Origin of the sequence: Streptomyces zaehneri, from assembly GCF_032248645.1 — a bacterium.
GTDB lineage: Bacteria > Actinomycetota > Actinomycetes > Streptomycetales > Streptomycetaceae > Streptomyces > Streptomyces coriariae.
Genome location: NZ_JASTTJ010000012.1, coordinates 56,022 through 168,255, shown reverse-complemented (window position 1 = coordinate 168,255; position 112,234 = coordinate 56,022). Strand labels below are relative to the sequence as shown.

Annotated in this window: 105 protein-coding genes, 1 tRNA gene and 1 pseudogene (2 of these 107 only partly in view); 35 read left to right on the top strand and 72 right to left on the bottom strand. The window is 71.1% G+C overall.

Annotated features, from left to right (window positions below; genetic code table 11):
• The 3 genes in view from QQM72_RS21365 to cobC are tightly spaced (each overlapping or abutting the next) and all read left to right on the top strand, a layout consistent with a single transcriptional unit that may run on beyond the window.
• Positions 1–201 carry the final stretch of a precorrin-8X methylmutase gene (locus tag QQM72_RS21365; RefSeq protein ID WP_314222465.1) on the top strand. Its footprint begins 390 nt before the window's first position, so only the last 201 of its 591 coding nucleotides appear in the window; its start codon lies off the left edge, out of view; it ends in the stop codon at positions 199–201.
• Positions 198–1,127 carry a sirohydrochlorin chelatase gene (locus QQM72_RS21360; protein WP_314222464.1) on the top strand — a complete coding sequence of 310 codons (930 nt, stop codon included), beginning with the start codon at positions 198–200 and terminating at the stop codon, positions 1,125–1,127. The genes QQM72_RS21365 and QQM72_RS21360 overlap by 4 nt, the downstream gene beginning before the upstream one ends.
• Positions 1,117–2,214 carry an Rv2231c family pyridoxal phosphate-dependent protein CobC gene (gene cobC / locus QQM72_RS21355; protein WP_314222463.1) on the top strand — a complete coding sequence of 366 codons (1,098 nt, stop codon included), beginning with the start codon at positions 1,117–1,119 and terminating at the stop codon, positions 2,212–2,214. Before QQM72_RS21360 ends, cobC begins: the two co-directional genes overlap by 11 nt.
• Before the next feature lie 341 nt (positions 2,215–2,555).
• Here the strand turns inward: cobC and QQM72_RS21350 are convergent, their stop codons facing one another.
• From QQM72_RS21350 to QQM72_RS21335, 4 genes are read right to left on the bottom strand one after another with little or no spacing between them, the layout of a single operon-like run.
• Complete coding sequence (locus QQM72_RS21350) at positions 2,556–3,647, bottom strand: amidohydrolase family protein (protein WP_314222462.1); 1,092 nt, start codon at positions 3,645–3,647, stop codon at positions 2,556–2,558.
• A gap of 14 nt (positions 3,648–3,661) precedes the next feature.
• Positions 3,662–4,513, bottom strand: coding sequence for an amino acid ABC transporter ATP-binding protein (locus QQM72_RS21345; protein WP_314222461.1), 852 nt, complete (start codon positions 4,511–4,513; stop codon positions 3,662–3,664).
• A complete protein-coding gene (locus QQM72_RS21340; protein WP_314222460.1) occupies positions 4,510–5,343 on the bottom strand; it encodes an amino acid ABC transporter permease in 834 nt (277 codons plus the stop codon). Before QQM72_RS21340 ends, QQM72_RS21345 begins: the two co-directional genes overlap by 4 nt.
• Before the next feature lie 4 nt (positions 5,344–5,347).
• The gene (locus QQM72_RS21335; RefSeq protein WP_314222459.1) at positions 5,348–6,211 is read right to left on the bottom strand and encodes a transporter substrate-binding domain-containing protein; all 864 of its coding nucleotides are present in this window, start codon (positions 6,209–6,211) and stop codon (positions 5,348–5,350) included.
• 183 nt (positions 6,212–6,394) lie between these two features.
• Between QQM72_RS21335 and QQM72_RS21330 the strand changes: the two genes are divergently transcribed.
• The 6 genes from QQM72_RS21330 to thpD all read left to right on the top strand — a co-directional run bounded on the left by QQM72_RS21330 (position 6,395) and on the right by thpD (position 11,572).
• The gene (locus QQM72_RS21330; protein WP_314222534.1) at positions 6,395–7,495 is read left to right on the top strand and encodes a pyridoxal-phosphate-dependent aminotransferase family protein; all 1,101 of its coding nucleotides are present in this window, start codon (positions 6,395–6,397) and stop codon (positions 7,493–7,495) included.
• A 96-nt stretch (positions 7,496–7,591) separates the two neighbouring features.
• On the top strand, positions 7,592–8,119 hold the full coding sequence (locus QQM72_RS21325) for a DinB family protein (RefSeq protein WP_314222458.1): 528 nt from the start codon (positions 7,592–7,594) through the stop codon (positions 8,117–8,119).
• 270 nt (positions 8,120–8,389) lie between these two features.
• Positions 8,390–8,896 (top strand): diaminobutyrate acetyltransferase, encoded by a 507-nt coding sequence (ectA, locus tag QQM72_RS21320; protein WP_314222457.1) that lies wholly within the window; start codon positions 8,390–8,392, stop codon positions 8,894–8,896.
• 61 nt (positions 8,897–8,957) lie between these two features.
• On the top strand, positions 8,958–10,229 hold the full coding sequence (ectB, locus tag QQM72_RS21315) for a diaminobutyrate--2-oxoglutarate transaminase (RefSeq protein ID WP_314222456.1): 1,272 nt from the start codon (positions 8,958–8,960) through the stop codon (positions 10,227–10,229).
• A 45-nt stretch (positions 10,230–10,274) separates the two neighbouring features.
• The gene (locus QQM72_RS21310; protein WP_314222455.1) at positions 10,275–10,679 is read left to right on the top strand and encodes an ectoine synthase; all 405 of its coding nucleotides are present in this window, start codon (positions 10,275–10,277) and stop codon (positions 10,677–10,679) included.
• A 5-nt stretch (positions 10,680–10,684) separates the two neighbouring features.
• Positions 10,685–11,572 (top strand): ectoine hydroxylase, encoded by an 888-nt coding sequence (thpD, locus tag QQM72_RS21305; RefSeq protein WP_314222533.1) that lies wholly within the window; start codon positions 10,685–10,687, stop codon positions 11,570–11,572.
• Positions 11,573–11,607: 35 nt separating this feature from the next.
• Here the strand turns inward: thpD and QQM72_RS21300 are convergent, their stop codons facing one another.
• From QQM72_RS21300 to QQM72_RS21280, 5 genes are all read right to left on the bottom strand, one after another.
• Positions 11,608–12,660, bottom strand: coding sequence for an aminotransferase class V-fold PLP-dependent enzyme (locus QQM72_RS21300; RefSeq protein ID WP_314222454.1), 1,053 nt, complete (start codon positions 12,658–12,660; stop codon positions 11,608–11,610).
• A 96-nt stretch (positions 12,661–12,756) separates the two neighbouring features.
• The gene (locus tag QQM72_RS21295) at positions 12,757–13,473 is read right to left on the bottom strand and encodes a DsbA family oxidoreductase (protein WP_314222453.1); all 717 of its coding nucleotides are present in this window, start codon (positions 13,471–13,473) and stop codon (positions 12,757–12,759) included.
• A 115-nt stretch (positions 13,474–13,588) separates the two neighbouring features.
• On the bottom strand, positions 13,589–14,104 hold the full coding sequence (locus QQM72_RS21290; protein WP_314222452.1) for a GNAT family N-acetyltransferase: 516 nt from the start codon (positions 14,102–14,104) through the stop codon (positions 13,589–13,591).
• 37 nt (positions 14,105–14,141) lie between these two features.
• Complete coding sequence (locus QQM72_RS21285) at positions 14,142–14,750, bottom strand: DUF1349 domain-containing protein (RefSeq protein ID WP_314222451.1); 609 nt, start codon at positions 14,748–14,750, stop codon at positions 14,142–14,144.
• 138 nt (positions 14,751–14,888) lie between these two features.
• Positions 14,889–16,418: an aldehyde dehydrogenase (NADP(+)) gene (locus QQM72_RS21280; protein WP_314222450.1), complete on the bottom strand. Its 1,530-nt coding sequence runs from the start codon at positions 16,416–16,418 to the stop codon at positions 14,889–14,891.
• Between the two features lie 139 nt (positions 16,419–16,557).
• Between QQM72_RS21280 and QQM72_RS21275 the strand changes: the two genes are divergently transcribed.
• From QQM72_RS21275 to QQM72_RS21265, 3 genes are all read left to right on the top strand, one after another.
• A complete protein-coding gene (locus QQM72_RS21275; RefSeq protein ID WP_314222449.1) occupies positions 16,558–17,331 on the top strand; it encodes an IclR family transcriptional regulator in 774 nt (257 codons plus the stop codon).
• Between the two features lie 3 nt (positions 17,332–17,334).
• On the top strand, positions 17,335–17,805 hold the full coding sequence (locus QQM72_RS21270; RefSeq protein WP_314222448.1) for a GNAT family N-acetyltransferase: 471 nt from the start codon (positions 17,335–17,337) through the stop codon (positions 17,803–17,805).
• A 108-nt stretch (positions 17,806–17,913) separates the two neighbouring features.
• Positions 17,914–19,371 carry a peptidoglycan D,D-transpeptidase FtsI family protein gene (locus tag QQM72_RS21265; protein WP_314222447.1) on the top strand — a complete coding sequence of 486 codons (1,458 nt, stop codon included), beginning with the start codon at positions 17,914–17,916 and terminating at the stop codon, positions 19,369–19,371.
• Between the two features lie 58 nt (positions 19,372–19,429).
• Here the strand turns inward: QQM72_RS21265 and QQM72_RS21260 are convergent, their stop codons facing one another.
• Positions 19,430–20,878, bottom strand: coding sequence for an NCS2 family permease (locus QQM72_RS21260; RefSeq protein ID WP_314222446.1), 1,449 nt, complete (start codon positions 20,876–20,878; stop codon positions 19,430–19,432).
• A gap of 268 nt (positions 20,879–21,146) precedes the next feature.
• Between QQM72_RS21260 and QQM72_RS21255 the strand changes: the two genes are divergently transcribed.
• Both QQM72_RS21255 and QQM72_RS21250 read left to right on the top strand, forming a co-directional pair.
• A complete protein-coding gene (locus tag QQM72_RS21255; RefSeq protein ID WP_314222445.1) occupies positions 21,147–21,716 on the top strand; it encodes a SigE family RNA polymerase sigma factor in 570 nt (189 codons plus the stop codon).
• Positions 21,713–22,594 (top strand): hypothetical protein, encoded by an 882-nt coding sequence (locus QQM72_RS21250; protein WP_314222444.1) that lies wholly within the window; start codon positions 21,713–21,715, stop codon positions 22,592–22,594. The genes QQM72_RS21255 and QQM72_RS21250 overlap by 4 nt, the downstream gene beginning before the upstream one ends.
• A 27-nt stretch (positions 22,595–22,621) precedes the next feature.
• Here the strand turns inward: QQM72_RS21250 and QQM72_RS21245 are convergent, their stop codons facing one another.
• The 21 genes and pseudogenes from QQM72_RS21245 to QQM72_RS21145 all read right to left on the bottom strand — a co-directional run bounded on the left by QQM72_RS21245 (position 22,622) and on the right by QQM72_RS21145 (position 46,055).
• A complete protein-coding gene (locus tag QQM72_RS21245) occupies positions 22,622–23,776 on the bottom strand; it encodes a right-handed parallel beta-helix repeat-containing protein (RefSeq protein WP_314222443.1) in 1,155 nt (384 codons plus the stop codon).
• Positions 23,777–23,909: 133 nt separating this feature from the next.
• On the bottom strand, positions 23,910–24,707 hold the full coding sequence (locus tag QQM72_RS21240; protein WP_314222442.1) for an HAD family acid phosphatase: 798 nt from the start codon (positions 24,705–24,707) through the stop codon (positions 23,910–23,912).
• Positions 24,708–24,849: 142 nt separating this feature from the next.
• A complete protein-coding gene (locus QQM72_RS21235) occupies positions 24,850–25,962 on the bottom strand; it encodes a right-handed parallel beta-helix repeat-containing protein (RefSeq protein ID WP_314222441.1) in 1,113 nt (370 codons plus the stop codon).
• A 49-nt stretch (positions 25,963–26,011) separates the two neighbouring features.
• Positions 26,012–27,238, bottom strand: a complete 1,227-nt coding sequence (locus QQM72_RS21230; RefSeq protein ID WP_314222440.1) for a dienelactone hydrolase family protein — start codon at positions 27,236–27,238, stop codon at positions 26,012–26,014.
• The gene (locus QQM72_RS21225; protein ID WP_314222532.1) at positions 27,225–28,253 is read right to left on the bottom strand and encodes a pectinesterase family protein; all 1,029 of its coding nucleotides are present in this window, start codon (positions 28,251–28,253) and stop codon (positions 27,225–27,227) included. The genes QQM72_RS21230 and QQM72_RS21225 overlap by 14 nt, the downstream gene beginning before the upstream one ends.
• Positions 28,254–28,257: 4 nt before the next feature.
• A complete protein-coding gene (locus QQM72_RS21220; RefSeq protein ID WP_314222439.1) occupies positions 28,258–29,403 on the bottom strand; it encodes a pectinesterase family protein in 1,146 nt (381 codons plus the stop codon).
• A gap of 83 nt (positions 29,404–29,486) precedes the next feature.
• Complete coding sequence (locus tag QQM72_RS21215; protein ID WP_314222438.1) at positions 29,487–30,818, bottom strand: pectate lyase family protein; 1,332 nt, start codon at positions 30,816–30,818, stop codon at positions 29,487–29,489.
• 76 nt (positions 30,819–30,894) lie between these two features.
• Entirely contained in the window at positions 30,895–31,692 is a 798-nt protein-coding gene (locus tag QQM72_RS21210) for a rhamnogalacturonan acetylesterase (protein ID WP_314222437.1), read from the bottom strand.
• Between the two features lie 104 nt (positions 31,693–31,796).
• Entirely contained in the window at positions 31,797–33,134 is a 1,338-nt protein-coding gene (locus tag QQM72_RS21205) for an ABC transporter substrate-binding protein (protein WP_314222436.1), read from the bottom strand.
• Between the two features lie 88 nt (positions 33,135–33,222).
• Positions 33,223–34,281 (bottom strand): annotated as a pseudogene (locus QQM72_RS21200) (pectate lyase family protein); the annotation flags it as partial.
• Positions 34,282–34,314: 33 nt separating this feature from the next.
• Complete coding sequence (locus QQM72_RS21195) at positions 34,315–35,823, bottom strand: glycoside hydrolase family 43 protein (RefSeq protein WP_314222435.1); 1,509 nt, start codon at positions 35,821–35,823, stop codon at positions 34,315–34,317.
• Positions 35,820–36,674 carry a DUF6807 domain-containing protein gene (locus QQM72_RS21190; RefSeq protein WP_314222434.1) on the bottom strand — a complete coding sequence of 285 codons (855 nt, stop codon included), beginning with the start codon at positions 36,672–36,674 and terminating at the stop codon, positions 35,820–35,822. The genes QQM72_RS21195 and QQM72_RS21190 overlap by 4 nt, the downstream gene beginning before the upstream one ends.
• On the bottom strand, positions 36,674–37,852 hold the full coding sequence (locus QQM72_RS21185) for a Gfo/Idh/MocA family protein (RefSeq protein WP_314222433.1): 1,179 nt from the start codon (positions 37,850–37,852) through the stop codon (positions 36,674–36,676). The genes QQM72_RS21190 and QQM72_RS21185 overlap by 1 nt, the downstream gene beginning before the upstream one ends.
• A complete protein-coding gene (locus tag QQM72_RS21180; RefSeq protein ID WP_314222432.1) occupies positions 37,849–39,138 on the bottom strand; it encodes a pectate lyase family protein in 1,290 nt (429 codons plus the stop codon). Before QQM72_RS21180 ends, QQM72_RS21185 begins: the two co-directional genes overlap by 4 nt.
• Positions 39,135–40,034, bottom strand: a complete 900-nt coding sequence (locus QQM72_RS21175) for a carbohydrate ABC transporter permease (protein ID WP_020130491.1) — start codon at positions 40,032–40,034, stop codon at positions 39,135–39,137. The genes QQM72_RS21180 and QQM72_RS21175 overlap by 4 nt, the downstream gene beginning before the upstream one ends.
• Entirely contained in the window at positions 40,031–40,966 is a 936-nt protein-coding gene (locus tag QQM72_RS21170) for a carbohydrate ABC transporter permease (protein WP_020130492.1), read from the bottom strand. Before QQM72_RS21170 ends, QQM72_RS21175 begins: the two co-directional genes overlap by 4 nt.
• Before the next feature lie 118 nt (positions 40,967–41,084).
• Positions 41,085–42,830 carry an L-arabinonate dehydratase gene (gene araD, locus QQM72_RS21165; protein ID WP_314222431.1) on the bottom strand — a complete coding sequence of 582 codons (1,746 nt, stop codon included), beginning with the start codon at positions 42,828–42,830 and terminating at the stop codon, positions 41,085–41,087.
• On the bottom strand, positions 42,827–43,738 hold the full coding sequence (locus tag QQM72_RS21160) for a dihydrodipicolinate synthase family protein (protein ID WP_314222430.1): 912 nt from the start codon (positions 43,736–43,738) through the stop codon (positions 42,827–42,829). Before QQM72_RS21160 ends, araD begins: the two co-directional genes overlap by 4 nt.
• The gene (locus QQM72_RS21155; RefSeq protein WP_314222429.1) at positions 43,735–44,415 is read right to left on the bottom strand and encodes a GntR family transcriptional regulator; all 681 of its coding nucleotides are present in this window, start codon (positions 44,413–44,415) and stop codon (positions 43,735–43,737) included. The genes QQM72_RS21160 and QQM72_RS21155 overlap by 4 nt, the downstream gene beginning before the upstream one ends.
• A 175-nt stretch (positions 44,416–44,590) precedes the next feature.
• Positions 44,591–45,352, bottom strand: coding sequence for an MBL fold metallo-hydrolase (locus QQM72_RS21150; RefSeq protein WP_314222428.1), 762 nt, complete (start codon positions 45,350–45,352; stop codon positions 44,591–44,593).
• A gap of 103 nt (positions 45,353–45,455) precedes the next feature.
• Complete coding sequence (locus tag QQM72_RS21145) at positions 45,456–46,055, bottom strand: TIGR03086 family metal-binding protein (RefSeq protein ID WP_314222427.1); 600 nt, start codon at positions 46,053–46,055, stop codon at positions 45,456–45,458.
• Between the two features lie 247 nt (positions 46,056–46,302).
• Between QQM72_RS21145 and QQM72_RS21140 the strand changes: the two genes are divergently transcribed.
• Positions 46,303–47,541, top strand: a complete 1,239-nt coding sequence (locus QQM72_RS21140) for an MFS transporter (protein ID WP_314222426.1) — start codon at positions 46,303–46,305, stop codon at positions 47,539–47,541.
• Here the strand turns inward: QQM72_RS21140 and QQM72_RS21135 are convergent.
• Both QQM72_RS21135 and QQM72_RS21130 read right to left on the bottom strand, forming a co-directional pair.
• A complete protein-coding gene (locus QQM72_RS21135) occupies positions 47,478–48,653 on the bottom strand; it encodes a hypothetical protein (protein ID WP_314222425.1) in 1,176 nt (391 codons plus the stop codon). The two genes, QQM72_RS21140 and QQM72_RS21135, sit on opposite strands and share 64 nt — an antisense overlap.
• On the bottom strand, positions 48,654–49,613 hold the full coding sequence (locus QQM72_RS21130) for a 5-dehydro-4-deoxyglucarate dehydratase (RefSeq protein WP_314222424.1): 960 nt from the start codon (positions 49,611–49,613) through the stop codon (positions 48,654–48,656).
• Between the two features lie 220 nt (positions 49,614–49,833).
• Here QQM72_RS21130 and QQM72_RS21125 point away from each other — a divergent pair, with 220 nt between their 5' ends.
• The 7 genes from QQM72_RS21125 to QQM72_RS21095 all read left to right on the top strand — a co-directional run bounded on the left by QQM72_RS21125 (position 49,834) and on the right by QQM72_RS21095 (position 57,208).
• Positions 49,834–50,658, top strand: a complete 825-nt coding sequence (locus QQM72_RS21125) for an NAD-dependent epimerase/dehydratase family protein (protein ID WP_314222423.1) — start codon at positions 49,834–49,836, stop codon at positions 50,656–50,658.
• Positions 50,659–50,961: 303 nt separating this feature from the next.
• Positions 50,962–51,732, top strand: a complete 771-nt coding sequence (locus tag QQM72_RS21120) for a DeoR/GlpR family DNA-binding transcription regulator (protein WP_314222422.1) — start codon at positions 50,962–50,964, stop codon at positions 51,730–51,732.
• A gap of 78 nt (positions 51,733–51,810) precedes the next feature.
• Positions 51,811–53,181 (top strand): ABC transporter substrate-binding protein, encoded by a 1,371-nt coding sequence (locus tag QQM72_RS21115; RefSeq protein ID WP_314222421.1) that lies wholly within the window; start codon positions 51,811–51,813, stop codon positions 53,179–53,181.
• Positions 53,178–54,116 (top strand): carbohydrate ABC transporter permease, encoded by a 939-nt coding sequence (locus QQM72_RS21110; RefSeq protein WP_314222420.1) that lies wholly within the window; start codon positions 53,178–53,180, stop codon positions 54,114–54,116. Before QQM72_RS21115 ends, QQM72_RS21110 begins: the two co-directional genes overlap by 4 nt.
• A complete protein-coding gene (locus tag QQM72_RS21105; protein ID WP_314222419.1) occupies positions 54,113–54,937 on the top strand; it encodes a carbohydrate ABC transporter permease in 825 nt (274 codons plus the stop codon). The genes QQM72_RS21110 and QQM72_RS21105 overlap by 4 nt, the downstream gene beginning before the upstream one ends.
• Positions 54,934–55,923 (top strand): zinc-dependent alcohol dehydrogenase family protein, encoded by a 990-nt coding sequence (locus tag QQM72_RS21100; protein WP_314222418.1) that lies wholly within the window; start codon positions 54,934–54,936, stop codon positions 55,921–55,923. Before QQM72_RS21105 ends, QQM72_RS21100 begins: the two co-directional genes overlap by 4 nt.
• Before the next feature lie 94 nt (positions 55,924–56,017).
• Positions 56,018–57,208: a TerD family protein gene (locus tag QQM72_RS21095; RefSeq protein WP_314222531.1), complete on the top strand. Its 1,191-nt coding sequence runs from the start codon at positions 56,018–56,020 to the stop codon at positions 57,206–57,208.
• A gap of 73 nt (positions 57,209–57,281) precedes the next feature.
• Here QQM72_RS21095 and QQM72_RS21090 read toward each other — a convergent pair whose 3' ends face one another.
• From QQM72_RS21090 to QQM72_RS21055, 8 genes are all read right to left on the bottom strand, one after another.
• A complete protein-coding gene (locus tag QQM72_RS21090; protein ID WP_314222417.1) occupies positions 57,282–57,854 on the bottom strand; it encodes a TetR/AcrR family transcriptional regulator in 573 nt (190 codons plus the stop codon).
• A 407-nt stretch (positions 57,855–58,261) separates the two neighbouring features.
• The gene (locus QQM72_RS21085) at positions 58,262–58,621 is read right to left on the bottom strand and encodes a hypothetical protein (RefSeq protein WP_314222416.1); all 360 of its coding nucleotides are present in this window, start codon (positions 58,619–58,621) and stop codon (positions 58,262–58,264) included.
• A gap of 500 nt (positions 58,622–59,121) precedes the next feature.
• Complete coding sequence (locus QQM72_RS21080; RefSeq protein ID WP_314222415.1) at positions 59,122–60,138, bottom strand: 1-aminocyclopropane-1-carboxylate deaminase; 1,017 nt, start codon at positions 60,136–60,138, stop codon at positions 59,122–59,124.
• Positions 60,139–60,222: 84 nt separating this feature from the next.
• Entirely contained in the window at positions 60,223–60,876 is a 654-nt protein-coding gene (locus tag QQM72_RS21075; protein WP_314222414.1) for a GntR family transcriptional regulator, read from the bottom strand.
• 115 nt (positions 60,877–60,991) lie between these two features.
• Positions 60,992–62,575, bottom strand: a complete 1,584-nt coding sequence (locus QQM72_RS21070; RefSeq protein WP_314222413.1) for a TROVE domain-containing protein — start codon at positions 62,573–62,575, stop codon at positions 60,992–60,994.
• Positions 62,576–62,950: 375 nt separating this feature from the next.
• Positions 62,951–63,020 (bottom strand) — tRNA-Ile (locus QQM72_RS21065).
• 59 nt (positions 63,021–63,079) lie between these two features.
• Entirely contained in the window at positions 63,080–64,543 is a 1,464-nt protein-coding gene (locus QQM72_RS21060) for an alkaline phosphatase PhoX (protein WP_314222412.1), read from the bottom strand.
• A gap of 176 nt (positions 64,544–64,719) precedes the next feature.
• Entirely contained in the window at positions 64,720–66,147 is a 1,428-nt protein-coding gene (locus tag QQM72_RS21055) for a hypothetical protein (RefSeq protein ID WP_314222411.1), read from the bottom strand.
• Positions 66,148–66,543: 396 nt separating this feature from the next.
• Between QQM72_RS21055 and QQM72_RS21050 the strand changes: the two genes are divergently transcribed.
• Positions 66,544–68,370 carry an endonuclease/exonuclease/phosphatase family protein gene (locus tag QQM72_RS21050; RefSeq protein ID WP_314222410.1) on the top strand — a complete coding sequence of 609 codons (1,827 nt, stop codon included), beginning with the start codon at positions 66,544–66,546 and terminating at the stop codon, positions 68,368–68,370.
• 15 nt (positions 68,371–68,385) lie between these two features.
• Here the strand turns inward: QQM72_RS21050 and QQM72_RS21045 are convergent, their stop codons facing one another.
• The 4 genes from QQM72_RS21045 to QQM72_RS21030 all read right to left on the bottom strand — a co-directional run bounded on the left by QQM72_RS21045 (position 68,386) and on the right by QQM72_RS21030 (position 71,295).
• Positions 68,386–69,129: an SRPBCC domain-containing protein gene (locus QQM72_RS21045; protein ID WP_314222409.1), complete on the bottom strand. Its 744-nt coding sequence runs from the start codon at positions 69,127–69,129 to the stop codon at positions 68,386–68,388.
• Positions 69,130–69,142: 13 nt separating this feature from the next.
• The gene (locus tag QQM72_RS21040; protein WP_314222408.1) at positions 69,143–69,895 is read right to left on the bottom strand and encodes a helix-turn-helix domain-containing protein; all 753 of its coding nucleotides are present in this window, start codon (positions 69,893–69,895) and stop codon (positions 69,143–69,145) included.
• Positions 69,896–70,231: 336 nt separating this feature from the next.
• Positions 70,232–70,822 carry a DUF3618 domain-containing protein gene (locus QQM72_RS21035; protein WP_314222407.1) on the bottom strand — a complete coding sequence of 197 codons (591 nt, stop codon included), beginning with the start codon at positions 70,820–70,822 and terminating at the stop codon, positions 70,232–70,234.
• Positions 70,819–71,295, bottom strand: coding sequence for a phage holin family protein (locus tag QQM72_RS21030; protein WP_314222406.1), 477 nt, complete (start codon positions 71,293–71,295; stop codon positions 70,819–70,821). Before QQM72_RS21030 ends, QQM72_RS21035 begins: the two co-directional genes overlap by 4 nt.
• Positions 71,296–71,423: 128 nt before the next feature.
• Here QQM72_RS21030 and dapA point away from each other — a divergent pair, with 128 nt between their 5' ends.
• Entirely contained in the window at positions 71,424–72,455 is a 1,032-nt protein-coding gene (dapA, locus tag QQM72_RS21025) for a 4-hydroxy-tetrahydrodipicolinate synthase (RefSeq protein ID WP_399078018.1), read from the top strand.
• Positions 72,456–72,843: 388 nt separating this feature from the next.
• On the opposite strand, the gene dapD is transcribed toward dapA, so the two are convergent.
• Positions 72,844–73,833: a 2,3,4,5-tetrahydropyridine-2,6-dicarboxylate N-succinyltransferase gene (gene dapD / locus QQM72_RS21020; RefSeq protein WP_314222404.1), complete on the bottom strand. Its 990-nt coding sequence runs from the start codon at positions 73,831–73,833 to the stop codon at positions 72,844–72,846.
• A gap of 145 nt (positions 73,834–73,978) precedes the next feature.
• On the opposite strand from dapD, the gene QQM72_RS21015 reads away from it, so the two are divergent.
• Positions 73,979–74,887 carry a winged helix-turn-helix transcriptional regulator gene (locus tag QQM72_RS21015; RefSeq protein ID WP_314222403.1) on the top strand — a complete coding sequence of 303 codons (909 nt, stop codon included), beginning with the start codon at positions 73,979–73,981 and terminating at the stop codon, positions 74,885–74,887.
• Between the two features lie 62 nt (positions 74,888–74,949).
• On the opposite strand, the gene QQM72_RS21010 is transcribed toward QQM72_RS21015, so the two are convergent.
• Positions 74,950–75,492 carry a TetR/AcrR family transcriptional regulator gene (locus QQM72_RS21010; RefSeq protein ID WP_314222402.1) on the bottom strand — a complete coding sequence of 181 codons (543 nt, stop codon included), beginning with the start codon at positions 75,490–75,492 and terminating at the stop codon, positions 74,950–74,952.
• The gene (locus QQM72_RS21005; protein WP_171396558.1) at positions 75,492–75,812 is read right to left on the bottom strand and encodes a DMT family transporter; all 321 of its coding nucleotides are present in this window, start codon (positions 75,810–75,812) and stop codon (positions 75,492–75,494) included. The genes QQM72_RS21010 and QQM72_RS21005 overlap by 1 nt, the downstream gene beginning before the upstream one ends.
• 237 nt (positions 75,813–76,049) lie before the next feature.
• Between QQM72_RS21005 and QQM72_RS21000 the strand changes: the two genes are divergently transcribed.
• Positions 76,050–76,883 (top strand): AbfB domain-containing protein, encoded by an 834-nt coding sequence (locus QQM72_RS21000; RefSeq protein WP_314222401.1) that lies wholly within the window; start codon positions 76,050–76,052, stop codon positions 76,881–76,883.
• 130 nt (positions 76,884–77,013) lie between these two features.
• On the opposite strand, the gene QQM72_RS20995 is transcribed toward QQM72_RS21000, so the two are convergent.
• The 8 genes from QQM72_RS20995 to QQM72_RS20960 all read right to left on the bottom strand — a co-directional run bounded on the left by QQM72_RS20995 (position 77,014) and on the right by QQM72_RS20960 (position 83,707).
• Positions 77,014–77,346, bottom strand: a complete 333-nt coding sequence (locus tag QQM72_RS20995; protein WP_020130530.1) for a metal-sulfur cluster assembly factor — start codon at positions 77,344–77,346, stop codon at positions 77,014–77,016.
• A complete protein-coding gene (gene sufU / locus QQM72_RS20990) occupies positions 77,343–77,810 on the bottom strand; it encodes a Fe-S cluster assembly sulfur transfer protein SufU (RefSeq protein WP_314222400.1) in 468 nt (155 codons plus the stop codon). Before sufU ends, QQM72_RS20995 begins: the two co-directional genes overlap by 4 nt.
• Before the next feature lie 101 nt (positions 77,811–77,911).
• Positions 77,912–79,168 (bottom strand): cysteine desulfurase, encoded by a 1,257-nt coding sequence (locus QQM72_RS20985; RefSeq protein ID WP_020130532.1) that lies wholly within the window; start codon positions 79,166–79,168, stop codon positions 77,912–77,914.
• Complete coding sequence (sufC, locus tag QQM72_RS20980; protein ID WP_020130533.1) at positions 79,165–79,929, bottom strand: Fe-S cluster assembly ATPase SufC; 765 nt, start codon at positions 79,927–79,929, stop codon at positions 79,165–79,167. Before sufC ends, QQM72_RS20985 begins: the two co-directional genes overlap by 4 nt.
• A 7-nt stretch (positions 79,930–79,936) precedes the next feature.
• On the bottom strand, positions 79,937–80,269 hold the full coding sequence (locus tag QQM72_RS20975) for a non-heme iron oxygenase ferredoxin subunit (protein WP_314222399.1): 333 nt from the start codon (positions 80,267–80,269) through the stop codon (positions 79,937–79,939).
• Positions 80,269–81,486 carry a Fe-S cluster assembly protein SufD gene (gene sufD, locus QQM72_RS20970; protein WP_314222398.1) on the bottom strand — a complete coding sequence of 406 codons (1,218 nt, stop codon included), beginning with the start codon at positions 81,484–81,486 and terminating at the stop codon, positions 80,269–80,271. The genes QQM72_RS20975 and sufD overlap by 1 nt, the downstream gene beginning before the upstream one ends.
• Before the next feature lie 59 nt (positions 81,487–81,545).
• On the bottom strand, positions 81,546–82,967 hold the full coding sequence (gene sufB, locus QQM72_RS20965; RefSeq protein WP_020130536.1) for a Fe-S cluster assembly protein SufB: 1,422 nt from the start codon (positions 82,965–82,967) through the stop codon (positions 81,546–81,548).
• Positions 82,964–83,707, bottom strand: a complete 744-nt coding sequence (locus QQM72_RS20960; RefSeq protein WP_314222397.1) for a helix-turn-helix transcriptional regulator — start codon at positions 83,705–83,707, stop codon at positions 82,964–82,966. Before QQM72_RS20960 ends, sufB begins: the two co-directional genes overlap by 4 nt.
• A 183-nt stretch (positions 83,708–83,890) precedes the next feature.
• Between QQM72_RS20960 and QQM72_RS20955 the strand changes: the two genes are divergently transcribed.
• From QQM72_RS20955 to QQM72_RS20940, 4 genes are all read left to right on the top strand, one after another.
• Positions 83,891–84,691, top strand: a complete 801-nt coding sequence (locus QQM72_RS20955) for an aminoglycoside N(3)-acetyltransferase (protein ID WP_314222396.1) — start codon at positions 83,891–83,893, stop codon at positions 84,689–84,691.
• 98 nt (positions 84,692–84,789) lie between these two features.
• Positions 84,790–85,710, top strand: a complete 921-nt coding sequence (locus QQM72_RS20950; RefSeq protein WP_314222395.1) for an ABC transporter ATP-binding protein — start codon at positions 84,790–84,792, stop codon at positions 85,708–85,710.
• The gene (locus QQM72_RS20945; protein WP_314222394.1) at positions 85,710–86,480 is read left to right on the top strand and encodes an ABC transporter permease; all 771 of its coding nucleotides are present in this window, start codon (positions 85,710–85,712) and stop codon (positions 86,478–86,480) included. The genes QQM72_RS20950 and QQM72_RS20945 overlap by 1 nt, the downstream gene beginning before the upstream one ends.
• A gap of 56 nt (positions 86,481–86,536) precedes the next feature.
• Positions 86,537–87,547: a COX15/CtaA family protein gene (locus QQM72_RS20940; protein WP_314222393.1), complete on the top strand. Its 1,011-nt coding sequence runs from the start codon at positions 86,537–86,539 to the stop codon at positions 87,545–87,547.
• 12 nt (positions 87,548–87,559) lie between these two features.
• On the opposite strand, the gene QQM72_RS20935 is transcribed toward QQM72_RS20940, so the two are convergent.
• From QQM72_RS20935 to QQM72_RS20920, 4 genes are all read right to left on the bottom strand, one after another.
• Positions 87,560–88,318 carry a nucleotidyltransferase domain-containing protein gene (locus QQM72_RS20935; RefSeq protein WP_314222392.1) on the bottom strand — a complete coding sequence of 253 codons (759 nt, stop codon included), beginning with the start codon at positions 88,316–88,318 and terminating at the stop codon, positions 87,560–87,562.
• Positions 88,319–88,336: 18 nt separating this feature from the next.
• Positions 88,337–89,443, bottom strand: coding sequence for an amidohydrolase family protein (locus QQM72_RS20930; protein WP_314222391.1), 1,107 nt, complete (start codon positions 89,441–89,443; stop codon positions 88,337–88,339).
• Between the two features lie 74 nt (positions 89,444–89,517).
• Entirely contained in the window at positions 89,518–89,874 is a 357-nt protein-coding gene (locus tag QQM72_RS20925) for a hypothetical protein (protein ID WP_314222390.1), read from the bottom strand.
• 106 nt (positions 89,875–89,980) lie between these two features.
• A complete protein-coding gene (locus QQM72_RS20920) occupies positions 89,981–90,934 on the bottom strand; it encodes a heme o synthase (RefSeq protein ID WP_314222389.1) in 954 nt (317 codons plus the stop codon).
• 355 nt (positions 90,935–91,289) lie between these two features.
• Between QQM72_RS20920 and tkt the strand changes: the two genes are divergently transcribed.
• Genes tkt through pgl form a run of 5 tightly spaced genes read left to right on the top strand, consistent with a single transcriptional unit; the run spans position 91,290 to position 97,965 of the window.
• The gene (gene tkt, locus QQM72_RS20915; protein WP_314222388.1) at positions 91,290–93,377 is read left to right on the top strand and encodes a transketolase; all 2,088 of its coding nucleotides are present in this window, start codon (positions 91,290–91,292) and stop codon (positions 93,375–93,377) included.
• 33 nt (positions 93,378–93,410) lie between these two features.
• The gene (tal, locus tag QQM72_RS20910) at positions 93,411–94,529 is read left to right on the top strand and encodes a transaldolase (protein ID WP_314222387.1); all 1,119 of its coding nucleotides are present in this window, start codon (positions 93,411–93,413) and stop codon (positions 94,527–94,529) included.
• Positions 94,530–94,532: 3 nt separating this feature from the next.
• Positions 94,533–96,056: a glucose-6-phosphate dehydrogenase gene (gene zwf, locus QQM72_RS20905; RefSeq protein ID WP_314222530.1), complete on the top strand. Its 1,524-nt coding sequence runs from the start codon at positions 94,533–94,535 to the stop codon at positions 96,054–96,056.
• Positions 96,053–97,186: a glucose-6-phosphate dehydrogenase assembly protein OpcA gene (gene opcA, locus QQM72_RS20900; protein ID WP_314222386.1), complete on the top strand. Its 1,134-nt coding sequence runs from the start codon at positions 96,053–96,055 to the stop codon at positions 97,184–97,186. The genes zwf and opcA overlap by 4 nt, the downstream gene beginning before the upstream one ends.
• Positions 97,183–97,965: a 6-phosphogluconolactonase gene (gene pgl / locus QQM72_RS20895; RefSeq protein ID WP_314222385.1), complete on the top strand. Its 783-nt coding sequence runs from the start codon at positions 97,183–97,185 to the stop codon at positions 97,963–97,965. Before opcA ends, pgl begins: the two co-directional genes overlap by 4 nt.
• Positions 97,966–97,995: 30 nt before the next feature.
• Here the strand turns inward: pgl and QQM72_RS20890 are convergent, their stop codons facing one another.
• The 12 genes from QQM72_RS20890 to uvrC form a co-directional block, all read right to left on the bottom strand.
• Positions 97,996–98,988: a proline-rich domain-containing protein gene (locus QQM72_RS20890; protein ID WP_399077999.1), complete on the bottom strand. Its 993-nt coding sequence runs from the start codon at positions 98,986–98,988 to the stop codon at positions 97,996–97,998.
• Positions 98,989–99,060: 72 nt separating this feature from the next.
• Positions 99,061–100,713 carry a glucose-6-phosphate isomerase gene (pgi, locus tag QQM72_RS20885; protein WP_314222384.1) on the bottom strand — a complete coding sequence of 551 codons (1,653 nt, stop codon included), beginning with the start codon at positions 100,711–100,713 and terminating at the stop codon, positions 99,061–99,063.
• Between the two features lie 409 nt (positions 100,714–101,122).
• Positions 101,123–101,458 (bottom strand): RNA polymerase-binding protein RbpA, encoded by a 336-nt coding sequence (locus QQM72_RS20880; RefSeq protein ID WP_082412914.1) that lies wholly within the window; start codon positions 101,456–101,458, stop codon positions 101,123–101,125.
• Between the two features lie 211 nt (positions 101,459–101,669).
• Entirely contained in the window at positions 101,670–101,900 is a 231-nt protein-coding gene (secG, locus tag QQM72_RS20875) for a preprotein translocase subunit SecG (protein ID WP_020131907.1), read from the bottom strand.
• A 127-nt stretch (positions 101,901–102,027) separates the two neighbouring features.
• Entirely contained in the window at positions 102,028–102,804 is a 777-nt protein-coding gene (gene tpiA, locus QQM72_RS20870; protein WP_314222383.1) for a triose-phosphate isomerase, read from the bottom strand.
• A gap of 5 nt (positions 102,805–102,809) precedes the next feature.
• Positions 102,810–104,021 (bottom strand): phosphoglycerate kinase, encoded by a 1,212-nt coding sequence (locus QQM72_RS20865; RefSeq protein WP_314222382.1) that lies wholly within the window; start codon positions 104,019–104,021, stop codon positions 102,810–102,812.
• Between the two features lie 155 nt (positions 104,022–104,176).
• Positions 104,177–105,187, bottom strand: coding sequence for a type I glyceraldehyde-3-phosphate dehydrogenase (gene gap, locus QQM72_RS20860; protein ID WP_057580303.1), 1,011 nt, complete (start codon positions 105,185–105,187; stop codon positions 104,177–104,179).
• A gap of 229 nt (positions 105,188–105,416) precedes the next feature.
• Positions 105,417–108,371: a M14 family metallopeptidase gene (locus tag QQM72_RS20855; RefSeq protein ID WP_314222381.1), complete on the bottom strand. Its 2,955-nt coding sequence runs from the start codon at positions 108,369–108,371 to the stop codon at positions 105,417–105,419.
• Positions 108,372–108,530: 159 nt separating this feature from the next.
• Entirely contained in the window at positions 108,531–109,520 is a 990-nt protein-coding gene (gene whiA, locus QQM72_RS20850) for a DNA-binding protein WhiA (RefSeq protein ID WP_020131902.1), read from the bottom strand.
• A complete protein-coding gene (locus QQM72_RS20845; protein ID WP_054242997.1) occupies positions 109,511–110,578 on the bottom strand; it encodes a gluconeogenesis factor YvcK family protein in 1,068 nt (355 codons plus the stop codon). Before QQM72_RS20845 ends, whiA begins: the two co-directional genes overlap by 10 nt.
• Positions 110,575–111,654, bottom strand: a complete 1,080-nt coding sequence (gene rapZ, locus QQM72_RS20840; RefSeq protein WP_314222380.1) for an RNase adapter RapZ — start codon at positions 111,652–111,654, stop codon at positions 110,575–110,577. The genes QQM72_RS20845 and rapZ overlap by 4 nt, the downstream gene beginning before the upstream one ends.
• Positions 111,651–112,234 carry the final stretch of an excinuclease ABC subunit UvrC gene (uvrC, locus tag QQM72_RS20835; protein ID WP_314222379.1) on the bottom strand. The gene runs 1,528 nt beyond the window's last position, so 584 of the gene's 2,112 nt are visible here — the last part of the coding sequence; its start codon lies beyond the right edge, outside the window; the stop codon is at positions 111,651–111,653. The genes rapZ and uvrC overlap by 4 nt, the downstream gene beginning before the upstream one ends.

The window sequence follows — 112,234 nt, the reverse complement described above, 5'->3', positions numbered from 1 at the left end:
CTGACGCTGGGCGCCTCCCCCGCGCTGGTCATCGGCCTGCCCGTCGGCTTCGTCGGGGCGGCCGAGTCGAAGGCCGCGCTCCGCGAGAGCGGACTGCCCGCCGTGAGCAACGTGTCCGAGAAGGGCGGGTCGGCGGTCGCCGCCGCCGCGCTCAACGCCCTGCTGTACACCCCCCTTTCGCTCTCCGAGGAGAAACAGTGACCACCCAGCCGCCCGCCCTGCTCATCGCCGGCCATGGCACCCGGGACGAGGCCGGAGCCGAGGCGTTCCGTGACTTCGTACGGGAGTTGGGCCGCCGCCACCCCGAACTGCCCGTCGCGGGCGGTTTCATCGAGCTGTCCCCGCCGCCGCTGGGCGAGGCGGTGACGGAACTGGTGGAACGTGGCGTACGAAGGTTCGCCGCCGTACCGCTGATGCTGGTGTCCGCCGGGCACGCCAAGGGCGACATCCCCGCGGCGCTGTCCCGCGAGAAGGAGCGGCACCCGGGGATCTCCTACACGTACGGGCGTCCGCTGGGCCCGCACCCGGCGCTGCTGCAGGTGCTGGAGCGGCGGCTGGACGAGGCGCTGGGCACCGTGGGGCGCACCCCCGAGGACCTGGCCGACGTGACCGTGCTGCTGGTCGGGCGCGGTTCGACGGACCCGGACGCCAACGCCGAGGTGTACAAGGCGGCGCGGCTGCTGTGGGAGGGGCGCGGGTACGCGGGTGTGGAGACCGCGTTCGTGTCGCTGGCCGCACCGGACGTGCCGAGCGGGCTCGACCGCTGTGTGCGGCTGGGGGCGAAGCGGATCGTCGTGCTCCCCTACTTCCTGTTCACCGGGATCCTTCCCGAGCGGGTCCGGCACCAGACCGAGGGCTGGGCGGCCGCGCATCCGGAGGTCGAGGTGCGGTCGGCGGACGTCATCGGTCCCGAGCCGGAGCTGCTCGACCTGGTGATGGAGCGGTACGAGGAGGCCGTCAAGGGCGACCTGCGGATGAACTGCGACTCGTGCGTGTACCGGATCGCGCTGCCGGGCTTCGAGGACAAGGTGGGCACGCCGCAGCAGCCGCACTTCCACCCGGACGACGAGGGCCACCACCACGACGGCCACCACCATCACGGCCACGCGCACTCCCATGCGCACTGAGGGACCCGCCGAGGGACCCGCCGCGGGTCACCCCGGCGGCCACGACCTGCGCCACCACGGGGACGCCGAGGTGCGCGACGACGGCTCGGCGCTCGTCGACCTCGCGGTGAACGTCCGCGCGGACACCCCTCCGCGCTGGCTGCGGGAGCGGGTCGCCGCGTCCCTGGGCGGCCTGGCGGCCTACCCGGACGGCCGGGCCGCGCGGGCGGCGGTCGCGGCGCGGCACGGGCTGCCCGTCGAGCGGGTGCTGCTGACGGCGGGCGCGGCGGAGGCGTTCGTGCTGCTGGCACGGGCCCTGAAGGTGCGGCGGCCCGTCGTCGTGCACCCGCAGTTCACCGAGCCGGAGGCGGCGCTGCGGGACGCGGGGCACAGCGTGGACCGGGTGGTGCTGCGCGCCGAGGACGGCTTCCGGCTGGATCCGGCGGCCGTCCCGGAGACGGCGGACCTGGTGGTCATCGGCAATCCGACGAACCCCACGTCGGTGCTGCACCCGGCGGAGACGATCCGGCGGCTGGCCCGGCCCGGACGGACGCTGGTGGTCGACGAGGCGTTCATGGACGCGGTGCCGGGCGAGCGGGAGGCCCTCGCCGGACACACGGACGTGCCCGGCCTGGTGGTGCTGCGCAGCCTGACCAAGACCTGGGGGCTGGCCGGGCTGCGGATCGGCTATGTGCTCGCCGCGCCGGAGACCGTCGCCGACCTGGAGCGGGCCCAGCCGCTGTGGCCGGTGTCCACGCCGGCGCTGGTGGCGGCCGAGGCGTGCATGGGGGCGCAGGCACTGGCGGAGGCCGCCCACGCCGCCCACCGCGTCGCCGCGGACCGGGCGCATCTCGTGGCCGGTCTGGAGGAGTTCGCCGTCGAGGGGGTGCGGGTCGCAGGGCCTGCGGAGGGCCCGTTCGTCCTGGTGCGGCTGCCCGGGGCCGACGCCGTCCGCCGACGGCTGCGCACCCTGGGGTTCGCGGTCCGGCGCGGGGACACCTTCCCGGGGCTGGACGAGGAGTGGCTGCGGCTGGCGGTACGGAACCGGGCGACGGTGAACCGCTTCCTCCAGGCGCTGGACCAGGCGTTGGCCCTGACCCGGGGATGAGGGCGGGGTCCCTCGGACGAGCGGGGTCCCGGGAAAAGGCCGGAGCCCCGCGGATGAGGCCGGAGTCCCGGGAAGGACGCCGGGGTCCCGGGGATGATGCCCGAGCCCCGGGAAGGACGCCGGGGTCCCGGGGATGATGCCCGAGCCCCGGGGATGACGCCGGGGTCCCGGGGATGACGCCGGGGTCCCGGGGATGATGCCCGAGCCCCGGGGATGACGCCGGGGTCCCGGGAAAGAGGCCGGAGTCCCGGGAAGGACGCCGGGGTCCCGCGTGTTTTCCGTGCGTGTCTTCGAATCCGTCGGCACGCACGTTCTCCACAACCGTCCGCGGCACGGCGCTCTCAGCTCACCACCGTGCCGTTCAGTACCACCCGGCGCGGGGCCGCCAGCACCCGTACGTCTTCGCGCGGGTCGCTCTCGTAGACCACCAGGTCCGCCGGAGCGCCCTCCACCAGACCGGGGCGCCCGAGCCACTCGCGCGCGCCCCAGGTCGTCGCCGCGAGCGCCGCCAGCGGGGGGATGCCCGCCGTCACCAGCTCCGCGACCTCCGCGGCCACCAGACCGTGCGGCAGCGTGCCGCCGGCGTCCGTGCCGACGAAGACCGGGATGCCGGCGTCGTAGGCGGAGCGCACGGTGTCGTAACGGCGTTCGTGGAGCCGGCGCATATGGGCCGACCAGCGCGGGAACTTGGACTCGCCGCCGGCGGCCAGGCCCGGGAAGGTGGCGATGTTGACCAGGGTCGGCACGATCGCCACGCCTCGTGACGCGAACAGCGGGATCAGCTCGTCGGTCAGGCCCGTCGCGTGCTCGACGCAGTCGATGCCCGACTCGACGAGGTCGCGCAGGGAGTTCTCGGCGAAGCAGTGCGCCGTCACCCGCGCGCCCAGGCGGTGGGCCTCCGCGATGGCCGCCTCGGCCGCCTCCCGCGGCCAGCTGGGGGCCAGGTCGCCCACCTCGCGGTCGATCCAGTCGCCGACCAGCTTGACCCAGCCGTCACCGCGCCGGGCCTCCCGCGCGACGTACGCGACCAGGTCCTCGGGCTCGATCTCGTGCGCGTAGCCGCGGATGTAGCGGCGGGTGCGGGCGATGTGCCGGCCCGCCCGGATGATCTTCGGGAGGTCCTCGCGGTCGTCGACCCAGCGGGTGTCCGAGGGCGAGCCGGCGTCGCGGATCAGCAGGGCGCCCGCCTCGCGGTCGGTCAGCGCCTGCTTCTCGGCGACGTCCGTGTCGACGGGGCCGTGCGCGCCCAGACCCACATGGCAGTGGGCGTCGACCAGGCCGGGCAGCGCCCAGCCCTCGACCGTGCGCACGTCGCGGGCGCCGACGGGACGGTCGTAGGAGATCCGGCCGCCGACGACCCACAACCCGTCGCGGACGTCGTCGGATCCGGTCAGGATCCGGCCCTTCACGTGCAGCACCGCGCGATCGCTCATGCGGTGCACCCTAACTACTGCTCCGGCTCGCCCTTCCGGTCCCCCGCCCGGCCGTCCACCCGGCCGTCTCCCTGACCGTCCACCTGGCCGGAGGCGCCTTCCCCCGCGTCGGCCAACTCGGCCATCGCCGGGTCGAGGAGGCGGGAGAGGAAGTGCCGGGTGCGCTCGTGGCTGGGGTTCCCGATGACCTCGGCCGGGGTGCCGTCCTCCACGATCACCCCGCCGTCCATGAAGACGACCCGGTCGGCGACCTCGCGGGCGAAGGTCATCTCGTGGGTGACGACCATCATCGTCATGCCCTCGTCGGCCAGCATCCGCATGACCGCGAGGACGTCGCCGACCAGCTCCGGGTCGAGCGCCGACGTCGGCTCGTCGAACAGCATCACCTCGGGCCCCATGGCCAGCGCGCGGGCGATCGCGACGCGCTGCTGCTGGCCGCCGGAGAGGGAGGCGGGGTAGGCGTCCGCCTTCTCCGACAGCCCCACCCGCTCCAGGTTCTCGGCGGCCACCTTCGCCGCCGCCGCCTTGCCGCGCCGGAGCACCCGGCGCTGCGGGAGCGTGAGGTTCTCGGTCACCGTCAGGTGCGGGAAGAGGTTGAACTGCTGGAAGACCATCCCGATACGGCGGCGGACGGCGTCGATGTCGACGTCCGGGTCGGTGAGTTCGGTACCGCCCACGAAGACCTGGCCCTTGGTGGGCTCCTCCAGCAGGTTCACACAGCGCAGCAGCGTCGACTTGCCGGAACCGGACGGGCCGATCACACAGACGACCTCGCCCTGGCCGATCTCCAGGTCGATGCCGCGCAGCACCTCGTTGGCGCCGAACGACTTGTGCAGGTCGCGGACTTCGATCTCGGCTCGGCTCATCTCACGGCCTCCTGGGCCTTGGCCTCCATGCGCCGCACGACGAAGCCGAGCGGGATGGTCACCAGCAGGTAGCACAGGCCGGCGACCAGGATCGGCGTGGAGTTGGCGGTGGTGCTGGCCAGGTCACGGCCGTACTTGGACAGTTCACGCTCCTCCAGCGTCACCCCGAGGAGCAGCACCAGGGAGGAGTCCTTGAAGAGCATGATCAGCTCGTTGGTGAGCGGCGGGAGGATGATCCGGAACGCCTGCGGGATGATGACCGAGACCATCGCGCGGGCGGGCGAGAAGCCCAGCGACCGGGCCGCCTCAAGCTGTCCCTTGGGCACCGCCTGGATGCCCGCGCGGAACGTCTCCGCCATGTACGCGGCCCCGATCAGGCCGAGCCCGAGGGCCGCCTTGCCGTAGGTGCCGCCGACGATCTCCGTGCCGGGGAAGGCCAGCGGCACGGCCACGCCGATGAAGACGAAGATCAGCAGGGCGGGCAGACCGCGGAAGATCTCGATGTAGACACCGGCCAGCCAGCGGTACGGGCCCACGGAGGACAGCCGCATCAGGGCGATGACCAGCCCGAGCACCAGGCCGAGGACGAAGCCGGACACCGTGTACAGCACGGTGTTCTTCAACGCCAGCGTGATGACGTCGGGGAACATCTCCTTCGCGATGTCCCACTGGGCGAACTGGTTCTTCAGCCGGCCCCAGTCCGCCGTGACCGCGAAGACGATCACGGCGGCGACGAAGACGACGTACTGCGCGCCGCGCGAGAGGCTGCGCTTCTGCCGCCGGGTCAGGCCCTTCTTCTTCGGTTGGAGTCGTACGTCGCTGTCGGCCATGGGGTCAGGAGGCCGAGGCGGCGGCCGACGGGGACGCGGCCGACTCGTCGTACGGGCCGATCCACTTCTCGTACAGCTTCTTGTAGGTGCCGTCGGCCTTCGCGTCCGCCAGCGCCTTGTTGATCGCGGCGACCAGCTTGGTGTTGCCCTTCTTCACCGTGAAGCCGTACTGCTCGCCGGTGTTGAGGTTGTCGACGACCTTGAAGGCGTCGGCGTTGGCCTTGTCCTTCAGCCAGCCCTGGACGACCGGGAAGTCGATGATGACGGCCTTGACCTGGCCGGTGCGCAGACCGTTGAGGACGGCGTCGGAGGACTCGAAGGAGACCGGGTCGAAGCCCTGCTTCTTGGCGTAGTCCTCGCCGGTGGTCTGCGCCTGGGCGCCGAGCTTGACGCCCTTGGACTTCACGTCGGCGAGCGAGGTGACGCCCGCGCCCTTGTCGACCAGGACGGCCTGGGTGGCCTCGAAGTAGGGGTCGGAGAAGTCGACGTTCTTCTTGCGCTCGTCGGTGATGGTCATGCCGGCCGCGGCCAGGTCGCACTCGCCGGAGTTGAGGAAGGCGCCGGTCTTGAAGTTCTCGAACGGCGTGTCGAGGATCTCCTGCTTCACGCCCAGGTTCTTGGCGGCCAGGTCGATCAGGGCCACGTCGAAGCCCTGCACCTTGCCGTCGATCTCCGACTGGAAGGGCGGGTAGGGCAGGTGGGTGCAGGTGGTGAGCTGGCCCGCCTTGACGAGCTCGACCCCGCCGGCGGCGGTCCTGGAGCCGCTGCCGCCGTCATCGGTGGAGGTGCAGGCGGCGACGAGCATCAGCCCGGCCGTCACGGTGGTGGCGGCCAGGACGCGGGTCCGGCGGCCGGGGAGGGTGTTCACGGCGGGCCTTCCTGTAAGGGAACTGTGGGTTCCGATTATAAGGAGATGTTTGAGGCTCTCAAATCAAACCGTTGGTCACCGGGCCGTGCGGCCTGCGAAGTGGCCGGTGGGGAGGGCGGGAAGGGTGGGGGGCGTGCCGGTTAGTCTCGTCACCTCTACCCAGTGAGTGAAGAGAGCACCGCCGTGACACACCCGTTCCTGGATCTTGCCCCGCTGAGTGCCGCGCATTTCGCCTCGATCGAGGACCGCGTGGCGCGGCTGCTGGACACCCGGCAGGACGTCGTGATCATGCAGGGCGAGGCGCTGCTGCCGCTGGAGGGCGCGATCCGCGCTGCGGCCGGTCCGGGCACGACCGCGCTCAACGTGATCACCGGCCCGTACGGGCAGACCTTCGGGGACTGGCTGCGGGACTGCGGCGCCACGGTGATCGACCTGGCGGTGCCCTTCCACACGGCGGTGACGGCCGCGCAGATCCGGGAGGCGTTCGCCGAGCACCCCGGGATCGACTTCGTGTCGCTGGTGCACGCGGAGGCGGCGACCGGCAACACCAACCCGGTCGCGGAGATCGGCGAGGTGGTGCGGGAGCACGGCGCGCTGTTCTACCTGGACGCGGTCGCCTCGATCGGCGCGGAGCCGGTGCTGCCGGACGCGTGGGGCGTGGACCTGTGCGTGATCGGCGCGCAGAAGGCGATGGGCGGTCCGGCGGGCGTGTCGGCGGTGTCGGTGAGCGAGCGGGCGTGGGCGCGGATGGCCGCGAACCCGAGGGCGCCGCGCCGGTCGTACCTGTCCCTGCTGGACTGGAAGGAGCGCTGGGTCGACGGCGGCCGCAAGGCGCTGCTGCACGCGCCGGCGCAGCTGGAGATGCTGGCGCTGGAGGCGTGTGTCGAGCGGATCGAGGCGGAGCGGCCGGAGACGGTGATGGCCCGGCACGCGTCCGCCGCCGCCGCGACGCGCGCCGGCGCCCTGGCACTGGGCGGCGGGCTGGAGCCGTACGTGCGTGACGCGGCGGAGGCGGCGCCCGTCGCCACGACGCTGCGCACGCCGTCGGGGGTGGTGGCCTCGGAGCTGGTGGCGCGGGCGCTGGCGAGCGACTCCGGGCTGCCGCTGGCCGCGGGTGGGGGCGCGCTGGCCACGGAGATGATCCGGGTCAACCACTACGGAGGCGACGCGACCGTCGGCGTGGTGCAGGGATGCCTGGCGGCGCTGGGTGCCGCGCTGGCGGAGAAGGGCCGGGACGTCGATCCGGAAGGGGCCCGGCGGGCCGTGGAGGGCGCCTGGCGGTAGGCGCGGCCGGTCCACCGGGCCCGGTCCGCCGCCGGACGACGTCGAAGCCCCGCTGTCGAAGCCCCGCTGTCGGTGCCGCCTGTCATGCTGCCCCGCATGACCTCCGACACTCCCCTCATGCTCCCCGACGGCCGACCCGTCCCCCTGCTGACCGGTGACGAACTCCCCATGCTGGAGAGCTGGTTGGCATTCCACCGAGCCACGCTCGAGCTGAAGTGCGCGGGGCTGGACGACGAGCAGCTGCGGCAACCGGCGGCCGAGCCGTCCGAGTTGACCCTGCTCGGTCTCGTCCAGCATCTCGCCGAGGTGGAACGCAACTGGTTCCAGCGGGCGTTCGCCGGACTGGACGTGCCGCCCGTCTTCGAGGAGGGCACCGGGTACGCCCTCGACGCCGGGCGGGGCCTCGACGGGGCGCTGACCGCCTGGCGCCGGGAGATCGCGCGCGGACGTGAGCTGATCGCCGGGCGGCCGCTCGAGGCCACCGGGCGGATCGCCGACGGGCCGATGGCCGGGCTCGAGGTCAGCCTGCGCTGGGTGCTGATCCACATGATCGAGGAGTACGCCCGCCACAACGGCCACGCGGACATTCTTCGGGAGAGTATCGACGGGGTCAAGGGAGCCTGAATTCAGGTTAATTCCCGAATTCCCGTCGACTCCTTTCCCGGACTTCTTCTCGACGATAGCTTTCCTGAGTTCTTCTGCCCCGATTCACCGTACCTAAACGCAGGGAATTTCGGGCAGGTTTCGAGTGCGTGACGCATTGCACAAGCGGAGCGATATGCACCTTTCGCGGGGTGCATAAGTGGACAAAACCGCCACCTGCCCCGGTGGCATCACGGAATCACCACGGCCTCTCCATGCGTTTTCGAATTTCCCTGGGTAAGTTCAATCCGCATGACTGCCGCACAAGCAGACCTACGTATCGACAGCCCGTCGATGGAAGACGGCGCAGCGCTCTGGCGTCTCGCGAAGGAATCCGGGACGCTCGACCTGAACTCGTCCTACAGCTATCTGCTGTGGTGTCGCGACTTCGCCGCCACCTCGGCGGTGGCCCGCGCGGAGGGCGGCGAGCCGGTCGGGTTCGTGACCGGGTACGTCCGGCCTGAGGACCCGCAGACCCTGCTGGTCTGGCAGGTGGCCGTCGACGCCGCGCACCGTGGTCGCGGCCTCGCCGCCGCCCTGCTGGACGGGCTGGCCTCGCGGGTCGCCGCCGAACGCCCGCTCACCGCCGTGGAGACCACGATCACGCCGGGCAACACCGCCTCCGAGCGGCTGTTCACGTCGTTCGCCGACCGGCACGGGGCGACCGTCACCCGTGAGGTGCTGTTCGGCGCCGGCCTGTTCCCCGACGGCCCGCACGACCCCGAGGTCCTGTACCGGATCGGCCCCCTCGCCTTCTGACCCGCCCGCCCCGCCTCCGCCCGCCTGTGCCTGCGACCCCCACTCCGAGGAGCGTTTCGTCGTGACCATCACCCAGCCCGACCTCAGCGTGTTCGAGACCCTCGAGTCCGAGGTGCGCAGCTACTGCCGCAGCTGGCCCGCGGTCTTCGACCGGGCGCAGGGCAGCCGTATGCACGACGAGGACGGTCACCGCTACCTGGACTTCTTCGCCGGCGCCGGATCCCTCAACTACGGCCACAACAACCCCGTGCTGAAACGGGCGTTGGTCGACTATCTGATGCGGGACGGCGTCACGCACGGGCTCGACATGTCGACCGTGGCCAAGCGGACCTTCCTGCAGACCTTCCAGGATCTGGTGCTGCGGCCGCGTGACCTGCCCTACAAGGTCATGTTCCCGGGCCCGACCGGCACCAACGCCGTGGAGTCGGCCCTGAAACTGGCGCGGAAGGTGAAGGGACGCGAGGCCATCGTGTCGTTCACCAACGCCTTCCACGGGATGTCCCTCGGGTCGCTCGCCGTGACCGGCAACGCCTTCAAGCGGGCCGGCGCCGGGGTACCGCTGGTGCACGGCACGCCGATGCCGTTCGACAACTACTTCGAGGGCCAGGTCCCCGACTTCCTGTGGTTCGAGCGGCTGCTCGAGGACCAGGGGTCCGGCCTGAACAAGCCCGCCGCCGTGATCGTCGAGACCGTGCAGGGCGAGGGCGGCATCAACGTCGCGCGTCCGGAGTGGCTGCGGGCGCTCAAGGACCTGTGCGAGCGCCAGGACATGCTGCTGATCGTCGACGACATCCAGATGGGATGCGGGCGCACCGGGGCCTTCTTCTCCTTCGAGGAGGCCGGGATCGTCCCGGACATCGTGACCGTCTCCAAGTCGATCAGCGGCTACGGACTGCCCATGTCGCTCTGCCTGTTCAAGCCCGAGCTGGACGTGTGGGAGCCGGGTGAGCACAACGGCACCTTCCGCGGCAACAACCCGGCCTTCGTCACCGCCACCGCCGCCCTCGAGACGTACTGGGCCGACGGGTCCGCGATGGAGAAGCAGACCCGGGCGCGGGGCGAGCAGATCGAGCAGGGTCTCATCTCGATCACCGAGGAGAACCTCGCCGACATCAAGGAGTACCGGGGCCGCGGTCTCGTGTGGGGCCTGGAGTTCCACGAGAAGGCGCGGGCCGGGCGGGTCGCGAAGCGGGCCTTCGAGCTCGGGCTGCTGATCGAGACGTCCGGTCCGGAGAGCGAGGTCGTCAAACTGCTCCCCGCCCTGACCATCACCCCCGAGGAACTGGACGAGGGCCTCAGTGTCGTCGCCCGCGCCGTACGGGAGACCGTCTGACGTCCTCGGACCCCGTATCCCCTATCTAGGAGGCATCGCACCACCGTGATCGTCCGTTCGTTCAAGGACATCGAAGGCACCGACCGGCATGTGCGGGCGGCGTCCGGCACCTGGGAGAGCAAGCGCATCGTGCTCGCCCAGGAACGGGTCGGGTTCTCGCTGCACGAAACGATTCTGTACGCGGGTACCGAGACGTCGATGTGGTACGCGAACCACGTCGAGGCCGTCGTCTGCGTCGAGGGCGCGGCCGAACTGACCGACCACGAGACCGGGCGGACGCACACCATCACGCCCGGCACCATGTACCTCCTCGACGGGCACGAGCGGCACACGCTCCGCGTCAAGGACGACTTCCGCTGCATCTGCGTGTTCAACCCGCCCGTCACGGGACGGGAGGACCACGACGAGAACGGCGTCTACCCCCTGCTGACCGAGCCCGAGGAGGTGTGAGCATCGTGACCACCCTCACCGATCTCTACCCCACCCGTGGCACCACCGAGGTGTCCGTACCCCGCCAGGATCCCGTCGTCTGGGGCTCCCCCGACACGCCGGGCCCGATCCCGGCGGCCGGCCTCCAGGAGTACGAGCGCGACGGCTTCCTCGCCGTCGACCAGTTGATCGGCGACGACGAGGTCACCGTCTGCCGGCGGGAGCTGGAGCGGCTGGTCGCCGACCCGGAGATCCGGGCCGACGGGCGGTCGATCGTCGAGCCGAAGTCCAAGGAGATCCGCTCCGTCTTCGAGGTGCACAAGCTCAGTCCCGTGTTCGCCGCGCTCGTCCGCGACGAGCGGGTCGTGGGGCGGGCCCGGCAGATCCTGGGCTCGGACGTGTACGTGCACCAGTCGCGGATCAACGTCAAGCCGGGCTTCGGGGCCGGGGGCTTCTACTGGCACTCCGACTTCGAGACCTGGCACGCCGAGGACGGTCTGCCGAACATGCGGACGGTGTCCGTGTCGATCGCGCTGACCGAGAACCTGGACACCAACGGCGGGCTCATGATCATGCCGGGCTCGCACCGGACGTTCCTCGGCTGCACCGGGGCGACGCCCGAGGACAACTACAAGAAGTCGCTCCAGATGCAGGACGCGGGCACCCCCTCGGACGAGGCGCTGACCGCGATGGCCGGCGACTACGGCATCAAGTTGTTCACGGGCAAGGCCGGTTCGGCGACCTGGTTCGACTGCAACTGCATGCACGGGTCCGGCGACAACATCACGCCGTTCCCGCGCAGCAACGTGTTCATCGTGTTCAACAGCGTGGAGAACACGGCCGTGGAGCCGTTCGCGGCGCCGGTCCGCCGGCCGGAGTACATCGGCGCGCGGGACTTCACGCCCGTGCGGTGAACCCTCTTTCCCCCGCCTGCCGGGCGTCGGGAGGCTCAGGCCGACAGGGCGTTCAGCAGGCGGTCGACGTCGGCCGTCGTGTTGAACAGGTGGAAGGAGGCGCGCAGATGGCCGGAGCGGTCGGAGACCTGGATGCCGGCGGCGGCCAGCTCGGGCTGGCGGAAGCCGAGTCCCGGCACCGAGACGATCGCGGAGCCGGGCGCGGCGACGGGCCGATGGCCGAGCCCGGCCAGTCCGGTGCGGAAGCGGTCGGCGAGAGCGAGGTCGTGGGCGCCGATGGCCGCCACGCCGAGTTCCTCCACCAGTTCGAGGGAGCGGCGCAGTCCGGCGTAGGTGAACAGGGCGTGCGTCAGGTCGAACCGCCGTGCCGAGTGGGCGAGTTCGGCCACCGGGCCGTAACAGCTGTCCCAGGGCTCCTCGCCGGCCACCCATCCCGCGAGGACCGGTGACAGCCCGCCGAAGTCCTCCGGGACCACCAGGAAGGCCGCACCGTGCGGGCCGAGCAGCCACTTGAAGGAGACGGCGGCGGAGAAGTCGTGGGCGTCGGCGTCCGCCGCAAGCCAGCCTGCCGACTGCGAGAAGTCGACGTAGGTGCGTGCGCCGTGCGTCCGGGCCGCCTCGCGCAGGGCGGGGAGGTCGGCGATCCGGCCGTCGGCGGACTGGGCGGCGCTCACCGCGACCAGGGCCGTACCCGGGCGGACGGACTCGGCGATCCGCTCCAGCGGGACGGCCCGGACCTTGAGGTCCCCGCGGACGTGGAACGGGTTGAGCACGGAGGTGAAGTCGTCCTCGGCGGTGAGCACTTCCGCGCCCGCGGGGAGCGAGGCGGCGATCACGCCGCTGTGCGCGGCGACCGAGGCGCCCAGCGCCACCCGGGTGACCGGGACGCCGGCCAGCCGGGCGTACGCGGCCCGGCAGGCCTCCACGTCCTCGTGCAGCGGGGTCAGCGGCCTGCCCTCGGCGCGCAGCACCGCCGCCTCGTGCAGGGCGGCGACGGTACGGGCCGGCAGCAGGCCGTTGCTCGCCGTGTTCAGGTACGTGGTCTTCGGGGTGAACTCGGCGCGGACGAGGCTCTCGAAGGTCTCCATGCGTCCACTGTGGGACCCCAAGAACCCCTCGTCCATTGCCGATTTTTACGTGATTCCGCTAAGGAGAACTTATAGATCGGCTCTCACCTGCGGATTTCACTGCTGCGGGACCGCGCACCCGTCCGGTCCGCAGGCCTGCGCGCCGCCGTCGTCGATCAGCTTCAGCGGGGAGCGGTCGCCCCAGGCCTGGGTGAGGGCCTGGGTGAAGACCTCGGCGGGCTGGGCCCCGGAGACGCCGTAGGCGCGGTCGAGGACGAAGAAGGGCACACCGTTCGCACCGAGCTGAGCGGCCTCGCGCTCGTCGGCGCGGACCTCGTCCGCGTAGCGGGCCGGGTCGCCGAGGACCTCGCGGGCGGCCTCGGCGTCGAGACCGGCCTCGGCCGCCAGTTCCACCAGCCGCTCGTCGCCCTCGGCGAACACGGACCGCTCCTCGGCGAAGTTCGCCCGGTAGAGGATCTGGATCAGCTCGTCCTGCCGACCGTGCTCCTTGGCGAAGTGCAGCAGCCGGTGCATGTCGAAGGTGCTGCCGTGGTCGCGGTCCCGGGTGCGGTAGTCGAGGCCCTCGGCGGCGGCCTGGGCGCCCAGGTTCTCCTCGCCGGACCGCGCCTGCGCCTCGCTCATCCCGTACTTCTTGGTGAGCATGGCCAGTACGGGCTGGACGTCGCCCTTGGCGCGGCCCGGGTCCAGCTCGAAGGAACGGTGCACCACCTCGACCTGGTCACGGTGCGGGAAGGCCTCGAGCGCCTTCTCGAAGCGGGCCTTGCCCACGTAGCACCAGGGGCAGGCGATGTCGCTCCAGATCTCGACGCGCATGTCTCGGCTCTCTCCAGGTCGTACGGCTGGCTGCGGAGCTCCCCCGCGGGAGATCCGCACGGAGGTTCCCTCCGACGAGTGCATGAACGTTCAAGCAGGACGTTTCATTCCCCGGTCACTCCACCTGCCGCTCCCCGGTCACCGCGTACCTCAGCCAGAGGTGGTGCTCGCCCTCGCCGGGCGGGTTCTCCGGGTCCGGGCTCCAGCCCTGCCGGGCGTAGAAGGCCTGGGCCCGCCGGTTGTCGACGTGCACGTCGAGCACGGCCGTGCGCCGCCCGTCCGCCCGCCACTGCTCCACACAGGCCGTGTGCAGGTCCGTGCCGATCCCCGAACGCCAGTGGCCGGGGTCGACGTGGAACTGGAACAGCTTGACCGTGTGCACGGGCGCGCCCTCCGGCGTGCGGAAGGAGGCGAGACCGACCAGCCGTCCCTGCTCGACGACGCACAGCACATGGCCGTCGGGCCGCTCGATGGCCGAACGCCAGGCGCCCAGCCAGTCGGTGCCGTCCTGCGGGACCCCTTCGGGGTAGTACGTGGCCCGGGCGCACGCGTGCAGCGCGGCGACCCTCTCCGCCTCGGCGGGGACGGCGGTGCGGATCACCCGGTTTCCCGTGACGCGTTCTTCGATCATGCAGGAGAGGACGAGAGGGCCCTCACCTCGGTTCCGGCTAGCTTCCGTCCCGCAGGTCGTCCGGCCATTCGGTCCTGAACTCGAGATGGTCGTACGTGACGACACATCCCTCGCCCATCGGGGACTGCGTCATGAAGCCGACCAGGGCCGCGCCGGTCTCCTTCTCCTCGCCCAGCGTGAACAGGCGGACGAAGGTCCACCGTCTGCCGTCCCGGGAGGCGTGGAAGGCGAAGGCGCGGCCGGTCCTGCTCACCCGGAGCCAGACCGAACTGCCCTCCACGGTGAAGGAGTTGGCGTCGTCGGAGTGCCCCCGGGTGACCACCGTGCAGACGGTGGCCACGTCCGGGGAGTACTCCAGACACAGCTTGGCCCAGGCCCGTTCACCGACGTGGACGTACAACACCCCGGCGTCGAAGGCCCAGTTGAAACCGACGGTGACGCGCGCGATGAGCTGGAAGTCGCCCTCAGGCGCCCCCAGCAGCCGGGGCGCGTCGGCGGCGGTGTCCACCCCGTCCCCGGTGGGCGGCACGAAGCGGTCCTGCCTGGCCCCGGCCCACCCGGTGAGCACCCCGTCCTCGTGGGACCAGTGCCCGTCCGGTCCATAGGTGCGCAGAGGAAACGGCAGTTCGGGAAGGGAAACGTCCATGACCTGATTATCAGGGGCGTCGGGAGCTGCACGGGGCGCGGGGCCGCGTCGATGCGCACTCCGCCGCGGGGGCGCGGCACACCACGGGAGACCTGTACCCGACAGTCCACCGCGCCCCGACGACGCTCGCGCGGAGCGCTACCGCTCCAGCCGCCCGTTGAACCGGCGGGGCAGCCCCAGCTCGTTCTCGTCCCGCAGCTCCACGGGCAGCAGCGCCGCGGGAGCGTTCTGGTAGGCGACCGGCCGCAGCCACCGCTCGATGGCGGTCCCGCCGACAGAGGTGGACGTGGAGGTGGTGGCCGGGTACGGCCCGCCGTGATGCTGGGCCGGCGCGACGGCGACACCCGTGGGCCAGCCGTTCACCAGCACGCGCCCGGCCAGCGGGGTCAGCTCGGCGAGGATCTCCCCGCCCCGGCCCTCGCCCGCGGCCTCACCCTCGGACAGCTGGACGGTCGCCGTGAGGTTTCCGGGCAGGCGCGACAGCACCGCCCTGACCTCGCCCTCGTCGTCGTAGCGGACCACGACGGTGACCGGCCCGAAGCACTCCTCGAGCAGCAGGTCGTGCGCACCCTCGGCGGTCAGCCGGGAGGCCGGCACGGTCAGGAAGCCCGCGCTGACGGTGTGCTCGCCGCCCGCGCCGGGCGTCACCGGCGACTCCACGTCGGGCAGCTCGGCCCGCTCGGCCACCCCGGCGATGAAGTTGTCGCGCATCCGGTGGTCGAGCAGCACGCCCGCGTCGGTGTCGCTCACCGCGTCCGTGAGCGACTTGACCAGTCCGTCGCCGGCCGCGCCGGACGGCACCAGGACCAGGCCCGGCTTCACACAGAACTGGCCGACGCCCAGGGTCATGGACCCGGCGAGGCCGGTGCCGATCGCCTCGGCCCGCTCGGCCGCGGCCGCCTCGGTCACCACGACCGGGTTCAGCGAGCCCAGCTCGCCGTGGAACGGGATCGGCACCGGACGGGCCGTCGCCGCGTCGAACAGCGCGCGTCCGCCCCGGATCGACCCGGTGAAACCGGCCGCGGCCACCAGCGGGTGCTTGATCAGCTCGACGCCGGACTCGAAGCCGTGGACCAGGCCCAGCACACCCGCAGGGATGCCGTGCTCGGCGGCGGCCGTGCGCACCACCTTGGCGACCAGCTCGGACAGGCCCGGGTGGTCGGGGTGGGACTTGACGACGACCGGGTTGCCCGCCGCGAGCGCGCTGGCGGTGTCACCGCCCGCGACGGAGAAGGCGAAGGGGAAGTTGGACGCCGAGTACACGGCCACCACCCCGAGCGGCACCTTGTAGCGGCGCAGGTCGGGGATGGGCGGGGTGGCGGTGTCGTCGGGGTGGCTGATGACGACGTCGAGGAACGCGCCCTCGTCGACGATGTCGGCGAACGCGCGCAGCTGGTAGCAGGTGCGCGCGAGCTCTCCGGTCAGCCGGACCGGGCCGAGCGCGGTCTCCGCGTCGGCCACCTCCACGAGCGTGTCCTTGGCCGCCTGGAGCCGGTCGGCGGCGGAACGCAGGAAGGCGGCGCGGACGGTACGGTCAGCGAGGAAGCCGCGCGCCTCATGGGCGGCGCGGACGACGGCGTCGACCTCCTGGGCCGTGGCCTCCACCGCAACCTGTTCACGCTGCTTCCCGGTTCGGGGGTCGACACTCCAGACTGGTGCTGCTGCCACCGCGGGTCCCTCCACGCTTGGTTCTGACCACGTTTGGTACTGGCTCATCCACCAGGGTCGTTCGATATACTGAACGCTGTCTCTGATGATGAATATGCTGTCGGAGCGTATTTCCCGTCGAACGAAGGGGTCAAGGGCGATGTCGGCTGGCGAGACGGGGGGCGGGGCGCAGGTCAAGTCCGCGGTGCGGACGGTTGAGCTGCTGGAATACTTCGCCGGCCGCCCAGGAATGCACTCTCTGGCGTCGGTCCAGGAGGCCGTCGGCTATCCCAAGTCCAGTCTCTACATGCTGCTGCGCACGCTGGTGGAGCTGGGCTGGGTGGAGACGGACGCGACGGGCACGCGGTACGGCATCGGGGTTCGGGCGCTGCTCGTCGGCACGTCCTACATCGACGGCGACGAGGTGGTCGCGGCGGCCCGCCCCACCCTGGACCGGCTCTCGGACGACACCACCGAGACCATCCACCTGGCCCGGCTCGACGGCACGAACGTCGTGTACCTCGCCACCCGCCAGTCCCAGCACTACCTGCGCCCCTTCACCCGGGTCGGGCGCCGGCTGCCCGCCCACTCCACCTCGCTGGGCAAGGCGCTGCTGAGCACCTGCACCGACGAGCAGGTCCGCAAGCTGCTGCCGGAGACGCTGCCCGCGCTGACCGAGCACACGATCACGGACCGCGAGAAGCTCATCGAGGAGCTGCACCAGATCCGCGAGCAGGGCTTCTCGGTGGACCGCGAGGAGAACACGCTGGGCCTGCGCTGCTTCGGCGTGGCCATCCCGTACCGCACGCCGGCCCGGGACGCGATCAGCTGCTCGGTGCCGGTGGCGAGGCTCACCCCCGCGCACGAGCAACTGGTGAAGGACGCGCTGTTCGACGCACGCGACCGGCTCACCCTGGCCACCCGTAGGCTCTGAGACATGCTGATCTCCCTGCGCCAGGTCCACGACAGCGATCTGCCGGTGTTCTTCCGGCAGATGAACGACCCCGAGTCCCTGCGGATGGCCGCGTTCACCGCGAAGGATCCGGCCGACCGGGACGCGTTCGACGCCCACTGGACGAGGATCCGCGCCTCGTCCGCCGTGCCGCGCACGATCCTGGCCGACGGGGACGTCGTCGGCAGCGCGGCGGTGTACGGGGAGCCGGGCGAGCGCGAGGTGACGTACTGGGTGGACCGCGCCTACTGGGGCCGGGGCATCGCCACGCAGGCGTTGCGGGCACTGGTGTCCGAGGTCCGGGAACGGCCGCTGTTCGCTCGGGCGGCGGCCGACAACGCGGGCTCCCTGCGGGTCCTGGAGAAGTGCGGCTTCCGGTCCACCGCCCGGGCCACCGGCTACGCGAACGCGCGGGGCGGGGAGATCGAGGAGATCGTGCTGCGGCTGGAGGCCTGAGCCCGGCCGCGGTGGACGGGCCCGGATGAACCGTCTCGGATGAACGGTCGATGAGAAAACGGGCGGACGGGAACGATCGCCTCCCTCCCGCTCGTCTTTCCGTTCGCAATGAACAAGACGATCAGGCGCGCCTCGGTCTTCGCGCTGCTGCTGGTGTTCGCCCTGCTGCTCCGGGCGACCTGGGTGCAGTTCTACGAGGGCCGGGCACTCGCGGACGACAAGGACAACCGGCGCAACGCGATCGAGACGTACGCGGAGCCGCTCGGGAACATCATCGTGGCCGGAAAGGCGATCACCGGCTCGGCCGTCACCACGGGCGGCGACCTCAGATACAAGCGCACGTACACGGACGGCGAGCTGTACGCGGCGGTGACGGGCTACGCCTCGCAGAGCTACGCCCCCACACAGCTGGAGGGCATCTACGCGGACCTGCTCAACGGCACGGACACCCGCCTGAAGACCGCGCTGGACACGGTCACCGACAAGCGGGCCGACCCGGGCAACGTGATCACCACGATCGACCCGGACGTGCAGAAGGCGGCGTACGACGCGCTCGGTGACAAGAAGGGCGCGGCCGTCGCGGTCGACCCGACGACCGGCCAGATCCTCGCGGTGGTGTCGACCCCGTCGTACGACCCGTCGACGCTGACCGACGCCAACACCGCCGGGACGGCCTGGAAGAAGCTCAACGCGGACTCCGACAAGCCGCTCACCAACCGGGCGCTGCGGCAGCCGCTGGCGCCGGGCTCGACGTTCAAGCTGGTCGTGGCGGCGGCCGCGCTGGAGGACGGGCTGTACTCGTCGGTGGACGAGAAGACCGACAGCGAGGACCCGTACACCCTGCCGGGCACGCGCACGGTCCTGAAGAACGAGAACACGTCCGCGCCCTGCGAGAACGCCACGATCCGGGTCGCGCTCCAGTACTCCTGCAACAACGTGTTCGCGCACATGGCCGTCCAGCTCGGACAGGACAAGCTGAGGGCGACGGCCGAGAAGTTCGGCTTCAACGACGACAGCCAGGACGTGCCGGTGCGGGCGTACCCGAGCGTGTACCCGTCCGGCATGGACGAGTCGTCCACCGCCCTGACCGGCATCGGCCAGTTCGACGTGACCGCGACGCCGTTGCAGATGGCCATGGTGTCGGCCGCCATGGCCAACGGCGGCAAGCTCGTCTCGCCGCACATGGTCTCGCAGATCACCGACGGCGGCGGCGACGTCCTCGAGGACTACGACGAGGAGGCGTCGGCCACGCAGATCGTCAGCTCCTCCACCGCCGAGCAGCTGCGGTCGGCGATGCAGACGGTCGTCGAGAAGGGCACCGGCACGAACGCGCTCATCGACGGCGTCACCGTGGGCGGCAAGACGGGCACGGCCCAGAACGGCGAGAACAACAGCAAGGCGCCGTATGCCTGGTTCACGTCGTACGGGAAGTCCGACTCCTCGGGCAAGGAGGTCGCCGTGGCGGTCGTGGTCGAGCAGTCAGACGCCGCGCGGTCCGAGGTCAGCGGGAACGGGCTGGCCGCGCCGGTCGCGAAGGCGATGATGGAAGCGGCGCTGCAGAGCTGAGCACCGGCATCCCCGGCCGGGACCGCTCCCGGCCGGGGATCCGGCGTCGCCCCCGGGACTACACGCCCAGCACCTGCTCGATGGGGTCGATCGCGAAGTACACGACGAACAGCGCCGAGGCCCCCCACAGCAGCCAGTGGACCTCCTTCGCCTTGCCGAGCACCGTCTTGATGACGACGTAGGCGACGAAGCCCGCGCCGATGCCGTTGGTGATCGAGTAGGTGAACGGCATCACGGCGATGGTGAGGAACGCCGGGATCGCGATCTCGTACTTGTCCCAGTCGATGTTCTTGACCTGGGTCATCATCAGGAAGCCGACGGCGACCAGCGCGGGGGCGGCCGCCTGGAGCGGGACGATGGTGAGGAGCGGCGTCAGGAACAGCGCGCACGCGAACAGTGAGCCGGTGACCAGGTTGGAGAAGCCGGTGCGTGACCCCTCGCCGACACCTGCGGCCGACTCGATGTAGGAGGTCGCGGAGGACGACGAGGCCGCGCCGCCCGCGACCGCCGCCGCGCCGTCGATGAGCAGCACGCGTCCGAGGCCCGGCACGTCGCCCTTCTCGTCCAGCAGTCCGGCCTCCGCGCTGATGCCGACGACGGTGCCCATGGTGTCGAAGAAGTCGGACAGGACCAGGGTGAAGATCAGCAGGACGACGGTGATGACGCCGGTCTCGCCGAAGGCGCCGAACAGGCTGAAGTGACCGATCAGTCCGAAGTCGGGGGTGCCGACGACCTTGTCGGGCCACGAGGGCGTGGTCAGACCCCAGGACTTGATGTCCGCGAGGGAGTTGATGACGATCGCGAGGACCGTCATCGTCACGATGCTGATCAGGATCGCGCCCTTGACCTTGCGGGCCAGCAGACCGATCGTCAGGAGCACTCCGAGGCAGAAGACCAGCACCGGCCAGCCGGTGAGGGTGCCGGTGGCGCCGAGCTGCACGGGGACGGTGGTGTTCGCGATGTCGGGGATACGGCTGGCGAAGCCGGCGTCGACGAAGCCGATGAAGGCGATGAACAGGCCGATGCCGACGCTGATCGCCTGCTTCAGCGGTTGCGGGATGGCGTGCATGACGGCCTCACGCAGTCCGGTCACCACCAGCACGCAGATCAGCAGGCCTTCGAGCACGATGAGGCCCATCGCGTCGTCCCAGCTCATCAGCGGGGCGATCTGGAAGGCGACGACCGCGTTCAGGCCGAGGCCCGCGGCGAGGGCGAGGGGCAGGTTGCCGCCGACGCCCATGATGATCGTCATCACCGCGGCCACCAGGGCGGTGGCGGTGGTGAGTTGGACGGCGTCGAGCTGGTGCCCGAACTTGTCCTTGGCGCTGCCCAGGATGATGGGATTCAGGACAAGGATGTAGGCCATGGTGAAGAACGTGGCGAAGCCGCCGCGTATCTCCCGGCCGAAGGTGGATCCCCGCTCGGAGATCCTGAAGTACCGGTCGACGCTGTTCGCCGCGGGTGGCGCGGTACCTGGCCGGTCGGCCGTCACTTTCGTCTCGGACATGGCTGGTGCTCCTAGGTGCCTGAATGATCTGAGTGCGGATGCTGGCTGGATTGTTCCCGCGTTGAACCGTCTTCAGGTTTTCGTCGTGTTACGGAATCGGACTCCGGAGTCGTTCGGCCTGCCACCTGATGTTCGAACCCCCGCACGAAAGCGAGTAGTCGATCACTGCTACGCTTCCCGATCTCGCCCCGGCCACCTCCTCGGGGCATCCGCATGTCATTCACATGACACACACAGGCATACCAGTCGTTCCGAGAAGAGGTCACCCGTGGGCACAGTCGTCGACGACGCCGCCTCCGTGGAATTCCATGCCTTCTTCGATCGCCACTACGCCGAACTGTCCCGTCTCGCCCATCTGCTGACCGGTGAGGCGGACGCCGCCGACGATCTCGCGGCGGACGCGCTGCTCGCGCTGTGGAACCGCTGGGACCGGGTGCGCGCGGCCGACCATCCGGTGGCGTACGCCCGCGGCGTCGTCGCCAACCTCGCCCGCACCCGCATCCGCAGCGCCGTCCGGGAGCGCCGCAGGATCGCGCTGTTCTGGTCGCAGCGCGAGGAGAAGACGGAGAACCCCGACATCGCGGGCGTGGTGGACGTCCAGTCGGCGCTGCGTAGACTTCCGTTCCGCAAACGGGCCTGTGTCGTGCTGCGGCACGCCTTCGACCTGTCGGAGAAGGACACGGCGCTCGCCCTGGGGGTCTCGGTCGGTACGGTGAAGAGCCAGACCTCGAAGGGAATGGCCGAGCTCCAGAAACTGCTCGGTGCCAGGGGAGCTCCGCTCAAGATGCCTGCCATGGTGCGCACCGGCGAGGCCTCGGCCTCAGGAAGGGACCGATGACGATGCAGCGGGACGTGCACGACGATCTGCGCGCCCGGCTGCACGAGGCGGCCGAGGCACACGAACCCGACCGGGCGTACATCCTGGCCCGCGTCGAGCGGGGCATGGCGGGACAGGGACAGGCACCGGAACGGTCCGATCACCGGGCGAGCCGCCCGGTCCTGTGGGGCTGGGCCCGGATCGTGGGCGCCACGGCGGCGGTCGCGGGCATGCTCGCGGTCGGCGGCTACGCGGTGGCGTCCGCCGTGAAGGACGACACCCCGGCGCAGCAGACGGTCTCCGTCTCCCCGCCGCCGGTGGAGTCCCCGGACGCGACGAGCCGCCCGCCGGCCTCGCCGAAGCCCACGCCGAGCTCCGGCGGCGGGGCGAAGGACCCGGCGAAGCCGAGCGCCTCCCCGTCGCGGAGCTCCGCGGCGACGCCCTCCGCGCCCGCGGCGGCCACGCTGCTGCCGGCGACGACCGACGTCGAGGACGGCCCGCTGTGGTCGGACGGTTCGGTCGACCCGCACAGCAACGACTTCTGGGCGCAGAGCAACGTCACGATCAAGACGTCCGAGGCGCTCACCGAACTGACGGTGCAGTTGAAGGTCGCGCAGACCGGCGGGGTCTCGTCGGCGGGCGCCTGGCGCTCACTGCCCGAGGACGACTTCACGTTCTCGGTGGCCGAGCGGGACGGCTTCCTGGTGTACACCTGGGTGCTCAAGGAGGGCCGTACGGTCGCCAAGGGCGAGTGGGTGTTCGCCGGGCAGTACGACCACGACCGCGGCGGCCGCGACGCCAAGGACGACACCTACGCGGTCACCGGCCGGTCGGATCAGCAACAGGGCTCCGTGGGCGGCGACTTCGCCTCCGCCGAGGACGACGAAGGCGACTCCTGACCGACGGGGCCCGCCCTGGGGCCTGTCCTAGTTCATCGTCGATCCGACGGTGGTCGAGCCCGTGGTCAGGAAGGTCGTCGCGGGCAGCGAGCCGTCCGCCTTGCGGGCGCCGTACGCCGTCGTCGCGTCCTTCGAGGTGAACGCCGGCGTGGACACCCCGCTGTCCCAGCTGTTCGCCGCGGAGACGGCCGACGAACCCCGCTTGTCCGAACCGCCCTTGTTGCCCACCGCGAGATTGCGGGCGAGCCTGGCCTTGCCGGTGGCGAAGTAGAACCCCGCCTCGGTGTTGGCGTAGGCGGTGTTGCGGTTCAGCACGATCGCCCCGGTGTTGGAGTTCTCGGTGAAACCGTTCAGCGTGTTGTCCCAGGCCGCGTTGTTGTTGACGACATGCGCGACGGCCACGCCACCGCCGCCCAGCTTGAACCCGTTGCCGTTGCCCTCGAACGCGGCGTCGCTCCACCGGTTCCTGCCGTTGCCGAAGGCCCACGAGTGCTCGATGGTGACCGCGGTGGAGAACTGCCACAGGTCCAGGCCGTCGTCCGAGTTGTTGTACAGCCGGGCGCCGGTGATCCTGTTGCCCGTCCCCGAGCCGAACTTGACGGCGATGCCGTCCGCGTTCTGGCCGTGCCCGGCGGCGTCGTAGTTGCCGAAACTGTCGAGGTTCTGCACGAGGTTGTTCACCGTGTTGTCGCCGCGCAGGGTGAAGCCGGAGTCGCCGTTGTTGCCGGTGACCAGGTTCCTGAAGACGCCGCCGGTCGACGAGGTGACGACGAAGCCCTGCGCGGGGGAGGACTGGAAGGTGAGGTTCTGCACGGTCCAGTAGCTGCCGTAGATCCCGGCGAGCCAGGAGCCGGCGGGCAGCTTGGAACCGTCGATCTTCACCTTCTCGGCGCCGTACGCCTGGAGCGTGATCCGGGCCGAACTCGTGCCGCTGGCGGTCGACTTGAGGGTTGCCGTCGGGTAGTACGTGCCGCCGCGGACCTGGATGACGGTACCGGCGACCGCGTTGCGCACGGCCGTCTCCAGCTGGGCGGTGGTGGAGACGGTGACCGTCGACGAGGCGGCTTCGGCATCGCCGTCGGACAGGCCGAGGTAGACGCCGCCCGCCCCTGCGGAGACCGCCACCGCGGCGGCGATCGAGAGGGTGCGGGTCCTGCGGTGGCGTCCGGTGCTCATGCGCACGGGGCGTTCCTTTCGGTGAGCGAGTGAGAGCGGAAACGGGCCGGAGGGGCCGCCCCGGCCCGTTTCCGCTCCTCAGTCGTCACCGTGACCGCAACAGGTTGCCGCGCCACCGAAAGGGATCGAAAAAGTTGCGTCAGCTCACGAAGTACGTCGGGTTCGGCAGCTTGTACGTCCGGTCGGCGTAGCCGCCCTCGAGGTCGGAGTACTGGTCGCCGAAGTTCGCGATGATCTCGTAGCCGAGGTCGCGCTCGATGTGCTTGCGGGTGCCGGACTTGTACTGGACGGTCGTGCAGGTCCAGGCGCCCGGGGTGGCGCAGCCGCTCAGGTACGACGGCGGGGTGGCCGCGTTCTTGAGGAACATGTGGTCGGCGTCGAGGTTGATGTCGGCGCCCACGTTCTTCAGGTTCTCCACGGCGGCGGTGCGCTGCGCCTCGGCGAGCCCCGAGTTGTAGAAGACCTCGACGCCCTTCTTCTCGGCGTACTGCACGAGTTCGGGGCTGCCGAACACCGCCGGCCGGTCGGCCTTGTTCACGTACGCCGCCCAAGTGGCGGAGCTGTAGGTGTAGTTGTACCGCTTCTCGTAGTCGAGGCTGAGCAGCAGCGTGTCGTCGATGTCGAAGACGACCGCGGGCTTCTCGCCCTTCCTGACCGCCTTGCGGGCGGCCTGGTCGATGTACTTCTTCGCGGCCTTGTCGATGCTCGCGAGGTCCTTGGCGTACGGGCTGGTCGCCGACGCCTGGTACACGCCGTTCGCGTCCGGCGCGGTGCCGTAGTAGGTGTCGAGGTCCTTCACCAGGAGCCCGATGTTGTAGGGCTCGTGGGTGGAGTTGGCCGTGGACTGGCCGGCCGTGGCCGCGCCGGCGCCGTACAGGGCGGCGCCGGCGACGGCACAGGCGGCGGCGACGGCCGCGATGCGCAGTGGCTTATGCATGACACGTTTTCTACGCGCGTCACACGGCCGAGCGCGAGACCCGTTGCCCGACCGTTACCCGTTCACGGGCAAAAATCGGGTCAAGCGATCGGGACGGACGATCGGGTCACGCGCCCGGACGGCCCGGTGGGTGCCCGGCAGGTCAGTCCATGGTCGCTCCGATGGTCGTCGAACCCGTCGTCAGGAACGTGGTCGTGGGCAGGGTGCCGCTCGAACTGCGCGCGTTGTACGTGGAGCTCGCGTCGGTGGACCGGAAGGCGGGCGTGGAGATGCCGGAGTCCCAGTTGTTGCCGGCCGAGGTGACCGACGAGCTCTTGCTGACCGCGCCGCCGCCGTTGCCGACCGCCAGGTTCTTGCCGAGCTTGGCGGCGCCGGTGGCGAAGTAGTAGCCCCACTTGCTGTTGGCGTAGGCGGTGGTGCGGTTGATGACGATCGCACCCTTGTTGGAGTTCTCGGTGAAACCGTTTCCGGCATTGCCCCAGGCGGCCGAGTTGTTGACGACGTGCGCGACCACCTCGCCGTCCCCGCCCAGCTTGTAGCCGTTGCCGTCGCCCGCGAAGGCCGAGTCGGACCAGCGGTTGACGCCGTTGCCGAAGGACCAGGTGTGCTCGATGGTGACCGGCGAGGAGAAGGACCAGAAGTCGATGCCGTCGTCGGAGTTGTTGTAGAGGCGGGCTCCGGTGATGAGGTTGCCGGTGCCGGAGCCGTACTTCACGGCGACGCCGTCGGCGTTCTCGCCGTGGCCCGCGGCGTCGTAGTGGCCGTAGGAGTCGATGTTCCTGACGGTGTTGTTGACCGTGCCGTCTCCGGTGAGGGTGAAGCCGGAGTCTCCGCCGTTGATGGTCTTGATGTTGTTCCAGTTGGTGCCGGTGCAGGACTGGCAGACGACCGCGCTGTCCGGGGAGTTCTGGAAGGTGATGTTGGAGACGTTCCAGTAGTCGGCGGTCAGCTTGAGGATCCAGTCGCCGTCGGGCAGCGACGAGCCGTCGATCTTCACGGTCTCCGAGCCGTACGCCGTGAGGGTGACGGGCGACGAGGAGGTGCCGTTGGCCGTGGACTGGAGGGTGGCCGTCGGGTAGTAGGTGCCGGCGCGGACCTGGATGACCGTGCCGGCGGTGGCGTTCTTGATGGCGTTGGACAGGTCGGTGGAGTTGCTGACCACCACGGTGGCGGCCTGCGCCTGGGTGGGCAGGACGGCGAGTCCGGCGCCCAGGGTGAGGGCGGCGACGGCCGTGAGAGCGGTACGACGAGACATGGAGTGCGGGTCCTTTCCGTCGTTCAGGGGGATGGGGCGAGGGACCGGTTCACAGGACGGTGCCGAGCCAGCTGAAGACCTCGTCCTGCATGCGGTCGACGAAGACATGGCCGAGGTCGGGCCAGCTCTTCAGGTGCAACCGCTCCTCGGCGTGACGGGAGCGCCAGACGGCGCGCAGCCGGTCGTGCGCCGCGCGGACGCCGTCGGCGGGGAACAGCGGGTCGAGCCCGCCGTCGAAGAACAGCATCGGCCTGGGTGCGGCGATGCTCGCCACGTCGGGGAAGTCGAGGAACCGGGGAAGCCCGGGGTGGAGCATGTAGTACGAGGACTGCCCGCGCAGGGTGTTGTTGCCGGGCACCATCATGTCCTTCAGGCCGGTCATCCAGCAGACGGCCGCCGCCGCGGCGAGGTCGTCGCTGAGCGCGGCCGCCTGCCAGGCGCGGTAGGCGCCCATGGAGAACCCGACGGCCGCCACCCGGCCCCGGTCGACCCGGTCGAGGCCGGCCAGGAACCCGGCGGCCCTTGCGTCCTCGCGGGCCATGAGTCCGGCGAGCGAGGAGCCGAGGTTGAAGAAGTTGGAGGCGAGGGCCTGCTGCTGGTCGTAGGCGAGGGGCCCGCGGTCGCCCCAGCCGAGGGCGTCCGCGCACAGCACGACATACCCCCGCCGGGCCAGCTCGTCGCCGACGAACCGTCCGCTGAAGTAGCGCTCCGACCAGCCCTGCGCGGAGGCGAGCCGGGTGTCGTCGTACCAGGGGCGGACCAGTTTCTCCTTCCCGATGTCGAACTTCGCCCCGTGGTCGTGCAGGAGCAGTACGGCCGGGAAGGGGCCTGGGCCGTCCGGGGTGAGGAGCGCGGCGCGGACGCGTTCGTGGCGGGTGAGGGAGAGTGTCACCAACTCGCCGGTGTAACCGTCCTGTCGGCGCCGGTCGGTGAACTCGGGGGCGTACGGGGTCCGGTCCTGTGGTCCGACGACCAGCAACTCCCCGACCTTGGCGCGGGCGGCCCGGCGCCAGGCGCCGAAGTCGCGGATCGGGGACCTTCCCCAGGCCAGGGGGAAGGTCAGCTCGGCTCTGAGCGCTGGGTGGAAGTCAGGCAGCGGCCCGTCCACGACGGCCGTCGGCCCGTCCGCGGAGGCTGCCGGTCCGTCCACGACTGCCATCGGTCCCTCCACGGCGGCCGCCCGCGCGTCGGCGGGGGCGACGGCCCCGGTCAGGAGCGCGGCGCCGGTGCCGGCCACGAACGCCCGCCGCCCCACCCCCGGGTCACGGGCGCCCATACGGCCTCCAGCCCCCGAGATACGTCCGGCGGGTGTGGGTGGCCGCGTCCTCCGCGGTCAGCTGCGGCCGGTTCTCCGGCACCGGGATCGCCGCGCCGGGGCCGGAGTTGGCGTGCTCGCGAAAGCGCATGGTCTGCCAGGGATAGGCGTCACGCATGTTGGTGTACGGGGCGACCGCGTCGATGCCGGGGCCGATCCAGGTGTCCCGTACGACCAGCGAGGGCCAGGCGGTCGTCTCGTACGAGGGCACCCACGGGCGGGCGATCTTGTACGCGGCGTCCTCGGCGCCCGAGGTGATCCGGCCGCGCAGCGCGAGGAAGCCGTAGGGGTTGGCGCGGGCGGTGGCGGGGGCGAAGACCATGCCCTTGGGGGTGAAGCCCACGTCCCGCTGGAGGGTGTGGAAGTGGCAGGCGTCGAAGACGGCCCGGCCCCGCCCGAAGACGAAGTCGACGTCCCCCTCGATGTAGCAGCGGTGGAAGTACTGCCGGTCGAAGGCGTCCAGCGCGGTGGTGTCGGCGAACAGGGTGTCCTGGTGGGCCAGCAGGCGCACGCGGTCGAAGTGCGTGCGGTCGCCGGTGACGTAGGCGGCCACCGCCTGGGTGCCGGTGATCTCCGGATGGTCGGCGCGCAACCAGTCGTTGGCGAGGGTGAGGTCGCGGACGGTGAGACCGGGCGCGGCGGAGGTGAAGGTGGCGGAGCCCGCGGTGCCGTGGGTTCCGGACCCGTCGGGCTTGGCGGTCCCGCCTGCGTTGTCGTACACGAGCACGGCGGCGCGCGGGTCACGGGAGGCGCCGCGTATCGTCAACTCGCCTTGCTCCGCAGGCACGTTCACGACTTCCCGGTACGTACCCGGGTGCACGACGATCGTCGCGCCGGGGCCGTCGACGGCGTCCACGGCGGCCTGGAGGGAGTCGCCGGGCCGGACGTGCAGGACGCGGCGGGACCGGGCGTGGGCCGGGGTCGCGGTGACCAGGGCGGCGCCCGTGAGGCCCGCGAGGAGGGTGCGTCGGCGCAGCATCTCAGCACTCCCCCTTCCAGGGCTCCCAGTCGCCCAGGTAGGCCCCGCGGGTGGCCGATCGCGCCTGTTCCGGGGTGAGTTGGGGACGGTTCTCGGGGACGGTGATCCGCGCTCCCGGCCCGCTGTTGCGGTACTCGGCGAACCGCTGGCTCTGCCAGGGGAAGGAGGCCGACATGTTGGTGTAGGGCGCGACGGCGTCGATCCCGGCCTCCAGACGGGTGTCGCGGACGGTGAGGCTCGGGCGGGCGGTGGTGTCGGAGCTGGGGACCCAGGGGCGGGCCAGCTTGTAGTAGGCGTCGGGCGCCGCGCTGCTGATCCGGCCCCGGACGACCAGGTAGCCGAGCGGGTTGGCGCCCGCCGTCGAGGGGGCGAAGACGAAGCCGTAGGGGGCCGCGGCCAGGTCGGTGCGGTTCAGGGTGCGGAAGTGGCAGTGCTCGTAGACGGCCGTCGCCCGGCCGAAGACGAAGTCGACGTCTCCCTCGACGTAGCAGTGCGCGTAGTACTGCCGGGCGAAGGCGGTGAGGGCGACGGAGTCGGCGTACAGGGTGTCCTGATGGCCGAGGAAGCGGCAGTGGTGGAAGGCGGAGCGGTCGCCCTGCACCTTGATGGCGACGGCCTGGGTGCCGGTGATCTCCGGATGGCCGGCGCGCAGCCAGTCGTTGGCGAAGGTGATCCAGCGGGCGGTGAAGCCGTCGGCCTGCACGGTGGTGGTGGCCGATCCGGTGGTGCCGTAGGTGCCGCCGCCGGGCTTGGCGGTGCCGGCCGCGTTGTCGTAGACGATGACGACGTCACGGGGGTCCTCGGAGGCGCCGATCCAGGTGGCCTCGGTGCGGGTGGCGTCGAGGGCGACGGTCTCCCGGTAGGTGCCGGGGGCGAGGACCAGGGTCCAGCCGCTGCCGGTGGTGGCGGCGACGGCGTCCCGGACGCCGGTGAAGTCGCCCCGGCCCAGCGGGTCGACGTACAGGGTCCGCGGGGTGAGCCGATCGGCCGGCGAGCCGTGGCGGCCGAACGGGCCGCGGCGCGCGGTGGCGGCCCGCGCGGGTACGGCGGCGAGGCCGAGCGCGGCGGCCGTGCCGGCGGCCGCCGTCAGGAATCCTCTTCTGGAGAGCGGGAGTCGGGGGTCGTGGGGGTGTCGGGGCGAGGACATGCGGGTGCTCCTTGACAGTGCGGCTCTGCTGAGGGGGCCGGGGCGGCGACGGGCGCCGCCCGCCCCGGCCGTCGTCGAAGGGATCAGCCCAGGCGCCCGGCGCCCGCGCCGCAGTCGACGATCCGGGGGACCGCCTTCGCCGGGTCGACCTTGGTGCGCAGGGTCGGCGTCCAGCCCGCGCCGGACTCCAGGACCTCGGCCGGGATCTCCGCGTTGTGCACGGCGATCAGGTCCGTGAGCGTGCCGTTGACGTAGTTGTCGTCGGCGGTGAGCGGCGCCACGTTCCAGCGCTTCAGCACCTTGGCCGCGCTGACCCCCGTCGGCAGCGTGAACGCGTTGTGCTGGGCGACGAGTTGGGACTCCTTGCCGATGCCGAAGCTGTAGCTGAAGGCGTCGTCGGCGACGAAGTGGTTGTTGTAGGAGTCGACCTGCCCGAAGCGGACCCGGGGAGCGCGTTCGACCAGGTTCGAGAACTGGTTGTGATGGAAGGTCACCTTCAGGTGCCCCCGGTCGCCGACGGCCGTCGACTCGCTGTCGCTGTTGCCGATGAGGATCGTCTTGTCGTGGTCGGTGAAGACGTTCCAGGAGGCGGTGACGTAGTCGGCGCCCCGGACGATGTCCAGCTCGCCGTCGTGCTGCTGGTACAACATGCCGAAGTAGGTCGGCGCGGCGCTGTCCGGGTGCGATCCGTCGGTGAACGTGTTGTGGTCCAGCCACACGTGCGTCGAGCCGTAGACGACGGCCGTGTCGTACTCGGAGTTCCAGTTGCCGTTCGCGCCGTCGGTCGGGTCCCACTGCGGGAAGCAGTCGATGGGCGACTCGAAGGCCAGGTTCCGGATGATCACGTTGTCGACGGCCTTGATCTGAAGGCTGACGCCCTTGAAGCCGGCGTTCTTCCCGATGCCGACGATGGTGGTGTTGGCGGGGATGTTCGCCTTGATGGCCGTGTCCTGGGCGGCGGCGGAGGCGCGCCGCAGTCCCTCCGGGCTGTCGGCGGGCTCGGCGCTCAGGTCGGTGTCGAGGCCCCAGGTCTCGGGCGCGTACGCGGCGAGGTAGGCGTCGAAGTCGTAGCCGGGCGCGGCGAAGGCGTCACAGCCCTCGGCGACGGCGTCGATGACGCCCTTCACCTTGATGATCTTCGGCGCGCTGCCGCCGGCGGCGAGGGCGGCCTTGAACTCGGCCCAGGTGGTGACGGTGTACACATGGGCGGCGTCGGCGGCCGACCCGCCCGTGGTTCCCGTGCCGTAGGCGGCCCAGCCGTCGTTCACGCCCAGGACCTGCCGGCCGAGGTCGCGGGACGAGGAGCTGGAGTGGGCGTCGGCCCGGGCGGACGCCGTGCCGGTGACGGACAGCACCAGCGCGGTGCAGCCCACCAGGGCAGCTATGACGCGTCCATGACATATCTGTGTACGCACTGTACGGTTCTCCTCTTGTGGCGAAAGGCGTGCGGGTCCTGCGCGAGCCGTAGCGGGTGCGGCGGGTGCAGCGGGTCTACGCGAGCGGTGCGGGCCAGGTGATCCAGGACGTGGGGATCTCGTCGTGCAGCCGGACCACGTCACGCGGCCCGAGCACCCGCGTCCGCAGCAACTCCCCCACCACGAGCCGCGCGACGGCGATCGCGCCCGGTGGATTGAAGTGCGTGTTGTCCTGCTCGGTCTCGGTCCAGTTGAAGTACGTCTTCGTCTCCTCGACGCCGAGTCGCTGCCACAGCGCGAGCGACAGCGCCTGGACGTCGAGCAGGGCCACCCGCTCCGCCTCGGCGAGCGCGCGCATGGCGGCCGGGTACTCGCCGTGCGTCGGCACGGCGTTCTGCTCGGCGTCGAACCTGCGGCGCTCGACGGGTGTGGCGAACACCGGCCGGGCGCCCTTCGCACGGGCGCCGTCCACGTACATCCGCAGGTAGTCCTGGTAGGTGGTCCAGGGCTCGGTGTAGCGGGTCGGATCGGCGCTCTTCTCGTCGTTGTGCGCGAACTGGACGAGGAGCAGGTCCCCCGGCCGGATCGCGGCGAGGACGGCGTCGAGCCGGCCCTCGTCGACGAAGCTCTTCGAACTGCGCCCGTTCACCGCGTGGTTGGCGACGGGCCGGTCCTTGTGCAGGAAGAAGGGGAGCGCCATTCCCCACCCGGTCTCGGGAGCGGCGTCGGAGTACTTCTGGGCGGCGGTGGAATCACCGGCGATGAAGAGCGTGCGGGGCCGGCGGGCCCCGGCCGTGGCGGGCCCGGCCGCCACCGCGCCGAGCGGTACGGCGGCGAGCGCCGCCGAAGTGACCTGTCTGCGGGTAAGGGACACGAGGTGCACCTCTCAACAGGGGCGAGTGAACGTCTTTCGGGGGTGCGGGGAACCGCGCAACCGGCCGGGGCCGGCCCGCGGTCCCCCACACGCGAAACCGCGGACTACGCGTGGTTCTTCTTCCAGTCGGCCTGCGCGGCGTTCAGCTGCTCGGCCAGCGTGTCCAGGAAGTCCTTCGGGCTCAGCTTCCCGAGCAGCACCTTCTGGAAGTTCGGCTCGTTGTCCGCCTTGGAGATGGTGTTCCAGTCGGGCAGGTAGTACGGCAGCTGCACGATCTTGGTGGTGGTGCCCGCCAGCGCCTCGGCGGCCAGCTTCGTCGGCTCCGAGGCCTGCACCCAGCTGTCCTGCGCGGCCTCGTTGTTGGCCGGCACCTGACCCGCCGTCTCGTTCCACTTGCTGTTGGACGCGTGCGACGCGGCGAACTCGATGAACTTCCAGGCGGCGGTCTTGTTCTTGCTCGCCTTGAACAGCCCGAGCCCGTCGACCGGGTTGGACACCTGCACCCGCGTGCCGTCGTCCTGCGTGGGCGCCGGGATGCCCTTGAACTTGCCGGCCAGCGCCTTCTCGTGGTCCCCGTAGGAGCCCAGGTTGTGGCTCAGCATGCCGATGGTCCCGGAGTCCCACTGGGCGACCATCTTGGTGAAGTCGTTGTTGACGTCGGCGGACGGGGTGTTCTTCTTGAACAGGCCGACGTACTTCTCCAGCGCGGCCACGTTCTTCGGGTCGTTGACCGTGGTCTTCTCGCCGTTCCAGAACTCGGTGATCCCGCTCTGCCCGTAGGTGGCGTCCAGTGCCTGGGCGATGGACCCCGCGCCACCGCGGATGGTGTACCCGAACGCGTTCTTGTCCTTGTTCGTGAGCTTGTCGGCGGCCGCGTAGAACTTCGTCCAGGTGGTCGGCGCGTCCAGACCGGCCTGCTGGAACAGATCGGTCCGGTACCAGAGGGTGCCGTTGTTCGCGGAGGTCGGCACCGAGTACGTCTTGCCGTCGATGCCGGCCGCCTTGACGCCGTCCAGGAACTTCTCGTTGAGCTTGCCGTTCAGCGCGCTCTTGGAGATCCGGCTGTCCAGCGGTTCGAGGGCGCCCTGCGCGGCGACCTCGGCGAGCATCGCGGTGCCCACGCCGCCGACGTCGGGCAGACCGCCGCCCTGGATGGCGGTGTCGTACTTGGACTGGACGCTGTCGGCCGGCACACCGACGTAGTTGACCTTGATGTCGGGGTTCGCCTTCTCGAAGTCGGCGATGATCTCCTTCCAGACGTCGGTGCGCACACCGCCGTTGTTGTCCCAGAAGGTGATCTCCCCCTTGCCGGAGCCCTCGCCTCCCTTGTCGCCCGCGCCGCCGCTGCCGTCGTCGCCGCAGGCGGTGGCGGTCAGCGCGAGCACGGAGCCCAGGGCGACGGCCAGGGCGGCGCGCCTGCTTCTGCGGATGCTGCTCTTCATGTGGATGGCTCTCTTCTTCTGGATCCCAACGGAGATATGAAGTTGTGGGGGGTCAGTGGGTGGTGCCGGTGCGCGGGCGCGGCGGGGCGCCGATCTGCGCCTGCGGCCCGGAGAACCGGGTGACCAGCGCGGGAACGGCGGCCGCGGGATCCAGCCGGTAGGCGTAGAACTCCCGCGGGTCGAAGGCCGTGCCCCACGCGTCGGTCCGCCCGCTCGTGTTCCTCAGGATCGACCCGCGCTGCACCAGCTCGGCGGTGGCGTCGGCCTGGTAGGGGTGCTGGATCCCGTCGAAGTAACTGTTCTCGATGACCATCTTCGTGTGGCCTCGCGACCAGTTCCCGTACGTCCACACCGGGTCCCCGTCGGCCACCTGCGCCGAGAGGTAGTTGTTGTAGAGGTGGGCGTAGGCGCAGTTGTCCGCGGACGGGTTGCGCTGCTTCGTCCCCGTGAACCAGTTGTGGTCGATGGTGATCTGGGTCAGGACGTTCGTCGTCCAGCCGATGCCGAACGCCTTGTTGTGGGTGTCGAACCGGTTGGCGGAGACGGTGATGTACTGGCTGTCCTTGCGGATGTCGAGCAGCCCGTCGCCCATGTGCGTGAAGCGGTTGTGGTCGATCCACACGTGGTCGGCGGTGTCCATCTGGATCGCGTCGAAGTCGGTCGTCTTGCCGTCCCAGTCGCCCTCGACGTACGAGTCCCGGATCGTCAGATTGCGGATGATCACGTTGTGCGTACCGGGGTTCAGGTGCAGCTCCCCGTGCACGATCTCGCCGGTGTCGCCGGCGCCGATGATCGTCTTGTTCGAGGTCACGACGATGTCGGAGCCGAAGGGCTCGACCGCCACCGCGCCCTCGACCCGGATGACGTAAGGCTCCTCGGCCGCCGCGTACCGCGCGAGCGAGGCCTGGCCGGTGACGGTGACGACCTCGCCGCCCGCGCCTCCGGTGGTGCCGCCGGCGAGCGAGGCGAAGCCGTGGGCGGTGTCGGTCCAGCGGGACCCCGAAGGGGCAGAGGTGGCGGCCGTCCCGGGCTCGCCGGCGGCCTTCGCCTCGCCGACGGCACCGAGGCTCAGAGCCGCCACCAGACCGGCGACGGCCGCCAGGACCACGGCCGGCCGCGGCAAGCGCTTGCTACGGAGGTGCGTCATTGCGTCTCCCAACAGGCTTACGGAACAGGTGGGTCAGAGCGGTCTGATCCGGAACTCGCTGAACGAGGCCGCTCCCGCGTGCCCGGTTCCGGGCGGCGCGAGGGCGAAGAGGCCCAGCAGGGCACCGACCCAGCGCCAGGGCGTGGCGGCGAACACGGGCCCCGACCAGCGCAGGCCGTCACCGGTGTCGTACGCGAAACGGCAACGTGCTCCGGTGCCGATCTCGATCCGCAGGCGCGCCCGTCCCCGGGGGGCGAGCCGCGGGTGGGCCGCGTCCCGTTCCCTCTCGGCGACCGGTTCGGCGAACCGGTGCACGAGGTGGACGGCCCCGTCGGTGCCCCGCTGGAGCCCGATCCAGCCGAAGGCGTCCCCGAGGACCGCGAGCCCGGCGCGGGCACCCGGCTCCTCGCTGTGCAGCTCCAGCTCCACCTCCACGGCGGACGGAAGCCCGGGCAGCCGTTGCGTGAGGATGCTCGGCAGGGTCCGCAGATCGTGCGCGTCGGCGGTCCGCACGCAGGTCAGGCGCAGTCCGTCGGCGGAGTGCTGGGTGGCGAGGCCGTCCTGCGGGTTGGCCGTCCACGACCACTGGCGGCCGAAGCGGCCGCCGGGGAAGTCGTCGTCCGTGGCGGGTGCGGCCGGCGGTCCCGCGGGCAGGCCGGGCCGTCGGTGCTCGAGCACGGGCGCGCCCTCGTCGCCGATCACCGGCCAACCGTCCGCGGCCCAGCGCATCGGCTGGAGGTGGACGACCCGGCCGTACGCGCCGCGCTGCTGGAAGTGCAGGAACCAGTCCTCGCCGGACCCGGTGCGCACCCAGCCGCCCTGGTGGGGGCCGTTGACCTCGGTGTCCCGCTGCTCCAGGACGATCCGCTCCTCGTACGGGCCGAAGAAGTCCCGGGCCCGGAAGGCGCCCTGCCAGCCGGTCTCCACTCCCCCGGCGGGCGCGAAGATCCAGAACCAGCCGTCGTGCCGGTAGAGCTTCGGCCCTTCGAGGGTGAACCAGCCGGGGATCCGGTCCCCGTCGACGATCACCTTGCCCTCGTCGAGGACGGCCGTCCCCTCCGGGTGCATCCGGTGGCCGGTGAGCCGGTTCTTGACGCCCGCACGGGACCTGGCCCAGGCGTGGACCAGATAGGCCTCGCCCGTCTCCGCGTCCCAGAGGGGACAGGGGTCGATGAGCCCCTTGCCCTCCTTCACCAGCAGCGGCCGGGACCAAGGCCCCCTGATCTGCGGCGCGTTGATCTGGAAGATGCCCTGGTCGGGGTCGCCCCAGAAGATCCAGAAGCGGTCGTCGTGGTGCCTCAGGGACGGCGCCCACACTCCGCAGTCGTGCCGTGGAGACCTGAAATCGGCCGCCGGTTCGAGGCGTTCGAGGGCATGTCCGATCAAGGTCCAGTGGACCAGGTCGCGCGAGTGCAGCAGAGGCAGGCCGGGAGCGCGGCCGAAGCTGGAGGCGGTGAGATAGAAGTCGTCGCCGACCCGCACGACGTCCGGGTCGGACCAGTCGGCGTTCAGGACGGGGTTGGTGTACGTCTCGTGCGTCACTGGCTGACCGCCTTGCGTACCAGTGCCGCCGCCTCGTGCCGGTCCAGGCGGCCGTCGGCGACGACGGTGACGATCCGGCGTACGGCCGTCTCGCCGGGCGGGACCCGCAGCCGCTCCGCGCAGGCCAGCGAGGAGCCGACGCCCGGGTACTCGGCGGTGCGGACGAACCAGGGGTCGCGGCGGGTGGCACCGGTGGCGCCGGCGAAGACCAGGGTCCAGTGGGCGCCGGCCAGGGCGAGCCAGTCGGCGCGGGCGCCGTGGACGGACGCCTCGCCCCGCGTGCCGGCGGTGAAGACCTCGGGGGCCGCGTCCTCCTTGCGGGCCCGCCAGAAGAAGCCGCCGTAGGCCGCTCCGGGGCGCCCGTTCGTCGCCGGGCTGCCGATGGACAGCGGCCCCGAGGTGACGTTGGTCAGCGAGAAGGTGAAGTCCAGCGCCCAGGCGGCGTCGGTGAGTTCGGTGGCCTCGACGGTACGGCGCTCGCGCAGCAGCTCGGTGCCCGAGGCGACCCAGCGCAGCTCCTCCACGAAGCCGTCCGGGTCGCGGAGCTGGAAGGAACTGTGCCGCTGGGCACCGTGGTTGTCGAGCTCGGTCGGGCCCTGGTCGCGGACGTAGGTGCGTCCGCCCCAGAAGTTGTGCCCCCCGACGTCGGGTACGGCTACACCGACGCCGAGGTGGTGTGTGTGGTCGGCCGGGCTCAGTTCGGTGACCGCCGTGCCGGCCAGGGTGGTGACGGGGTGCAGATAGGGCCGCGGGGAGAGCCTGGCGGGCAGCTCGGGCCGGGTCACGTAGCGGGCGACCGGGCGGCCGGCGACACGCAGGACGACCGGTGCGTCGGGTGCGGTTGCGGTCATCAGGGGCTCACCTCTTTCGGATGCGCGGTCGTGAACGCCCAGGGGGCGCCCAGTTCGGAGTAGAGGGCGAGGGTGTCGGCGGCGGCCGCGACGAGGCCGTCGATGCCGGGGACGACCCGCCGCTCCTCGTCGGGCAGCAGGCGCCAGGCGTCGTCGGGCACCTGGACCGGGTCGGGAGCGACCCGGATCGCCTCGACGACCCGCATGAACGACTCGGTCACGGCGGGCGGGACCAGCAGTTCCGTCCCGTCGGTGAGGTGCTCGACGAGGTTCTCCAGCAGGTCGGTGCGGCCGTACTCGAACTCCTCGGGGCCGTGGCCGGCCCGCTGGAGCAGGACGCGGTCCTGCTTGTACCAGTACGTGATCCGGCCGCGGCTGCCGTGCACGACGACGTACGGGTCGTCGGGGTCCTCGGCGCACAGCGTGGCCGCGACGACGATCTCGCGGCCGTCGGCCGTGTGGACGCGGACGCAGGAGGTGTCGTCGGACTCGATCGCGTTGGCGTGCGCCAGCTCGGTCTCGATGCCGGTGACGTCGGTGGCGCGGGTGGCACCGGCCAGCGCGAGGGCGGTGGCGACGGCGTGCGCGAGCGGGTTGGTGAGCGCCCCGTCGATCACGTCGACGCCGTTCAGCCGTCGCCTGCCCGCCCAGGGCGCCCGCCGGAAGTACGCCTCCGGCCGGGCCCAGGCCCCGGCGCCGCCGACCCCGGAGACCTCGCCGACCGCCCCCTCCTCGATCAGCCGGCGGATCGCGGGCACGGCGTGCGAGCCCAGCGACTGGAAGCCGATCTGGCAGACCACGCCCGCCTCGGCGACCCCGTCCGCCATCCGCCGGAACTCGGCGTAGGACGGCGCGGGCGGCTTCTCCAGAAGCAGGTGGACCCCCTTGCGCGCCGCGATCAGGGCCAGGTCGGTGTGGGTGGGGATCGGGGTGCAGATGACGGCGACCCGGGCGCCGGTCGTGTCCAGCAGCGCGCCGAAGTCGGCGGACTGGTCGGGCGTGCCGAGGCCCTCGGGGATCTCCGCCGGGGTCAGCGGGGTCAGCTCGCAGACACCCGCCAGGCGGACGATGCCCTTGTCCTGGAGCCGGCGGATGTTGTCCAGGTGCCAGTGGCCGTGGCCGCGCGCGCCCGCGAGGACGATCGGGACCGGGCCGCTCATCGGTTCGGCGGTGCTCATGGGATCCTCCCTGCGCCCGCGCCGCGTGCCACCTCGCGGTCGGCCACCGCGGCGCTGTCGATCTTTGTGTGCAGGGTAGGCGTCCAGCCGACGTCCGCCGTGAGGTCGCGCTCGCTGCCGCTGTTGTAGGCGTTGTAGATCGCGAGGAGGTCCACGGGCCAGCCGTTGAAGACGGTGCCGCTCTGGTGCAGGGCGGTGCCGTTCCAGCTCTTGACCAGGTCGGCGACCTCCACGTGGCCGGGGGTGTGGAAGGCGTTGTTCTCGGCGTACACGGCCGACTCGGTCGACACGCCGAGCGAGTAGCGGTACTCGGCGCCCTCGGGGACGACGTAGCGGTTGTCGTAGACGTGCACCTGCCCGAAGCGGACGCGCGGTGCGCGCTGTACGACGGACTCGAACTGGTTGTGGTGCAGCGTGACCCGGAGCTTTCCGCGGTCGCCGGTGGCCGTGTCGCCGCTGCCGATGAGCATCGCCTTGTCGTGTCCGGCGAACCGGCTCCAGGAGACGGTGACCAGGTCGGAGCCGTTGGTGATGTCCAGCAGTCCGTCGTGGCGAAGGTAGTTGCGGCCGAACCGGGTGGGCTCGGCGGAGTCGGGGTGGCCCTGGTCGGAGGCGGTGACGTGGTCGACCCAGACGTGGGTCGCGCCGGTCAGCCAGATGTTGTCGTACGCCGTCTTCCAGTCGCCGAGGCCGCCGGTGTTGGGCTGCCAGACGGGGAAGCAGTCGTAGGCGTCGCGCAGGTCGAGGTTGCGCAGGATGACGTTGTCCGCGTTCTTCACCTGGAGGCTGGCGCCCTTGAGGACGGCTCCGTCGCCGAGGCCCACGATGGTGGTGTTGGGGCCGACGGGGAGCACGATCCGCTCGGCCTGCGCGGCCGCCGACGCCTGGCGGGCCTCCTCCTGCGCGCCGCTCGGCTTGGCGGCGCCCCAGGTGCGCGGGTCGTAGGCGGCCAGGTACCGCGTCGGGGAGTAGCCGCCGGTGGCGTAGTCGGCGCAGTCCAGGTGGTCGCCGTCGTCGTCGGTGTTGGCGTCGATCGTCCCGGCGATCTTGATGATCTTCGGGGTGTCGCTGCCGCCGTCGAGGGCGCGGACGAGTCCGGCGCGGTCGGTGACGGTGGTGACGTGTGCGTCGTCGGCGGCCGCGCCTCCGGTGGTGCCGGTGCCGTAGGCCGCCCAGCCGTCGTCGGCGGCGAGGACGTCCCGGGAGATGTCCCGGGCCTCGGCCTGCGCGGGCACGCAGAGCAGCCCCAAAACGGCTGTTACCAGCGTGATCTGACGGATTCTCATCCCTTGACCGCCCCCGCGCTGAAGCCGGTGATCAGCCACTTCTGGATGAAGGCGAAGACGAGCACCACGGGGACGGCGGCGATGATGCCGCCCGCGGCCAGCGCGCCCAGGTCGACGCTGTCCGCGCTCATCAGGGTGTTGAGGCCGACGGGGATCGTCTGCTTGGTCTGGTCGGACAGGAACATCAGGGCGAACAGGAAGTGGTTCCAGGCGTGTACGAAGGCGAAGGAACCGACGGCGATCAGCCCGGGCCGCAGCAGCGGAAGGACGACGATCCGGAAGGCGGTGAGCCGGTTGCACCCGTCGACCCAGGCGGCCTCCTCCAGGGAGTACGGCACGTTCCGGATGAAGCCGCTGATCAGGATCATCGACAGGGGCAGCTGGAAGACCGTCTCGGCGATGATGACACTGCCGAGCGAGTTGATCATCTTGAGCTCGGCGAAGATCTGGAAGAGCGGCACGAGGAGCAGCGCGCCCGGCACGAACTGGGTGCACAGCAGGGCGAGCATGAACCCGCGTTTGATCCTGAAGTCGAAGCGGGCGAGGGCGTAGCCGCCCGCCAGGGCGACGCCGGTGGTGAGCAGCAGGGTCGCCACGCCGGTGAGCACGCTGTTCTGGAAGTAGACGGCGAAGTCCCGCTCGTTCCAGACCTTCTCGAAGTGGTCGAAGGTCATCGGCCAGGGCACGAGCGAGGTCGAGCCGGCCGGGCGCAGCGCGAAGAGGAGGATCCAGTAGAAGGGGACGAGGGTGAAGACCAGGTAGATCGACAGGGGGAGGTAGATCTGCCAGCGGGGGGCCTCGTCCCAGGCACGCCTGTGCCGGGACGGGCGCCGGTCGGGCGCGTCGGTCACGCGCACGGGGACGGGTGTGACCTCGGTGGCCTCCTTGGTGATCACTTGTCGCCTCCTCCGAACTTGCTCAGCCGCAGATAGACCATCGAGCAGAAGAGCAGGATCACGAACGCGACCGTGGTGAGGGCGGACGCGTAGCCGAAGTTGTGTGCGTCGACGCTGGTGTTGGCGATGTAGAGCGGGAGGGTGGTGGTCTCCCCCGCCGGGCCGCCGCCGGTGAGCGTGTAGAGCAGGTCGACGTTGTTGAACTCCCACACCGCGCGCAGCAGCGTGGACAGGACGATGGCGTCCTTCAGGTGGGGCAGGGTGATGTGCCAGAACTGCTTGATCCGGCTCGCGCCGTCGACCTCGGCGGCCTCGTACAGGTCCTTGGAGACGGACTGGAGGTCGGCGAGGATGAGGATCGCGAAGAAGGGGACACCGCGCCACAGGTCGGCGATGATCGCCGCCGGGAAGACGGTGGAGGTGTCGGACAGCCAGCTGGTGCCGTACTCGCCTATGCCCATGTCCGCGAGGTAACGGGTGATGCCGGTCTGGGAGTTGTAGAGCAGCACCCAGATCGCCGAAGTCAGCACGCCGGAGACGGCCCACGGGGAGAAGACCAGCGCCCGGCCGAGCGAGCGCCCCACGAAGGTCTGGTTGACGATCAGCGCGAGGGCCAGGCCGAACAGCAGCTGGAGTCCGACCTCGACGAAGACCCACTTGGCGCTGAAGGTCAGCGTGTCCCAGAACTGCGGGTCGTCGGTGAAGGCGTGGACGAAGTTGTCGAAGCCCGCGAAGCCGTTGCGCCACGGTTTGGTGGGGTTGTAGTTCTGCAGGCTGTAGTAGAAGACGCTGATGACCGGGTAGGCGATGAAGCCCAGCATCAGCAGGGCCGCCGGCGCGATCAGCAGGTACGGCAGTCTGCGGGGCGTGGCGGAGGCACGGCGCCGCCGGGGTGGCGCGGGCGGCTTCGCCACGGCTGCGGCTTGGGCCATGACTGTTCTCCGTTCTAGGTACGTCTCTCGGTGCGTCGTGCGTTCGTGTGCATCGTGCTTTCGGGCGGGTGAAGCGCTTTCTCTCCGCACAGGGGTGGGCCCGGTCGTGCTGTCGCGGTCAGCCCGCGTACGGGTCCGCGACCTTGCCCGGACGGGCCAGGAACTCGAAGTCGCAGCCGGTGTCGGCCTGGGTGATCTGCTCGTTGTAGAGCGCGCCGTAGCCTCGCTCGTACCGGGCGGGCGGCGGCGTCCACCGGGCCCGACGCCGCTCCAGTTCCTCGTCGTCCACGTCGAGCCGCAGGGAGCGGGCCTCGACGTCGAGGGTGATCGGGTCCCCGGTGCGGACCAGGGCGAGCGGTCCGCCGACGTACGACTCGGGCGCCACGTGCAGGACGCACGCGCCGTAACTCGTCCCGCTCATCCGGGCGTCGGAGATCCGCACCATGTCCCGCACACCCTGCTTGAGCAGATGGTCGGGGATGGGCAGCATGCCGTACTCGGGCATGCCCGGGCCGCCCTTGGGGCCCGAGCCCCGCAGCACCAGGACGGTGTCGGCGGTGATCCCCAGCTCCGGGTCGTTGATGGTGCGCTGCATGGTCCGGTAGTCGTCGAAGACGACCGCGGGGCCGGTGTGCCGGAGCAGGTGGGGCTCGGCGGAGATGTGCTTGATGACGGCGCCGTCCGGGCAGAGGTTGCCGCGCAGGACGGCGACCCCGCCCTCGCTCGCGACCGGGTTGCTCAGGGGGCGGATGACGTCCTCGTCGTGCACCTGGGCGCCGGCGAGCTGCTCACGCATCGTGTCGTGGGAGACGGTCGGGCGTTCCAGGTGGAGCAGGTCCGGGATCCGGGAGAGGAAGCCGGGCAGCCCGCCCGCGAAGTGGAAGTCCTCCATGAGGTACTTCCGGCCGCCGGGCCGCACGTTGGCGAGCACGGGGACGGTCCGGGCGATCCGGTCGAAGTCGTCGAGGGTGAGCTTGACGCCGGCGCGGCCCGCCATGGCGATGAGGTGGATCACGGCGTTCGTCGAACCGCCGAGGCCGAGGACGGTCGTCACCGCGTCCTCGAACGCGTCCGCGGTGAGGATCTCGCTCAACTTGCGGTCCCGGTGGACCAGTTCGACGATGCGCAGGCCCGCGGCGGCCGCCATCCGGTCGTGCCCGGAGTCCACGGCCGGGATGCTCGACGCGCCCGGAACCGTCACGCCCAGCGCCTCCGCGGCGGCCGTCAGCGTGGACGCGGTACCCATCGTCATGCAGTGGCCCGGCGAGCGCGCGAGGCCGCTCTCCAGCTCGGCCAGTTCGCAGTCGCCGATGAGGCCGGCCCGCTTGTCGTCCCAGTACTTCCACATGTCGGTGCCCGAGCCGAGGACCTCGCTCCGCCAGTGTCCCGGCAGCATGGGCCCGGCCGGGACGAAGACCGTCGGCAGGTCGACGCTGGCCGCGCCCATGAGCAGCGCGGGTGTCGTCTTGTCGCAGCCGCCCATCAGCACGGCCCCGTCCACGGGATAGGAGCGCAGCAGTTCCTCGGTCTCCATCGCGAGCAGGTTGCGGTAGAGCATCGGGGTCGGCTTCTGGAAGGTCTCGCTGAGCGTGGAGACCGGGAACTCCAGCGGGAAGCCGCCCGCCTGCCACACGCCCCGCTTCACCGCCTGCGCGCGGTCGCGCAGGTGGACGTGGCAGGGGTTGATGTCCGACCAGGTGTTGAGGATCGCGACGACCGGCTTGCCGAGGTGCTCCTCGGGGAGGTAGCCGAGCTGGCGGGTGCGGGCGCGGTGGCTGAAGGAGCGCAGGCCCTCGGCGCCGTACCACTGATGGCTTCTGAGGTCCTCAGGGCGCTTGCGCGCCGATTCGTCGAAGCGCTTCATATGGACCATCCGGCGGCTATGGCGGCGACCTCGGCGCGCTCGTCCTCGGGCAGCGGCCGGCTCGGCGGGCGGACCTCCCGGCGGCACAGGCCAAGGGAGGAAAGGGCTTCCTTGACGACGGTGACGTTGTTGGCGGAACCGTTGGCGGCGCGGAGCTCCTCGAAGCGCCTGATCTGTTCCCACACCTTCATCGCGGCTGGATAATCCCCTGATCGAAGCGCTTCGATCATGTTCAGCGAAACGGCCGGGGCGACGTTCACGAGCCCGGAGGTGAAGCCGGTGGCGCCCGCGGAGAAGTAGGACGGGGCGTACGGCTCGGCGAGGCCGGCCACCCAGACGAAGCGCTCCAGGCCCGCGTCCCGCGCGAACGCGGCGAAGCGCGAGGCGTCCGGGACGGCGTACTTGACGCCGATGACGTTCGGACAGGCGTCGGCGAGCTCGGCGAGACGTTCGCCGCGCAGCTGCGCGTTGCGGATGTACGGGACGACGCCCAGTTCGGGCACCGCCGCCGCGATCTCCCGGTGGTAGTCGACCCAGCCGCTCTGCGACACGTACGGGTGGACGGGCTGATGGACCATCACCATCTGCGCACCCAGCTCACGGGCGTGCCGGGCGGAGGCGACGGCGGTCGGTACGTCGTGTCCGACGCCGACCAGGATCGCCGCCCGTCCGCCGGCCACCTCGACGGTCACCTCGGTGACCAGGCGGCGCTCTTCGGGGGTGAGGGCGTAGAACTCGCCGGTGTTGCCGTTCGGGGTGAGGGTGGTGATCCCGCCGTCGAGCAGCCGGCGCAGCAGGGCCCGGTGGGCTTCACCGTCGACGGAGCCGTCCTCGGCGAACGGGGTCACCGGGATGGCCACCACGTCGGCCAGGGCCGCACGCTGGGTCTCGAACGCCACGCTGCTCATTCCTGACCTTTCTCTGCCCGGGGCCCCTCGTGGGCCTCCTGGGCGGTCTCGGGGAACGCCCGGTGCACGAACGACGCGATGTGGGCGTGCAGGGCGCGGGCCGCTCCGTCGCAGTCGCCGTCCAGGGCGAGCCGCAGGATCTCGCGGTGCTCGCCCGCCTCCCGTTCCCAGGAGGGCGACGCGGCCCAGGCGACGGCCGAGACCAGGGCGGCCTGGTCGCGCACCTCGTCGAGCATCCGGCCGAGCAGCGGGTTGCCGCACGGCAGGTACAGGGCGCGGTGGAACTCACGGTTGGCCAGCGACCGTTCGGCGGTGTCGGTCGCCTCGTCGGCCCTGGTCAGCGCCTGGCGCGCGGCGTCGAGGGAAGCGCCCAGCCGTACGGCCCGCCTCAGCGCCTCGGGTTCGAGGAGCAGGCGTACGTCGTAGACCTCGCGCGCCATGTCCGCGTCCACCATGCGCACCGTGACGCCCTTGTACTGGCTCATGACGACCAGCCCGGTGCCGGCCAGGGTCTTGAGCGCCTCGCGCACCGGGGTCTTGGAGACCCCGAACTGCGCGGCGAGCTCGGTCTCGACCAGGGCCTGGCCGGGCGTCAGCCGGCCGGTGAGGATGCGGCGTTTGATCTCCTCCAGCACGTACTGCGTGCGGGACGGGATCGGCGTGGGCACAGAGGTCATGCGCGCCTCTCGGATGTCGCGTATCTGATCTCGGATCGCGTATCGCGTCTCATATATGACGTACGAAGTACGACGCGTTGAAGGTAGGAGCGGCCCTGTGTTTCGTCAATGCTTCTGACAGAGGAAGTTGAGGTTGCCGAGGTGAGGCTGCCGGGTCGGGAGCGCCCGAACGGGGTCAGAAGGGCAGGGTCTCGCCCTCGCGAGCGGTCCGGGCGGGGCCCCCGAAGGCGACGGCGGCCCGCGCGGTCGCGGCCTCCCGGGTCAGCGTGGGCCCGACATGGGTGATGTACAGCTCGCGCACCCCGGCCCTGCGGGCGGCCTCGCCGGCCTCCTCCGGCGTGAGATGCACCTGCTGCTCCCGTTCGCCTTCGCGATGGCTGTCGATGTCCGCCTCGCACAGGAACAGATCGGCGCCGGAGGCGAGTTCGGTGAGGGCCTCGCACGGCCCGGTGTCACCCGAGTACGCGAGGACGCTCCCCTGGCACTCGGCCCTCAGCCCGTACGCCTCGGTGTCGTGCACCACCCGGCGCGAGCTGAGGCGCAGGTTCCAGTGCCGCACGGTGTGCCCGTCGAACAGGGCCCTGAAGTCGAAGACCCCGCTCAGGAAGCGCACGTCGGGCCGGCCGAAGAAGCCCGCGAGGCGCCGGGCGCAGTCGAGCGGCGCGTAGAGCGGGATCGGGGCCGGCGGGGTCATCCCGCCGTAGGCGAGGGCGTAGGCGGCGGCCAGGAGGTCGGCGCTGTGGTCGGCGTGCAGGTGCGAGATCCAGATCGCCGTGAGCCGGTCGGGATCCGTGTGCCGCTGCAACTCCGCGAACGTCCCGGGGCCCGCGTCCACCCACACCTCCGCCCCCGCGCCGCGCAGCAGATAGCCGGAGCAGGGGCGGCCCGGCCCCGGGTGCGGAGAGGCGGTACCGAGGACGGTGAGGCTCAGAGGCATGGTGGGGAGCGTACGTTTCGGGCCCGCGGGGCGCGCTGTGATTGCGTTTGTCCACGGCGGCCGCAGGCGGCCGTCCGCACCCGGTTCGCCGGGCCGGGAGGCCTCAGCGGGTCCAGCCGGGTTCCCGCCCGCTCAGTCCGAGCGCCCGGTCGAGCAGCGGGGCGTCGTCCGGGACGGGGACCACGGGGCCGAACACGCCGCTCCCGGGCTCGCCCTGGGCCGCGGCGGCGGCGAGGAACCCGTGCGCCGCCGACAGCGCGGCCGGGTCGGGCGTGTACTCCTGGCCGGTGGCCCGGGCCAGGTCCCAGCCGTGGATCACCAGTTCGTCGGCGACGACGGCGCCCGCGACCTCGCCGGGCAGGTCCACGCCGCCCGCGCGGGTCATGCCGGTCCAGGCGGCCGGGTCGCGCCAGGCGTCGGCGAGCTCGTCGAGGGCCTTGGCGAGTTCCTCGCGCCAGCCGGGGCCGATCTCCGGCGCGGCGGCGTCCGGAGGGGTGTCGGTCGTGGGGCCCAGATCCTTGCGTGCGGCGTCCCGGAAGGCGACGGAGAGGCCGGTGAGGTGGCCGAGCATGTTGCGGACGGCGCAGCCCGGGCAGGGCGTCCCGTCCCCGAGCTGCCCGTCGCGGACGCCCTGCGCGAGGCGCGCCACGATCAGGGTCTGCGGGCCGAGGTCGAATGTGGGTGCGGCTGTCGTGTCGGTCATATGGGGTGGACCGGCGGCGCCGCGCGAACTCATCGTTGTCCCGCCGGGCGATTCCGTTCCGTCCGCGCCGGGTCCCGGCGGCCGGCGCGCCGGTGACGTGGTGCACCGGGGACGGTGCCGGGCCCGGTGCCTTAGGCGCCCCGGGGACATGACCGACGGGGCCGCACGGATTCCCGTGGGGCGGGCGGCGCGTACGGGGCATCTGCCCGATGCCAGGGCGGCCGCCTCAGAACCACGATGACCAGGTATGACGAAGAACTGGTCCGCGGGGCGTGTCCTGCGGGACCGCGACGCGGCGCTCTACCTGGCCGCGTCGTCGGTCTCCGGTTTCGGCACCTCGGCGCTCTGGCTGGCGTCCGGTGTGTGGGTCAAGGACCTCACCGGCTCGAACGGGCTCGCGGCGCTGTGCGTGCTCGCCCTGTGGGCGCCCACCCTGCTCGGGCCGCCGTTGGGCACCCTGGCCGACCTCGGCCGTCGCAAGCCGCTGCTCGTCGCGCTCAACCTGGGCCCGGCGGCGCTGCTGCTCACCCTCCTCGCCGTCGACTCCGCCGGCCGGCTCTGGCTGCTGTGGGCGGTGCTGTTCCTGTACGGCGCCGCCTCGGTGGTCGCCGACGCGGCGGAGTCCGCGCTCGTCACCGCCGCCGTCGCACCGGAGCTGCTGGGCGACTTCAACGGGCTGCGCATGACCGCCACCGAGGGCATGAAGCTGGTCGCCCCGCCGGCCGGCGCGGGCGTCTACGCGGCCTACGGCGGCCCGGCGGTGGCGCTCCTGGACGCGGCCACCTTCGGGTGCGCGGCGGCGCTGTACGCGTGCGTGCGGGTCCGTGAGGAGCGCCCGCGGCCGTCCACCGCCTCCTGGCGTGCGCAGACCGCCGAGGGCGCCCGCTTCCTGTGGGGCCACCCCGGGCTGCGCCCGCTGGTCCTCGCGGGAGGCGCGGCGCTGCTGCTCTCGGGTCTCGGCGGCCCGCTGGTCCACGCCGTCGTCGAGGGCCTCGGGCGCTCCCCCGCCTTCGCGGGCACGCTCTACGCCGCCCAGGGCGCCGGTTCGGTCGTGGTGGGGCTGCTCTCGGGGCCCGCCCTGCGGCGGCTGGGGGAACGCCGGTTCGCCGCCTGCGGGATCGTCCTCACGGCCGGCGCGGTCGCCGCGCAGGCCGTCGCCTCGGACCCCGTGGCCCTGGTGTGCGGCGCGGCGATCGGGGCGGGGCTGCCCTGTGTGCTGATCGCCGCGCTGACCGCCGTGCAGCGGGAGACGCCGGACGCGCTGCTCGGCCGGGTCACCGCGACGGCCGGCACCCTGATGTACGCGCCGACCGCCGTCGGCCTCGCGGCGGGCGCGGGCCTGGTCGAACTCGTGCCGTATCAGCCGCTGCTGGTCCTGCTGGGCGTGGCCCGGCTGGCGGTCCTGCCGCTGCTGCGCGGCCCTCAGCGGGCGGCCAGCGCCTCGCGTACGGACGCCAGGTCCCCGTCCGACGCCAGTCCCGCGTGATACAGCCGCAGTTCGGTCGCCCCGAGGGCGCGCGCCCGCGCCAGGTCGGCGGTGAGTGTCCCGGGGCTGCCGCCCATGCCGGAGACGACGCCGAGGTTGGCGGCGACGACCGCGCCCTCGCGGCCCTGCGCGGCGAAGGGGGCCAGCAGGCCGGGCCCGCCCGCGCAGGGCACGACGACCCCGTCCGCGACGGACAGGATGTGCTCGGGGTCGACGCCCGGGTTGGCGCCGACGTGGTACGTCACGGGGTCGGCGTGCAGCAGGACCTGGAAGCCGTCGGGCGCGGCGTCCCGTACCGCCCGCACGGCGGTCTCCTGGAGGGTGCGGGCGGTCTCGTCGCGCCACGCGCGCGTGGCCGCCGCCGTCTCCTCCCCGAGCAGCTTCTCGATCTCCGCCCAGCCTCCTGCGCCGTCCGGCGCCCCTCGCCACAGCGGTTCCAGCGCCTCCCGTACGGCGGCCGCGAGCGCGTCGGCGTCCAGGCCCTGCTCGCCGTAGCCGGCCCGGCAGGCGGGGCAGAAGCAGAGCGCCATCAGGTACTGGCCGGCGTCCCCGAGGCCGACGCCGCCGGTCTTGTCGTGGGCGTGCAGGTGCTGGAGCCCGTACCAGCCGAGGGACTCCAGTTCGGTGCCGCCCGCGCCGGGGCGTACGGCGGCCTCGGCGGCGAGGTCGACGAGGTACGCGCGCGTGGCGGGCTGGGCGATGCAGGGGGCCCACGGGTAGCGGTCGCCGTAGGCGTTGACGACCGAGGTGTCCGGATGCTCGGCGCCCATCCGTGAGTTGTGCGCGAGGACCACCCAGGTGTGCACGTCGAGACCGGCCCGCGCGAGCGCTTCGGCGGCCTCGCCGTAGGCGTCGCCGGGGGCCCAGTCACCGGCCGGACAGGGACGCAGGGCGCGGCCCTTCCAGCGGTCGCCGGCCGGGTCCGTCGGGTACAGCACGGCCGCGTGCTCGGCGGTGACGATGCGGTGGCGCGGGTGGCGGGGGGTGAGGGCGCGGGTGGAGTGGTAGGCGGCGGCGAGGGTCACCTGTTCCACGCCGAGCTCGGCGATCCGGGGCGCCGCTTCGGGGTCGCCGGTGATGTCCCAGGGGTAGACGAATGTCGACGCCTTCACTTACGAGTCCTCCTCCAGCAGCGCGTGACCGCGCTCGATCACCTGGGCGAGCTGTTTGACATGATCCTCGCTCGGTTCGTGCAGCGGCGGGCGCACTTCGCCCACGTCGAGGCCGCGCAGCCGGACCCCGGCCTTGACCAGGGAGACGGCGTATCCGCGGCCCTGGGCCCGCAGTTCGACGAACGGCCGGTAGAAGCCGTCGAGGAGACGGTGGACGGTGGTGTCGTCGCCGGTGATGAGGGCCCGGTGGAAGGCGAGGGCGATCTCGGGGGCGAAGCAGAACACGGCCGAGGAGTAGAGGGTGACGCCGAGGGCCCGGTAGGCGAGCTGGGTCTGTTCGGCGGTCGGCAGACCGTTGAAGTAGAGGAAGTCGCCGGGGAACTCGGTGCGCACGGCGCTGATGGTCCGCTGCATCAGGTCGAGGTCGCCGAGGCCGTCCTTGAGACCGATGATCCCCTCGGTGCGGGCGAGTTCGACGACGGTCCCGGGGGTGAAGACGGCGTTGTCGCGCTGGTAGACGACGACCGGAAGGGCGGTCGCGGCCGCCACCTCCCGGTAGTGGCGCAGCAGCCCCTCCTGGGCGGCGACGACGAGGTAGGGCGGCATGGCGAGCAGGCCGTCCGCACCGGCCGACTCGGCCAGCCTCGCGTAGCGCACGGCGAGCGCGGTCCCGTAGCCGGCGCCGGCGACGACCGGCACCCGCCCGGCGGTCTCGGTCACGGCCGCCCGCACGCAGGCCTCGAACTCCTCCGGGGCGAGCGCGTGGAACTCCCCGGTCCCGCAGGCCGCGAAGACGGCGGCGGCACCCGCCTCGACGCCACGCCGGACGTGCGCGCGGTAGGTGTCGAGGTCGAGGGCGCCGTCGGGGCCGTAGGCGGTGACGGGGAAGAACAGGGGTCCGCTGGGGACGCGGAGGCGATCGGCGAGCGGGGCTGACGTCACGGGCTCTCCCGGGTCCATAACGGGTCCATATTCTTGAGCAGTGTCCATATTCCTGAACGACCTCACGCTAGGGTGCCCGATCGAGCCGGGTCAAGCGCGGCAACCCCCGAGACACCAGCAGTTTTGTCACTCCTGTAGGACACTTGACGGGCGCCGCCACCACTCCTTAGCGTGTCCATGCATGTGAACTGTGGCCACACATGCGTCCGCCCCTCATGTGATCCAAGGAGACCCGAGGATGCCCGCTCCGCGCACCGTCCTGCTCACCGGCGCCGCCGGCGGCCTCGGCACCCTGATGCGGGACCTGCTGCCCGCCTACGGCTACGAGCTGCGCCTGCTCGACCTGCGTCCGATCGAGGGCGAGCCGCGGGCGATCGTCGCGGACCTCGCCGACAAGGACGCCGTCCGGGAGGCCGTGCGGGGCGTCGACGCGATCGTCCACCTCGCCGGCATCTCACTGGAAGCCCCCTTCGAGAAGATCCTCGGCGCGAACATCGCGGGCACGTACAACCTGTACGAGGCGGCCCGCGAGGAGGGCGTCCAGCGCGTCGTCTTCGCCTCCTCCAACCACGCGGTCGGCTTCACCCCCCGCCCCCGGGACGGCGCGTCGCCCGAGGAGGGCGAACTGATCCCGGTCGACACCCCGCGCCGCCCGGACACCTTCTACGGCCTGTCCAAGTCCTTCGGCGAGGACCTCGCCCAGCTCTACTGGGACAAGCACGGCCTGGAGAGCGTGTCGGTACGCATCGGCTCCTGCTTCGCCGAGCCCACCAGCGTGCGCATGCTGTCGCTGTGGATGAGCCCGGCCGACGGCGCCCGCCTCTTCCACGCGGCCCTGACCGCCGAGAACGTCGGCCACACCGTCGTCTACGGTTCCTCCGCCAACACCCGGCTGTGGTGGGACCTCGGCACCGCGCGGGCGCTCGGCTACGAGCCGCAGGACGACTCCGAGCCGTTCGCCGAGAAGCTGATCGCCGAGCAGGGAGAGCTCGACCCGGAGAACATCGCCCACGCCTACCTGGGCGGCCACTTCGTCAGCGACCCGCCGATCTGGCCGTACTGACCGGGAAACGGACCTCACGGGCGGCGGGCGGGCACCGAACGGGCCGCCTCCTCCAACCACGCGGTCGGCTTCACCCCCCGCCCCCGGGACGGCGCGTCGCCCGAGGAGGGCGAACTGATCCCGGTCGACACCCCGCGCCGCCCCGCAGGTCCGAGCCGGGCAGGTCGTGCCGCAAACGGGCCCACCCGGGCAGTATCGGGCCCGCAACAGGCCTGGTCAGTGCCGCGCACCCGCTGTAGAACTTCCCCCATGGGCCCCACTGGGCCCGAACGGGCAGGACGGCGGCAGAGGCGAGGTGAGGACATGACCCCGAGAACGCCGGAGGAACGCCAGCGCGAGATCGTGCGCGCCGCGCGCGCCACCGGCGCGGTCGACGTCGCCACGCTCGCCACCGAACTGGGCGTGGCCAGGGAGACCGTCCGGCGGGACCTGCGCGCCCTGGAGGACCACGGCCTGGTGCGCCGCACGCACGGCGGCGCCTACCCCGTGGAGAGCGCCGGCTTCGAGACGACCCTGGCCTTCCGCGCCACCAGCCACGTGCCCGAGAAGCGCCGGATCGCCGCCGCGGCGGCCGGGCTGCTCGGGGACGCCGAGACGGTCTTCGTCGACGAGGGCTTCACCCCGCAGCTCATCGCCGAGGCGCTGCCCAGGGACCGGCCGCTGACCGTGGTCACCGCGTCCCTGCCGGTCGCGGGCGCGCTCGCCGAGACCGAGAACACGTCCGTACTGCTGCTCGGCGGCCGGGTCCGCTCCGGCACCCTGGCCACCGTCGACCACTGGACGACGAAGATGCTGGCCGGCTTCGTCGTCGACCTCGCCTACATCGGCGCCAACGGCATCTCCCGCGAACACGGTCTGACCACCCCGGACCCGGCCGTCGGCGAGGTCAAGGCGCAGGCCGTGCGGGCGGCCAGGCGGGTGGTCCTCACCGGCGTGCACTCCAAGTTCGGGGCGGTCAGCTTCTGCCGGTTCGCCGAGGTGGGCGCGCTGGAGGCGATCGTGACGAGCACGCTGCTGCCGGCGGCCGAGGCCCACCGGTACTCACTGCTGGGGCCTCAGGTCATCCGGGTCTGAACCCCCGACACCCATCCCCCGAGGGCACCGCCACGCCTCGGGGCGCCCGATACATCCCACTATGCCCAGGAGCGATCGATGCGCACCCAGAGCCGACGGAGGCCGCGAGCCACGCTCGCCGCGGTCGCCGCAGGGACGCTGCTCGCCCCGCTGCTCTCCGGCTGCTGGGCCGGAGCCGGCGGGGCGGGTTCCGGCGGCGACTCCCTCAACGTCCTCATGGTCAACAACCCCCAGATGGCCGAGTTGCAGAAGCTCACCGCCGCCCACTTCACCAAGGAGACCGGCATCAAGGTCAGCTTCACGCTGCTGCCGGAGAACGACGTCCGCGACAAGATCAGCCAGGACTTCGCCAACCAGGCGGGCCAGTACGACGTGGCGACCCTGTCCAACTACGAGATACCGATCTACGCCCGCAACGGCTGGCTGCACGCGATGGACACGTACGTGGCGGCGGACCCCGCCTACGACGAGAAGGACGTCCTGAAGCCGATGCGCGAGTCCCTCACCGGGGACGACGGAAAGCTCTACGGCCAGCCCTTCTACGGCGAGTCGTCCTTCCTGATGTACCGCAAGGACGTCTTCGCCGCGAAGGGCCTGACCATGCCCGCCCACCCCACCTGGCAGCAGGTGGCCGACCTCGCCGCGAAGACGGACGGGGCCGAGCCCGGCATGAAGGGCATCTGCCTGCGCGGGCTGCCCGGCTGGGGCGAGGTCATGGCACCCCTGACGACCGTCGTGAACACCTTCGGCGGCACCTGGTTCGACAAGGACTGGAAGGCACAGCTCGACTCGCCCGCCTTCGAGAAGGCGACGAAGTTCTACGTCGACCTCGTCCGCGACCACGGCGAGTCCGGAGCCGCCCAGTCCGGCTTCGCCGAGTGCCTGAACAACATGACCCAGGGCAAGGTCGCCATGTGGTACGACGCCACCTCCGCGGCCGGTTCCCTGGAGGCGGCCAAGTCCCCGGTCAAGGGCAAGATGGGCTACGCCCCGGCCCCCGTGGAGCGCACCGGCTCCTCCGGCTGGCTCTACACCTGGGCCTGGGGCATCCAGAAGGCCTCCCGCAATGCCGACAAGGCCTGGAAGTTCGTCTCCTGGGCGTCGGGCAAGAAGTACGAGGAGCTGGTCGGCGAGGAGATCGGCTGGGCGAACGTGCCGGCCGGCAAACGGGCGTCGACGTACGAGAACGCGGACTACCGCGCGGAGGCGTCCGCCTTCCAGGACATGACGAAGCAGGCCATCGAGGCGGCGAAGCCCAACGACCCGGGAGTGCAGCCGCGGCCCGCGCCCGGCATCCAGTTCGTCGGCATCCCCGAGTTCACCGACCTCGGCACCAAGGTCTCCCAGGAGATCAGCGCGGCCATCGCCGGACGCCAGTCCGTCGAGTCGGCCCTGAAGAAGTCGCAAGCGCTCGCCGAGCGGATCTCCGAGGAGTACGAGGGCCGATGACCGCGACGACGACGGCCCCCGTGGCCGCATCCTCCACGCCGGCCCCGCGCGGGCCCTCCCCCCGGCTGCGCGCCTGGGCGACCCGGGCCCCGCTGCTCCCCGCCCTGGTCTTCATGATCGTGGTCACCCAGCTCCCGTTCGTGGCCACGGTGGTGATCTCCTTCTTCGACTGGAACGCCCTCTACCCCAAGGCCCGCCGCTTCACCGGGTTCGACAACTACCACCAGGTCCTGACCGACGCCGACCTGCGCCACTCGGTGTGGACGACCGTCCTGCTGACCGCGACCGTGGTGCTGGTCAGCCTGGTGCTGGGACTGGGCCTGGCGCTGCTCCTGGACCGCCGGTTCCGGGGCCGGGGCGTGGTCCGCACGCTGCTGATCGCGCCCTTCCTGGTGGTGCCGGTGGCGGCGGCCCTGCTCTGGAAGCACGTCCTCTACAACCCTGAGTACGGCCTGCTCAACGGCCTGTTGCACTACGTGGGCGGCCCCCAGCCGGACTGGATCTCGGACACCCCGCTGCTCGCCGTGGAGGCCTCCCTGGTCTGGCAGTGGACGCCGTTCATGATGCTGATCCTGCTGGCCGGCCTGCAGAGCCGGGACCAGCAGCAGATCGAGGCGGCCCGGGTGGACGGCGCGAGCGACTGGCAGATCTTCCGCCATCTGACCCTCCCGCACCTGCGCCGGTACCTGGAGCTGGGCGCCCTGCTCGGCTCGATCTACATCGTCCAGAACTTCGACGCGGTCTTCACCATCACCTCGGGCGGACTGGGCACGGCGAACCTCCCCTACACCGTCTACCAGAGCTTCTACCAGGCCCATGAGAACGGCCTCGCCTCGGCCGCGGGCGTCCTGGTGGTCATCGGCTCGATCGTCATCGCGACCTTCGCCCTGCGGGTCGTCTCGTCCCTGTTCCGTGAGGAGGTGTCCCGCGCATGAACGTCGTACGCAGAGGCGGCCTCGGGCTGCTGGCCTGGGTGACCGGGATCGTGTTCTTCCTGCCGGTCGCCTGGATGGCCCTGACGTCCTTCCACTCGGAGCAGGACGCGGCCACCAACCCACCGTCCTTCACCGCCGCCCTCACCCTCGACGGCTACCGCGAGTTCTTCGGCACCGGCGGCGGCGCGAGCCCCTGGCCCGCGCTGGTCAACTCGGTGGTGGCGTCGGTCGCGTCGACCCTGTTCGTCCTGCTCCTCGCCCTCCCGGCGGCCTACGCGCTGTCGATCCGGCCGGTGCGGAAGTGGACGGACGTCCTGTTCTTCTTCCTGTCGACCAAGATGCTGCCGGTCGTGGCGGGCCTGCTGCCGATCTACCTGTTCGCGAAGAACGCGGGGATGCTGGACGACATCTGGCTGCTGGTCATCCTCTACACCTCCATGAACCTGCCGATCGCGGTGTGGATGATGCAGTCGTTCCTGGCCGAGGTGCCGGTGGCGATCATCGAGGCCGCGCGGGTGGACGGGGCGCGGCTGCCGACGATCCTCGCGCGCGTGGTCGCCCCGATCGCCCTGCCCGGGATCGCGGCGACGGCCCTGATCTGCTTCATCTTCAGCTGGAACGAACTGCTGTTCGCCCGGGTGCTCACGGGTGTGGTCGCGGAGACCGCCCCCGTCTTCCTGACCGGCTTCATCACCAGCCAGGGCCTGTTCCTGGCGAAGGTGTGCGCCGCGTCGCTCGTCATCTCCCTGCCGGTGCTCGCCGCGGGGTTCGCCGCCCAGGACAAACTGGTCCAGGGCCTGTCCTTGGGAGCCGTGAAATGAAGGCCGCCGTCATCGAGTCCGTGGGCCGCGCCGTCGTCACGGAGGTCCCCGACCCGACGCCAGGGCCGCGCGAGGTGGTCGTGGAGGTCGCCGCCTGCGGACTGTGCGGCACCGATCTGCACATCCTCCAGGGCGAGTTCGCGCCGAAGCTGCCCATCGTGCCGGGGCACGAGTTCGCGGGCGCGGTCGTGGGGGTCGGCACACAGGTCACGGAGGTGTCGGTGGGCGACCGGGTGGCGGTGGACCCCTCCCTGTACTGCCACGAGTGCCGCTACTGCCGTACCGGGCACAACAACCTCTGCGAACGCTGGGCCGCGATCGGCGTCACCACGGCGGGGGGCGCGGCGCAGTACGCGGTGGCGCCGGTGGCGAACTGCGTACGGCTGCCCGAGCACATCCGCACCCAGGACGCGGCGCTGATCGAGCCGTTGTCGTGCGCGGTGCGCGGCTACGACGTGCTCCGGTCGCGGCTGGGCGCGCATGTGCTGGTCTACGGCTCCGGGACGATGGGGCTGATGATGCTGGAGCTGGCCAAGCGCACGGGCGCGGCGAGCGTGGACGTGGTGGACCTGAATCCGGCGCGACTGGAGACCGCGCGCCGGCTGGGCGTCTCCGGGGCGGCGGCGAACGCGGACGAACTGGAGCGGCCGCGGGGCTGGGACCTGGTCGTGGACGCGACGGGCAACGCGGCGGCGATCCAGGACGGTCTGGGGCGGGTGGCGAAGGCGGGGACGTTCCTGCAGTTCGGCGTCGCCGACTACGCGACCCGGGTCACCGTCGACCCGTACCGGATCTACAACCAGGAGATCACCATCACCGGCTCGATGGCCGTCCTGCACAGCTTCGAGCGGGCCGCCGAACTGTTCGCGAACGGGGTGCTGGACCCGGAGGTCTTCATCAGCGACCGGCTGCCGCTGGAGGAGTACCCGCGGGCGCTGGAGCAGTTCGCGGCGGGGGTCGGCCGCAAGATCGTGGTGGTGCCGTAGGCCGGGTATGCCCGCCATGTCCCTGCCCGGGCCCGTTCGGGTCCGGGTAAGGGAACGGCAAAGTGGTCTCGCTCGTTCACCCGGCATGACAGCTATGACCCCCGGCTCGAACATCCCTCTCTCCACCGCACGCGTGACGGTGGACGTCGCCGCTCCGGTGCGGCTCGACGTTTCGGGCCTGCTGCTCACCGCCGACGGCAAGGTGCGCTCCGACGACGACTTCATCTTCTACAACCAGCCGAGCGGCCCCGGCGTGACCTACCGCTCCGGCGGCGGTACGGCCCCCGACGCGATCACCGTCGACACCTCCGCGGTCCCGCCGGGCATCGAGAAGATCGTCGTCACCGCCAGCCCGGACGCCGCGGGGCAGACGTTCCAGGGCGTCGAACCGACGGCGACGATCCGCGGCGCGGACGACAACAGCGTGCTGGCCACCTTCACGCCCCCGCAGCTCGGCTCGGAGACAGCCCTGGTCGTCGTGGAGATCTATCTCCGCAACGGCGCCTGGAAGGCCCGCGCGGTCGGCCAGGGGTACTCCAACGGCCTGGCCGGCATCGCCACCGACTTCGGGGTCACGGTGGAGGAACCCGCGCCGGCCGCCGCACCTCGGCAGACGGCCCCGCCGCAGCCCGTGCCGCAGTCCCCGGTGACCCCGGCGGCCCCGCCGATGCCCCCGGCACCGCCCGCCGCGGCCCCCGCCGGCACCGGGAAGATCAACCTGGACAAGGGCCGGGTCAGCCTCCAGAAGAACCAGACCGTCTCCCTCGTCAAGGGCGGCCGCCCGCTGCTCTCGCAGGTCAAGATGGGCCTGGGCTGGGAGCCCGCGTTCCGCGGCAAGGACATCGACCTGGACGCCTCGGTCATCGCCTACGGCCCCCAGCGCAACCACATCGACAGCTGCTACTTCGGCAAGCTCTCCATCGTGAACGGCGCGATCAAGCACTCCGGCGACAACCTCACCGGCGAGGGCGGCGGGGACGACGAGGTGATCGTCGTCGACCTCGGCCGTCTGCCGCAGGAGGTGACCGGACTGGTCTTCACGGTGAACTCCTTCTCGGGCCAGAAGTTCACGGAGGTCGCCAAGGCCTACTGCCGTCTGCTGGACGCCTCGACCGGCGAGGAGCTCGTCCGCTTCGACCTCACCGGCGCCGAACCGCAGACGGGCGTGCTGATGGCCAAGCTGATCAAGCAGTTCTCCGGCGAGTGGGAGATGACGGCCATGGGCGACTTCGTGAAGGCCCGCACCGTGCGGAACATGGTGAAGCCGGGCGCCCAGGCCCTGTAGCCGCGCCCGGGCCTGCCCCGGCCCACAGCCGCTCAGCCACGGGCGCCCGCCACCACGGGGGCGCCCGCTGTCGTCACCGCGCGGGCCGCAGCCCCTCCGTCAGCAGCGACACGTAACGGCGGATGGCGCTGCGGTCGCCCTTCGCCAGCTCCGACGCCGTCGCCACCCCGTGCGCGAGGCGCAGGACGTCGATCGGCTCGACGTCCGGCCGCAGGGTGCCCTCCCGCTGCGCCGCCTCCACCAGCCGGGCCGCCGCCTCCTTCATGTTCGTACCGCAGGCGGTGACCTCGGCCGCGCTGCCGTCCGTGACGGCGGAGCCCAGCAGGGCCTTCATTCCGCGGACCTGGATCGTGCCGACGCACAGCTCGTTGAGCCACTCCACCAGCGCCTCGCCCGGCGGGAGTTCGCCGCCGAGTTCGTCGGCCCGCACGGCGAGCGCCTCGATCCGGTCGACGTAGGCCGCCTCCAGCAGCGCCTGGCGCGTCGGGAAGTGCCGGTACAGCGTGCCGGATCCGACGCCCGCCCGCTTGGCGATGTCGTCGAGGGAGGCGCCCTCCCCATGCTCGGCGAAAGCCTCCGCCGCCACCTTGAGCAAGCGCTCGTAGTTGCGGCGAGCGTCCGCACGCATGGGCCTGACCTGCGTCATCCAGTTACTCCTTGCGAACCGGGGACTCTCTCCGCATTTTGGCAGACGCTAAACGGAGACAGTACCCGCTTACTGCGCTCGTCTCTGCGGGTCCACGACCAGGGTCTCTTCGTGCTGCCCGCATGTTCCACCACTTCCCGCGGGGACACCAGACAGGGAGCACCCCATGTCCACGCCGTCCCCTTCCGCCTCGACCGCCGGCGCCTCGGCCGGTTCCGCCCCGGATCGCGCCGGCGGCCCTGCTGACGGCGGCCCTGCCGACGGCGGCCCTCGCGATCAGGGGCAGGCGGAGGATCCCGGCCGCGGGCGGCTGATGCGGGCCGAGAACGGCCACCGGGAACCATGCCGCGGCCGGCCAGGCAGCGGCATGCGCCGAGAAGACACCGCGCCCTGGGTTCACCCGGGTGTCACCTGGGGTGGTGCAGCCAGCGCTGGAGTGCGGCGTTGACGCTGCCGGACAGGGCGCTGAGCTGGTCGATGGCGTCGCGGTCCTCGGGGTACGGCGGGATTCCGGCCGCGGTCAGGGCGGCGTGCAGGTCGATGCGCCGCCGGTCGCGCGGGCCGATGGCGAGGTCGAGGCGCTCGGCGGGATTCGGCGGCGTCAGGTGGTCCCTGTCCTGGTCCGGGCCGGCCGGGTCCGGCCAGACGTGGGCCGGGTCCGGCCAACGGACTTCGGCCGGGTCCGGCCAGCGGACGTCGGCCGCATCGACGGCATAGGGGTCGACGAAGGCGCGGGGGTCGCTGTGTTCGGGGGCGGTGGTCGTCACGTTGCTCTCCTCACCGGCTTCTTACGGTTCTGCCGGACAGGAAGCGTGCGGAGCCCGCGCCGGTTGCGGTCACGGCCGTACATCACGCTGACGGCGTCATCGGCGGCTCATCCTTTGGTCGGACGAGCGCCACGAGGCAGAGCCCGGATGCGCCGCATGGGCTGACGGAGACGGCACTGGCGGTCGCCGACAGCACGCGCGTCAGGGCCTGGTGACGACTGGGCATCGCAAGGCCGGGAGCGCCGCCCCTCGGGCCGGTGGGCGGGCCTGAGCAGAGGGCGGTGGGGGCAGGTGGGGACAAGGTGGGGGCAGGCCAGGGCGCCGGACGTCGAGGCTTCGGGACGACTCAGGACACCGGTTCCTGATCTGATCCCGGGCCGGCCTGCGCAGTCACCTTCACGAGGCCGTGCCGCGTCGGCTCGCCACGCTGGACACGGCCCGGACAGGGCCGGGCGCGGTTGCGGGCCCGGCCCGGCCAGGTCCGCAACCGCGCCGGGGCCTCAGAACAGCGCGCTGTAGGCGTTCAGTGCCGGCTGCCCGCCCAGGTGCGCGTACAGCACGGTGGAGTCGCCGCCGATCTCGCCGCGTGCGACCAGGTCGACGAGTCCGGCCATCGACTTCCCCTCGTAGACGGGGTCGGTGACCATGCCCTCGGTACGCGCGGCGAGCCGCATCGCCTCCAGGGTCGTCTCGTCCGGAACACCGTAGACGCCGGCGTGGTACCGCTCGTCCAGCTCGACGTCCTCGACGGTCAACTCGCGCTTGAGTCCGATGAGCTGTCCGGTGCGGTGCGCGATGCGGGCGACCTGCCCGCGCGTCTCGGTGGGCTTGGCCGAGGCATCGATCCCGATGACGCGCCGGGGCCGCGCGCCCGCCTCCTCCAGCGCGGCGAAACCGGCGACCATGCCGGCCTGGGTCGACCCGGTCACCGAACAGACGATCACGGTGTCGAAGAAGACGCCCGACTCCCGCTCCTGCTCGGCGACTTCGTACGCCCACCCGGCGAAGCCCAGGCCGCCGAGCGGGTGGTCGGAGGCCCCGGCGGGGATGGCGTACGGCTTCCCGCCCGACTCCTCGACCTCCCGGAGCGCCAGCTCCCAGCTCTCCTTGAAGCCGATCCCGAACCCGGCCCGGACCAGGCGCACATCGGCCCCGGCCAGCCGGCTGATGAGGATGTTGCCGACCTTGTCGTACACGGAGTCCGGCCACTCCACCCAGCTCTCCTGCACCAGCACGCACTTCAGTCCGGCGCGGGCGGCGACGGCCGCGACCTGGCGGGTGTGGTTGGACTGCACCCCGCCGATCGACACGAGTGTGTCGCAGCCCTGCGCGAGGGCGTCGGCGACCAGGTACTCCAGTTTGCGGGTCTTGTTCCCGCCGTACGCGATCCCGGAGTTGCAGTCCTCCCGCTTCGCCCAGAGGGCGGCTCCGCCGAGGTGGGCGGTGAGCCGTTCCATCGGGTGCACCGGGGAGGGCCCGAAGAGGAGGGGGTAACGCGCGTACGAGGAGAGGGACATGGGGCCTCCTGGAGCAGTGGGTCCAGCGGGTCGCGTGGAGCAGGGGCGGTCGGTCACTCGCTGCTCGGTCACTGGGCCGGCCGGTTACCCGGCCGCCAGGTCGCCGGAGTCGGCGAGGTCCGCGAGGGTGCGCCAGATCTCCGCCGTGACGCGGACCGCCTCGTCCACGTCACCATCGGCGCAGGCCTCGATCAGCCGGCCGTGCAGTCCGGCAGAGCGGCAGGTGCCGCCCTCGCCGAAGCGCCGTCGCTCCAGCCGCCGGACGAGGGGGGTGTAGCGGGCGATGGTGGCGGCGGCCGCGCGGTTGCCGGCGGCGCGGACGAGGACGTCGTGCAGCGCGTCGTCGGCGCGCAGGGCGGCGTCCACGTCCCCGGCCCGTACGGCGGCGGCGAACCGCTCGTTGGCCGCGCGCATCCCCTCGACGTCCGCCGCGAACAGCCGGGGCACCGCCACCCGGGTGGCCAGTTCGTGCATCGCGCCGACCACGGCGGCCGCGTCCCGTACGTCGGCGGCCACCACCGCGGTCACCCGCGTGTAGCTCTGCGGCTTGCTCTCCAGCAGCCCCTCGTCGACCAGCCGGGCGAACGCCTCCCGCACCGGCGCCCGTGACAGCCCGAGCCGCTCGGCGAGATCGGCGTCGCGCACGACCGCGCCTGGGGCGATGTCCCCGGCCACGATGGCGTCCCGGATCGCCGCGTAGGCGCGGTCCCTGAGCAGAGTGCGTGGTACAGCCTCCATGAACTGAAATGTTAGATATCAGTCTGCCGGGCGCGCAAGGCTCCGACGCGGCAGGGAAAGCGGACGACCGGTCGAGCGCCGGTCGTCCGCTCGGGCTCAGGGCCCTCGCCGGTGCTCAGACCGCCCACGGCCACCGGGTGTCGTCGGCGGCCTCGAGCAGCGGCACCATCCGGAAGGCCGCGTCGGACAGCCCGCCGAAGGTGTGCCGGTTCCCCCTGCCGGACGGGCCGTGGCCCGCGCGGTGGCCGGCCAGGTTCCAGGTGTAGACCGGCACGTCTCCCGGGACCTGGTCGGTCGGGTCGCCGTGGCGGCTCGCCGCGTACTGCTCGTCGGTGACGATCAGCACCCGGTCGTGGCCGCGGTAGTGCCGGCGCACGGCCTCGGTGGTGTCCGTACCACCGAGGTCTCCGAAACGCTCCAGAATCTTCAGCATCGACTCCTCCTCACGGAACTTGATCGTGTTGCTGCTCGTGCCGAACTCGACGAGGTCGGCGTCGGCCGCCCGCAGCGCGAGCGCCGTGCCGAAGATCGCCGCCGCGTCGGCCCGGTTGAGCTCGGAGCGGTCCGACAGCCGTGCGTAGAACATCGAACCGGACCGGTCGACGAGCACCAGCGTCCGGCCGGACAGCGCGGGCACGTTGGCCAGCGAGTGGCCGAGCGCCCGCTCCAGCGGGTACGCCCAGCGCAGCGACGGCGCGTGCTGGTACGCGGCGAGGTACCGGAAGGGGTACTGCCGCGAGCGCGCGACCTCCGCCGGGTCGCTGATCTTCGCCGCCACCCGCGCGGCGACCTCGTCGCAGACTCCCGCCTCGTCGAAGTTGCGCAGGTTCCGCGTCAGGGCCATCGCCCCCATCGTCGGAATGACCGCCTCCCAGGCCGCCTTGTCCATCGGACCCTGGAGCCAGCCCGCCAGCGCCTCCCAGGTCATGCCCGCGTCGGCAAGGCGCCGCGCACCACCCGCTCCGGTCACCACCCTGCGCCGCTTGGCGGGCCGCAGCGCCATCAGGTCGCGGTGCGCCGCGAGCACGGGCAGCGACCTGGGCACCACGGCCGTGTCGGGGTGGTGCCGGCGGTCGAGGGCGTAGCGGAACAGCTCGCCCTGCCACGGCTTGGCCGGGTCCGGCGCGGCGTGCACCAGGTTGAGGATGTCGCCGAAGCGGTAGCCCTTCGAGGCCGTGTCGTACTTCAGCAGCGACTTGCCGTTGTAGAGCCGCCGTACGGCGTCGGCGATCCCGCGCTTGACGGGCTTGGGGATGTTGCGGCCGTACGTCGCCGTCCAGTACGCGAGCAGTTCGCCGGGCTCGTCCGGCCGCTGGAGCACGCACTCCACGACCTGCCGGTTCGAGGGACCGTCGGTGGCGCCCGCCGTCAGACGGGCGTGCACGTACTCGGCGGCGCCCACGATCGCGGCGGTGCGGATGTTGCCGTCGCCGCGCAGCCAGCGGAGCAGGCCGGCCGTCCAGGACGGGTCGCTGACGGCGAGTTCGCGCACCAGCTCGGCGAAGCGGTCGTCGCGGGCGGCGCCGGTCTCGTAGAAGGTCTGCTGGGAGACGAAGTGGGCGATCGCCAGCAGGAACAGCTCGGAGCGGGCGTCCCGCTCACGGCCTCGGCCGCCCTGGTGGGTACGGAGCACCCGGCCCGTCGTGGTCACGGGCGATACGGGCTGCGGTTTACGGGCACGGACATTGAAGCGCGCCATGGTGAATTCCCCCGAATTCATTGTTCATTCAGTCGTCCATCGGGAGAGGCGCAGCAAAAGGAAGGTGCCCGAGATCAGGGGTCGGCGACGGACTTAGCCAGATGCTCTACCGACTGAGCTACACCGACCCGAAGTCGATGACGGGACTCGAACCCGCGACCGTCCGATCCAATGAAGTAACCGCTGCCTGCGCACCGGGCACCCACCACACGCTGCGCCTCCCGAGATAAAGTCGGCGGCGGCCAGAATTTCTGTTGCAAAGAAGTAGCCGCAGCCCGCGCACCGGGAGGTGCTGTGAAATTGTGGTGTCCAGAGATCGAAGCCGGCGGAACCGACAAGGTGCTCTAACCCCTGAGCTACACCGGCGCGTTGTGCCGGTGGCGGGACTCGAACCCGCGGCCGCCCCATTATCAGTGGAAGTAGGTCCTGCCTTCGCACCTGGACATGCACCACTTTAGGAGGGCGGCCGCGGATCGAGCGAATGAATTAACTACCGTTCGGTGTTCACCGCTTCTGCCGCTTCCACGGCCCCGTGATCGCGAGCATGATGCCCGGGGTCTGGATGTTGGCGAACAGGGTGTGGCCGTCGGGCGAGAAGGTGACGCCGGTGAACTCGCTGTATTCCGGCTCGTCCGCGGTGCCGATGTTCAGCTCGTTGCGGGCGATGGGATAGGTGCGGCCGCTGTCGGTGGCGCCGAACAGGTGCTGGACGCCCTCGCCGTCCTCGGCGATGACGAGACCGCCGTACGGGGAGACGGTGATGTTGTCGGGGCCGTCGAAGGCGCCGTCGACGGACGGGTCGGGGTTCACGCCGAGCAGCACCTTCAGGGTCAGGGTGCGGCGCTTGGGGTCGTAGAACCAGACGGCGCCGTCGTGCTGGACGGGGCTCTCGTCACGGGCGTAGGAGGAGACGATGTAGGTGCCGCCGTCGCCCCACCACATGCCCTCCAGCTTGCGGGCACGGGTGACCTGGCCGTCGGTGAACTGCTTGCGGACGGACACCGACCTGGCGTCGCGGTCGGGGACGTCGATCCAGTCGACGCCGTAGACCGTGCCGATCTTCGTGGCGCGGGAGAGGTCGTCGACGAACTTGCCGCCCGAGTCGAAGCACTTGAAGGCCTGGAGGACGCCGGCGTCGTCGGCGAGGGTGCGCAGCTTGCCGCGGCCGTGGCAGAAGCCCGCCGGCGGGGTCCAGCGGAAGAGCAGGCCGTTCGGCCCCGAGGCGTCCTCGGTGAGGTAGGCGTGCCCGCGCTTGGGGTCGATGACGACCGCCTCGTGGGCGTACCGGCCGAACGCCTTGATCGGCTTGGGGCCGCGGTTGGCGCGGCGGTCCTCGGGGTCGACCTCGAAGATGTAGCCGTGGTCCTTGGTCATGCCGTTCTGGCCGGCCTTGTCCTCGGTCTCCTCGCCGGTGAGCCAGGTGCCCCAAGGCGTGCTGCCGCCCGCGCAGTTGGTCGAGGTGCCGGCGATGCCGACCCACTCGGCGACATGGCCGCCGGGGCGCACCTCGACGACGGTGCAGCCGCCGGCCGCCGCCGGATCGTAGACCAGGCCCTCGGTGAGCGGGACCGGGTACGGCCAGTTCGCGCGCGGGCCCTTCAGCTCGTGGTTGTTGACGAGCAGGGTCGCGCCGCGCGGGCCGCGGAAGGTGGCGGTGCCGTCGTGGTTGGACGGGGTGATCTCACCGGACTCCAGCTTGGTCCTGCCGCTGTAGGTGATCACGCGGTACTTGAACCCGGCGGGCAGCGCGAGGATGCCGTCGGGGTCGGGCAGCAGCGGTCCGTAGCCGACCCCGTGGTGCCCGGCCTCCGACGCCTGGTTCGCGTCCGCGGTGTCCGCCGCGGACGCGGTCTCCGTGGAGGCGAGGGCGTTCGGCGCGGTGGCGAGGGCGCCTACGCTGCCCGCCAGCGCGACCCCGGCACCGGTGATCGCGGATTGTCGGGCGAAGTCCCTGCGGGTGAGCGACATGATGTCTCCTGAGACGCGGTGAGAGTGCCGTGGAGGGTGGCGGACCTCGGTTCGGCGTCACCGTCCCGCCCATGCCTGAACGGGAGTTGAACGGGGAGCGACTTCAGGGGACCCCGTTCCGTGAATCCGTACGGATCAGGCCACGGAAACCTCGAGGCGTCCGCGCCGCGGGAGACTCATCCGCCCTGCTGCGACCTCGCCTTGAACGCGGCTTTGCGGGCTTCCTTCGCGATGCGCTTGTCCGGATGCAGACGCCCCATCGCCTCCAGGACGTCCGGGGTCGCCGGGTGGTCGACCCGCCAGGCCGCCGAGAAGAATCCGCTGTGCTGCTGGGCCAGCCCTTCGACGAGGGTCTGGAGTTCCTCGGAGTTGCCCTCGGCGGCGAGCTGCGCCGCCAGCGTGTCGATGGTGAGCCAGAAGACCAGGCTCTCGGAGGGCGCCGGTACGTCCGTCGCGCCGAGCTCGCTGAGCCAGACGCGGGCGAGGCCGCCGAGTTCGGCGTCGTCGAGGACCTCGCGGACGGCGGGTTCGGCCTGGCCGCCGACGAGGGAGAGGGCCTGCTGGCAGCGCAGCCGGCGCAGCGGGGCGCCAGGGTCCGAGCCGCGGGCGGCGGCCAGCAACTCCCGGGCGGCGTCGAGGGGTTCGCGGCGGACCAGCCATTGCTCGGTCTCGGCGAGGGCGGCGCCGGGACCATAGCCGGAGCTGCCGTCGAGGAGGACGTCGGCGCCCTTGTCGGCGAGGTCGCCGACGGCCGGGGCCTGGAAGCCGGCCTCCAGCAGCCGGGCCCGCAGCCCGTACACGCCGAGGGGCGTGAGCCGGACCATGCCGTAGCGGGAGACGTCGGTCTCCTCGACGGGGGCGGCCGGCTCCTCGTCGGGGTCCGCCATCAGGTCCTCGTCGACGGGCCGGTAGGCGACGATCCCGATCGGCTCCAGGAGCCGGAACTGGTCGTCGAGCCGCATCATCGCGTCGGAGACCTGTTCCAGGACGTCGTTGGTGGGCTCGTCCATGTCACCGGGGATGATCATCGACGCGGCGAGGGCGGGCAGCGGGACCGGGGCGTCGCCGGGGCCGTCCTCGCTGGCGGTGAGCAGGTAGAGGTTGCCGAGGACACCGTCGAGGAACTCGGCCTCGGCCTCGGGGTTCCAGTCGAGCCGGGAGAAGTCGACCTCACCGCCCTCGTCCATGACCTCCATCAGCTCGTCCAGGTCGGGGACGGACGCGTCGGCGAGCACGGTCTCCAGGGCGCCGAGCCAGACGGCGAGGATGTCGTGCGGGGAACCGCCGGTCAGCAGGGCCAGGTCCTCGCCGGCCGTGACGGTGCCGGCCTCCTCGTCGACGACCTCCACGAGCCCGGCGTCCAAGGCGACCCGCCAGGCCTCGCTCGCATAGGCGGCGGCGTCGTCCCCGGTCAGCCCCAGCACCTCGGCGGCGGGCGTCAGCTGCTCCTCGACGAGTCCGCCCCCGGCGTCGACCCGGGTGTCGGGACCGGCCCAGCGGGCGAGCAGGGCGGCCCGGGAGAGCAACGGCGTGGACAGCGCGTCGCGCGCCAGCTCCGCTTCGGGGTGCAGCCGCACCGGCGGGAGGGGGGAGCTGTCTGACATCGGCTGGTTCTCCTAGGGCGCGTGGTGCCACCGGCCCGCTGGGGGCACTGGGCCACTCAGCCTAGACGGGTATGGACCCATGCCGCCCGGTTCATCTCCCCGCCGGGCGGCGTACATGGCCGAAACCTTGACAAGTGGCGTGACCAGGCAGGAGATTGACGCGCGTAGAAATCCGATGGACATCTGTTCACTGTATTTTCTACGCGCGTCGCGTCCGCCCCGCGGACCGCGGCCCCCGTTCCACGCCCGCCCCTCGTTCCACGCTCCACAGCGCACCTTCGTTCCACGCTCGACCCTCGTTCCACGCTCCACACCGCACCTTCGTTCCACGCTGCACCTTCGTTCCACGTTCCACCCTCGTCCCGGCGCTCATGTACGTCCCCGGAGGGATTTCCGTTGCCGAGCAAGAAGTCCGCGCGTCTCGCCGCGCTCACCGTCGCCGCCGTCTGTTCCGCGGCCTCCACCGTCGCTCTGTCCGCGCCCGCGCACGCGGAGACGGTGGCCATCCACGACATCCAGGGCACGACCCGGCTGTCGCCGTACGCCGGCCAGGCGGTCACGGGTGTGGCCGGAATCGTCACCGGTGTGCGCACCTACGGATCGTCCAGAGGCTTCTGGATCCAGGATCCGAACCCGGACGCCGACCCGGCCACCAGTGAGGGCGTCTTCGTCTTCACCAGCTCCACCCCGAAGGTCGCCGTCGGTGACTCGGTCACGGTCACCGGCACGGTCTCGGAGTTCGTCCCGGGCGGCGCCTCGACCGGCAACCAGACCGTCACGGAGATCACCAATCCGACGGTGACGGTCGTCTCCAGCGGCAACGCGGTCCCGGCCGCGACGGCCGTGAACGCGAAGTCGGTCCCGGCCGCCTACACCCCGGCCGGCGACGCCGCCGCGAGCAACTCGGTCAACGGCCTCACCCTGCGGCCCGGCACGTACGCCCTGGACTACTACGAGTCCCTCGAGGGAATGAACGTCCAGGTCTCCGACGCCCGCGTGGTCACCGCCACCGACCCGTACAGCGAGCTGTGGGTCACGGTGAAGCCGCGCGAGAACACCAGCCGCCGCGGGGGCTCGCTGTACGGCTCCTACACCTCGCAGAACACCGGCCGAATCCAGATCCAGTCGCTCGGCGCGACGGCGGACTTCCCCGTCGCGAACGTCGGCGACGCCCTCACCGGCGTCACCGCGGGCCCGCTCGACTACAACCAGTTCGGCGGCTACACCCTCGTCGCGAACCGGCTCGGCACGCTGAAGAGCGGCGGCCTGGAGCGGGAGACGACGCAGAAGCAGAAGAAGGGCGAGCTGGCGGTCGCGACGTACAACGTCGAGAACCTCGACCCGTCCGACGCCACGTTCGAGGAGCACGCCTCCGCGATCGTGAACAACCTGAAGTCGCCCGACATCGTGTCCCTGGAGGAGATCCAGGACAACAACGGCGCGACCAACGACGGTACCGTCGCCGCCGACGTGACGGTCGGCAGGCTGATCGACGCGATCGTGGCCGCGGGCGGCCCGAAGTACGACTGGCGCTCGATCGACCCGGTGAACAACACCGACGGCGGCGAGCCGGGCGGGAACATCCGTCAGGTGTTCCTGTTCAACCCGGAGCGGGTCTCCTTCACCGACCGCGCGGGCGGCGACGCGAGCACGGCCGTCGGCGTCACCGAGGTGCGCGGCAAGGCGCAGCTGACCGCCTCCCCCGGCCGCATCGACCCGGCCGACACGGCCTGGGCGACCAGCCGCAAGCCGCTGGTCGGCGAGTTCGTCTTCCGTGGCCGCACGGTCTTCGTGATCGCCAACCACTTCAACTCCAAGGGCGGCGACCAGGGCCTGACCGCGCAGTACCAGCCGGTGGTGCGCAGCTCGGAGACCCAGCGCCACCGGCAGGCGACGCTGGTCAACGCGTTCGTCAAGGACATCCTCGACACGCAGAAGAACGCGGACGTCATCGCGCTGGGCGACATCAACGACTTCGAGTTCTCCGGCACCGCGCAGCTCCTCGAGGGCGACGGCGAGCTGTGGTCGGCGATCAAGTCGCTGCCGAAGAACGAGCGTTACACCTACGACTACCAGGGCAACCAGCAGGTCCTGGACCAGATCCTGGTCAGCCCGTCGATCCGGCGCGGCTGCGACCTCGAGTACGACAGCGTGCACATCAACTCGGAGTTCCACGACCAGATCAGCGACCACGACCCGCAGGTGCTGCGCTTCCAGCCGTAACACCCGCGGCCGTCGTCAGCGGGGCCGGCTGAACACCGAGTCCAGCCAGCCCCGCCAGGCGGTCTCGTTCGCCGCGGCGTCGGCGTCCGGCGCGAAGTCGTGGACGCTGACGCCGACCGGGTAGCCCCAGTGGTTGCGGCCGAAGAAGCGGACGAGGGAGCTGTCGCCGCGCAGCCCGATGAAGTACGGGTTGCCGAAGTCGACCACGGCGTCGAGGAGCCGCCCCTCGGGGCCGTCGACCCGGACGCGCGTGCCTTCGGCCGTGTCGTCCGCGAGGCCCAGCGCCCGCGCCACGGCGGTGAGGGCGTCGGGCGCCTTGGACGCGTCGGGCCCGTCGAAGGTGACGAAGGCGACCGGACGGCCGTCGAAGTGCGTCAGGTACTGGCGCAGTGTGTGCAGGTAGAAGTCGGTGTGCCGGCCCGCCGCGTCGTACTGGTTGTCCCAGTCGTCGACGAAGATGCCGCTGTGCACATAGCGCACCCACGCGCGCCGGCCCTCGTCGCGCGGTTCGACGGTGTAGTCGAGCTGGTTGAGGGTCTGTTCGGAGATGCCTTCGACGTTCTCGACCCGGTTGGTGTAGCGGTGGGGCGGGTCCCAGACGGTGACCGTGGACCCGAAGGGGCCCTTGCCGCCCTCGTGCGGTTCCGGCTCCTCCATCGGCCACAGCCACCCGCCGGTCCCCGCGGTGAAGGCGTCCCACACCTGCTGTGGCGTGGCGTCGACCTCGAACTCGCGGGCGATCTCGAATTCCTTGGACATGGTTGACTCCTGATCACTCACTGTCTGGTTCCGGGGTCTCGGGCCGGATCTGGGGCCGGTCCTGCGTCTCGGGCTCGGGTTCGGGCCGGTCCTGCGTCTCGGGCTCGGGTTCGGGCCGGTCCTGCGTCTCGGGCTCGGGTTCGGGCCGGTCCTGCGTCTCGGGCTCGGGCCGGTCCTGGGCCTGGGGCTTGACCGTGGGATGGACGGCCACGACGATCCGGTGGTCGCGGCCGCTCTCGGCATCGGGGGCGTCGTACTTGCGGATGAGCGCGCTGACACCCGCCGTCAGCTCCTGGACGAACGCGGCCCGGTCCGCGGCCGAGGCGAAACGCACCTCGCCGTCCAGCGCGTAGGTCGCCAGGCCCTTGCGGGCCTTCGCGGCACCGGTGAGCAGCGAGCCGACATCGCGCACCAGCCGGGCGCCGAGGGCGAGCAGCCAGCGTGCGGACAGCTGGTCCCGGAAGCGGTCCGGGTCCGGCTGCACCGGGGCGAGCGCGAGCGGCGAGATCACGTACGACGCCGCGGTGGCCCGCATCAGCCGCTCGGTGACGTTGCCCTTGCGGCGCTCTCCGGCCAGCTCGACCAGGCCGTGCCGCTCCAGCGCCTTGAGGTGGTAGTTCACCTTCTGTCTCGGCAGTCCGACCTTGCCGGCCAGCATCGCCGCCGACGCGGGTCCGGCCGCCAGCTCGGCGAGCAGCCTGGCCCGTATGGGGTCCAGGGAGACGGCGGCGGCCTCGGGGTCCTCGATCACGGTCACGTCCAGCATGCGTCCACCGTCTCACCGAACAATTTTTTTGTCCAGGGGAATCAAGTGTTCGGTGAACGGGTGGCAGCGCGCGGTCAGCCGCCCAGCCGGGCCCCACGTCCCGCGCTTGCCGGGCCGCCCGGACGGCCGGCCCCGAAACGTGGAACGTGCCGGTCACGAGCGTGATCCAACGCTCGTGACCGGCACGTCTGCCGCTTCGATGACTGCCGCTTCGATGACTGCCGCTCGGCGGCTACTGCTCCGAGGGCCACCGCTGCGAGGTCCACCGCTCCGAGCGGGCACTGCTCAGGCGCCACCGATCCAACGGCCGCCGCTTCGGCGGCCACTGCTCCGCGGCTACCGCTTCGCCCCGCGGCGGCCGATCACCCCGGCCGCCACCAGCGCCACCGCCGCCGCGCCCACGATCACCACCGGACGCGGGTGCCGGAGGGCGAACCGTACGGGCACGCGGACCGGAGCGGGCGCCGAGCGCTCCGCGGTGCGACCCGCGCGGGCCGCGTTGTCCTTGAAGTCGTGGCGGGCGTGGAGCGCGTGGTCCTGGGCGGTGCGGCCGACGCGGGCGGCGGCGTCCTGAACGGCGTGCCGCGCACGACCCCCTCGCCCCTGGGCCGCGTGGCCCGCCCTTGCCTGCGCCGCGTGTCCCGCGCGGCCCGCCCGTTCCTGAACGGCGTGTCCCGCACGCCCGGCCCGTTCCTGAACGGCGTGTCCCGCACGCCCGGCGCGTTCCTGCATGTGGTAGCTCGCCTGGGACGCCGTGCTGCGCAGTTGTACGGTCATCGCGCCGGCACGGTCCATGAGGTCGGCGGCGCGGGCCCGGGTGCGGCCGCGGACGTCCGCCCTGGCCGCCAACTCCTCGACCGTGGCCCCGAGCCGGTGCCGGGTCCGCTCGATCTGCCGACGCAGGTCGGCCGCTGTCCTGTCCGTCATCGGTGTGCCCTTTCCCTGATCTCCTCGACGTCGGCCCGGACGCTGCCGAGGGTCTCCTCGGGGGTGGGCGGCGCGGCCCGGCGCAGTTGGCCACGGCCGACCGCGGCCAGCACGCCTGCGATCACGAAGAGCACCGCCGTCACGATGAGCGCGGCCGCCCAGACGGGCAGCGCCAGCGCGAGGGCGGCGACGCCCGTGCCCGCGAGCGCCAGCAGCCCGGCGTACGCGAACGCGCCCGAGGCGCCGAGCAGGCCTCCGCCGCGCCCGGCACGCCGCCCTTTCTCGGTGAACTCATGCTTGGCGAGGGCCAGTTCCTGCCGTACGAGCCGAGAGAGCTGTTCGGTGGCCTGGCCGACGAGTTCGCCGACGGTGCGCCCGTCACTGTGGTGTCCGTTGCTCCGCTGCCCGCTGCTGTCGTACCCGCTGCTGTGGTGTCCGTTGCGGACGGGCCGGATGTCCGTGGTCCCGGTCACGGCGTTCCGCCTCCTCTCGGTTCCGGAACGTCCGGGTACCCCGGCCGGCCCCCGCTACCCCCTGCGGCGCCCCTCGACGACAGAACATCGATACAGTAAAACTTACCTGTATGCCGTAGAAGATTTAAGTGGAGCTTCACCTTGGCGGGCCCGACACTACCCGTATGACGACAGTTCGCCCGACGCCCCCGAGTCCGACGCCCATCCCGCCCCTCACCCCGTCCCCGCGCCCCGCCCCGGTCTTCGGCCGTGCGCTCTGCGCGATGGTCACGCCGTTCACCGCCACCGGCGCACTGGATCCCGACGGGGCGCGGCGGCTCGCCGACCGGCTGGTGTCCGCCGGCTGCGACGGACTGGTGCTCTCCGGCACGACGGGCGAGTCGCCGACCACGTCGGACGCCGAGAAGGCGGAACTGGTGGCCGCGGTACGGGAGGCGGTGGGCGACCGGGCGTCGGTCGTGGCCGGGGTGGGCACCTCCGACACCCGCCACACCGTCGAACTCGCCCGGGCCGCCGAGAAGGCGGGAGCGGACGGGGTGCTCGTCGTCAGCCCGTACTACAGCAGGCCTCCGCAGGACGCCCTGGAGGCGCACTTCCGGGAGGTCGCGGACGCCTCCGGGCTGCCGGTCATGCTGTACGACATCCCCGGCCGCACGGGCACGCGGATCGAGCCGGACACCATGCTCCGGCTCGCCGAGCACCCTCGGATCGTCGCGGTCAAGGACTGTTCCTACGACTTCCTCGGCGCCCAGAAGGTGCTCTCCCGCACCGAGTTGGCGTACTACGCGGGCTGCGAGGAGCACCACCTCGCGCTGTACGCGGTGGGCGGAGCCGGCTACGTCAGCACGGTCGCGAACGTGGTGCCGGACCGACTCCGTTGCGCCCTGGACGCGTTCGACGCGGGCGACACCTCCCAGGCCGCGAGACTCCAGCACCAGGCCATGGAACTGGTGGAGTCGATGACGGCCTCGGGCCTGCCCGGAACCGTCACCGCCAAGGGGCTCCTGGGCGACCTGGGCCTGCCGGCCGGCCCGGTCCGGGCACCGCTACGGCCCGCAGACCGCCGGACGGTCGACGGACTGCGCGCGGCCTACGAACGGCTCATGGCCTGCGAACGGCCCGTGGCCTACCAGCGGATCGTCGCCCGGCCGGATTCCTGAGTCCCCGGCGACGGTCGGCCTGTACCTCTCGCGACACGGACGCCCCGCCCCCCAGGTCGGGACCCCCGGAAGCCGCGCGCTCGCGACCATAGCCGCAGCCACTGACAACGAACCTGCCGGCGACCGACCACAGACGATCGCGACTTCCCTCCACCCGGCGTGGGTTGCTCTGGTCGTCGGCCGCGTCGGGGGTGCCGGCCCACGCACAAGCGCCCTCCCCGGCCGTCCTGGGGCCGTGGAAGGGCGCTCGACGGTGGCCGACGCCGACGGCTGCCGACAGTCCGGCAGCAGGTCAGGGCGTTGATCGGCGAGGCGTTGATCTGTACCCGCAGCCGCAGGTCACGGCCACCCGCACGGATCAGCCGCAGGCCACGGCCACCCGTACGGATCAGTTGTGGCTGTGGAGGATTTCGTTCAGGCCGCCCCACACCGCGTTGTTCGGGCGGGCCTCGACCGCGCCGGTGACCGAGTTGCGGCGGAAGAGGATGTTCGAGGCGCCGGAGAGCTCGCGGGCCTTGACGATCTGGCCGTCGGGCATGGTGACCCGGGTGCCCGCGGTGACGTACAGGCCGGCCTCGACCACGCACTCGTCGCCGAGGGCGATGCCGACGCCCGCCTCGGCGCCGATGAGGCAGCGCTCGCCGATGGAGATGATCACGTTGCCGCCGCCGGACAGCGTGCCCATCGTGGAGGCGCCGCCGCCGATGTCTGAGCCGTCGCCGACGATGACGCCCGCGGAGATGCGGCCCTCGACCATCGAGGTGCCGAGCGTGCCCGCGTTGAAGTTGACGAAGCCCTCGTGCATGACCGTGGTGCCCTCGGCGAGGTGGGCGCCGAGGCGGACCCGGTCGGCGTCGGCGATCCGGACACCCTTCGGCGCGACGTAGTCCGTCATGCGCGGGAACTTGTCGATGGACGTGACCTGGAGGTGCAGGCCCTGCGCGCGGGCGTTCAGGCGGACCTTCTCGACGTCGTCCACGGCGACCGGGCCGAGCGAGGTCCAGGCGACGTTGGCGAGGTGGCCGAACATGCCGTCCAGGCTCTGCCCGTGCGGCTTCACGAGCCGGTGGGAGAGCAGGTGCAGGCGCAGGTAGACGTCGTGCGCGTCGAGCGGCTTGTCGTCGAGCGAGGCGATGACCGTGCGGACCGCGACCACCTCGACGCCCCGGCGGGCGTCCGGACCGACCGCCTTCGCCGCACCCTCACCGAGCAGCTCCACAGCCTTCTCGGCGGACAGGCGCTCGGTGCCGGACGGGCCGGGCTCGGCGACGAGCGCGGGCGCGGGGAACCAGGTGTCGAGAACAGTGCCGTCGGCGGCGATCGTGGCGAGGCCGGCGGCCGCGGCGCCGGTGGTGCGGGGAACAGTCGTGTCGGTCATGAGGGCAACCTAACCGGCGGGGGGCCGCAGAGGCCAACCCGCACAGCGGTGTCTCAGGACGCGGGCCGCGCACCCTCGCCGGCCTGGTGAGTTTCTCTTGGGAACCAACTGTGCCAGCATGGCCGTCAGCGACGGGAGGAGGCCCATGGCCCGCAGGACGAGCCTGGAGGATTCCGGCTGCGCCATCGCGCGGGCACTGGACGTCGTCGGGGACCGGTGGACCCTGCTGATCGTCCGCGACGCCGCGCGCGGAGTGCACCGATTCGACGACCTCCAGCGCGAACTCGGCCTGTCCCGGAAGGTGTTGGCCGAGCGGCTGCGGCTTCTCGTCGAGGCCGAGGTGCTCGCGCGGGTGCCGTACCAGGAGCGCCCGGTGCGCCACGAGTACCGTCTCACCCCGCGCGGCCTGGCCCTGTTGCCCGTCCTGGTAGCCCTCCAGGACTGGGGCGACGCCTGGGTCCTGGGTGACGGCGCCACCACGGCCACGGCCGGGCAGGCGTCCGCGGAGGCCCGGCGCGTGCACGCGCTGACGGGCACCCGGCTGCCCGCGCTCCGGCTGCTCGACGACCAGGGCTCGCCGCGGGATCCGGTCGCCGACGACGCGCTCCACACCGTTCTCTACTGCTTCCCCGGCGCCTACGCCCGTCCCGACGCCTACCCACCGGGCTGGGCGGAGATCCCGGGCACCCCGGGCTGCACCCTGGAGTCCCGCACCTACCGCGACCGGCTGGCCGGGTTCCGCTCGGCGGGCGCGGCCGTGCGCGGGGTGTCCACCCAACGCCCGGACGAGCAGGGTGCGTTCGCACAGGAGGAGCGGCTGGGCTTCCCGCTGCTGTCCGACGCCGAGTTGACGTTGATCACCGCGCTGCGACTGCCGACGTTCCGGGCGGCGGGGGCGAGCCGGCTGAAGCGGCTGACCCTCGTCGTGGACCGGGAGCGGGTCGTCCGGCATGTGCGGTATCCGGTGACGGACGTGGCGGGGAGCGTCGAGGAGGCGCTCACCGTCGTCCGGCGCCTGGGCGAGGACGCCCACGCGGAGCTGAACCCGCGATAGCGGGGGCCGGGGCGGCGAGGGACCGGGGCCGCCGAGGGACCGAGCTGCGGGGATACGCCGGGTCAGCGCATGGGGATCAGCCGGGTCAGCGCTTCCCGGGCGTACTCCTCGTCGTAGGGCGCGTCCGTCAGCAGCACCTGGAGACAGATGCCGTCCATCAGCGCGACCAACGCGCGTGCGGTGAGGGGGTCGACGTGCCCCGCGAGGAGGGTGGCGAGGTCCTCGGCCCACTCGGCGGCGACGGGGCGCAGCGCGGGCCGTCGCAGGGCGGCCAGGTACAGCTCGTACTCCAGCTCGACGCCGGTACGCTCGCCGGCCAGCCATTCGCCGAGCAGTCCGGCCAGTTCGGCCGGCAGGTCGAGGCGGGTGTCCGTCAGCCCGCCGTGCGCCGCGACCGCCTTGGCGAAACCCTCGTTGGCCTGCCGCAGGGCGGCGATCATCAGTTCGTCGAGGGTGGCGAAGTGGTAGGTGGTCGAACCGAGGGGCACGTCCGCCTCGGCGGCGACCGAGCGGTGACTCAGTCCGGCCAGCCCCTTCGCCCCGACGACCCGGATCGCCGCGTCGATGATCCGCTGCCGCCGCTCCGGGTCGTGGCGTCGGGGCATCAGTGCGCACCCCCCAGGTTCAGTACGACCACTCCCCCGACGATCAGCAGGATGCCGACGGCCTTGGTGGGCGTCAGGGACTCCCCGAACAGGGCCAGCCCTATGACGGCGATGACCGCGGTGCCGACTCCGGCCCAGATCGCGTACGCCGTGCCGATGCCGACGGTCTTCAGGGTCTGGGCGAGGAGCAGGAAGGAGACGACGTAGCCGGACGCCGTCAGCAGGGAGGGCCAGAGCCTGCTGAAGCCGTCGCTGTACTTCATGGCCGTCGTCGCGGCCACCTCGGCGGCGATGGCGCCGGCGAGCGTCAGGTATCCCATGCGTACAAGCGTACACAACGATACGTACGGGTGTACACAACGATGTCCACACCGGTCGTTCCCGCCCAAGTCGGCGCGAAGCCGGAAGTGTTGTCGATGGGGAGTCGAAAGCGTTATGGAAAGCGCTCACCCAAACGGATGAACCTGAGCCACGGGTTCCACTACTGTTTCACCGTTCACACACCGGGTCATCGCAGCCGCGGCCGCCGTCAGGGAACGCCGCTGGAGGAACAGCGCATGCCAGACAACAAGTCCCGGCCCTCTCAGGAACAGCCCTGGGAGAACGGCTGGGCCCCGGACACCTCCCGGGCACCCGGAACACGGCGCCTCTGGCTGGCCGGCGGTCTCGCCATGGCCACCATCGTGGCGTGCGTGACCGCAATCGCCTTGAACGACAAGCCCGTTGACGACAAGTCGGCGGCCCCTCAGGGACAGACGCTGTCGGACGAGGAGACGGAGGGCGGCCTGATCTCCTTCGCCACCCCCTCCGCCAGCGGGTCGCCGGCACCGACGGGGAAGAAGAGCACGTCCGCGTCCGCGTCGCCGAAGACCTCTTCCTCCCCCGAGGCGCAGGGCAGTTCGACGCCGCACGCCCCGGCCGCGCCGTCCGCGTCGACGACGACGAAGCCGTCCGCCCCCGAGCCGGCCGCCACCCGGCGCTCGGTCCGCTCGGTCAACTACCCCGACCGCTACTGGCATGTGAGCGGCGGCCTGGTGAAACTCGATCAGGTCGGCGGCTCGGAGTCCCGTGCGGACTCCACGTTCACCGTGGTGAAGGGCCTGGCCGACAGCTCCTGCTCCACGTTCGTCACGGCGGACGGCACGTACCTGCGGCACCGCGACTTCGTGCTGCGCGCCGAGCGCGACGACGGCTCGGCCCTCTTCGAGCAGGACGCCACCTTCTGTGCCGTCCCTTCCTCCTACGCCTCCGGCTCGGTCATGCTGGAGTCGGTGAACTACCCCGGCCGTTTCCTGCGCCACAAGAACTTCGCCCTGCGCCTGGACGCGTACGGCTACGGCTCCAACCACCGCGAGGACTTCTCGTTCAACCTGGTGGACGGGCTGGCCTGAGCACACACGAAAGCGGCGGCACCCGATGGGTGCCGCCGCTTTCGTGTGCCGGGGAAGATCTCCGGGAGGATCTCAGGCGGATCCCGGCCGAAATCCCCGACGGGACCTCACCGGGATTCTCAACGGGATCTCAGACGTTGAACCCGAGCGCGCGAAGCTGCTCGCGGCCGTCGTCCGTGATCTTGTCCGGGCCCCACGGCGGCATCCAGACCCAGTTGATGCGCAGCTCGTTGACCAGGCCGTCCGTGGCGGACTTCGCCTGGTCCTCGATCACGTCCGTCAGCGGGCAGGCCGCCGAGGTCAGGGTCATGTCGATCGTCGCGATGTTCGCGTCGTCGATGTGGATGCCGTAGATCAGCCCGAGGTTGACGACGTCGATGCCCAGTTCGGGGTCGACGACGTCGTACAGCGCCTCGCGGACTTCCTCTTCGGAGGCCGGCTTCATCTCAAGGGTCTCGCTCATGCCGTCTTCCTTTCGGCGTCGGCTCCGCCCAGGGCTTGGGCCGTCGCGTCCTTCCACGCCATCCAGCTGAGGAGGGCGCACTTGACCCGGGCCGGGTACTTGGAGACACCGGCGAACGCGACCGCGTCCTCCAGCACCTCCTCCATCGCGTCGTCGGGCTCGATCCTGCCCTTGGACTGCATCAGCTCCAGGAAGGTCTCCTGGATCTTCTGCGCCTGCGCCAGATCCTTGCCGACCAGCAGGTCGTTCAGCACGGACGCGCTCGCCTGGCTGATGGAGCAGCCCTGGCCCTCGTAGCTGACGTCCTCGATCTTCGTGCCGTCGTACTTCACACGGAGGGTGATCTCGTCGCCGCAGGTCGGGTTCACATGGTGCACCTCGGCGTCGCCTTCGCGCAGACCACGCCCGTGCGGGTGCTTGTAGTGATCCAGGATGACTTCCTGGTACATCGAGTCCAACTTCACGACGGCCGACCTCGCATCCCAGCGTCCGATACATGGCCTTCCGGCCGGGGGTCCGGGGGTTGTCCCCCGGGATGACACAGCACGGTCTCAGCTCACGCCCCTCAGCCGAAGAAGTTCCGTACATGCTCCAGACCGTCGACCAGAGCATCGATCTCGGCCGGCGTGGAGTACAGATAGAACGACGCTCGCGTGGTCGCGGGAATTCCGTAGCGCAGGCAGACGGGCCGGGCGCAGTGGTGACCCACCCGGACCGCGATGCCCTGCTCGTCCAGCACCTGGCCCACGTCGTGCGGGTGGATGTCGCCGAGCGTGAAGGAGATCGCCGCGCCGCGGTCCTCGGCCGTCGCGGGGCCGATGATCCGCAGGTCGGGTACCTCGGTCAGGCGACGCACCGCGTACTCGGTGATCGCGTGCTCATGGGCGAGGATCTTGTCCATGCCGATCGCGGACAGGTAGTCGATGGCCGCGCCCAGACCGACCGCCTGCGCGATCGGCGGGGTGCCCGCCTCGAACTTGTGGGGCGCCGGGGCGTAGGTCGACGAGTGCATCGACACCGTCTCGATCATCTCGCCGCCGCCGAGGAACGGGGGGAGGTCCTCGAGCAGCTCCTGGCGGCCCCAGAGGACGCCGATGCCGGTCGGGCCGCACATCTTGTGGCCGGTGAAGGCCACGAAGTCGGCCTGGAGGGCCTGTACGTCCATCGGCATGTGCGGCGCGGCCTGCGACGCGTCGATCAGGACCAGGGCCCCGACCTCCTGCGCACGCCGCACTATCGCCTCGACCGGGTTCACGGTGCCGAGGATGTTCGACACCAGCACGAAGGAGACGATCTTCGTCTTCTCGGTGATGATCTCGTCGATGTTGGAGAGGTCGAGCCGGCCGTCGTCGGTCAGGCCGAACCACTTCAGCTTCGCGCCGGTGCGCTGCGACAGCAGCTGCCACGGGACGATGTTGGAGTGGTGCTCCATCTCGGTGATGACGATCTCGGTCTCGTGGTCCACGCGGTAGGGCTCGTCGGCCCAGCCCAGCATGTTCGCCACGAGGTTGAGCGACTCGGAGGCGTTCTTGGTGAAGATGACCTCGTCGCGGCTCGGCGCGTTGATGAACGCGGCGACCTTGTCACGCGCGCCCTCGTACAGCGCCGTGGCCTCCTCGGCGAGCACATGCACACCGCGGTGGACGTTGGCGTTGTAGCGCTCGTAGTACTCGTTCAGGGCGTCCAGTACCTGGCGCGGCTTCTGCGAGGTCGCCGCGTTGTCCAGGTACACGAGCTTCCGGCCGTCGTGGACCTGCCGGTCCAGGATGGGGAAGTCCTTGCGGATCGCCTCGGTGTCGAGGAGGCCCGGCAGCTGCGTCACGCGGATACGCCACCCTTCGTGTATGCCTCGTAGCCCTCGTTCTCCAGCTTGTCGGCGAGCTCGGCGCCGCCGGACTCGACGATGCGGCCGGCCGAGAACACGTGGACGAAGTCGGGCTTGATGTAGCGCAGGATGCGCGTGTAGTGCGTGATCAGCAGGGTGCCGACCTCGCCGGTCTCGCGGACCCGGTTGACGCCCTCGGAGACGATGCGAAGGGCGTCGACGTCCAGACCGGAGTCCGTCTCGTCGAGGATCGCGACCTTCGGCCGGAGCAGCTCCAGCTGGAGGATCTCGTGGCGCTTCTTCTCACCGCCGGAGAAGCCCTCGTTGACGTTGCGCTCGGCGAAGGAGGTGTCCATGTGGAGACGCTCCATGGCCTCCTTGACCTCCTTCACCCAGGTGCGCAGCTTGGGGGCCTCGCCGCGGATGGCGGTGGCGGAGGTGCGCAGGAAGTTCGACACGGAGACGCCGGGGACCTCGACCGGGTACTGCATGGCGAGGAACAGGCCCGCGCGGGCGCGCTCGTCGACGGACATCTCCAGGACGTCCTCGCCGTCGAGCAGCACGGTGCCGCCGGTGATCGTGTACTTCGGGTGGCCCGCGAGCGAGTAGGCGAGGGTCGACTTGCCGGAGCCGTTCGGGCCCATGATGGCGTGCGTCTCGCCCTGCTTCACGGTGAGGTCGACGCCCTTGAGGATCTCCTTCGTGGCGTTGTCGGCCTCGACGGTGACGTGCAGGTCTCGGATTTCAAGCGTTGCCATGGGTGCCTCAGGACTCCTGGGTGAGGGAGACGAGCACGTCGTCCCCTTCGATCTTTACGGGGTATACGGGGACGGGGCGCGTCGCGGGAAGGCCGGACGGCTTGCCGGTGCGGAGGTCGAAGCTGGAACCGTGCAGCCAGCACTCGATCTGACAGTCCTCCACCTCGCCCTCGGAGAGCGAGACGTTCGCGTGGGAGCAGATGTCGTGGATGGCGAACACCTCCCCCTCGGTACGGACGACCGAGACCGGCGTGCCGTCGAGTTCCACCCGCGTCGGGGTGTCCTCTTCCAGCTCGCTCAGTCCGCAGGCCCGAATGAATCGAGCACGGTCGTAGGCCATCAGACGGTGGCCTCCAGCTCGGACTCGATCCTGGCGAGCAGGCGCTCCTCGATGTCGTCGACACCGATCTGCTGGACCAGCTCGGCGAAGAAGCCGCGGACCACCAGGCGACGGGCCTCGTCGGCCGGGATGCCACGGGCCATCAGGTAGAAGAGCTGCTCGTCGTCGAAGCGGCCGGTGGCGGAGGCGTGTCCGGCACCGACGATCTCGCCGGTCTCGATCTCCAGGTTCGGCACCGAGTCGACCCGCGCGCCGTCCGTGAGGACCAGGTTGCGGTTCATCTCGTAGGTGTCCGTGCCCTCGGCCTTGGCCTCGATGAGCACGTCACCGATCCACACGGCGTGCGCGCCCTCGCCCTGGAGGGCGCCCTTGTAGACGACGTTGGACTTGCAGTGCGGGACGTTGTGGTCGACCAGGAGGCGGTGCTCCTGGTGCTGACCGGCGTCCGTGAAGTACAGACCGAACAGCTCGGCCTCGGCGCCGGGGCCGGCGTACGCCACGCGCGGGTGGAGACGGACGAGATCGCCGCCGAAGGTCACCACGACCGACTTGAAGGTCGCGTCGCGGCCGACGAGGGCGTTGTGCTGGGCCACGTGCACGGCCTTGTCGTCCCAGTCCTGGACGGAGACGACGGTCAGCTTCGCGCCGTCCCCGAGGACGTAGTCGACGTTGGCGGCCAGCACGGCGTCACCGGTGTGGTCGATGACGACGACGGCCTCGGCGAAGGCACCCAGCTCGATGACCTGGTGGCCGTAGGAGACCCCGCCCTCGCCGTGCACCGCGATGCGGATCGGCTCGGTGAGCACCGTCTCCTTGGGGACGGTGACCACGCCGGCCTTCTCGAACGCGGAGTACGCCTGGGCGGCGACCCGGTCCACCGGGGTGCCCGCCTTCCCGAGGCGCGGGTCGTCGCGGTCCACGAGTTCGACGGTGACGCCCTCGGGCGCCTCGACGGCGACCTTCACGCCCTCGCCGGCCGCGACGGCGGTGCCGTCGTGCAGCCCGCGCAGCCGCTCCAGCGGCGTGAACCGCCACTCCTCCTCGCGACCGTGCGGGACCGGGAAGTCCTTCACGTCGAAGGAGGCGGGCGCGCTCATGCGCGTGGCGACGGTCGACTCGGCGGCCACCGCGATCTGGCCCGCGGTGGTGGAGCCCACGGGTAGGGGTCCCCCCGGTCGAGTGGATTCGAGATTGGGGGCGTTCTGAGCCTCAGCCATGGCTGTCGGTCTGCTCTCTTCCTACGTCAGAAAATTGCTGCTGCTGTCGGGGGCGGGTCTTAACCGACCGCGCCTTCCATCTGCAGCTCGATCAGCCGGTTGAGCTCGAGGGCGTACTCCATGGGCAGCTCCTTCGCGATGGGCTCGACGAAGCCGCGCACGATCATCGCCATCGCCTCGAACTCGGTCATGCCCCGGCTCATCAGGTAGAAGAGCTGGTCGTCGCTGACCTTGGAGACGGTGGCCTCGTGGCCCATGGACACGTCGTCCTCGCGGACGTCCACGTAGGGGTACGTGTCGGAGCGGGAGATGGTGTCGACGAGCAGCGCGTCGCACAGCACGTTGGACTTGGAGCCGTGGGCGCCCTCGCCGATCTCGACGAGACCGCGGTAGGACGTCCGGCCGCCCCCGCGCGCCACGGACTTCGACACGATGTTGGACGAGGTGTTCGGCGCCATGTGGACCATCTTGGAGCCGGCGTCCTGGTGCTGGCCCTCGCCCGCGAAGGCGATGGAGAGGGTCTCGCCCTTGGCGTGCTCGCCCATCAGGTAGACGGCCGGGTACTTCATCGTCACCTTGGAGCCGATGTTGCCGTCGATCCACTCCATGGTCGCGCCCTCGTACGCCACGGCGCGCTTGGTGACCAGGTTGTAGACGTTGTTCGACCAGTTCTGGATGGTCGTGTAACGGCAGCGGGCGTTCTTCTTGACGATGATCTCGACCACGGCGCTGTGCAGCGAGTCCGACTTGTAGATGGGGGCCGTACAACCCTCGACGTAGTGCACGTAGGCGCCCTCGTCGACGATGATCAGGGTCCGCTCGAACTGGCCCATGTTCTCCGTGTTGATACGGAAGTAGGCCTGGAGCGGGATCTCCACGTGCACGCCCTTCGGCACGTAGATGAAGGATCCGCCGGACCACACCGCGGTGTTCAGCGACGCGAACTTGTTGTCGCCGACCGGGATGACGGTGCCGAAGTACTCCTTGAAGAGCTCCGGGTGCTCCTTCAGCGCGGTGTCGGTGTCGAGGAAGATGACGCCCTGCTCCTCCAGGTCCTCACGGATCTGGTGGTAGACGACCTCGGACTCGTACTGGGCCGCGACACCGGCGACGAGGCGCTGCTTCTCCGCCTCGGGGATGCCGAGCTTGTCGTACGTGTTCTTGATGTCCTCGGGCAGGTCCTCCCAGGACTCCGCCTGCTTCTCCGTGGAGCGCACGAAGTACTTGATGTTGTCGAAGTCGATGCCCGAGAGGTCCGAGCCCCAGTTGGGCATGGGCTTCTTGCCGAAGAGCCGCAGGCCCTTGAGGCGCAGCTTCGTCATCCACTCCGGCTCGGACTTCTTGGCCGAGATGTCCCGGACGACGTCCTCGTTGATGCCGCGCTTCGCAGAGGCGCCGGCCGTGTCGGAGTCGGCCCAGCCGTATTCGTACTTACCCAGGCCCTCGAGTTCGGGGTGGGCAGTCTCCGTGGGGAGAGTCATGCGGGGTTCCTCCCGGCCGTGCTTGCAGATGCGTTTGGGGTGGCTGTGGAAACTTTGGGGATGAACGTGGTGCAGACGCCGTCGCCGTGGGCGATGGTCGCCAGTCGCTGGACGTGCGTCCCGAGCAGCTGGGAGAAGATCTCGGTCTCCGCCTCGCAGAGCTGCGGGAACTTCTCGGCGACATGGGCGACGGGGCAGTGGTGCTGGCACAGCTGCTCGCCGACCGGTGCGCTGCGCGCCGTAGCAGCGTACCCGTCCGCGCTCAGGGCCTTGGCCAGGGCTTCGGTCCGCTCTTCCGGGGCGGCCGCCTCGATCGCCGCGCGGTACCCGGCGGCCTGTTCGGCGATCCGCGCGCGGGCGAAGGCGACGACGGCCTCGTCCCCGCCGAAGCGCTCCTGGATCCAGCTGAGGGCGTCCGCGGCGAGCTTGTCGTAGGACTGGTCGAAGGCGTCACGGCCGCAGTCGGTGAGGGCGAAGGCCTTGGCCGGGCGCCCGCGCGTCCGTGCTCCGTACACCCGCTGCTCGCGGGCCGCCACGATGTCGTCGGCGACCAGCGCGTCGAGGTGGCGGCGTACGGCGGCCTGGGTGAGGCCCAGCCGGCCGGCCAGCTCGGCGACGGTCGACGGCCCGTGGTCCAGGATGGACCGCGCGACCCGGTTGCGCGTCGAGCGCTCACCGGTCGCGATCTCCTCCTGGGGGGTCCCCGTGGGGGCCTCCCGAACCTCGCCGACGTTTTTCACAACGCCATTGTTGCGTAATTCCTCAGACGCAGGCAAGCCGTGTCCGGATCGGCGGGCGGTGCCCTGCGTCACTTAGGTAAACCTAATCTGACCTGCGGAAACGATCTTTGATCGATCAGGCCAAGGCGTTGTTGCGATAAAACCACTGGTCTGCGGAGCGCCCTTCCAGGACACTGCCGGACCATGCCCACACCCCCTCCCACCGGCCCACTTGTCACCCGCGACAGCCTCGCCGCGGAGCTTCGCGCGCTGGGTGTCGAACCAGGAGAAATCCTGCTCGTGCACTCCTCGCTCAGTTCGCTCGGCTGGGTCTGCGGAGGCGCCGTCGCGGTGGTAAGAGGACTGCTCGACGCAATCGGCCCGGACGGCACTCTCGTGGTCCCCACCCAGTCCGGCGACCTCTCCGACCCGGCCCTGTGGAGCAATCCGCCGGTCCCCGCCCAGTGGTGGGAGCGGATCCGGGCGACCATGCCCGCCTACGACCCCCTCATCACTCCGGCACTGGGCGTGGGCGTGGTCCCGGAGACGGTCCGCACCTGGCCCGGCGCCCTGCGCAGCGCCCACCCGCAGACCTCGTTCGCGGCGCTCGGGGCGCGGGCCGCGGAGCTGGTCGAGGGGCACGCCCCCGACTGCCGGCTCGGTGAGCACAGCCCGCTGGCCCGGCTGGACAGGGCAGGGGCACGCGTCCTGCTGCTCGGCGCCGGCTACGCCACCTGCACCAGCTTCCACCTGGCCGAGTACCGGATCCCGGCCCCGCTCGTCGCGGTGGGCCGGCCGGGGCCCGGCGGGACGTGGGAGACCGTGACCGAGGTGTCGATCGACTCCGATCGCTTCGACGAGCTGGGCCATGACTTCGAACGCGACCGTGACGTCGTACGGGGCACCGTCGGGGCGGCCGACGTACGGCTGTTTCCGGTCGCGGACGCGGTGGCCTACGCGCAGCGGTGGCTGCCGCTGCACCGCTCCCGCGAGGAGGAACTCTGAGCCGGCCCGCCCCGCGCCGGCCCCCGCCGCCGTCGCGTCCGGCCGGTTCCCGCACCCCCCGGTCCGAGCCCTCACCCGCGAACCTAGACTCTTGAGCCATGCGAAGTGAGCCTGTCGTCCGGGTCGAGGCCCTGGTGAAGCGGTACGGGACGAAGACCGCGGTGAACGGCCTCGACCTGACGGCCCGGGCGGGCGTCACCGCCGTCCTCGGACCCAACGGCGCCGGCAAGACGACCACCGTCGAGACCTGCGAGGGATACCGCAGGCCGGACGCCGGCACGGTGCGCGTCCTCGGCCTCGACCCGCAGAGACAGGCCGCCGACCTGCGCCCCCGGATAGGCGTGATGCTCCAGTCCGGAGGCGTGTACTCCGGCGCGCGGGCCGGCGAGATGCTCCGGCACGTGGCCGGGCTGCACGCCCACCCCCTGGACGTCGACGCCCTCGTCGAGCGCCTCGGCCTCGGCTCCTGCGGCCGGACGACGTACCGCCGGCTCTCCGGCGGCCAGCAGCAGCGGCTCGCGCTGGCGATGGCCGTCGTCGGCCGCCCGGAGCTGGTGTTCCTCGACGAGCCGACGGCCGGCCTCGACCCGCAGGCCCGCCGCGCCACCTGGGAACTCGTACGGGATCTGCGAGCGGACGGCGTCTCCGTCATCCTGACCACCCACTACATGGACGAGGCCGAGCAGCTCGCCGACGACGTCGCGATCATCGACGCGGGCCGGGTCATCGCCCAGGGCTCCCCCGAGGAGCTGTGCCGCGGCGGCGCCGAGAACACCCTGCGTTTCACCGGCCGCCCCGGCCTCGACGTCACCTCCCTGCTCAAGGCCCTGCCCGCCGACAGCTCGGCCGCCGAGCTGACCCCCGGCTCCTACCGGGTGATGGGCAAGGTCGACCCGCAGCTGCTGGCGACGGTCACCTCGTGGTGCGCGCAGCACGGGGTGATGCCGGACCGGATCTCGGTCGAACGGCACACCCTGGAGGACGTCTTCCTGGAACTGACCGGCAAGGAGCTGCGCTGATGACCGCCACGGGTACCTACACCCCCCGGCCCGGCGCGGCTCCGCTGCCCCGCATGATCGCGGCCCAGGCGGTGCTGGAGACGAAGATGCTCCTGCGCAACGGCGAGCAGCTGCTGCTCACCGTCGTGATCCCCACCCTGCTGCTGGTCCTGTTCAGCAGCGTGGACATCGTCGACACCGGCGCGGGCGAGGCGGTGGACTTCCTCACGCCCGGCATCCTCGCGCTCGCCGTGGTGTCGACGGCCTTCACCGGCCAGGCCATCGCGACCGGCTTCGAACGCCGCTACGGGGTGCTGAAGCGGCTCGCCGCCTCTCCGCTCCCCCGCTGGGGCCTGATGGCGGCGAAGACGCTGTCGGTGCTGGTCACGGAGATCCTCCAGGTGATCCTCCTGACGGCGATCGCCTTCGCCCTCGGCTGGGACCCGCACGGCAACCCGGCGGCCGTCCTGCTGCTCCTGATCCTGGGCACGGCCGCCTTCTCGGGCCTCGGCCTACTGATGGCGGGCACCTTGAAGGCGGAGGCTACGCTGGCCGCGGCCAACCTGGTCTTCCTGCTGCTGCTGGTGGGCGGCGGGGTGATCGTCCCGCTCGACAGGTTCCCGCCCGGCGCCCAGGACGTGCTCGGCCTGCTGCCCGTCTCGGCCCTCTCGGACGGGCTGCGCGACGTGCTCCAGCACGGCGCGGGCATGCCCTGGGGCGACCTGGGGATCCTGGCGGTGTGGGCGGTCGTGGGACTCGCGGCGGCCGGCCGGTTCTTCCGCTGGGAGTAGCCGGTCGCGCGGCACCGGGGGACCCTCGTGAACGCGTGCACAAGCGGACGCCTACGATGGGACGCGTGCCAAACGTGACCCGTGCCGACGCCGTAGCCGCCGTGCGCAACCCGCTCGCCTTCATCGCCGAACGCTGGACCCCCACCCGCCGGACCGTTCAGCGGGCGGCGCTGTACCCGCTCGTGATGTCGGTGGTCATCGTGGTCACCGGCGGTGCCGTCCGGCTCACGGGCTCCGGCCTGGGCTGCCCGACCTGGCCCAAGTGCACCGACGACTCCCTCACCGCGACCGGCGCGATGGGCTTCCACGGCGCCATCGAGTTCGGCAACCGCATGCTGACCTACGTGCTGTGCGCGGCCGTCGGCTGGGCGATCATCGCCGCGCGCGCCGAGAAGCCGTACCGGCGGAGCCTGACCCGGCTCGGCTGGGCGCAGTTCTGGCTGGTGATGAGCAACGCCGTGCTCGGCGGGATCGTGGTGCTCGTCGGCCTCAACCCCTACACGGTCGCGGCGCACTTCCTGGCCGCCACGGCGCTGCTCGCGGTCGCCGCGGTGATGTGGCAGCGGGCCCGGGAGGGCGACGGGGAGCCCAGGCCGCTGGTCGGCAGGCCCGTGCAGCAGCTGGTGTGGTTCCTGGTCGTCGCCTCGACGCTGCTGATCGGCGTCGGCACGGTGGTGACCGGCGCGGGCCCGCACGCCGGTGACTCCAGCGAGGTCGAGCGGATGCCGCTGGACTGGGAGACGGTCGCCAAGCTGCACGCCGTGCTCGCCTGGATCGTGGTGACGCTGACCTTCGCCCTGTGGTTCATCCTCAAGGCGGTGGACGCGCCGAAGAGCCCGCTGGACCGCACCCGGGACCTGTTCCTGGTGCTGCTCGGGCAGGGTCTCATCGGCTACGTCCAGTACTTCACGGACCTTCCCGAGGCCCTGGTCGGGCTGCACATGTTCGGCTCCTGCCTGGTGTGGATCGCGGTGCTGCGCGTGCTGCTGGCGCTGCGCGAGCGCCCCGAGGCGACGATCGACCTGCCGGGCCCGGCGGCCGAGGCGACGGTCGGCACGCGCGCGTGAGCCACCCGAGGCTCAGGCGTACGAGGTGACCAGAGCGTCGATCGCCGGCCCCAGGTAGTCCCGGGTCAGCTCGGCGCGGCGGGCGGGCCACCCGTCGTCGGCCGGCCCGTCCCCCTCGTCGTAGCGGCGGCGCGCGATGTCCGCCACGACCTGCGAGGGCGCCCCGAGCGCGGACAGTTCGTCGAGCGCCTGGCGCTTGGAGATCAGCCGGCCGTCCCGCACGGTCACCGTCGCCCGCGCGAAGGTCAGCAGCCCCAGATCGACCCAGACGTTCTCACGCCACAGGTGGGCCTTGTCGACGGCGGGCCGCCAGAAGTCCCGCTGGTCGCGGACGACGAAATCGCCGAGTGCCCGGTCCGGCACGGGCGGCAGAAGCGCGCCGGGCGGCTTGCCGTGCAGCACCCGGCCGAAGTCGTGCAGCTCGCGGCGGGTCACCGGGGTGACCGTCCGACGGAACAGCCGGCCGTGCGCCCAGGTGAGGTGCCGCCGCTCCGGGTCGGTGGTCCGGCCGGGGGTGAGATAGGTGCAGTGCAGCAGTGGGGCGAGCGGCTCGTTCCGCAGGCGGGCGTGCAGCCGGGCGAGGTGCCACACCGCGCGCGGTGTGACGGGCCCCGCCAGGACCGCGATGAGGTCCAGGTCGCTGCGGCCCTCCTGGTAGTCACCCCCGGCCAGCGAACCGTGGGCCCACACGGCGACGGGGTCCAGGGCCTGGAGGCAGGCGAGAAAACGGTCCAGTAATGCTTGCGTACGGCTGATCGTGCGCTTGGCCATGCGCCCAGTCTGTCCGCCTCAGCCGAGCCCGTACACCCGGCGCGCGTTGCCCGCCGCGATCAGTCCCGCCACCCGTTGCGCGTCCGCCGACGACCACGCGCCCTCCACGACCCAGCCGCCGAGCACCCGCGCCAAGGCCTCGCGGAACAGCCGCGCCCCGACCACGTGCAGCTCGGGCAGCCCCCCGGCCCCGCTGGAGAAGAGGATCTTGCCGAAGGGGGCCAGCTCCAGGATCTCCGCGAGGATCGTCGCGGCGCGCGCGCCGGTCCGTACGAGCGCGGCGCCGGAGTCGGCGTACACGTGCGGGAAGACGCCCGCGAGGTGGGCGGCGTGCCGGTGGTAGGGGTAGCCGTGCAGCAGGACGAGGTCGGTGCCGAGGCCGGCCGTGGCCCGTACGAAGTCCGTCAGCAGGACCGGATCCGAACGGTCGACGCGCGCCCCCGGCTCGCCGAGTCCCGCGTGCAGCTGAAGGGGCAGCCCCGAGGCGACGGCGATCCACAACAGGTGGCGCAGCAGCACCGGGTCCCTCAGCTCGCCGCCGACCCTGCGGCCCGCGAGCCAGCGGCCCGCCGCGCCCCGCACCTCCCCCGGCCCGGGCGGCTCGGGCGCGAGGGCGAGGCCGTGCCGGACCCCCGCCACGGAGGTGAAGGCCACGGCGTTCGCGGCGGCCCCGTGGACCGACTCGGCGAGGTTGGCGAGGAAGGACTCGACGGTGCCGGAGGTGTCGGCGACCTGTTCGGCGAGGGGTTCCAGGCGCACGATCTCCCGCGCCTCGGCGGCGCCGGCCGAGGCGAGCTCGCCCGGTCCGGTGAGGTCTCCGGGCAGGCCCGTGTCGACCAGGTACGTCGTGATGCCGCTGCCGCGCAGCAGTCGGCGGCCCGCTTCCAGTACGCCGAGTTCACGACGCCGGGCGAGATAACGGGCGGGCGGCGCGTGCGGTTCCAGACCGAGGAGCGGGGGGCACCAGCGGCGTACCGCGAACCCCGTCTGGGTGTCGAACAGCGTCGTGCCCGGGGCAGGCGGGCCCTCGGTGCGGGCCAACTGGGCCTCGAAGGTACCGAGACCCAGCTCCGTTCTCAGGACGCCGTGGCAGTACTGGTCCACCAAGGACGGCGTTTCGATCATCCGGACTCCCGGGGGACGGACCACGTGGTTCCTACGGGTCCTAACGGGTGACCGGGGTGTCAGGTTGTTGCTGCTCAGCCGTTCTTCGGTCCGCCGATCTGGATCCCGGCCATCCGTGTCCACTCGTACGGCCCCGTCTTCACCTTCGCCGCGAACTCGCCGTCGAAGGTCTCGTGCACGGTGATGCCGGCCTTTGCGACGGCCAGCTCGGCGACGGTGACCGAGGGGGCCACCAGGTCGCCCCAGCCGCCGTCGTCGCCGACCAGGACGATACGGGCGCCGCGCTCGCCGATGTACGCGATCTGGCCCTCGGCCCCGCCGTGCTGCTCGGCGAAGGCGCTGATCTGCTTGGCGAGCCGGGCCGCCTTGCGCTCGGCCTTCGCGGCCTGCTTGGCGTCGGCGGTCTCGTCAACCTGCTTGGTGTCTGCCATGGCCAGGATGCTACCGACGGGTAGATCGAACGGCGACGGCCGGGGTGCGTGGTGTTGACCACGCACCCCGGCCGTTCGGCGATTCGGCGACGAGAACTCGGCGGCGTCAGCGCAGGAAGGGGTCCACCGCGACCGCCACGAACAGCAGCGACACATAGGTGATGGACCAGTGGAACAGCCGCATCTCCTTCAGCTTCCCGCCCGTCGCCTCGGCCTTGGCGCGGCTCTGGAGCGCGTGCGCCTCCCACAGCCACCAGCCGCCGGCCACCAGCGCGACCGAGGTGTAGAACCACCCGGTGTAGCCCAGCGGGGTCAGCAGCAGCGAGACGGCGACCATCACCCAGCTGTAGAGGACGATCTGCTTGGCGACGGTCTTGTTGGAGGCGACGACCGGCAGCATCGGCACGCCCACCCGCGCGTAGTCGTCCCTGACCTTCATGGACAGCGGCCAGTAGTGCGGCGGCGTCCAGAAGAACATGACGAGGAAGAGGACGACCGGCGCCCAGGACACCGAGTTCGTCACGGCCGACCAGCCGATCAGCACCGGCATGCAGCCGGCGATGCCGCCCCACACGATGTTCTGCGAGGTACGGCGTTTGAGGATCATCGTGTAGACGACGACGTAGAAGAGGAGCGCGCCGAGGGCGAGCCAGGCCGACAGCCAGTTGACGGTCAGACCGAACAGGAGTGTGGAGACCACCGCGAGGGTGATGCCGAAGGCGAGGCATTCACGCGGGCTGACCATTCCGGTGACCAGCGGGCGCTGCGAGGTGCGGTCCATCAGCGCGTCGATGTCGCGGTCGATGTACATGTTCAGCGCGTTCGCGCCGCCCGCGGACAGGTAACCGCCGAGGCAGGTCAGGACCACCAGACCCAGGTCAGGAACGCCCTGCTGCGCCAGGAACATCACCGGGACGGTGGTGATCAGCAGCAGCTCGATGATCCGCGGCTTGGTCAGCGCCACGAACGCCTTCACCCGGGCCCCGAACGGCCGCCGGCTCGGGCTATGACTCGCCCCGACAATCCCCACTGGACGGGATTCAACGGCCGTCACGCACACCCCTGACAGAGACTCCCAGCAAGCCTCCCCGTGTGAATGCGGGGTAAAGGCTCGCGCGTACCACGCCACTGTAGACGTTGCCCAGACCCCGACATTCGCGGGGGTGGGCTCGTGTTGGCCGGCACCTGCGGAAGAGCCGGAGGGCACTCTGTTGAGCACTCGTACGAGCGGCTCCGTATTCACTTGCCGAACAGGGAACACACCGGTCGGGAGGCGCACCACCAAGTCTCCCGGCAGTCTGGAATGACTCGAAAAAATGCACGTTCTCACGGGGGTAGGCTCGACAACGGCCGGTGGGCGCCGCGTGCACCGGCATTCGACATGCGTGACATGTGGAGAGGAGCCCTGACCCAGGGTGAGCACCAAGCCGACCACCACAGACCTCGAGTGGACCGAGTTGGACCAGCGGGCGGTGGACACCGCCCGCGTCCTGGCCGCCGACGCCGTACAGAAGGTCGGCAACGGCCATCCCGGTACGGCGATGAGCCTGGCGCCTGCCGCGTACACCCTCTTCCAGAAGGTGATGCGGCACGACCCGGCGGACGCCGACTGGGTCGGCCGCGACCGCTTCGTGCTGTCCGCGGGCCACTCGTCCCTGACGCTCTACACCCAGCTGTACCTGGCCGGCTTCGGCCTGGAGCTGGACGACCTCAAGGCGTTCCGTACCTGGGGTTCGAAGACGCCGGGCCACCCGGAGTACGGCCACACCACGGGCGTCGAGACGACGACCGGCCCGCTGGGCCAGGGCGTCGCGAACGCCGTGGGCATGGCGATGGCCGCCCGCTACGAGCGCGGTCTGTTCGACCCGGAGACCCCGGCCGGCGAGTCGCCGTTCGACCACTTCGTCTACGCCATCGCCGGTGACGGCTGCCTCCAGGAGGGCATCTCCGCCGAGGCGTCCTCCATGGCCGGGCACCAGAAGCTCGGCAACCTGATCCTGCTGTGGGACGACAACCACATCTCGATCGAGGGCGACACCGAGACCGCGGTGTCCGAGGACACCGTCAAGCGTTACGAGGCGTACGGCTGGCACGTGCAGCGCGTCGCCCCCAAGCCGGACGGCGACCTGGACCCGCACGCCCTCTACGACGCGATCGAGGCCGCGAAGCAGGTGACGGACAAGCCGTCCTTCATCGCGATGCGCTCGATCATCGCCTGGCCCGCGCCGAACGCGCAGAACACCGAGGCCGCCCACGGCTCGGCGCTCGGCGACGACGAGGTCGCGGCCACCAAGCGCGTCCTCGGCTTCGACCCGGAGAAGTCCTTCGAGGTCGCGGACGAGGTCATCGCCCACACCCGGGGCGCCCTCGAGCGCGGCCAGGCCGCCCGCGCCGTGTGGGAGAAGTCCTTCCAGCAGTGGCGGGACAACAACCCCGACCGCGCCGCCGAGTTCGAGCGCGTCGCCGCGGGCGAGCTGCCCACCGGCTGGGAGGAGAAGCTCCCGGTCTTCGAGCCCGGCAAGGGCGTCGCCACCCGTGCCGCGTCCGGCAAGGTGCTCCAGGCGCTCGGCGCGGTCATCCCCGAGCTGTGGGGCGGCTCCGCCGACCTCGCGGGTTCCAACAACACGACGATCGACAAGACGTCGTCGTTCCTCCCGGCGGACAACCCGCTGCCGGAGGCGGACCCGTACGGCCGCACCGTCCACTTCGGTATCCGCGAGCACTCGATGGCCGCGGAGATGAACGGCATCGCGCTGCACGGCAACACCCGTATCTACGGCGGCACGTTCCTCGTGTTCTCCGACTACATGCGCAACGCCGTGCGGCTGTCCGCCCTGATGCACGTGCCGGTGACGTACGTGTGGACGCACGACTCCATCGGCCTCGGCGAGGACGGCCCGACCCACCAGCCGGTCGAGCACCTGGCCTCGCTGCGTGCCATCCCGGGCCTGAACGTCGTCCGCCCGGCCGACGCCAACGAGACGGCGATCGCCTGGCGCGAGATCCTCAAGCGCTGGACGAAGGTCTTCGGCAAGGGCGCCCCGCACGGTCTGGTCCTCACCCGCCAGGGCGTGCCGGCCTACGAGCCCGACGAGAACGCGGCCAAGGGCGGGTACGTCCTGTTCGAGGCCTCCACCGGGTCGCCGGAGGTGCTCCTCATCGCGACCGGCTCCGAGGTGCACGTCGCCGTCGAGGCGCGCGAGCGGCTGGAAGCCGAGGGGGTCCCCACGCGCGTGGTCTCCATGCCGTCCGTGGAGTGGTTCGAGGAGCAGGACCAGGGGTACCGGGACAGCGTCCTGCCCCCGTCCGTCAAGGCCCGCGTCTCGGTCGAGGCGGGTATCGGTCTCACCTGGCACAAGTACGTCGGGGACGCCGGCCGCATCGTTTCCCTGGAGCACTTCGGTGCTTCCGCCGATGGCAAGGTCCTCTTCCAGGAGTACGGCTTCACTGCCGAGAACGTGGCCGCCAAGGCCCGGGAATCCCTCGCCGCCGCCCAGCGCTGACGCTCACATACGACACGTAGGAGATGTAATTCCATGACAGACGCACTCAAGCGCCTCTCCGAAGAAGGCGTCGCGATCTGGCTGGACGACCTGTCGCGCAAGCGGATCACGTCCGGCAACCTGGCCGAACTGATCGACCAGCAGCACGTCGTGGGCGTCACCACCAACCCGTCGATCTTCCAGAAGGCGATCAGCAGCGGCGACGGTTACGAGCAGCAGCTCTCCGACCTCGCCGCCCGCAAGGTCACCGTCGAAGAGGCCATCCGCATGATCACGACGGCGGACGTCCGTGACGCCGCCGACATCCTGCGCCCGGTCTTCGACGCCACCGGCGGCCAGGACGGCCGGGTATCGATCGAGGTCGACCCGCGCCTGGCGCACCACACCAAGCCGACGGTCGCCGAGGCCAAGCAGCTCGCCTGGCTGGTCGACCGCCCCAACACGCTCATCAAGATCCCGGCCACGATGGGCGGCCTGCCGGCGATCACCGAGGTCATCGGCCTCGGCATCAGCGTCAACGTCACGCTGATCTTCTCGCTGGAGCGCTACCGCCAGGTCATGGACGCCTACCTGGCCGGCCTGGAGCAGGCCAAGGAGCGCGGCCTGGACCTGTCCAAGATCCACTCCGTGGCGTCCTTCTTCGTGTCCCGCGTGGACACCGAGATCGACAAGCGGCTCGACGCGCTCGGCACCGACGAGGCCAAGGCCGCCCGCGGCAAGGCGGGCCTCGCCAACGCCCGGCTCGCCTACCAGGCGTACGAGGAGGTCTTCGCCGGCGAGCGCTGGGCCGCGCTGGAGAAGGCGGGCGCCAACAAGCAGCGTCCGCTGTGGGCCTCCACCGGTGTGAAGGACCCCGCCTACAAGGACACCCTGTACGTGGACGACCTGGTGGCGCCGAACACGGTGAACACCATGCCGGAGGCGACCCTGTTCGCCGCCGAGGCCCACGGCGCGATCACCGGCAACACCATCGCCGGCACCTACGAGCAGGCCCGCGCCGAGATCGACGCCGTCGAGAAGCTCGGCATCTCCTACGACGAGGTGGTCCAGCTCCTCGAGGACGAGGGCGTGGACAAGTTCGAGGCGTCCTGGAACGACCTGCTCAAGTCGACCGAGGCGGAGCTCCAGCGCCTCGCCCCCTCGGAGGGCTGAACTCTGTCGAGCAGCAATCCGCTGCGTGACCCCGCCGACCGACGGCTCCCGCGTATCGCGGGGCCGTCGGGCCTGGTCATCTTCGGCGTCACGGGCGATTTGTCCCGGAAGAAGCTCATGCCCGCCGTGTACGACCTCGCCAACCGGGGTCTGCTGCCGCCGGGCTTCTCGCTGGTCGGCTTCGCCCGCCGCGAGTGGGAGCACGAGGACTTCGCACAGGAGGTCCACGACGCCGTCAAGGAGCACGCCCGTACGCCCTTCCGCGAGGAGGTCTGGCAGCAGCTCGTCCAGGGCATGCGCTTCGTGCAGGGCACCTTCGACGACGACGACGCCTTCGAGCGTCTGCGTGCCACGATCGACGAACTCGACAAGGCGCAGGGCACGGGCGGCAACTTCGCCTTCTACCTGTCCGTGCCGCCGCGGTCCTTCCCGGTGGTCATCCAGCAGCTGAAGAAGCACGGGCTGGCCGACCAGACGAGCGGCTCCTGGCGGCGCGCGGTCATCGAGAAGCCCTTCGGCCACGACCTGGCCTCGGCCGAGGAGCTCAACAAGGTCGTCCACGAGGTCTTCGGCTCGGACCAGGTCTTCCGCATCGACCACTACCTGGGCAAGGAGACCGTCCAGAACATCATGGCGCTGCGCTTCGCCAACACGATGTTCGAGCCGATCTGGAACCGGTCCTTCGTGGACCACGTCCAGATCACGATGGCCGAGGACATCGGCATCGGCGGCCGGGCCGGCTACTACGACGGCATCGGCGCCGCCCGTGACGTCATCCAGAACCACCTGCTCCAGCTGATGGCCCTCACGGCCATGGAGGAGCCCTCCTCCTTCGACGCCGACGCGCTGGCCGCCGAGAAGACCAAGGTGCTCGGCGCCGTGCGGCTGCCGAAGGACCTGGGCCTGGCCACCGTGCGCGCCCAGTACGCGGCCGGGTGGCAGGGCGGCGAGAAGGCCGTCGGCTACCTCGAAGAGGACGGCATCGACCCCAAGTCGAAGACCGACACCTACGCGGCCGTCAAGCTGGAGGTCGACAACCGCCGCTGGGCGGGCGTCCCCTTCTATCTGCGCACCGGCAAGCGCCTCGGCCGCCGGGTCACCGAGATCGCGGTCGTCTTCCAGCGGGCCCCGCACTCCCCCTTCGACTCCACGGCCACCGAGGAGCTCGGCGCGAACGCGATCGTCATCCGCGTCCAGCCGGACGAGGGCATCACGGTCCGCTTCGGCTCGAAGGTGCCCGGCACCTCGATGGAGATCCGGGACGTGTCGATGGACTTCGCCTACGGCGAGTCCTTCACGGAGTCCTCGCCCGAGGCGTACGAGCGGCTCATCCTCGATGTGCTGCTGGGCGACTCGAACCTCTTCCCCCGCACGGAAGAGGTGGAGCTGTCCTGGAAGATCCTCGACCCGATCGAGCGGTACTGGGACAAGAACGGCAAGCCCGCCCAGTACCCGTCGGGCACCTGGGGGCCCGTCGAGGCCGACGAGATGCTCGAGCGAGACGGACGGAGCTGGCGCCGGCCATGAAGACAGACCTCACGGACACCACTGCCAGCAAGATCAACAAGGCGCTGGTGCAGGGCAGGCGGGCGATAGGCACCCCCGCCGTCGGCATGGTGCTCACCCTCGTCGTCGTCACGGACGAGGAGAACGCCTACGACGCCCTGAAGGCCGCCAACGACGCGTCGCACGAGCACCCCTCGCGCACGCTCGTGGTCATCAAGCGCGTCTCGCGCTCCCCCCGGGGCCGCACCCAGTCACGCCTCGACGCCGAGGTACGGCTGGGCGCGGACGCGGGCAGCGGCGAGACGGTGATCCTCCGGCTGTACGGCGAGGTCTCCGACCACGCCCAGTCCGTCGTCCTGCCGCTGCTGCTGCCGGACGCGCCGGTGGTGGTCTGGTGGTCGGTGGACGCCCCGCGCGACCCGGCGGGCGACCCGCTGGGCGCCCTGGGCCAGCGCCGGGTCACCGACAGCTACGCGGCCGAGAAGCCCATCAACGAGCTGCGGGCCCGTGCCGAGAGCTACGAGCCCGGCGACACCGACCTGGCGTGGGCCCGGATCACCCCGTGGCGCTCGATGCTGGCCGCCGCACTCGACCAGGTCAGCTGCGAGATCGTCTCCGCCGAGGTGGCGGGCGAGGAGGCCAACCCGAGCGTCGAGCTGCTCGCCATGTGGCTCGCCGACCGGCTCCGTGTGCACGTCCGCCGCGCGATCTCGGCCGGTCCGGGTCTGACCCAGGTCCGGATGGAGACGACCGGCGGTCCGATCACACTGCACCGGTCGGACGGCGCGATGGCCACGCTGGCGCTGCCCGGCCAGCCGGACCGCGCGGTGGCCCTCAAGCGCCGCGAGACGTCCGAGCTGCTCGCGGAGGAACTGCGCAGGCTCGACCCCGACGACACGTACGCGTCCGCCCTGCGGTTCGGCGTGGACCGGCTGGGCGGGATCCAGTCGGCCGCGGAGCGGGAGGCGGAGCGGGCCGAGGCCGCCGGCCAGCCCGCACCGTCCCTCCCGGTCCGCGCGGTGCCGGACCCGGCGGCCGCGGGCCGTGACTCCGCGTCGGCTCCGCCGTCCGCCGCCGCGGCGGGCCACGCCGACGCCGAGCGGCCGACTCCGGCGCAGATGCCTCCGGTCAGGAAGGCGGATCCGCAGTGAGCACTCCCCAGCTGGTCGTGCACCACGACAAGGAACTGATGGCGCAGGCCGCCGCGGCCCGTCTCATCACGAAGATCGTGGACGCCCAGGCCTCCCGGGGCCAGGCGTCCGTGGTCCTCACGGGCGGCCGCAACGGCAACGGCCTGCTGGCCGCACTGGCCGCCGCGCCCGCCCGCGACGCCGTCGACTGGTCCCGGCTGGACCTGTGGTGGGGCGACGAGCGCTTCGTGCCCGAGGGCGACCCGGAGCGCAATGTCACGCAGGCCCGTGAGGCCCTGCTGGACTCCGTCCCGGTGGACCCGGAGCGCGTGCACGCCATGCCCGCGTCCGACGGTCCGTACGGCGCCGACGTGGAGGCGGCCGCGGCCGCCTACGCGGAGGAGCTGGCCCGCGCGGCCGGCCCCGAGAACCACGGCGACGTGCCCGCCTTCGACGTCCTGATGCTGGGCGTCGGCCCGGACACCCATGTGGCCTCGCTCTTCCCGGAGCTGCCGGCCGTGCGGGAGATCGAGCGCACGGTGGTGGGTGTGCGCGGCGCGCCCAAGCCCCCGCCGACCCGGATCACCCTCACCCTCCCGGCGATCCGGGCGGCCCGTGAGGTGTGGCTGCTCGCGGCCGGCGAGGACAAGGCGCAGGCCGCGGCGATCGCCCTGTCCGGCGCGGGCGAGATCCAGGCCCCCGCGGCGGGCGCCCGGGGCCGCTCGCGCACCCTGTGGCTGCTGGACACGGCGGCGGCGTCCCGCCTCCCGAGGTCGCTGTACCCTCCGGCGTCCGCCTGACACGGTCGCCGCTGCACAGAACCCGTACGGTCAACCGCCGTACGGGTTCTGCCCGTTGTGGGCCCGGTAGGACCCGTACGGGTTGCCCTGGGGATACGGCTGCCCCGGGTGCGGTGCGTACGGCTGCCCGTACGGGTTTCCCTGCGGCTGCCCGTACGGGTTTCCCTGCGGGGGGCCGTACGGGTTCCCCTGCGGGGGGCCGTACGGGTTCCCCTGCGGCGGGACCCGCGGCGGCGCCCCGGCGGGTGTCGGCGGCAGGGCGGCCGGGTGGACCGCCAGCCGGATGCCGTACCTCCGCTTGAGGCGGCGCATCTCCAGCAGCGCGAGCCCGGTGACCGTCACCGGTGCGCCCAGGATGAAGACGATGCCCATGGTGAGGCTGAGGCCGTGCAGGTCACCGGTGATCAGATCGGGGACGGCCATCAGCCAGGTCGTCACGGTGGCCAGCAGCGGCGGCAGACAGCGGTGCACGGCGGCGGAACCGAAGAAGTTCCCGGAGAGCCGGACGGCGCCGGCCATCGCGAAGAAGGCCATCCAGAGGCCCACGAGGGTGAGCAGCATCCTCGGCACCAGCCCGAACATCTCGCTCGACCGGAAGATCCCCACGGTCGTCATGACACAGCCGATGAAGAGCAGCAGCAGCTTGAGCGAGTCGAGGAGCGGCCTCTTCAGCTGCCGGACGGTGCCGGTGCGCCGCCAGACGAAGAGCATCACGCCGACCGTCACCGGGGTGAGGAAGAACAGCACGGCGGAGGCGATCGCCGTGTTCTCCAGCATCTCCTCGAAGGCGAAGCCGCCCTCGACGAAGGTGTAGACGCCGACGGCCGCCACCGCCCCGGCGACGACCCTGCCGCGCTTGAGCCGTTCCACCGTCGGATCGAGCGCCTGGGGTATCCACGCCGGATGGAACACCGCCCACGCCGCCTTGTGGGGCTTCAGGAAGGAGCGGCCGGACAGCGACCCGTCGGTCCAACTCCTGCGTGCACCGGTCACGTTGCTCTCCCCCGAGAGATCGGCACTCATGATCGCCGGGGAGTCTACGGGAAGCGGACGACCGCCCGCCGCCCGCTTCCCGATTCGCCCGTCCGGTGACCGCTACCGACCGCGCAGCTCCCGGTACCTGGCGACCAGGGCCTTGGTGGACGCGTCCAGGCCGGGGACCTCGGCGCCCTCGGTGAGGGCGGGTTCGACGCGCTTGGCGAGCACCTTGCCGAGCTCCACGCCCCACTGGTCGAAGGAGTCGATGTCCCACACCGCGCCCTGCACGAACACCTTGTGCTCGTAGAGCGCGACGAGCTGGCCGAGGACCGAAGGGGTCAGCTCACGGGCGAGGATCGTGGTCGTGGGGTGGTCGCCCCGGAACGTCTTGTGGGCCACCAGCTCCTCCGGCACGCCCTCGGCGCGCACCTCCTCGGGCGTCTTGCCGAAGGCCAGCGCCTGGGTCTGGGCGAAGAAGTTGGCCATCAGCAGGTCGTGCTGTGCCTTGAGTTCGTCGCTCAGCTCGGCGGCCGGCTCGGCGAAGCCGATGAAGTCGGCCGGGATGAGCTTGGTGCCCTGGTGGATGAGCTGGTAGTAGGCGTGCTGTCCGTTGGTGCCCGGCGTCCCCCAGACGACGGGGCCGGTCTGCCAGTCGACCTGCCGGCCGTCCCGGCCCGTGGACTTGCCGTTGGACTCCATGTCCAGTTGCTGGAGGTAGGCGGCGAACTTGGACAGATAGTGACTGTAGGGCAGCACGGCATGCGACTGCGCGTCGTGGAAGTTGCCGTACCAGACGCCCAACAGGCCCAGCAGCAGCGGCACGTTGGACTCGGCGGGCGCCGTCCTGAAGTGCTCGTCGACGAGGTGGAAACCGTCGAGCATCTCGCGGAACCGGTCCGGGCCGATGGCGATCATCAGCGACAGGCCGATCGCCGAGTCGAAGGAGTAGCGTCCGCCGACCCAGTCCCAGAACTCGAACATGTTGGCCGTGTCGATGCCGAAGTCCGCGACCTTCTCCGCGTTCGTCGACAGGGCGACGAAGTGCTTCGCGACGGCCCGGTCGTCGCCGCCCAGCCCCTTCAGCAGCCAGCTGCGGGCCGAGGTGGCGTTGGTGATCGTCTCGATGGTGGTGAAGGTCTTAGACGCGATGATGAACAGCGTCTGTGCCGGGTCCAGGTCGCGGATGGCCTCGTGCAGGTCGGCGCCGTCCACGTTGGACACGAAACGGACCGTGAGATCGCGGTCGGTGTAGCCGCGCAGCACCTCGTAGGCCATCGCCGGGCCCAGGTCGGAGCCTCCGATGCCGATGTTCACCACGTTGCGGATACGCCGGCCGGTGTGGCCGGTCCAGGCGCCGGAGCGGACGCGGTCGGCGAAGCCGGCCATCTTGTCGAGGACGGCGTGCACCGCCGGGACGACGTTCTCCCCGTCGACCTCGATCACCGCGTCGCGCGGGGCGCGCAGGGCGGTGTGCAGGACGGCACGGTCCTCGGTGGTGTTGATCTTCTCGCCGCGGAACATGGCGTCCCTCAGGCCGAAGACGTCGGTGGCCACGGCCAGTTCACGCAGGTGCCGCAGTGTCTCGTCGGTGACGAGGTGCTTGGAGTAGTCGATGTGCAGGTCACCGACCCGGAGCGTGTATCCCGCGCCTCGCTCGGGGTCGGCGGCGAACAGCTCCCGCAGCCGCACCTCGCCGAGTTCCTCGCGGTGTTTGGCCAGAGCGGTCCACTCGGGCGTCTGGTTGAGCCTCGTACGGCCGTCTGCGTTCATGTCGGACTTCAGCCCTCTTTCCTCATCTGTCCGTGCTGCGCACGCCTTGCCCCGCCGGTTCCAACCTAGTTGATCAGCGCGTCGGGTGAGCGGACGGGCCACGGTCGTACGGGACAACAACAGGTACGTCCGCCCGGCCCGCGGGTATCAACGCGGCGACGGCGAGTGCGCGGCGCGAGTGGGCCGCGTCGCCGTGTCGGCGCACACGAACGGGCCGACCGGCAATGCGCCGGCCGGCCGGACAAGCGGTCATCAGGCAGGCGTGGGCCCCGCCGAGGGCCTCGAGGTCCACCAGGGCGCGCCGCACGGGCGCGCGAGGGGCAGCACTGCCAGACGGCCCGCGGGCGGACATGCGCGCGTGAAACACGTCCGGCCAGGCACCCTCAGGTACCCGGCCGGTCTCGGTTCGTCAGATCTCGCCCCGCAGTTTGGCGAGCGCCTCGGCGAGGATCGCCTCGCCGTCCGCGTCGCTGCGCCGCTCCCGCACATAGGCGAGGTGCGTCTTGTAGGGCTCGGTTCGGGGCGGGGCCGGGGGGTTGTCCCGGTCCTGCCCGGCGGGAAAGCCGCAGCGCGGACAGTCCCAGGTCTCGGGAACCTGCGCGTCGCTGGCGAAGCTGGGCACCGTTTCGTGTCCGTTGGAGCACCAGAAGGAGATGCGCAGACGCGGCGCGGACTCGCCCCGCTCGGCCTCGCCCATCGGCCCCGCCCCGACCCGGCTTCCTCGGATCGCGTTGCCACTTGCCACGGTCGTAACTCCCTGCGTGATGGTGCCGCAAAGCGAGTCGGCGTTTCGCTTCGCTGCGAGCGCCTCAGTCTACGTAAGGCCCAACGCGCGTCCAGTGATTGGAGTTACAGCTTCCACACATAGACGCAAGCCCCATGATAGGCCGCGCTCAGCTGCGCGTACCGAACATGGGGCCTTACGTACCGGAATGTGCGTGACTGTGCGAAGCTGATCAGCTGTTCGTCTTCATGACGATGCCGAGAACGATGATGCAGGCGAACCACAGCAGCCCGATCACGACGGTGATGCGGTCGAGGTTGCGCTCGGCGACCGAGGAGCCGCCGACGGAGGACTGCATGCCGCCACCGAACATGTCGGAGAGGCCGCCGCCCTTCCCCTTGTGCATCAGCACCAGCAGCATCAGCAGCAGGCTGAAGACGATCAGGGCGATCGAGAACCCCAAAACCACGGCTGGACCAACTTCCTCGGATTCGGATAACGACTCGGACGAACGACGGGGGCATAGCGAGAACCGCTATGCCCCCGCAAGGGTACGACGGATCGCCGCTACCGCATACACACAGCTCGGATCACTGGTCGCGGAAGCGCACGATCTTGACGAACTCGTCGGTGTCCAGCGAGGCACCGCCGACCAGCGCGCCGTCGATGTCGGCCTGCGCCATGATCTCGGCGACGTTGCCGGACTTCACGGAGCCGCCGTACTGGATGCGGACCTTGTCGGCCAGCTCCTGGGTGTAGAGCTCGGCGATCCTGCCGCGGATGGCGGCGCAGACCTCCTGCGCGTCCTCGGCGCCGCAGACCTTGCCGGTGCCGATGGCCCAGACGGGCTCGTAGGCGATCACAATGGTCTCGGCCTGCTCGGCCGGGAGGTCCTTCAGACCGCCCTCGACCTGGGCGAGGGTGTGGGAGACGTGGTTGCCCGCCTCGCGGACGTCCAGCTCCTCACCGACGCACAGGATCGGGGTCAGGCCGTGCTTGTAGGCGGCCTTGACCTTGGCGTTCACGAGCTCGTCGGTCTCGTTGTGGTACTGGCGGCGCTCGGAGTGGCCGATCGCCACGAACGTGCACTTCAGCTTGGCGAGCATCGGGCCGGAGATCTCGCCGGTGTAGGCACCGGAGTCCTGGGCCGAGATGTCCTGGGCGCCGTACTTGATCTTCAGCTTGTCGCCGTCGACCAGGGTCTGCACGGAGCGCAGGTCGGTGAAGGGCGGCAGGACGGCGACCTCGACGGCCTCGTGGTCCTTGTCGGCCAGGGCGAAGGCGAGCTTCTGGACGTGGGCGATGGCCTCGAGGTGGTTGAGGTTCATCTTCCAGTTGCCCGCCATCAGCGGCGTGCGAGTGGTCATGCGGGTCAGCCCTCCAGTGCGGCGAGGCCGGGGAGCGTCTTGCCCTCGAGGTATTCGAGGGAGGCGCCACCGCCGGTCGAGATGTGGCCGAATGCGTTCTCGTCGAAGCCCAGGAGGCGGACGGCCGCGGCGGAGTCGCCGCCGCCGACGACCGTGAAGGCCGGGGAGTCGATGAGGGCCTGGGCGACCGCCTTGGTGCCCTCGGCGTAGTCGGGGTGCTCGAAGACGCCCATGGGGCCGTTCCAGAAGACGGTGCCGGCGTCGGCGAGCTTCGAGGCGTACAGGACACCGGTCTCGGGACCGATGTCGAGGCCCATCAGGTCGGCGGGGATGGCGTCCGCGGCGACGGTGACGGGGTCGGACGGGGCCTTGGTGCTCAGGTCCGGGAACCGGGCCGCGGCCACGACGTCGACGGGCACGACCAGCTCGACGCCGTTCTTCTCGGCGCGCTCGACGTACTCGTTGACGACGGGCAGCTGATCGTCCTGGACGAGGGAGGCACCGATCTCGTACCCCTTGGCCTTGAGGAAGGTGAAGGCCATGCCGCCGCCGATGAGGATGCGGTCGGCCTTGCCGAGCAGCTGGTCGATGACGGCGAGCTTGTCGGAGACCTTGGAGCCGCCGAGGGCGACGACGTAGGGCCGCTTGACGTCCTCGGTGAGCTGCTTCAGGACCCCGACCTCGGTGGCGATCAGGAAGCCGGCCGCGTGCGGCAGCCGGGCCGGGAGGTCGTAGACGGAGGCGTGCCCCCGGTGCACCGCCCCGAACCCGTCGCCGACGTAGAGGTCGGCGAGTTCGGCGAGCCGGTCGGCGAAGGCGCCGCGCTCGGCGTCGTCCTTGCTGGTCTCGCCCGCGTTGAAGCGCAGGTTCTCGATGACGGCGACCTGGCCGTCGGCGAGGCCCGTGACCGTGGACCGCGCGGACTCGCCGATCGTGTCGGTCGCGAACGCCACGGCGGAGCCGAGGAGTTCGCCCAGCCGGGCGGCGGCGGGGGCGAGGGAGAAGGCCGGGTCCGGCGCGCCCTTGGGCCGGCCCAGGTGCGAGGCGACGACCACCTTGGCGCCCGCGTCCGCGAGGGCCTTGACGGTGGGCAGGACGGCGCGGATGCGGCCGTCGTCGGTGATGGTCGCGCCGTCGAGCGGCACGTTGAGGTCGGCGCGGACGAAGACCCGCTTGCCTGCGACGCCTTCGGCGAGAAGTTCGTCGATCGTCTTCATTACGGGGGCTCCTGAGGAGGGCTCGTGGTACTCGTGATCACTCGTGGTCGCCGGGGACCGTGCGGAAGGCTGATCCGTACGTGCGTCAGGGCTCGGGCGGCGCGTCCCTGCGCCGCCCGAGCCCTGCGCTCACATCGAGGTGCCTGATCCGACGATCAGAGCTGGTTGCCGACGAAGACCGTCAGGTCGACGAGGCGGTTGGAGTAGCCCCACTCGTTGTCGTACCAGCCGAGGATCTTCACCGAGTTGCCCTCCTGGACCATGGTCAGGGAGGAGTCGAAGGTGCAGGAGGCCGGGTCGCTGACGATGTCCGAGGAGACGATCGGGTCCTCGGTGTAGGCCAGGTAGCCCTTCAGGTCGCCGTCCTCGGAGGCCTTCTTGAACGCGGCGTTGACCTCGTCCTTGGTGACCTCTCGCTGGAGCGTCACGACCAGGTCGGTGGCCGAGCCGGTCGGGACCGGGACGCGCATGGCGATGCCGTCCAGCTTGCCCTTGAGCTGCGGCAGGACCAGGGCGGTGGCCTTGGCGGCGCCCGTCGTGGTCGGGATGATGTTCTCGGCGGCGGCGCGGGCGCGACGCAGGTCCGAGTGCGGGAAGTCCAGGATGCGCTGGTCGTTGGTGTACGCGTGGACCGTCGTCATCAGACCCTTGACGATGCCGAAGTTCTCGTCGAGGACCTTGGCCATCGGCGCCACACAGTTGGTGGTGCAGGAGGCGTTGGAGATGACGTGGTGGTTGGCCGCGTCGTACTTGTCCTGGTTGACGCCCATCACGATGGTGATGTCCTCGTCCTTGGCCGGAGCCGAGATGAGGACCTTCTTGGCGCCGCCGGCGATGTGCTTCTCGGCGTCGGCCTTCTTGGTGAAGATGCCGGTCGACTCGATCACGATGTCGACGCCCAGGTCGCCCCACGGGATGTCCGCCGGGTTGCGCTCGGACAGCACCTTGATGGTGTGACCGTCGACGGTGATCGTGTCGGCGGTGTGCGACACCTCGGCCTTGAGGCGGCCCAGGATGGTGTCGTACTTGAGCAGATGTGCGGTGGTCGCGGTGTCACCCAGGTCGTTGACAGCCACGATCTCGATGTCAGCACCCTGCTCCAGCAGCGCGCGGAAGTAGTTACGACCGATGCGGCCAAAGCCGTTGATGCCTACGCGGATCGTCACGAACCGATCTCCTCGTTGATACACCGGCTATGCGGTGCCGGCGAGCTGTATTTGGGATGTCCCCGACCACCCACGACCCTACCTCTCCGAGGCCGCCGGAGTGACATCGACTTCGCCCATACACGGCAGGGCGGTCCGTACCCGCCAGTAGGGGTACGGACCGCCCGGACCGGAAGACCCGATCGCTCGATGTGATCACGAACTGTCACACGGAGTTGACAGCCGTTCTTCAGCTCTCAAGTGAGTCGAGCGCCTTCCCGATGAGCGCGACACGGTCGGCCGCCGCGGTGACATGCTCCAGGCCGAAGCCCAGCAGCACGGTGTCGTCGGTGGTGACCGCTCCGTACGTCCGGAACAGGGCGCCGGTGCGCGTCCAGTCCTTCAGGACGGCCGGGCTGCCCGCGGGCGGACCCTCGACCCGCCAGGCGCCGAGCGAGGTCTCGAACCCCTCCGTCCCGGTGGCGGTGCCGCCGACGACCAGCGAGGTGTCGTCCGCGAGGACGCCGTGTCCGCCGCTGCCGGGGTCGGTGACGTAGGCGACCGAGACCTCGACCTGCTTGCCCGCGTAACCGCTCAGGTCGAAGTTCACCTGCTGCCAGCCGCTGGAGGCGCCGGTGAGGGCGTTCCAGGAGCCGGTGCTGCCGGTCGCGGTGCAGTCGCCCGCACCGAGGGTGAGGTAGTGCCGCAGCCACGGGTGCTCGCCGATGTAGAAGCCGCCGCCGCACTCCGCGGGGACGGCGGTGCTGGTGGCGCCGCCCGTCTCGGGGAGCGTCGTCCAGTCGTCGGCGCCGACCGTGTGGATCTCGACGATCGCGTTGTCGTAGCCGGGCTCGGTGTCCCACAGCAGCTGGGTGCGCAGGGCCGGCTTGCTCGCCGCGCCGACACCGGTGAGGTCGATGGTGCGGGTGAGGCGCTTGTAGGCGTCGTCGGTGTGCACGGCGGCGGCCATGTACGAGCCGGTGAACGGCCCGTACGGGTTGACCGTCCCGGCGAACTGACCGGCTCCCGCGCTGGCGAACTGCGGGTACGCGGCGGCCGGCAGCTCGTCCGAGGTGACGCCGTAGGTGCCCGCCCTGTCGAGCGGGTTGCCGGCCGCCGGGCCGAGGGCCCCGCCGGCCCCGCCGAGCTTGCCGGAGCCGGTGAAGCCGGTGGCGCCGGGGGTCGACGTGCGGGAGTAGGCGCCCAGGTAGTACTGGCTGAAGTCGTTCGACGGGGTGCCGTCACCGAGGTCGACGTTCCCGCCGGCCAGTTCGCCCGCCTCGACCAGCTTGCCGCCCTCGTTGAGGAAGGCACGCAGTTCGAGCTGGGTCGGATTGCCGGGAACACTCGCTCCCGTGTAGTGGACGACCGTGTCGAAGTGGCTCAGCACGCCGAGCGCGTCGGGCGCGCCCTGGGTGGCGACGTCCCAGACGATCGCCTTGCGGCCGTTGGCCTTCAGCGCGTCGACGTAGGTCTGCGCCTGTGTGGCGGCCGTGCCTTCCTCGGCCACGACGAGGGTGTCGGCCTTGGGCCGCGCGGCGACCGTGTAGGTGAAGTGCGCGCTGGAGACCTTCTTGCCGTTCCTGGCCTCGCCCGTGAACCAGACCTCGACCTTGTCGCCGGGTGCGCCGTCGCGCACCTTGGCCCGGTACTCGTCGTAGTAGAGGTTGTCGTCACCGCCGAAGGTCTCGCCGCCCTTCCATGCCTTGAGCGCCCGGTCCCGGGTACGGCCGCCGTTGACCCGGTACTTGAGCTCCTTGTCGCGGATCGCCTTGCGTACGACGACGGAGATCTCCTGGTCGGCGCCGAGCGCGTACGAGGTGGTGAACGGCGCCGGGGTGAAGTCGGCGGCGGACAGACCGACCGAGGACTTCGGCTGGTCGGGGTGGGCCGCGGACTCCGCGACGGAGAGCGCGAAGGGCACGTTCTTGGCGAACTCCTCCTGGATCAGCTTCTCGTCGTCCGGGAAGTTGAAGACCGACTGGCAGTCGGCTGCGTTCCACTGGTCGTTCGGGTCGATGCCGGACGCGGTCTGGCAGGTCGACATCTCGGGGGTGAACATCGCCGTGCCGTTGACGTTCGCCGTGTGTCCGTCGGCCTCGCCGTTGGTCGTGTACAACTCCGAGGAGACCTGTGGGTGGTAGCCCGGCACAGCGGAGTTGTCGGGGGTGCCGGCGAGCGCCTTGTAGACGACGTCGTCCGGGGTGTCGGTCGCGACCTGCCAGCCGACGCCGTAGAGCAGCAGTTCGGCGGCGGAGTGGTAGTTGATGCCGTACGTGAACCCGATCCGCTTCTCGAAGGCGTCGAGCGCCTTGGTCTCGGGTTCGGAGCCGGGGCTCGCGCCGCGGTAGGTCTGGCTGGTGGGGTTCGGGGACGAACCCTCGTCGTCGTAGCCCCACTTGTAGGGGAAGTTGCGGTTGAGGTCGACGCCGTCGCCGGTGGAGATCGCGCCGTCGCCGTTGACGTCCCGCAGGTTCTTGCGCCAGAGGCGGTTGTCGGTGTTCTCGAAGGTGTAGTCGTAGCCGTCGGGGTTGGCCGACAGGACGAACCAGAGCTCGCTGGAGTCGACGATCTTCTTGACGCGCCGGTCGGTCTTGTAGGCGTCCAGGTAGTAGTGCATCAGCCGCCGGGTCATCTCCGGCGTGATCCACTCCCGCGCGTGCTGGTTGGACATGTAGAGGACCGAGGGCTTGGAGCCGTCCCCGGACTTCTTCGCGTTCCTGGTCAGTTTGAGCGCGAGGATGTCCTGGCCTTCGACCGTCTTGCCGATGGAGACGACCTTGGTGAGGCCCGGGTTCTCCCGGGCGGTGCGCAGGATCTCCTCCTGGAGCCCGCCGCTGCCGCTGTACGGTCGGAACACACCGTCGGCGGCGGCCTCGACACGGTTCTCCGCCTTGGCCGAAAGTGTGTGCTCGGTGAGGGGGACGCCCTGCTTCTCGAGCTTCTTCGCCTGCTTGTCGGTGAGGTAGACCTCGACCGTCGCGGTGCCCTTCGCGGGCGCCTGCTCGCTGAGTTCGTGACCGTCCTGGCCGGCCGCCAGCAGCAGGGGTACCTGCTGCTTGGTGACCTCGGCGCGGAAGACCTTGACCTCGTCCGCGTCGGTTTTCGGTGTGGCGCCGGGCTGTGCCTGGGCGATGGGTGCGAGTGCCGCTCCGCCGAGCAGCAGCGCGCCGACAGCGAGGATCGATCTCGCTCTTCGTCTCATGAACCCCCCTAGCCTGAGTTCGCCCCAGCAGCGAACTCTGCCAGGCTCATGACAGTTGATGATCCAGTCAAGAGCGCCTCAAAGCCACGCAAACGCCGGTGGTGTCACCCGAACGGGTGGCACCACCGGCGTTGTGAAGAGCCGTCAGGAGAGCCGGCGTCAGCCGACCAGATTGTCGGCCAGCTCGTCGCTGAGGTTGGCGTCCGTGCCCGCGATGCCGAGGTCGGACGCCCGCTTGTCGGCCATCGCCAGCAGCCGGCGGATCCGTCCGGCGACCGCGTCCTTCGTCAGCGGCGGGTCGGCGAGCGCGCCCAGCTCCTCCAGGGATGCCTGCTTGTGGTCCATACGGAGCCGGCCGGCCGCCGCGAGGTGCTCGGGCACCTCGTCACCGAGGATCTCCAGGGCGCGCTGGACGCGGGCCCCGGCGGCGACCGCCGCACGCGCCGAGCGGCGCAGATTGGCGTCGTCGAAGTTCGCGAGACGGTTCGCCGTGGCCCGCACCTCGCGCCGCATCCGGCGCTCCTCCCAGGCCAGCACCGACTCGTGCGCGCCCAGCCGGGTGAGCAGCGCACCGATCGCGTCGCCGTCCCGGACCACGACCCGGTCGACTCCGCGCACCTCACGGGCCTTCGCGGCGATGGACAGCCGGCGGGCGGCGCCGACCAGCGCGAGCGCGGCCTCCGGGCCCGGGCAGGTCACCTCCAGGGAGGACGAGCGGCCGGGCTCGGTGAGCGAGCCGTGCGCCAGGAAGGCCCCGCGCCAGGCCGCCTCCGCGTCGCAGGTCGCGCCGGAGACCACCTGCGGGGGCAGCCCCCGGATCGGGCGGCCACGGCCGTCGACGAGCCCCGTCTGCCGGGCCAGCTGGTCACCGCCCGCGACCACCCGCACCACATAGCGCGAGCCGCGGCGCAGACCGCCCGGGGCCATCACGATCAGCTCCGAGCTGTGGCCGAAGATCTCCAGGATGTCCCGCTTGAGCCGACGGGCCGCCATCGCGGTGTCCAGCTCCGCCTCGATCACGATCCGCCCGCTCACCAGGTGGAGGCCGCCGGCGAACCGCAGAACGGCGGAGACCTCCGCCTTCCTACAGCAGGTCCGGGTGACGGGGAGCCGGGAGATCTCGTCCTTCACCGCTGCCGTCATCGCCATGGGCCGATCCTTCCATGCATCCGAAAAATACGGTCGTACGCGGCAGCCAACAGCTCCGGGTCATGCCTCGGGGTTCCGTCGGGCCGGGCCACCGGCGCCAGCTCGACCGCGGCCCCGAACCTTTTGGCGGCGTCGGTCAGCGAGTCGCGGTCGAGCACGGCGGCCACGTCGGCCAGCACCACGTCCAGGGCGAGTTTAGGGGCGTGTCGTCCCAAAACCTCCAAATGACGCTGCGGGGAGAAGCCGTCGGTTTCTCCGGGCTGCGGGGCGAGGTTCAGGGAGAGCACCCGGCGCGCCTTCGTCTCCATGAGGGCGTCCAGCAGATCGGGCACCAGCAGGTGCGGCATGACCGAGGAGAACCAGGAGCCGGGCCCGAGCACCACCCAGTCGGCGTCCAGGACGGCTTCGACCGCCTCCGGGACGGCCGGCGGGTCGTGCGGCACCAGGTGCACCGACTGCACCTCGCCGGGCGTCAGCGCCACGGTCGCCTGTCCCCGGACCGTGTCGACGTCGTCCGGCCGCTCCGGATCGTGGCCCTTGACCAGCGCCTGGAGCTCCAGCGGTACGGCGGACATGGGCAGCACGCGCCCCTGCGCGCCCAGCAGCTTTCCGACGAGGTCCAGCGCCTGGACGTGGTCGCCGAGCTGCTCCCACAGGGCGACGATCAGCAGATTGCCCACCGCGTGGCCGTTGATCTCGCCCTGTGACTGGAAGCGGTGCTGGATGACCCGGGCCCAGGTCTGGCCCCAGTCGTCGTCACCGCACAGCGCGGCCAGCGCCTTGCGCAGGTCACCGGGCGGCAGCACGCCCAGCTCCTCACGCAGCCGTCCGCTGGAACCACCGTCGTCGGCCACCGTGACGACGCCGGTGAGGTCGCCGGTGATCCGGCGCAGCGCGGTGAGCGAGGCGGACAGTCCCATGCCGCCGCCGAGGGCGACGACCTTGGGCTGGGTGCCGCGGCGGCGCGGTTTGCCGCCGCGTGCCTCGACCGGCCGGACCACGCGCCCGTCGGAGGCGTTCCTGCGCAGGCGGCCCAGCCGTGGAGAGCGTCCTGTCATTCCCGTCCCATGTCCCGGTGCACGACCACCGTCTCCACGCCCTCGGCCGCGAGACGCGCGGCGAGCTTCTCCGACATGGCCACCGAGCGGTGCTTGCCGCCCGTACAGCCGACCGCGATGGTCACATAGCGCTTGCCCTCCCGGCGGTAGCCCGCGGCGACCAGCTGGAGGAGCTCGGCGTACCGGTCGAGGAACTCCTTGGCACCGGGCTGGTTGAGGACGTACGCCGAGACCTCCTCGTTGAGGCCGGTGTAGGGGCGCAGCTCCGGGACCCAGTGCGGGTTGGGCAGGAAGCGCATGTCCACGACCAGGTCGGCGTCGACCGGCAGGCCGTACTTGAAGCCGAACGACATCACGGTGGCCCGCAGCTCGGGCTCCTCGTCGCCGGCGAACTGGGCGTCCATCTTGGCGCGCAGTTCGTGCACGTTGAGGCTGGAGGTGTCGATCACCAGGTCGGCGTCGCCGCGCAGCTCACGCAGCAGCTCGCGCTCGGCGTCGATGCCGTCGACGATGCGGCCGTCGCCCTGGAGGGGGTGCGGACGGCGCACCGACTCGAAGCGGCGCACCAGGGCGTCGTCGGAGGACTCCAGGAAGACGATCCGCCGGGTGACACCCTTCGACTCGAGGTCGGCGAGGGACTCGCGGAGGTTGTCGAAGAAACGCCGGCCGCGGACGTCCACGACGACCGCGATCCGCGCCACGTTGCCCTGGGAGCGGGCGCCCAGCTCCACCATGGTGGGGATCAGGGCGGGCGGGAGGTTGTCGACGACGAACCAGCCGAGGTCCTCCAGACACTTGGCTGCCGTCGAGCGACCGGCCCCGGACATGCCGGAGATGATCACCAGCTCGGGGATGGCCGCGTCGGGGATCCCGGGCGGCGTGACGTCCGTACTCACCTGTGCTCCGTCTTCCTGGCGTACTTCTTGCTGAGGGCTGTCGGGGACCGCGGGGTGCGGGGTGGAATCCTCGCCTGGTTCCCTGGGTCCCTGCTGGGTCGCGGCTGTGGGCACAGTAGTGGGCGCCTGTTCCTGTTCCGCTGTGGGGTGTGCGTCGTGCTCGTGCTCGTGCTCGGTCATGTCTCCTGCCCCCGTCGTTCTTCCGGGGCGCCCGTCGTCACGGGGTCCCCGGGGGAACCCGCCGTCGTATCGGGTTCCTCATCATCAATGATCTCTCCGGTCGCCGTGTTCACGGCGGGGGCGGGCGATGCCGCCCTGGCGAGGGCCACGGCGATGGTCTCGGCCGTCTTGCGGCCTATGCCCGGAACCTCGCAGATCTGTTCGATCGTCGCGGCCCGGAGCCTCTTCACCGAGCCGAAGTGCTTGATCAGTGCCTGCTTGCGCGTCTCGCCGAGGCCGGGCACCTCGTCCAGGGGGCCGGCGCGGAAGCGCTTGGCCCGCTTGGTGCGCTGGTAGGTGATGGCGAAGCGGTGGGCCTCGTCGCGCACGCGCTGGAGCAGATAGAGACCCTCGCTGCTGCGGGGCAGGACGACCGGGTCGTCGTCGTCCGGCACCCAGACCTCTTCCAGGCGCTTGGCGAGACCGCAGACGGCGATGTCGTCGATGCCCAGTTCGTCCAGCGCCCGCTTGGCCGCCGCGACCTGCGGCTGTCCGCCGTCGACGACGACGAGCTGCGGCGGGTACGCGAAGCGCTTGGGGC

What these genes read in the sequence shown, in the direction of transcription:
- cobC (WP_314222463.1), top strand. Translation starts at nt 1,117, where the DNA reads ATGCGCACTGAGGGACCCGCCGAGGGACCCGCCGCGGGTCACCCCGGC.
- QQM72_RS21350 (WP_314222462.1), bottom strand. Translation starts at nt 3,647, where the DNA reads ATGAGCGATCGCGCGGTGCTGCACGTGAAGGGCCGGATCCTGACCGGA.
- QQM72_RS21345 (WP_314222461.1), bottom strand. Translation starts at nt 4,513, where the DNA reads ATGAGCCGAGCCGAGATCGAAGTCCGCGACCTGCACAAGTCGTTCGGC.
- QQM72_RS21340 (WP_314222460.1), bottom strand. Translation starts at nt 5,343, where the DNA reads ATGGCCGACAGCGACGTACGACTCCAACCGAAGAAGAAGGGCCTGACC.
- QQM72_RS21325 (WP_314222458.1), top strand. Translation starts at nt 7,592, where the DNA reads ATGACCTCCGACACTCCCCTCATGCTCCCCGACGGCCGACCCGTCCCC.
- ectA (WP_314222457.1), top strand. Translation starts at nt 8,390, where the DNA reads ATGACTGCCGCACAAGCAGACCTACGTATCGACAGCCCGTCGATGGAA.
- QQM72_RS21300 (WP_314222454.1), bottom strand. Translation starts at nt 12,660, where the DNA reads ATGGAGACCTTCGAGAGCCTCGTCCGCGCCGAGTTCACCCCGAAGACC.
- QQM72_RS21295 (WP_314222453.1), bottom strand. Translation starts at nt 13,473, where the DNA reads ATGCGCGTCGAGATCTGGAGCGACATCGCCTGCCCCTGGTGCTACGTG.
- QQM72_RS21290 (WP_314222452.1), bottom strand. Translation starts at nt 14,104, where the DNA reads ATGATCGAAGAACGCGTCACGGGAAACCGGGTGATCCGCACCGCCGTC.
- QQM72_RS21285 (WP_314222451.1), bottom strand. Translation starts at nt 14,750, where the DNA reads ATGGACGTTTCCCTTCCCGAACTGCCGTTTCCTCTGCGCACCTATGGA.
- QQM72_RS21275 (WP_314222449.1), top strand. Translation starts at nt 16,558, where the DNA reads ATGTCGGCTGGCGAGACGGGGGGCGGGGCGCAGGTCAAGTCCGCGGTG.
- QQM72_RS21270 (WP_314222448.1), top strand. Translation starts at nt 17,335, where the DNA reads ATGCTGATCTCCCTGCGCCAGGTCCACGACAGCGATCTGCCGGTGTTC.
- QQM72_RS21265 (WP_314222447.1), top strand. Translation starts at nt 17,914, where the DNA reads ATGAACAAGACGATCAGGCGCGCCTCGGTCTTCGCGCTGCTGCTGGTG.
- QQM72_RS21260 (WP_314222446.1), bottom strand. Translation starts at nt 20,878, where the DNA reads ATGTCCGAGACGAAAGTGACGGCCGACCGGCCAGGTACCGCGCCACCC.
- QQM72_RS21250 (WP_314222444.1), top strand. Translation starts at nt 21,713, where the DNA reads ATGACGATGCAGCGGGACGTGCACGACGATCTGCGCGCCCGGCTGCAC.
- QQM72_RS21240 (WP_314222442.1), bottom strand. Translation starts at nt 24,707, where the DNA reads ATGCATAAGCCACTGCGCATCGCGGCCGTCGCCGCCGCCTGTGCCGTC.
- QQM72_RS21235 (WP_314222441.1), bottom strand. Translation starts at nt 25,962, where the DNA reads ATGTCTCGTCGTACCGCTCTCACGGCCGTCGCCGCCCTCACCCTGGGC.
- QQM72_RS21230 (WP_314222440.1), bottom strand. Translation starts at nt 27,238, where the DNA reads ATGGGCGCCCGTGACCCGGGGGTGGGGCGGCGGGCGTTCGTGGCCGGC.
- QQM72_RS21220 (WP_314222439.1), bottom strand. Translation starts at nt 29,403, where the DNA reads ATGTCCTCGCCCCGACACCCCCACGACCCCCGACTCCCGCTCTCCAGA.
- QQM72_RS21205 (WP_314222436.1), bottom strand. Translation starts at nt 33,134, where the DNA reads ATGAAGAGCAGCATCCGCAGAAGCAGGCGCGCCGCCCTGGCCGTCGCC.
- QQM72_RS21190 (WP_314222434.1), bottom strand. Translation starts at nt 36,674, where the DNA reads ATGACCGCAACCGCACCCGACGCACCGGTCGTCCTGCGTGTCGCCGGC.
- QQM72_RS21185 (WP_314222433.1), bottom strand. Translation starts at nt 37,852, where the DNA reads ATGAGCACCGCCGAACCGATGAGCGGCCCGGTCCCGATCGTCCTCGCG.
- QQM72_RS21180 (WP_314222432.1), bottom strand. Translation starts at nt 39,138, where the DNA reads ATGAGAATCCGTCAGATCACGCTGGTAACAGCCGTTTTGGGGCTGCTC.
- QQM72_RS21170 (WP_020130492.1), bottom strand. Translation starts at nt 40,966, where the DNA reads ATGGCCCAAGCCGCAGCCGTGGCGAAGCCGCCCGCGCCACCCCGGCGG.
- araD (WP_314222431.1), bottom strand. Translation starts at nt 42,830, where the DNA reads ATGAAGCGCTTCGACGAATCGGCGCGCAAGCGCCCTGAGGACCTCAGA.
- QQM72_RS21160 (WP_314222430.1), bottom strand. Translation starts at nt 43,738, where the DNA reads ATGAGCAGCGTGGCGTTCGAGACCCAGCGTGCGGCCCTGGCCGACGTG.
- QQM72_RS21155 (WP_314222429.1), bottom strand. Translation starts at nt 44,415, where the DNA reads ATGACCTCTGTGCCCACGCCGATCCCGTCCCGCACGCAGTACGTGCTG.
- QQM72_RS21150 (WP_314222428.1), bottom strand. Translation starts at nt 45,352, where the DNA reads ATGCCTCTGAGCCTCACCGTCCTCGGTACCGCCTCTCCGCACCCGGGG.
- QQM72_RS21145 (WP_314222427.1), bottom strand. Translation starts at nt 46,055, where the DNA reads ATGACCGACACGACAGCCGCACCCACATTCGACCTCGGCCCGCAGACC.
- QQM72_RS21140 (WP_314222426.1), top strand. Translation starts at nt 46,303, where the DNA reads ATGACGAAGAACTGGTCCGCGGGGCGTGTCCTGCGGGACCGCGACGCG.
- QQM72_RS21130 (WP_314222424.1), bottom strand. Translation starts at nt 49,613, where the DNA reads ATGGACCCGGGAGAGCCCGTGACGTCAGCCCCGCTCGCCGATCGCCTC.
- QQM72_RS21125 (WP_314222423.1), top strand. Translation starts at nt 49,834, where the DNA reads ATGCCCGCTCCGCGCACCGTCCTGCTCACCGGCGCCGCCGGCGGCCTC.
- QQM72_RS21120 (WP_314222422.1), top strand. Translation starts at nt 50,962, where the DNA reads ATGACCCCGAGAACGCCGGAGGAACGCCAGCGCGAGATCGTGCGCGCC.
- QQM72_RS21115 (WP_314222421.1), top strand. Translation starts at nt 51,811, where the DNA reads ATGCGCACCCAGAGCCGACGGAGGCCGCGAGCCACGCTCGCCGCGGTC.
- QQM72_RS21110 (WP_314222420.1), top strand. Translation starts at nt 53,178, where the DNA reads ATGACCGCGACGACGACGGCCCCCGTGGCCGCATCCTCCACGCCGGCC.
- QQM72_RS21105 (WP_314222419.1), top strand. Translation starts at nt 54,113, where the DNA reads ATGAACGTCGTACGCAGAGGCGGCCTCGGGCTGCTGGCCTGGGTGACC.
- QQM72_RS21100 (WP_314222418.1), top strand. Translation starts at nt 54,934, where the DNA reads ATGAAGGCCGCCGTCATCGAGTCCGTGGGCCGCGCCGTCGTCACGGAG.
- QQM72_RS21095 (WP_314222531.1), top strand. Translation starts at nt 56,018, where the DNA reads ATGACCCCCGGCTCGAACATCCCTCTCTCCACCGCACGCGTGACGGTG.
- QQM72_RS21090 (WP_314222417.1), bottom strand. Translation starts at nt 57,854, where the DNA reads ATGACGCAGGTCAGGCCCATGCGTGCGGACGCTCGCCGCAACTACGAG.
- QQM72_RS21080 (WP_314222415.1), bottom strand. Translation starts at nt 60,138, where the DNA reads ATGTCCCTCTCCTCGTACGCGCGTTACCCCCTCCTCTTCGGGCCCTCC.
- QQM72_RS21075 (WP_314222414.1), bottom strand. Translation starts at nt 60,876, where the DNA reads ATGGAGGCTGTACCACGCACTCTGCTCAGGGACCGCGCCTACGCGGCG.
- QQM72_RS21070 (WP_314222413.1), bottom strand. Translation starts at nt 62,575, where the DNA reads ATGGCGCGCTTCAATGTCCGTGCCCGTAAACCGCAGCCCGTATCGCCC.
- QQM72_RS21060 (WP_314222412.1), bottom strand. Translation starts at nt 64,543, where the DNA reads ATGTCGCTCACCCGCAGGGACTTCGCCCGACAATCCGCGATCACCGGT.
- QQM72_RS21055 (WP_314222411.1), bottom strand. Translation starts at nt 66,147, where the DNA reads ATGTCAGACAGCTCCCCCCTCCCGCCGGTGCGGCTGCACCCCGAAGCG.
- QQM72_RS21045 (WP_314222409.1), bottom strand. Translation starts at nt 69,129, where the DNA reads ATGTCCAAGGAATTCGAGATCGCCCGCGAGTTCGAGGTCGACGCCACG.
- QQM72_RS21040 (WP_314222408.1), bottom strand. Translation starts at nt 69,895, where the DNA reads ATGCTGGACGTGACCGTGATCGAGGACCCCGAGGCCGCCGCCGTCTCC.
- QQM72_RS21035 (WP_314222407.1), bottom strand. Translation starts at nt 70,822, where the DNA reads ATGACGGACAGGACAGCGGCCGACCTGCGTCGGCAGATCGAGCGGACC.
- dapD (WP_314222404.1), bottom strand. Translation starts at nt 73,833, where the DNA reads ATGACCGACACGACTGTTCCCCGCACCACCGGCGCCGCGGCCGCCGGC.
- QQM72_RS21015 (WP_314222403.1), top strand. Translation starts at nt 73,979, where the DNA reads ATGGCCCGCAGGACGAGCCTGGAGGATTCCGGCTGCGCCATCGCGCGG.
- QQM72_RS21010 (WP_314222402.1), bottom strand. Translation starts at nt 75,492, where the DNA reads ATGCCCCGACGCCACGACCCGGAGCGGCGGCAGCGGATCATCGACGCG.
- QQM72_RS21005 (WP_171396558.1), bottom strand. Translation starts at nt 75,812, where the DNA reads ATGGGATACCTGACGCTCGCCGGCGCCATCGCCGCCGAGGTGGCCGCG.
- QQM72_RS21000 (WP_314222401.1), top strand. Translation starts at nt 76,050, where the DNA reads ATGCCAGACAACAAGTCCCGGCCCTCTCAGGAACAGCCCTGGGAGAAC.
- QQM72_RS20995 (WP_020130530.1), bottom strand. Translation starts at nt 77,346, where the DNA reads ATGAGCGAGACCCTTGAGATGAAGCCGGCCTCCGAAGAGGAAGTCCGC.
- sufC (WP_020130533.1), bottom strand. Translation starts at nt 79,929, where the DNA reads ATGGCAACGCTTGAAATCCGAGACCTGCACGTCACCGTCGAGGCCGAC.
- QQM72_RS20975 (WP_314222399.1), bottom strand. Translation starts at nt 80,269, where the DNA reads ATGGCCTACGACCGTGCTCGATTCATTCGGGCCTGCGGACTGAGCGAG.
- sufD (WP_314222398.1), bottom strand. Translation starts at nt 81,486, where the DNA reads ATGGCTGAGGCTCAGAACGCCCCCAATCTCGAATCCACTCGACCGGGG.
- sufB (WP_020130536.1), bottom strand. Translation starts at nt 82,967, where the DNA reads ATGACTCTCCCCACGGAGACTGCCCACCCCGAACTCGAGGGCCTGGGT.
- QQM72_RS20955 (WP_314222396.1), top strand. Translation starts at nt 83,891, where the DNA reads ATGCCCACACCCCCTCCCACCGGCCCACTTGTCACCCGCGACAGCCTC.
- QQM72_RS20950 (WP_314222395.1), top strand. Translation starts at nt 84,790, where the DNA reads ATGCGAAGTGAGCCTGTCGTCCGGGTCGAGGCCCTGGTGAAGCGGTAC.
- QQM72_RS20945 (WP_314222394.1), top strand. Translation starts at nt 85,710, where the DNA reads ATGACCGCCACGGGTACCTACACCCCCCGGCCCGGCGCGGCTCCGCTG.
- QQM72_RS20940 (WP_314222393.1), top strand. Translation starts at nt 86,537, where the DNA reads ATGGGACGCGTGCCAAACGTGACCCGTGCCGACGCCGTAGCCGCCGTG.
- QQM72_RS20935 (WP_314222392.1), bottom strand. Translation starts at nt 88,318, where the DNA reads ATGGCCAAGCGCACGATCAGCCGTACGCAAGCATTACTGGACCGTTTT.
- QQM72_RS20930 (WP_314222391.1), bottom strand. Translation starts at nt 89,443, where the DNA reads ATGATCGAAACGCCGTCCTTGGTGGACCAGTACTGCCACGGCGTCCTG.
- QQM72_RS20925 (WP_314222390.1), bottom strand. Translation starts at nt 89,874, where the DNA reads ATGGCAGACACCAAGCAGGTTGACGAGACCGCCGACGCCAAGCAGGCC.
- tal (WP_314222387.1), top strand. Translation starts at nt 93,411, where the DNA reads ATGACAGACGCACTCAAGCGCCTCTCCGAAGAAGGCGTCGCGATCTGG.
- opcA (WP_314222386.1), top strand. Translation starts at nt 96,053, where the DNA reads ATGAAGACAGACCTCACGGACACCACTGCCAGCAAGATCAACAAGGCG.
- QQM72_RS20890 (WP_399077999.1), bottom strand. Translation starts at nt 98,988, where the DNA reads ATGAGTGCCGATCTCTCGGGGGAGAGCAACGTGACCGGTGCACGCAGG.
- pgi (WP_314222384.1), bottom strand. Translation starts at nt 100,713, where the DNA reads ATGAACGCAGACGGCCGTACGAGGCTCAACCAGACGCCCGAGTGGACC.
- tpiA (WP_314222383.1), bottom strand. Translation starts at nt 102,804, where the DNA reads ATGACCACTCGCACGCCGCTGATGGCGGGCAACTGGAAGATGAACCTC.
- QQM72_RS20865 (WP_314222382.1), bottom strand. Translation starts at nt 104,021, where the DNA reads ATGAAGACGATCGACGAACTTCTCGCCGAAGGCGTCGCAGGCAAGCGG.
- QQM72_RS20855 (WP_314222381.1), bottom strand. Translation starts at nt 108,371, where the DNA reads ATGAGACGAAGAGCGAGATCGATCCTCGCTGTCGGCGCGCTGCTGCTC.
- whiA (WP_020131902.1), bottom strand. Translation starts at nt 109,520, where the DNA reads ATGGCGATGACGGCAGCGGTGAAGGACGAGATCTCCCGGCTCCCCGTC.
- QQM72_RS20845 (WP_054242997.1), bottom strand. Translation starts at nt 110,578, where the DNA reads ATGACAGGACGCTCTCCACGGCTGGGCCGCCTGCGCAGGAACGCCTCC.
- rapZ (WP_314222380.1), bottom strand. Translation starts at nt 111,654, where the DNA reads ATGACCGAGCACGAGCACGAGCACGACGCACACCCCACAGCGGAACAG.